Genomic DNA, 112,408 nt, shown 5'->3' with positions numbered 1-112,408 from the left:
AGATGGTCCGGGTCTTGTTGTATTGGATCCACCTGCGGATTCGCGTCGATGGGTTGGCGTTCGGGGCGGGTCGCGCTGGTGATCGCGGTGGGACCGTCCTCACCGGGTCGGGGCGAACCCTCCCCAGACGGCGAAGGAACCGCCTGAGCCGTGGGCGTCGACGCGGTAGCTGTCGCGCTCGAGATCGCGGACGCCGGTCGCGTGGTTGTACTGACCGGCGAACTCGTGCTGTCCGGCAGGCACGGTGCGGCCCGGCTCGAGGACCCAGCGGTAGAGCAGCGCACCGCCGGTCTCCTCGACGGTGACGGTGAAGTCCCCGCTCGGCAGGGTCTGCCAGTTGCCGGTGCTCCGCACGTCGCCGGTCTGGGCGATGCGCAGTTCCACGGTCACCGAGGTGAGCGGCTTGGTGGTCTCGAGGGTCAGGTTGCTCTGGGCCCAGTAGATGGTGCTGTGGGGGTCCAGCGAGCCCTCGGACCGCAACGGTCCGTCCTCGACCCGGCTTTCGTCGGCCGGCGTCGGGTGCGCGCTGCCCCAGGTGGGGGCAGGGGTTGGGACCGAGGCCGGACCGGTCGTGGTGGTCGTGCCGGAGGACGGCGCCGGACTGGGCGTGACGGTCGGGGAGGTGGCGGTCGGGGACGGGGTCGTGGGAGCGGGTGCGGTGGCCGGCAGCAACGGAGCTCCGCCGATGGCGGCAGCGACGGCGAGACCACCGGTCGCCAGGGTGGCGGTGGCGACGAGACCGACGATCGCCGCCCGGGGCCATGACCTGGCGATCGAAGGTGTGCGGTGCCGGACACCGGGGTCGGCCGCACCGCGCTCCACGCGCGCCAGGATCCTGGCGCGGTTGGGCTCGTGGGCCGCGGCGGCCTCTCGCAGCCGTCGGCTGATCTCGTCGTTCATCGGTTCCTCCCTCCTGTAGCCAGCTCGCCGGCCGTATCCGCGCCGAGTAACCGTTCCAGCTCGGCCATCCCCTTCGAGGTCTGGCTTTTCACCGTACCGACCGAGATGCCCAGCGCAGCGGCGGTGTCCTTCTCCGACAGGTCGAGGGCGTGGCGCATGACCACGCACGCCCGCTTGCGGAACGGCAGCCGGGTGAGCGCGGCTCGGACGTCCTGCACGACCGCGACGTCCGGTCCGTTCACGTGTTCGGCACCGAGAGACCAGAACAGCGCCACCCGCCGTCGCTCACGTACGCTGCTCCGGATCCTCTCCCGCGCCAGGTTGGTCACCACGCCGCGGGCGTAGGCGACCGGGTGTTGCGCTGCCCGCAGCCGGTCCCAGCGCTGCCACAGGGCGACCAGCGCATCGGCGGCGAGGTCGTCCGCCGCGTCCTTCTCGCCGGTCAGCAGGTGGGCGAGACGCGCCAGTTCGGCGTAGTGGCGTTCGAAGAAGTCGTGGAACTCTGCGGACGCGTCGTCGGCGAGCATCTCCGGCGGTTGCCCTCTCCCTGCGATGTGCACGTTAACAATCGGCGTGAGCGTAGCAACGCCGCCCACGGTCAGTGCCTGGCGAACTGGACCCGGGTCGGCTGCGCGACGTCCGGTTCGAGGGCGATCCCGGTGATGGTCAGCCGCTCACCGTAGATGTCGGTGATCCTGATCGCCCTGCCGCAGCCGTTGCCGTCCTCGGCGAGGAAGTAGTTGTAGTCGGTGCGTTGCAGCCTGCGCCAGCCGTTGCCGGTCCGGACCTCGAGCGCGGCCACCGGGTTGCGGTGGCCGATCACCTGGATACCGCACCACCACTGACTGGACCCGGCCTTGTAGCGGATCGAGATGGTGCCGATCTCGGCGGGGCTCAGCAGCTTCCAGGTGATCGGGATCCGGCCGACGGAGAGATCGGCGAGCTTGGCGAACGCCTGTTGGCTGAGGTCGATCTGCCCGGGCTCGCAGGGCAACGGGCACTCGTTGGTGATCCGCACCGTGATGGAAGCCCCGTTGGCGGCGCGGACCCGGACGTACGCCCCGCACGCCCTGGCCGTCTCGTAGTCGGTGTGGTTCATCGCCGCGATCATGAGGTCGTCGGCCGGGCCGAAGAGGCAGGCGCCGTTCCCGTCACCCGCCTCGTAGGCGGTCGCGACGCCCCGGTAACGGACGCCGGGCTCGATCCGATCGGCCAATGACCCGGTGGACCCCGCGGACTCGGCGCGAGGGGTGCTCGAAGGCGTGCGCGGCTTGCTGGCGGGCGACGGCTTTCGGGTGCGGCGGGGCGATGGGGACGGACTCGTGACCGGCGGCTGACTCGATGCGATCGTGGCGTCGGGCGCCGCGGTCGGAGAGTCGGAATCGGCGGGGTCGCTCGACTGTGCAGCCGTGGCGGACTCGTCGGTGGCACGCCAGGCGTCCGTGCTGCCCCCGATGAGGAGCGCGGCAGCCAGGCAGACCACAACACTGACGGCCAGCAGCGTCAGCGGATTGCCGATGGTCAGCCGGTGCTTGCGAGGCGGCTCCGACGGGCCGTGATTCGTTGTCCTCATGTCCATCCGTTCGTAGATCGAGTCGATGTTCCCCGCTGCAGTTGCCGCCGGAGCCGAAAAGGTTGCCGCCCATCGCCCAGTCCCGGGTCGGCCTGCTGGCAGGCTGACCCGGGACTCGATGGTTGTGGGGTCAGGACGGGTCGCCGTACTGCAGACCGCGTCCGTTGGTGCCGATGTAGACGCGGCCGTAGGTGTCGGGGTCGCCGGTGATGACGCCGACGCTGCCGATGGCGCCCCACTGGTGGGCGTTGTCGTTGACGCGGAGCCAGGTGGTGCCCTTGTCGGTGGAGCGGAAGACTCCGGTGACGTCCTTGACGGTGCCGATCAGGTACAGGGCCTGGTACGAGGCGCCCGGCTTCGCCTTGCCGAAGCCGAGGGCGGAGGCGGACTGCACGGACTTGAGCGTGCTGAAGCTCCGGCCGCCGTCGGTGGAGTGCAGCAGTCCCTTGCCGCTGCCGGCGATCCACAGGTCCCCGGCGATGCCGGGCACGGCCGTGAGCCGGCCGGAGGGCAGATTGCCGGCGCGGGCCGTGAAGGTCGCGCCGCCGTCGGTGCTGGCGTGGAGCGTGCCGCCGGACAGTGAGTAGAAGGTCTTGGCCGAGGAGCGGTCGGCGACGACCACGGCGTCGGCGCCCAGGCCGCTGACCCTCGACCAGCTCGACCCCTTGTCGGTCGAGCGGTACGGCGCCTGGCCGGCCTGCGTCCAGACGATGGTGGAGCCGTCCGCCGCGAGCGCGACACGGCCGTCGTCGGCCTCGGCGACCGGCTCCGCCTTGAAGCCGCTCCAGGTGCTGCCGCCGTCGGTGGAGTACGCGCCGTCCTGATCGCCGCCGTGGCCGACCCGGACCATCGTCGAGGGCTTGGCCTGGGCGAAGTCGATGTCGGTGCTGTTGGTCATCAACGGGTTCGCCAGCCGCCCCGAGGGCACCTTCGTCAGGGAGCCGTGGCGGAAGCCGCCCTGGTCGCCCATGGAGGTGATGACGGTGGCGCCGCCGGGAGGGGCGATCGCGTCCAGCAGCGAGGTCTCCTCGAGACCTCGGGCGCCGGAGCTCCAGTGGCTGGTGCCGCCGCTGTCGGAGGCGTTCGCGTCCTTGCTGCGCCAGATGCCGTTGCCGGTGCCGTACAGCACGTGGCCGGAGCTGAAGGGGTCGATGGCCAGGGCGGTCATCCAGTGCCCGGTGTGGGTGCCGACGTACGGAGCGCCGGAGGCGCTGCGCTTCGACCTGTCGGCCAGTGCCTTCCAGTGCGCGCCGCCATCGGTGCTGCGGTAGATCTCGTCCTCGGGCCACCAGCGGTCGAGGGTGGTGACCATCACCGTGGAGGGCTTGCGCGGGTCGACGGCCAGACCGGAGAACCCGTAGCCGCCCTGCGACGGGGAGATGTTCTTCCACGCCCCGCTCTTCGGTGTGTACTTCCACACCGAGCCCGTCGTCGCGTCCATCGGGCCGGTGCTGTTGCTGTAGGTCAGGTACAGCGAGCCGTCACCGGAGACCACGCCGTGCTGCGGCATCTGGCCGGTGGGCTGCCCGGCCACGGCCCGCCAGGTGCGGCCACTGTCGGTGGAGCGGTACAGGGAGGTCGACGAGTCGCCGACACCGACGTAGATCGTCCTGCTGCCGGCCTTGCCGTACGTCACGAAGGAGACGCCCGCGCCGCTGCTCGCGCCGTTCTTGACGGGGAACGAGGAGACCTGACGCCAGGTCACGCCGTAGTCGGTGCTGCGCCACAGGCCGTTCTTGCGGCTGCCCAGCAGCAGGGTGTCGTGATTGGCCGGGTCGACCGCGAGCCGTTCGCCCGTCCCGCGGCCGTGCTCGTTCGCGCCCACCTTGAACGGCAGATCGGTGCGCTTGAAGGTGCGGCCCCGATCCGTGGAGCGCAGGATCGCGCCGTTGCCCGCCCAGTCGTTGGTGTAGGTGCCCGCCATGAGGTAGAGCCGTTTGGGGGCGACGGGGTCGGTGGCCACCGAGTCGATGCCCAGCAGGTTCCAGTCCTTCTCGCCGACCCAGTCGGTCAGCGGGACCCACCGCTCGGCCGTGGTGTTCCAGCGGTAGGCGCCGCCCATGTCGGTCCGCGCGTACAGCAGGCCCTTCTCCTTCTGGTTGAACACCAGACCCGTGACGTAACCGCCGCCCACGACCTGGGCGTTCCTCCACTTGTACGATCCGGACCCAGCCGTTTGGGGCTGGGCCGATGCCACCGGCTCCTGCTGCTGGACGCTGGTGCCGCCGGCGGTGGAGGAGCCGTTGTCATCGAGCACCGCGCCACTGCGTACGGAGGTCTGCCGCTCGTCGGCGCTGCGCTCGGCCGTCGTGGACGGCGAGTCCTCCTGGGCGAACACGAGGCCTGGTGCGACGACGGCGGGCACGCCGACCAACAGACCGGCGGCGATCCAGCGGCGGCGGTGACGCCCGCGGCGGGCGCGGGGCGTGGGGTTGTTCATGGGGGATGTACTCCTTGCAGGTCGATCACCGGAGGAAGGCGGATCCAGGCGACGAACGTGGCCTGGATCCGCCCTCTAGTGGTCACCGGCACTGCAAAGGGTTGCCGCTGGCTGGAAACTTTCTGGTCCGCCCGTGTGGCGAGCGGTGGGGCAGCGTCCTCACGTCACGTCGATGAAGATCGGGTTGGTGTAGAGCCAGGTGTCGGCCCACGGGTCGCCGTCGTTGTCGGGGTGGGAGATCGGGCCGGCGGGGTCGATGGCGGAGCCGAGGAAGCCGGCGCCGTGGCGGTTGCCGTCGCTGCCGCGGAGGCGTACGTAGCAGGGCTCGGTGATGCGTCCGAGCGGCATGCGGACGGTGTAGGTGCCGGTCCGGGCACCGGTGTCGAACTGCTCGATGACGCGGGTGTCGGGCGCACGCCAGGTGTCGCTGTCCGCGACGGCCCCGGTGACGGCGCCTCGGATGACGTCCAGGTGGGCGAGGCGGGGGACGACCCCGTGCGGGTTGGCGCGCGTCGCGGTCCGTACGACGACCCGGAGCTCGACGCGGGTGCCGCGATCCACGGCGAGCCGGCCACCGAGCGTGCGGCTCCGTCCGTCCTGGGCGACGAGGCGGACGTCGAGCGCATCCACGAGGTGACCGTGGTCCACCCAGACACGGCCACGGCGCAGGCCGTCCATGACGTTGCGGTAGCCGTGGCGGGTGACGCCGACGTGGGTGCGGCTGAACTCGCCGGGCCAGAAGTCGCTGCCGGGCTGGGGGCTGCCGGTGTCGGTCGGAGACGGCTTCCAGCCGAGCGAGTCGAAGGTCTCTCCGGGTGGCATGTCGCCGTCGCGCCAGGTGTCCCAGATCGTGCGGTGGTTGTCGGAGTTCGACGTGACCGAGAACAGGGTGCCCTCGGCGAGCAGGGCGTCCCAGAGCCCGCCGACGGTGGCGGTCATCCAGTCGAAGCCGCCGAAGGTCCGGTACGCCTCGACGGGGTATCCGGGGAAGGAGTCGGTCCGGGGCGCGTTGCTGTACTCACCACGCTGGGCGCGGGTGCTTCCCCGGTAGGCCACCCACGCGGGGTCGGCGTCCCCCTGTGCGCCGGGTGCGCCTTCCATGCCGATGCAGATCCCGGCCGCGGCGTCGCGCCAGGCGCGTAGCTCGTGCGGGGAGTCGATGCCCAGCCGCGAGGGGTGGTTGGCCAGCACCAGTACGTCGTCGACGTACCTCTCGCTCTTCCTGGCCGCGAGCCAACGCAGCGCCGCGACCGCACGTGCCTCGTTCTCGGGGAGGTCGGCCGACCAGCCGTTGAGCTTGCCGTCCCACTGCTGCTCGAACGCCCGCAGCAGGTCGACCTCGTGCGGACCGGGCGCGACCATGACGGTGCCGTGCTCGGCGGCAGGGATGTACCACTCCAGGCCCTGGAAGATCAGCTGCCGCGGGTTGCGCTCACGGGCCGCGATGATCTCGGCATGCTCGGCTGCCGCGCCCTTGTCGGCATGTCCATGGTTGCTGTGCTCGGTGAAGACCATCCAGTCCAGCCCGAACTCGGCACCCTTGCGCGCCGACTGGTCGAAGTCGTACTTGGCGTCGTGGCTGTAGCGGGTGTGCACGTGGTGGTCACCGACGAGCCAGGCAAGGGCGGGATCTGTCGGTGCCGCCGACGTGGCCGCCGCTGCGCCCGGCGCAGCGTGGGCGCCGACGGCGAGTGCGAGTCCGCCGGCCATGCCGAGGCCCAGGAACGTACGCCGCGAAGCGCCCTGCGCGTCCAGCGAGGAGGAGGGGATCGAGGGGTCCGCCCAGCGGGGCAGACGGGTGGCGCGGAAGGGTGCGGGCATGAGGGTGCTCCTGGGGGTGAGGAATGTCGGAGACACGCTCTCCCACACAGTCGTCACCTGCGTGAACACCGTGCAGCCGGGCAGGGTCATACCTCCGGTACGAGCGAGATGTGTCTGCGTCCCCAGACGAACAGGCGGCCCGCCCACCCGTGACGGGTGAGCGGGCCGCTGCGTGATGGCGCTCTGCCGTGGCGGGGCGGTCAGGGGAGCTGGAGCGGCTCGTCCCAGGCCTTCAGCGGAGACTTGCGCCAGCTGCCGTAGGTCGCGTTGGGGAACATGACCCAGTCGCGGCCGAAGTGGCCGGCGTACCGGGCGACGAGCTCGGCCTGCCGGTCGGGGGTCGCGCCGTCGAAGGCGTCGTGGAAGTCGGGCAGGCTGTCGCCCAGGAGCAGCACGACGTCGTGGTCGGCCGCCGCGACCTGGCGCCGCTGCTCCTTCGTCGGACCGTAGAGCAGCACCTGCTCCGAGGTGACCTGAGGCAGGCCGAGCTCGCGCAGCGTGGCCATCGTCGAGGCCTTGTTCTCCTCGAACCGGTCGGAGATGTAGTAGATCGCCACGTGGTGCCGGTCGGCGTACCGGAAGAAGTCGGCCGCGCCGGGCGTCAGGGTCGGGTGGCCCTTGACCTCCCAGTCCGACCAGGTGTCCCAGGTCGTGTAGGTGTGGCAGGCCTCGAGGTCGCGGGCGAGCAGCGGGCTGTTGTCGAGGACCGTCTCGTCGAGGTCGGTGACGACGGCGAGGTCGCGCTCGGAGTGATGATCGGCGATCGCCTTGCGCAGGCGGTCCTTCGCGATGCTCCACGACTGGAGCTGGGCCGCGGCGGCGTGCGCCGACTGCTGGTAGCGGATGCCCATCGCGTACTCACGCACGGGACAGCCGTCCTCGGCCGTGGTCGCGCTCGTGGTCGCGGCCGAAGACCCGGTCGGGGAGAGCACGGTCAGCGACAGGACGGCCGCGCCGGCGAACAGGGCCGCCGTCAGGGATGCGATTCTCAAGGTTCCTCCTGGTGGGTGACGGGTGATGCGTTCGGGTACGCGACGGCCCGGCCACCACACGGGTGGCCGGGCCGTCGTTCGGGCGGTCAGTCCTTCAGCCAGGCGTCCACCTTGTCGGGGTTGTCCTCCACCCACTTCTTGGCAGCCTCTTCGGGGTCCATCTGGTCCGTGGAGATGTATTTCGCGACGAGGTTCTGGTCGTCATTGGTCCAGGTGAAGTTCTTCACCAGGTCGACCGCGGAGGAGTCCGACTCGGCCCACGAGGTGGAGACGACCTTCTTCAGCTCCGTCTCGGGGTAGTCGCAGGCGACCTCGGCCGGGACGTCCTGGCAACCCTCTGTGTACGGCGGCAGCTTGACGGCCTTCAGCGGCACCTCGGCGAAGATCCCCTGCGGCTCGTAGAAGTACCCGATCAGGAACTCCTTGTCCGCCTCGGCCTTCTTGAACGCCTGGATGGACGCTGCCTCCGAGCCGGAGAAGACCACCTTGAAATTCAGGTCCAGGTTGTTGACGATCGCCTCGTCGAACTGGACGTACGACGGGTCCGCTCCCAGGAACTGGCCCTTGCCGTCCGACTCCGAGGTGGCGAACTGCTTGGCGTACTTGTTCAGGTTCTTGTAGTCGAGGATGTCGGGGTGCGCCTCGGCCAGCCACGGCGGGACGTACCAGTGGATGATCCCCTGGTTGCCGTTGGGGCCGAAGTCGGTGGCGCTGCCGTCGCCGCCCTTGTCCTTGACGAACTTCTTCTCGAGGTCCGGGTGGCCCCAGTCCTCGATCACGACGTCGACGTCACCGGTGCCGAAGCCCTGCCAGGAGACGTCCTCCTTGAGCTCCTTGTAGTCCACCTTGCAGCCGAGCTCGGTCTCGGCGACGTAGCCGACGACGTAAGCGCTCGCCTCGTAGCCGACCCACGGGTTGACGGCCATGTTCAGGTCGCCGCAGTTCCCGGCGTCGGCCGCCTTCTTCTCGTTCTCTCTCGTCTGGTCGGCGATCGATCCCGAGCCGCACGCCGAGATGGCCAGGACCGAACACGACAGCATCGCTGCCAGGCCGGCGGCCCTACTACTTCTGGACAACTTCACTTCGTTCCTCCATGGATTGGTGATGCGCGCTCTTGCGGTTGCTCGAGGCGGTGGCGCAGCTCAGCGCGTGGGCTGGCTTCTTTCGGCCGCAGCCCGGGTGATGCGGTCGATCATGATCCCGAGGAGGACGATGGTCAGGCCGGCTGCGGCGCCCTTGCCCCACTCCTCCGAGCGGGAGAAGCCGAGGACGACGTCGTACCCGAGCGCACCGGCTCCGACCATGCCGCCGATGACCGCCATCGCCAGCACGTAGAGCAGTCCCTGGTTCGCGGCCAGGACGAGGGAGCCGCGAGCCATGGGCAGCTGCACCTTGGTGATCTCCTGCCACGTGGTCGCGCCCGTCGAGCGGGACGCTTCGATCGTGTTCGGCGAGACGCCCTTCACGCCGTCCGCGACCAGCTTGATCGCCGCGGGCGCGGCGTACACGATGCCGGCCACGATCGCGGTGAAGCGGGTCGGCCCGAACAGCGCAAGCACCGGGATCAGGTACACGAACGGCGGGATCGTCTGCCCAGCGTCGAGGAGCGGCCTGAGGATCAGGTCGACGCCGCGGCGGCGGGCCATCCAGACGCCGAGCACCAGCGCCAGGACCATCACCATCAGGGTGGCCACCAGAGTCATGTTGAGCGTGATCATGGCGTCGTGCCAGAGGTCGAGGTACCAGATGCCGGCCAGGCAGACCACCGCGGCGAGAGACGCGCGGAGCCCGCCGACGATCCAGGCCAGGGCGAGGATCGCGACCCCGGTGAGCCACCACGGCGATTCGGCGAGCAGCGACTGCATCGGGTTCAGGAGCAGGTCGCTCGTCACGTTCTTCACGGCTTCGGTGAAGCCGCCGAAGGTGGCCGTCACCCAGCCCACGAAGCTGTCGACCCGCTCCGACAGCCACGGGCCCCACGTCGTCGCGGGGAACTCCGCAGCCCAGCCGTAGGTGCGGGAGAGGTAGACCAGCACGAGCGCGACGAGGGCACCGGCTCCGACTACGGCGCGGCGCAGGGTCGCCCCGCCGCCTCCACCGCGCGCCACCAGCTCACTGCGCTCACTGGCAGCGGTCGTGGTGCGGTCGAGCATCACGGCCATCACCACGATCAGCATGCCGGGCACGAACGCGTTCCCGACGTTGTTCTTGACCAGCGCGTCGAGAACCGGCTTGCCGAGCCCGGGGCCGTCCACGTACGACGCGATGGTGGCCATCGAGAGCGCCGCCATGATGGTCTGGTTCAGGCCCACCACGATGGTCTTGCGGGCCATCGGCAACTGCACCTTCAGCAGTCGCTGCACGGCGGTCTGGCCGGCGGCGTCGGTGGCCTCGATGGTCGTCTCCGGCACCGACCGGATGCCGTAGCCGGCGATCCTGATGATCGGAGGCAGCGCGTACACCAGGGTGGCGACGACGGCGGCGGAGGCGCCGATGCCGAAGAACAGCACGATCGGCAGCAGGTAGACGAAGGTCGGCATGGTCTGCATGAGGTCGAGCAGATTGGACAGCACGGTGTTCGCGGCCTTGCTGGTGCCTACCCACACGGCGAGCGGCAATCCGATGATCACGGAGGCGGCGACCGCGACGAAGGTGACGATCAGCAGGTCCATCGAGTCCGACCAGTAGCCGAACATGCCGAACGAGAGAAAGGAGAGGCCGACCAGGACGGCGGTCCGCCAGCCGGCGATCGCCAGAGCCACCCATGCCGCGAGGGCGGTGACGCCGAGCCAACCGATCTGCGGCACCGGTCGCGGGAAGTCCGGAACGGACACCAAGCGCTGCAGCCAGTCGACCGCGCTGGTGAACGACTCGCCCAGCTGGTAGGTGAGCTGGATCACCGGGTTGGTGTCGCGGCTGCCCAGGACGCTGTCGCGGAAACCGGTCAGTGCGTCGTGCAGATCGGTGTGCTCGCGACCGGGGAGCACCAGGGTGTCCTGGCCCTTGGTGACCGCCCAGATGGCTATCCACACCACGAGGACACCGAGCCCGAGGGTCCAACGGGGCAGTCGGAACCGCTCCTTCTCGGGAGGGGGACCGGACGACCCGACGGGGACCGGGCGTTCGGCCACCGCAGTCATCGGGTGACCTCCTCTTCGGCGACCACGGTCCGGAGGATCGCGTCGTCGTCCACGATTCCGACGAGCTTGCCGTCTTCGACCACCCGGACGGGATGCGCGGAGGCGAGTGCCGCTCGAGCGGCCGCCCGGACGATCGTGTCGGGGGTCATCTCCGGTCCTTCGAGGGAGTCTCCGGGCTCCGGGTCGCGCATCACCCACTTGAGCGTCAGGACGTGGGAGCGGGGCACCTCGCTGACGAAGTCCGCCACATAGTCGTCGACCGGGTGGGCCACGATCTCCGCTGCTGTGCCGAGCTGGACCATCTCGCCGTCACGCATGATCAGGATCCGGTCGCCGAGCTTGATGGCTTCCTGGAGGTCGTGGGTGATGAAGATCATCGTCTTGCCGACCTCGTGGTGCAGGCGCACGATCTCGTCCTGCATGTCCCGGCGGATCAGCGGGTCGAGCGCGGAGAAGGGTTCGTCGAAGAAGAGCACCTGCGGGTCGACCGCCAGAGCGCGCGCCAGGCCGACGCGCTGCTGCATGCCACCGGAGAGCTGGTCGGGAAAGGAGTTCTCGTAGCCCGACAGGCCGACCAGGTCGACCATCTCCTGGGCCCGCTTGCGGCGGGCGGCCTTGCCCTCACCGCGTACCTCCAGGCCGTAGGCGATGTTGTCGATCACCTTGCGGTTCGGCAGCAGGCCGAAGTGCTGGAAGACCATCGCCACGTGCCGGCGGCGTAGGTCGCGCAGCTTGGCACCCGGGAGGGAGGTGATCTCCTCGCCGTTGATGACGACACTGCCCGAGGTCGGCTCGATCAGCCGGTTGAGGAGGCGGACCAGGGTGGACTTGCCCGAGCCGGAGAGGCCCATGATCACGAAGACCTCGCCGGGCTCGACCTCGAAGGAGATGTCCTTCACCGCGGTGACGCAGCCGGTCTTGGCCTGCAGGTCCTTCCGGGACAGGCCCTCGTCGGCGGAGCCGATGATCTTGTCCGCCTTGGCGCCGAAGATCTTCCAGAGGCCCTCGACCTTGAGGGCGGGCTGGTTGCTGGCAGCCGCAGCCGCGTCGGTGACTCCTGGTACGTCCGTGCCCTGAGTGTCCGTGGTCATGCTCGCTCACCTGTCCTGACCGCAGCCTCGGGGTTGAGCGGGCTGCCCTGGCGGTAGTTGTAGAAGGGGACCTCGGACGGCGGCAGCGGCGTCTTGCCGAGGATCAGGTCGGCCGTCTTCTCGGCGACCATCATCACCGGGGCGTAGATGTTGCCGTTGGTGACGTAGGGGAAGACGCTGGCATCGCAGACCCGCAGGCCGTCGGTGCCGTGCACCTTCATCGTCAGCGGGTCGGTGACGGCCATCTCGCCGGTGCCCATGGCCGCGGTGCAGGAGGGGTGCAGCGCGGTCTCGGCGTCCTTGCGGACCCACTCGAGGATCTCCTCGTCGGTCTCCACGGACGGCCCGGGCGAGATCTCCCCGTCGTTGTACGCCGCGAACGCCGGCTGGTTGAGGATGTTGCGTGCCACCCGGATCGCCTCCACCCACTCCTTGCGGTCGGTCGGCGTCGAGAGGTAGTTGAACTGCATCGACGGGTGTACGCGCGGGTCCTTGGACTTGACGCGCACCCAGCCACGGGTGTCGGCGTACATCGGGCCGATGTGGACCTGGTAGCCGTGACCCTCGGTCGGGCTGCTGCCGTCGTAGCGGATCGCGATCGGCAGGAAGTGGAACATCAGGTTGGGGTAGTCGACGTCCTCGTTGGAGCGACAGAAGCCGCCGCCCTCGAAGTGGTTGGTCGCGCCGAGGCCCTTGCGCTGGAACAGCCACTGCCAGGCGATCTTCGGACGCTGGTGCCAGGCCAGACCGGGAGCGATCGAGACCGGCTCCTTCGAGGCGTACTGGATGTAGACCTCCAGGTGGTCCTGCAGGTTCTCGCCGACGCCGGGGAGGTGGTGGACGAGCGGGATGTCGTGCTGGGCGAGGAGCTCGCGGTCGCCGATGCCGCTGAGCTGGAGCAGCTGCGGGGTGTTGATCGCGCCGCCGCAGAGGATCACCTCACCGGCGTGGACCGTGTGCCGGCGGGCGGCGCGGCCGACGCCCCGGGTGTATTCGACACCGGTCGCGCGAGGGGTGTCGCCGGTGGTGTCGAAGAGGATCTTCTCGGCGAAGGCGAAGGTCTGGACGGTGAGGTTCGGACGCTTCTTCGCCGGGTGCAGGTAGGCCCGGGCGGCCGACCAGCGGCGACCTCTCTTGACGTTGCGGTCGAACGGCGCGAAGCCCTCCTGGCGGTAGCCGTTGACGTCGTCGGTGAGCGGGTAGCCGGCCTCCTGGACCGCGTCGAAGAACGCGCCGAAGAGAGGGTTGTCGCACTTGCCGCGCTCGAGGTGGAGCGGGCCGTCGCCGCCACGCCAGTCGTCGGCCCCGGAGCTGCCGTCGGCCAGGTGCCGCGCCTCCATGCGCTTGAAGTAGGGCAGGCAGTGGGCGTAGTCCCACGTCTCCATGCCCGGGTCGGAGGCCCAGCGCTCGTAGTCCAGCGGATTGCCGCGCTGGAAGATCATCCCGTTGATGCTGCTGGAGCCGCCGAGGACCTTGCCGCGGGCGTGGTAGACCTTGCGGCCGCCCATGTGCGGCTCCGGGTCGGTCTCGTACTGCCAGTCGTAGAACCGGCTGCCGATCGGGAACGGGAGCGCCGCCGGCATGTGCACGAACGGGTCGATCTTGTAGTCGCTGTGGCCGGCCTCGAGAACCAGCACACTGTTGCTCGGGTCCTCGCTGAGGCGAGCGGCGAGCGCGCTGCCCGCCGAGCCGCCGCCGATGATCACGAAGTCGTACTGCTTGTCCATCAGAAGAACTCCTGCTCTCACGCGCCGAACCAGCGGGTGGGCTCGGGGGTGGTGTTGTGCCAGACGTGCTTCGTCTCGCGGTACTCGTCCAGGCCGGCCATGCCGAGCTCTCGGCCGACGCCGGACTGCTTGAACCCGCCCCACTCGGCCTGCGGCACGTAGGGGTGGAAGTCGTTGATCCAGACAGTGCCGGCGCGCAGCCCCGCGGCGATGCGGCGCGCGCGGTCGGGGTCGGAGGTCCACACCCCACCGGCCAGGCCGAAGATCGTGTCGTTGGCCAGGGCCAGCGCCTCCTCCTCGGTGCGGAACGTCTCGACGGTCAGCACCGGCCCGAAGGACTCGTCGCGCAGGACCGACATCCCGGCGGTGCAGCGGTCGAGCACCGTGGGCGGGAAGAAGTAGCCGGCGGCGTACTCCGGATCGGTGCGGCGGGCACCGCCGCAGCGGAGCACGGCGCCCTCGGCGACGCCGGCCTCGACGTACGCCGCCACCTTCTCCAGGTGCGGCAGGGAGATGAGCGGACCGGTCTCCGCCTTGTCGTCGAACGGGCCTCCGAGCCGGATGGCGGAGGCCCGTTCGACGAGGGCGTCGACGAACTCGTCGTGGATCGACTCCTCGACCAGGAGGCGAGCGCCGGCCGAGCAGACCTGCCCGGAGTGGAGGAAGACCGCGGTCAGCGCGTTGTCGAGGGCCGTCTCCCGGTCGGCGTCGGCGAAGACGATGTTGGGGTTCTTGCCGCCGAGCTCCAGCGCCACCTTCTTGACCGTGGCGGCCGCCGTGGCCATCAGGTGCTTGCCGGTCTCGAGGCCGCCGGTGAAGGAGAGCAGGTCGACCCGCGGGTCCTCCGCGAGCGGAGCCCCCGCGACCGGGCCGGCGCCGAGGACGAGGTTGCCCACGCCCGCCGGGAGCCCGGCCTCGGCGAGCAGCTTCATCAGGTGGATGGCCGTGTGCGGCGTCAGCTCGCTCGGCTTGAGGACGAAGGTGTTGCCCGCGGCGAGGGCCGGGGCGACCTTCCAGGCCGTCTGGAGGAGCGGGTAGTTCCACGGCGTGATGAGGGCGCAGACGCCCACGGGCTCGTGGACGATCACCGACTCGACCTCGGGCCGGTCGGTCACGACCGGGCGGCTGTGGTCCTCGACGGCGAGGCGCGCGTAGTGGTCGAAGACGGAGACGACGTCATCGACGTCGATCTCGCTCTCCACGAAGCGCTTGCCGGTGTCGAGCGACTCGGCCCGCGCGACCAGCTGCTTGTCGCGCTCGAGCAGGCGAGCGACCCGCTCCAGCAGGGCACCTCGCTCGGCGGCCGGAGTCCGGGGCCAGGGCCCCTCGTCGAAGGCGCGTCGCGCCGCTGCGATCGCGGAGCGGGTGTCCTCCGCTCCGGCCTCCGCAACGGTGCCGACGACCGCGCCGTCAGCGGGACAGCGGATCTCCCGCTGATCGCCCGACTGCGCGGGCGACCAGCGCCCGTCGATGTAGATCTCGCTCATGCAACCTCCGGCGTCAGGTTGCGCAGCAGGCAACCGCGGGTGAATTGCAGAAGATCCTGCGCGGCCCCGAAGGGCCAGGTCAAGGGCTACACGGACAAAATTGTTGCAGGCGGTACAAAATTGTTGCAGCTGATACAAATGGCTCCACCAGTTGTTACAGTCGCCGCATGACGAGCGTGAGCACCGCCCCGGCGAAGGACCCGCAGCGCCGTGCTGCCTGGGCCGAGCTGGCGACCGACTACGTCCACGAGCACGGCCTGATCGGTCTGAGTCTGCGTCCGCTGGCGGCCAAGCTGGGCACGAGCAACCGGGTCCTGCTCTACCACTTCGGCACCAAGGACCAGCTCGTCGCTGATGTGCTCCGTACGTCCAACGAGCGGTCGGTCGCCGAGGTCGCGGCGCTCGAGCCCTCCGAGGACCTGCGTAGCGCCGTCCACGACCTCTGGTCGGTGATGGAGGGCGACCGGTGCAGCTGGATCTACGTGGAGGCGGCCGCGCTCGGCCTCTTCGGCAGGGAGCCGTACGCCTCGGCGGTCCGTGAGGCCAACGCGGTGTGGATCGCCGGCCTGATCGCGCATCTGGAGAAGTCCGGAGTGGGTTCCGCCGTCGCGGAACGGGCAGCCCATGTCATCGACGCTGCCTTCCAAGGTCTCCAGCTCAGCCTGGGCCTCGACGGCAGCCTCCCCGAGCGTGCCCGTTCCGTCGACGATCTCGCCGACGCGGTCGCCGCTCTGGCCTGATCCCTCGTGGTCGCTCTGGTCGGCGACCCGATCTCGGAGGACGATGGGGCCATGAGCGTGGACGTGATGGTGGAGACGACCATCCGGCGTTCGCCGGCCGAGGTGTCCGCCTACGCCGGCGACCCCGGCAACGCGCCGACCTGGTACGCCAACATCCGCTCCGTCGAGTGGCGTACGGAGCCGCCGATGCGGGTCGGGTCGCAGATGGATTTCGTGGCGCAGTTCCTCGGGCGCCGGCTGGCCTATACCTACGAGGTGGTCGAGTGGGTGCCGGGGGAGCGGCTGGTGATGCGTACGGCGGACGGACCGTTCCCGATGGAGACGTCCTACACCTGGGAGCCGGAGGACGGCGGCGGCACCCGGATGACGCTGCGCAACCGCGGCAACCCGTCCGGCTTCGCCCGTATCGCCGGGGCGGCGATGGACCGGGCCATGCGGCGGGCGACGACCAAGGACCTGGCCAGGCTCAAGGAGATCCTGGAGACCTGAGGTGAGATCCTGACGGTCACGAGTCCGTGACCGAACACCGGTCCGACACCGAGAGAGGTGGCGTCATGGGAGTCCCTGCGGCAGAGCAGACCCTGGCCATCCTGCGTCACCTCGCGAGCCAGGCGAGCCCGCTCCAGGCGTCCGCGATCGCGCGGTCCCTGGAGCTGCCGCGCTCCACGACGTACCACCTCCTGAACACGCTCATCGAGTTCGGCTTCGTCGTCCACTACCCCGAGCAGCGGGTCTACGGGCTGGGCGTGGGGGCCTACGAGCTCGGCAGCGGCTACGCACGCCAGGAGCCGTTGCAGCGGCTGGCGCGGCGGCCCGTCGCCGCGCTCGCCGACCGCTGTGGCAACAGCGCCCATCTCTCGGTGCTCCTCGGCCGCGACGTCGTGTACGTGATCGAGGAGCGGGCCGCGGGCAGACCGCTCCTGATCACCGAGGTCGGTGTGCGGTTGCCCGCGGCGACCACGGCCTCCGGTCGGGCGATGCTCGCCTCCCTTCCGCATCCCCAGGTCAGGGCGCTCTACGCCGACCGCGAGGCGTTCTCGCTCGAGGGTCCCGGGGCGCCGTCATCGCTGTCCCAGCTACGCCGGATGCTCGTCGACGTTCGCGCCAACGGCTTCGCCGCCGAGCACGGGGAGGTCACCGAAGGCCTGGCCTCGGTCGCCATGCCTGTCCTCGACGGCACCGGATATCCGGTCGCCTCGGTGGCGGTGACCTATCCGCAGGCCGAGCAGTCGCCCGAGCTCGTCGAGCGGCTGGTCGGCGAGGTCCGCGCGACGACGCGGATGCTGTCGCGCCGCCTGGGCGGCTGACCGGCTCGCCACGGGTCTGGTATCCCAGACCACGATCGGGGGAACGCACTTCCTCTTGTGCCGGGCCGGGAGTGCAATGGCAGTGGGCCACGTGCCCTCATGATCGACGTGCACAACCGAACGAGGAGAAGTCCATGGAAGGCGCCCGCCCCGTCCGCTCACCCCGCGGCACCGAGCTGACCGCGCGCAGCTGGTCGACCGAGGCCCCGCTGCGGATGCTCATGAACAACCTGGATCCGGAGAACGCCGAGCGTCCCGACGATCTGGTGGTCTATGGCGGAACCGGCAAGGCAGCCCGCAGCTGGGAGGCGTACGACGCACTCGTCCGCACCCTGACGACCCTGGGTGACGACGAGACCATGCTGGTGCAGTCCGGCAAGCCGGTCGGCGTCATGCGCACGCACGAATGGGCACCGCGCGTGCTGATCGCCAACTCCAACCTGGTCGGAGACTGGGCGAACTGGGAGGAGTTCCGCCGGCTCGAGGATCTCGGGCTCACGATGTACGGCCAGATGACCGCGGGCTCGTGGATCTACATCGGCACCCAGGGCATCCTGCAGGGCACGTTCGAGACCTTCGCGGCCGTTGCCGACAAGCGCTTCGGAGGCACGCTCGCGGGCACCATCACGCTGACCGCCGGCCTCGGCGGCATGGGCGGCGCCCAGCCGCTCGCCGTCACCATGAACGACGGCGTCGCGATCTGTGTCGACGTGGACCAGAGCCGCATCACCCGCCGCATCGAGCACCGCTACCTCGACGTTCAGGCCGACAACCTGGAGCACGCCCTCGAGCTCGCGGTCGCGGCACGTGACGAGCGACGAGCTCTCTCCATCGGCCTGCTCGGCAACGCCGCCGAGGTCTTCCCGCGGCTGCTCGAGATGAAGGCGCCGATCGACATCGTCACCGACCAGACCTCGGCCCACGACCCGCTGTCCTACCTGCCGGTGGGCGTCGCCTTCGAGGACTGGCACGCCGCCGCCGAGCGTGACCCCGAGGGCTTCACCAAGGACGCCCAGGCCTCGATGGCCGCGCACGTACGCGCGATGGTGGAGTTCCAGGACGCCGGCGCCGAGGTCTTCGACTACGGCAACTCGATCCGCGACGAGGCGCGCAAGGGCGGCTACGAGCGGGCCTTCGAGTTCCCGGGCTTCGTGCCGGCCTACATCCGGCCGCTCTTCTGCGAGGGCAAGGGCCCCTTCCGGTGGGCAGCGCTGTCCGGCGACCCCGAGGACATCCGCAAGACCGACGAGGCGATCCTGAAGCTCTTCCCCGAGAACGAGCGGCTGCACAAGTGGATCACCATGGCGCAGGAGCGGGTGCACTTCCAGGGTCTCCCGGCGCGCATCTGCTGGCTGGGCTACGGCGAGCGCCACCTGGCCGGCCTGAAGTTCAACGAGATGGTCGCCAGCGGCGAGCTGTCCGCGCCGATCGTGATCGGCCGCGACCACCTCGACTGCGGCTCGGTCGCCTCGCCGTACCGCGAGACCGAGGCGATGAAGGACGGCTCCGACGCGATCGCCGACTGGGCCCTGCTCAACGCCCTGGTCAACACCGCCTCGGGCGCCTCCTGGGTCTCGATCCACCACGGCGGCGGCGTCGGCATGGGCCGGTCGATCCACGCCGGTCAGGTCTGCGTCGCCGACGGCACGGACCTGGCGGCGCAGAAGCTCGAGCGGGTCCTGACCAACGACCCCGGGATGGGCGTGATCCGCCACGTCGACGCGGGCTACGACGAGGCCGTCACCGTCGCCGACGAGCGCGGGGTGCGCATCCCCATGCGGGAGCAGGCGTGACGGCGTACCTCGCCGAGCACGCCTGGCTCGGCGGCGAGAAGGTCGACGTCGACGTCCTCATCGAGGTGGACGGCGACCGGATCCGCGCCGTCACCCCGGGCGTCACCGGCTCGGCAGCCCCCGCAGGCGCGACGCGTCTGCGGGGGCTCACCCTCCCCGGTCTGGCGAACGCGCACTCGCACGCCTTCCACCGAGCGCTGCGCGGCCGCACCCACCGGGGCGGCGGCACCTTCTGGACCTGGCGCGAGGACATGTACGCCGTCGCCGGACGGCTCACCCCGGACTCCTACTTCGCGCTGGCCCGGGCGACGTACGCCGAGATGGCGTTGGCCGGGATCACCACGGTGGGGGAGTTCCACTACCTCCACCACGCTCCCGACGGAGGTCCGTACGCCGAGGCGAACGCCATGGGCGAGGCACTGATCGCGGCGGCCGCCGAGGCCGGCATCCGGATCACGCTGCTCGACGCCTGCTACCTGACCGGTGCTCCGGGTCAGCCCCTCGAGGGCACCCAGCTGCGCTTCGGGGACGGCGATGCGGATGCCTGGGCGGACCGCGTCTCGGCGCTGTCCGGCTCGGGCCACGCCCGGATCGGTGCCGCGATCCACTCCGTCCGTGCCGTGCCCGCCGACCAGCTCGCCACGGTGGCCGGCTGGGCCACCGAGCAGGGTGCGCCGCTCCACTTCCACCTCTCCGAGCAGCGGGCCGAGAACCAGGCCTGCCAGGAGCGCTACGGGTGCACGCCCACCGAGCTGCTCGCCCGCCACGGGGCGCTCGGCGAGCTCTCCTCGGCGGTGCACGCGACGCACCTGACATTTGCGGACATCGCCGCGCTCGGCGACTCCCGCACGACGGTCTGCATGACCCCGACCACCGAGCGCGACCTCGCGGACGGCATCGGGCCCGCTCGCAACCTGGCCGACGCCGGCTCACCGGTCTCGCTCGGCAGCGACAGCAACGCCGTCATCGACCTGCTGGAGGAGACCCGGGCACTCGAGCTCGACGAGCGGCTGCGTACCGAACGGCGCGGCCACTGGTCCGCGAGCGACCTCCTGCGTGCGGCGACCGTCGACGGGCATGCCTCACTGGGCTGGTCGGAGGTCGGCCGGATCGCGCCGGGGGGACTGGCCGACCTGACGACGATCTCGCTCGACTCCGTGCGCCTCGCCGGGTGGGAGACCGGGACGCTCCTCGAGTCGACCGTCTTCGCCAGTGCCGCGCAGGACGTCACCGACGTCATCGTCGGTGGCAACGAGGTCGTCCGCGATCGTCGACATCTGGCGGTCGGCGACGTGGCCGGTGCGCTCCACCGCGCGATCACCGGGATCTGAGGGTGGGGTTCGACGTCCGTCGCGCGGAGGAGCACGTCCGGCGCCCGTGGCGCAACGGCGGGGGCATGACCGCTGAGGTCGCCGCGTGGCCCCCGGGCACGGATGCCGGGTCCGACTTCGCCTGGCGGGTCAGCTTCGCCGACGTCGCCGGATCGGGTGACTTCTCCACGTTCCCCGGCGTGGACCGGGTGATCACGCTGATCGACGGACCGCCGATGACGCTCGAGCTGCCGGGGGAGACGACGGTGCTGCGGCCGTTCGTGCCGTACGCCTTCGACGGCGAGGTGCCGGTGCGGTGCACGGTGACGGCGCCCACCCGCGACCTCAACGTGATGACCCGGCGCGGGCAGGCGAGCGCCACGGTCGAGATGCGGGATGTGGGCAGGGGTGACGAGCCTCTGCCCCCGGGTTCTCCGTTGCTCGTGGTGGGCCTCACGGGTGCGGTGCGCGCCCGTGAGGGCGACCACTCGGCCACGCTCGGCCCGGGCGACGTGCTCATCACCGACCGGCCCGTGACCCTCGAGGGTGCCGGAGCGGTCGCGATCGTCCGCATCGCGGCGCCACCGTCTGAGATCCGAGACTGAATCCGGTTGACGACGCGTGCGCCACGGGTGGCCCGACGCGTTGAATTGAGCCCACGAAACCCAAGGAGCTCACCATGTCGCGCGGTAAACCTCACGTACTCATCGACGGCACCTCACTCGGCCGTGACGAGATCCTTCTGGTCGCTCGCGGCGGCGCATCGGTCCAGCTCGACCCGGCCGCTCGCGAACGGGCGCAGAAGTCGTGGGAGACGGCGGAGGCCGTCGCCCGCAGGCGTCACGTCTACGGGCGCACCACCGGTGTGGGCGCCAACCGGCAGGAGGAGGTCGGCGGCGACGCAGCGCTGGGACACGGGCTCCGGTTGCTCCGCAGCCATGCGGGCGGGGTCGGCTTCGAGCTGGCCGCCGACGTGGTCCGCGCCACCATGGTCATCCGGCTCAACCAGCTGGCCGCAGGTGGGTCCGGGGTCCACGTACGCGTCCTGGACGCTCTCGAGCATGCTCTCGACCTGGGCGCTCTGCCGAGGGTGCACAGACTCGGTGCGATCGGCACCGGCGACCTGACCGTCCTCGCCGAGATCGCGCTCACCCTCGCCGGTGAGCGTCCGTGGGCGGTCGGCGAGGCGCCACCGGTTGCGCTCGACACCGGGGACGCGCTCGCGTTCATGAGCAGCAACGCCGCGACGCTGGCCGAATCGGTCATCGCCTGCGCCGACCTGCAGACCCTCCTGCGCGCCAGCCACACCGTCGCCGCCCTCTCGTTCCTGGCGATGGGTGGCTCGGCCGAGGCCTATGCCGCGGTCGTGCACGAGGCACGACCGCACCCGGGCCAGCAGCAGTGCGCCGCCGAGATGCGCCGGTTGCTCGGGCTGACCGGACCTCCGGTGGCCGGCCGCCGGATCCAGGATCCGTTCGGCCTGCGGGCGTTCCCGCAGGTGCAGGGACCGGCGCTGGACAGCCTGGCTCAGCTCGAGCAGGTCCTCTCCGTCGAGGTCAACGCGCGAGCCGAGAACCCTCTCATCTCGGTGGAGTCCGACGACGTGTTCCACCACGCGCACTTCCACACCGCGTACGTCGCGGTGGCGCTGGACCAGGCCCGCGCCTCCGTCCACCAGGTGGCCGAGCTGTCCGCCGCCCGCCTCGGTGACCTGGTCGAGCCGACCATGACGGGTCTGACACCGTTCCTCGCCTCGGGGCCGGCGGGGAGCTCCGGCGTGATGATCCTGGAGTACGTAGCCCACGACGCCCTCGCCCAGATGCGGCACGCCGCCCTGCCGGTGACGATGGGCACCGCGGTCGTCTCCCGCGGGCTGGAGGATCACGCGAGCTTCTCGACGCAGGCCGCCCGGCAGGCCATCGTGGTGGTCGAGGCGTACCGCCATGTGCTCGCCTGCGAGCTCGTGGCCGCCGTGCGGGCGCTTCGCGTCCAACAGCCGGAGCTGGGCGACATCCCCGCCCGAGCCGCGTTGGAGCGAGCCGCCCACGTCCTGGACCCGAGTCTGGAGGACCGGTCGCTCGGCACCGACCTCGATCGCGCCGCCGATCTGCTCGACGAGCTGGCCGCGCTCTGAGCCGGTCGGTCAAGTCTCGGATCCCAGACAGTACCGCGCTGCGGCCCATATCCCTGGCGGACCCCCGAGGGGTGCACTGGGACCCGCACCACATTTCGATGACCCAGCAGTGGAGGTGAGTGCCGGATGATCCGGTTCGACTCAGTGAGCAAGGAATACCCCGACGGCACCGTCGCCGTGGGTGGCCTGGAGATGACCGCCCCGACCGGCAAGATCACGGTGCTCGTCGGCCCCTCGGGCTGTGGCAAGACGACGTCGCTGCGGATGATCAACCGGATGATCGAGCCGACGAGCGGACGGATCTGGATCGACGACCGCGACACCACCACGATGGATGCGGCCGAGCTGCGGCGAGGGATCGGCTACGTGATCCAGCAGGCGGGTCTGTTCCCGCACCGCACGGTCGCCGCGAACATCGCGACCGTCCCGATGCTGCTCGGCTGGGACAGGAAGAAGGCGCGTGCCCGCGCGCTGGAGCTGCTGGAACGCGTCGGTCTGCCCACCTCTTTCGCCGATCGCTACCCCAATCAGCTCTCCGGCGGTCAGCAGCAGCGCGTCGGCGTGGCCCGGGCGCTGGCCGCCGACCCGCCCGTCATGTTGATGGACGAGCCGTTCAGCGCGGTCGACCCCGTCGTACGCGACCAGTTGCAGGACGAGTTCCTCCGGCTCCAGGGCGACCTGGGCAAGACCATCGTGTTCGTCACCCACGACATCGACGAGGCGATCAAGCTGGGTGACCAGGTCGCCGTGCTCCGGGTCGGCGGCAAGCTCGCCCAGATCGCCGAGCCCGCGACGCTCCTGGCGCACCCCGTCGACGACTTCGTCGCCGACTTCGTGGGCCGCGACCGGGGATACCGCGGGCTCGGCTTCCAGAAGGCCCCGACGCTGCCGCTCTCGGCGGAGACGACGGCGAGCCTCGGTGACAGCGCGGAGCAGGTGCGGGCCGCCGCCGGGACCGAGCCGTGGACCCTGGTCGTCGACGACGCCCGGCGTCCGCTGGGCTGGGTCGACGCCGAGCAGATCGCCGGCACGGTCTCCACCGAGGCGCTGCACCGCGGAGGCACCGTTGCCTCCACGAACGGGACCCTGCGCAACCTGCTCGACGCCGCGCTGTCCTCGCCGGCGGGACGCGGCGTGGTCGTGGACGAGGACGGTACGTTCGCCGGCACCGTCCTGGCCCACCAGGTGCTCGACGCCATCGAGGGCGAGCGGGCCGCGGCGCTCGACGCCCGGCCGGCCGGGAGCGCGGCACGATGAGCTGGTTCGTCGAACACCTCCCTGCGGTCCTCGCCCTCACCTGGAGGCACGTCTACCTGGCCGGCGTCCCGCTCCTGCTCGGGCTGCTCGTCGCGGTTCCCCTGGGGTGGCTGGCGCGGCGCTACCGGGTCCTGTACCCGCTGCTGATCGCCGGGACCGGTCTCCTCTACACGATCCCGTCGCTCGCCCTGTTCATCCTGATGCCGCTGTTCATCGGCACCAAGATCCTCGACCCGGTCAACGTGGTCCTCGCGATGACGATCTACACCGTGGCGCTGCTGGTGCGTACGGTGGCGGACGGTCTGGGTGCAGTGCCGGACTCGGTCAACCAGGCGGCGACGGCGATGGGCTTCGGGCGGGTACGCCGGCTGTTCATGGTCGAGCTCCCGCTGGCCGTCCCGGTCATCTCCGCAGGCCTCCGGGTCGCCGCGGTGAGCAACGTCAGCATCGTCAGCGTCGCGGCGATCATCGGCGTACCCCAGCTGGGGTCGCTCTTCACCGACGGCTTCCGCCGCAACTTCATGGAGCCGATCCTCGTGGGCGTCGTCGCGTGCGTCCTGCTGGCGCTCGTGTTCGACCTCCTGATCATCGCCGGAACCCGGCTCATCACCCCGTGGCAGCGCACGAGGAGGGCCGCTTGATGAACCTCGTCCTCACCTGGTTGACAGACCCCGCCCGCTGGTCGGGCGACGACGGTGTCCCGAACCGCATCCTCGAGCACCTGAGCTACTCGGCCGTCGCCCTGGTGATCGCCGCGATCGTCGCGATCCCGCTCGGTCTGTACGTCGGTCACACCGGACGCGGGAAGTTCCTGGTCGTGAACGTCGCCGGCGCCGCCCGCGCCATCCCGAGCCTGGGTCTGCTGTTCATCATGGTCCTTCTCCTCGGCCCCCGGCTCTCCGGCGACGCGGCCTTCGTGGTCCCGTGCCTGGTCGTGCTGGCCGTGCTGGCCGTCCCGCCGATCCTGGCCGGTGCGTACGCAGGTGTCGAAGAGGTCGACGCCGGCGCCCGGGATGCCGCGAAGGGCATGGGGATGCGAGACCTCCAGGTGCTCCTCAAGGTCGAGCTGCCGTGCGCGCTACCCCTCATCTTCTCGGGCCTGCGCTCGGCCACGCTCCAGGTCGTCGCGACCGCGACGATCGCCGCGACGGCCGGCCTCGGCGGGCTCGGGCGGCTTCTGATCGACGGCCTCGCCGTACGCGACTTCGGCCAGATGGCCGCGGGAGCCGTGCTGGTGGCAGCACTCGCCCTCGTCGTCGATCTCATCTTCGCGCTGATCCAGCGCTACGCGGTGTCCTCGGGCCTGACGGGCCGTCGCACCGCTTCCCGACGATCGCGGCCGAGGGCGTCCGCTGATTCCACCCCCATCACCATCAGCTGACCCGAGAGGAACCGAACCCATGCACAGAACGAAGATCTACCTCGCCGTAGCGGCCTCGGCCGCACTGCTCGCCGGATGCGGCAGCGGTGACCCGCTGGCGACCGAGCCCGCCGGAGGCGGCGACGCGGACACCGTCACCGTCGGCTCCGCCGACTTCCCGGAGAGCGCCCTGATCGCCGAGATCTACGCGGGCGCGCTGGAGGCCAAGGGCGTCGAGGTCGACAAGACCCTGAACATCGGCAGCCGCGAGGCGTACGTCCCGGCCCTGCAGGACGGCTCGATCGACCTGATCCCCGAATACACCGGTGCGCTCCTGCACTACTTCGACGAGGACGCCACCGCCACCGACTCCGAGTCGGTCTACCAGGCTCTGACGGCCGCCGTACCGAAGGACCTGACGGTCCTGACGATGTCGTCGGCGGAGGACAAGGACGCCATCGCGGTCACGAAGGCGACGGCGGACAAGTACTCCCTCACGTCCATCGGCGACCTCGCCGCGGTCTCCGACGAGCTGGTCCTCGGCGGTCCGCCCGAGTGGAAGACACGCCGTCAGGGCGTCAAGGGCCTGGCCGACGTCTACGGGGTCGAGTTCGGCACCTTCCGCGCGCTCGACGCGGGCGGTCCGCTGACCGTCCAGGCCCTGAAGAACGGACAGGTCGACGCGGCGGACCTCTTCACCACCGACCCCTCGATCCAGGAGAACGGGTTCATCATGCTCGATGACCCGGAGAGCCTCTTCCCGGCGGAGAACGTCGTTCCCCTGATCGCCACCTCGAAGGTCGACGACACGGTCACCCAGGCGCTCGACGCGGTCTCGGCCGAGCTCGACACGCAGACGCTGGCGGCCCTGGTCAAGCAGGTCATCGTCGACAAGAAGGACGCCGAGGACGTGGCGAGCGAGTTCCTGTCCGAGCAGGGTCTGGCCTAGGTCTCCGGCACGCATCACAGAAGCGGCATCGCGGGTCATCGGGGCCTGCGATGCCGCTGTCTGCGTCGGTCGCTCTCGCGGGATGTCTGGGATACCGGACAGTTCACCCCGTCGGAACCCTTGCCTCGAACCCCGGATCCCGATGGACTCGGGTCATGACGTTCGAGCGCATGTGGGCCGACATCGCCCCGGTGGGCAGATCCGCCTCCTCCCAGGGCTACTTCCGTCAGCCGTACACCTCGGCCGAGATGGAGCTGCGCTCCTGGTTCGCCGAGGAGTGCGTACGCCGCGGGCTCGATCTCGAGCGTGACGGCAACGGCAACCTGGTCGCCTGGTGGGGGAGCGGCGACGACGCTGTGCTCACCGGATCGCACCTGGACAGCGTTCTCGACGGCGGGGCGTACGACGGACCGCTCGGGGTGGTCTCCTCCCTCGCCGCCGTCGACGTCCTGACGGAGCGAGGCTTCCACCCACGCCGACCGATCGCGATCGGCGTCTTCGCCGACGAGGAGGGGTCCCGCTACGGGCTCGGCTGCCTCGGCTCCCAGCTCGCGACCGGTCTGACGACGCCTGACCAGGCGCGGGCCCTGCGCGACCGCGGCGGACGACCGCTCGAGGAGGTCATGGCCGATGCCGGCCTCGAGCCGGCGCTGGGCCGATCGGCCTGGCTGGACCGGATCGGCTGCTACGTCGAGCTCCACGTCGAGCAGGGCCGCAACCTCGTCGACCGCGACGCCGCGGTCGGCGTCGCCAGCGGGATCTGGCCGCACGGTCGCTGGCGCTTCGACTTCGACGGCGAGGCCAACCATGCCGGTGCCACCCGCATGGAGGACCGGCGGGACCCGATGCTGACGTTCGCGATGACCGCGCTCGCGGCCGACGAGGAGGCCCGCCGCACCGGGCAGCGCGCCACCTTCGGCCGGATCGAGGCCACCCCCAACGGCACCAACGCGGTGCCCTCGCGCGTCGCCGCATGGCTCGACGCGCGCTGCGAGGACGAGGCGATGCTCGGCGACCTCGTGGCCACCCTCGAGAAGCGGGCCGGCGAGCGGGCCGGTCTCGACCGGACCCACGTCACCGTGACCGCCGAGTCGCTCTCGGCCGCCGTCGAGTTCGACCCCGACCTGGCGACCCGGATCGCCGCTCCCGGCGGCTGGCCGATCATCCCGACCCAGGCAGGGCACGACGCCGGCATCCTGTCGACCGCGGGCATCCCGACCGCGATGCTCTTCGTCCGCAATCCCACCGGCATCTCGCACTCGCCCGAGGAACGGGCCGAGATGGCCGACTGCCTCGCCGGCGTCGAGGCGCTCGCCGACACCCTCACGGAGCTGGCCCGATGAGCACGCTGGTCACCGGCATCGGCGAGCTCTTCGTCGGTGACGCCGCCGGAACGGTGATGGAGCAGGCCGCGTTCGTCGTCGAGGACGGCCGGGTGGCGTGGGTGGGGTCCGCCGCCGAGGCACCCGCCGCCGACGCGGCGTACGACCTCGGAGGGCGCGCCGTCATCCCCGGGTTCGTCGACTCCCACAGCCATCTCGTCTTCGCCGGCGACCGCTCGGCCGAGTTCGCCGCGCGCATGGCGGGGGAGAGCTACGCCGCCGGCGGCATCCGTACCACCGTCCGCGCGACCCGGGAGGCCAGCGATGCGCAGCTCACCGCCCACGTCGGCCGGCTCGTGACCGAGATGCAGCGGCAGGGCACCACCACCCTCGAGATCAAGAGCGGCTACGGGCTGAGCGTCGCCGACGAGGCGCGCTCCCTGGCGGTGGCGCGGCAGTTCACCGAGGAGACGACGTTCCTCGGCGCCCACGTCGTGCCGGAGGGGATCGGCGCGGAGGACTACGTCGCGCTGGTCACCGGCCCGATGCTCGAGGCCGCGCGGCCGCACGCCAGCTGGATCGACGCCTTCTGCGAGCGCGGTGCCTTCGACGTCGACCAGGCCCGGGCGGTGCTGGCCGCGGGGGCGGCCGTCGGCCTGAAGGGCCGGCTGCACGCCAACCAGCTCACCTACGGCGGCGGCGTCCAGCTGGCCTGCGAGCTCGGCCTGGTGGCGGTCGACCACTGCACCTATCTCAGCGACGCCGACGTCGACGCGCTCGCGCAGTCGGGCACCGTCGCGACCCTGCTGCCCGGCGTGGAGTTCTCGACCCGCCATCCGTACGTCGATGCCCGGCGCCTTATCGACGCCGGTGTCCGGGTCGCGCTGGCCTCGGACTGCAACCCGGGCTCCTGCTTCACCAGCTCGCTGCCGTTCTGCATCGCCCTCGCCGTACGCGACATGGGCATGACGCCGAGCGAGGCCGTGTCGGCCGCGACCGCGGGTGGTGCCGCGGCCCTCGGCCGGACCGACGTCGGACACCTGAGCATCGGAGCGGCCGCCGACTTCGCCGTCCTCGACGCACCGTCCCACGTGCACCTGGCCTACCGGCCCGGGGTGCCCCTGGTCGCGGAGACCTGGCGAGCCGGTCAGCGGCTCGACGGACGCTGACCGCTCAGTCGGACGACGTGCGACCGGTCTGGTTGGCGAACCGCTCGAGATAGCCGACGAGCATCTCGATGCCGTCGTCGATGACCCGCTGGTCGCCGGTGTAGCCCTCGCGGAAGGCCCACTCCAGCACCCGGTCGCCGATCTCGACCGCGAGCAGCCCGCGGGCCAGGTCCGCGTCCTCGGACAGCAGATCCGCCTCCGTCATCACAGCGAACAGTGCCTCGGCGATCCGCACGTTGTGCTCGCGGCAGAACTCGATGACGGCGGGACTGGTGCGTCCGCGGAAGTAGATCGCGACGAACTCCTTGCGCCGAGCGTAGACGTCGAGGAAGGCATGCATGGTCGTCGTGACGACGGAGCGGATGCTGAGCGTCTCGAGCGCGGCGACGGTCTCCGCGACATGTGCGTCCATCTCCTCGGTGTCGCGCTTCACCAGCGCGAGGATGATCTCCTCCTTGTCGGCGAAGTACTGATAGATCGAGGCCACGGGGACACCGGCAGCCTCCGAGATCCGGCGGGTGCTGAGGGCGTCGACGCCCTCCGACACGACCAGCTCGGCCGCCGCGTCCAGGATCTTCGCGACCCGTTCCCTGCTGCGCCGCTGTGCCGGCGCCCTCCGATCCGTCCGGCTCCCGGTGCTGGGGCTTGTGCTCGCTGCGGACATGCCACATAGTGTAACGAAAATATGACTCATGTTCAGGTTTGAGAGAGGCGTGGCATGTCGCACCAGGTCCCCACCACCTCCGCGGTCGCCGTCATCGGCGCCGGACCCGCCGGACTGGCCGCCGCCGCGGCGCTGCGCACAAGAGGCGTGGACGCCGTGGTGCTCGAGCGCGCCGACGACGTCGCCTCGAGCTGGCGGAATCATTACGACCGACTCCACCTGCACACGGTCCGATGGCTGTCCGGCCTGCCGGGGATGGCGATGCCGCGCTCGGAGGGCAGCTGGGTGTCGCGCGACGGCGTCGTCCGCTACCTCGAGGCGTACGCCGCGCACCACCGCCTCGACATCCGCACCGGGGTCACCGTCGAGCGGGTCGAGCGCAACGAGCGGGGCTGGGTGCTGCGCTCGCCGCAGGGCGACGTGCACGCCGACGCGGTGGTGGTGGCGACCGGCTACAACCACACCCCGGTGATGCCCGACGTGCCCGGCGTCGACGACTTCACCGGCGAGCTGCTCCACGCGAGTCGCTACCGCAACGGCAAGCCGTACGCGGGCAAGGACGTGCTGGTGGTCGGCCCGGGCAACACCGGAGCCGAGATCTCGGTCGACCTGACCGAGCACGGTGCGGACCGGGTGCGGCTGGCCGTGCGTACGCCGCCGCACATCCTGCGTCGCGCCGTCGGCCCGATCCCGACCCAGGCGACCAGCGTGCTGTTGCGCCGGGTGCCGACGGTGGTCGGTGACGCCCTGGCGGAGGTGACCCGCAAGCTGCAGGTGCCGGACCTGTCCGCGTACGGCCTGGCCGATCCGGGCAGGGGCGTGATCACCCGGGCGCGGCGCGGAGAGATCCCGATCCTCGACGTCGGCCTGGTCGACGCGGTCCTGGCGGGGAAGGTCGAACCCGTCGCCGCCCTCGCCGGCTTCGAGGGCGACAAGGTGCTGCTCGCCGACGGCACCGCGATCGTGCCGAACGCGGTCATCGTCGCCGCGGGCTACCGGCGTGGGCTCGAGCCGCTCGTCGGCCACCTGGGTGTGCTCGACGGGGCCGGCAACCCGGTCGTGTCCGGCACCGCGACCCCGGACGGCGCGCCGAACCTCCACTTCATCGGCTACTCCAACCCGATCAGCGGGATGTTCCGCGAGATCGCCATCGACGCCAAGCGCATCGCCAAGACGTTGAGCAAGCAGTTCACCGCCGTCTGAGATCGGAAGGATGAACAGATGAGGTCGAGCCTGAGCCGCCGCGGTCTGCTGGGAGGCATCGCGGCAACCGGTGCCTGGACCGCTGCCGGAGCGCTGCCGGGCGCTGCCTCCGCCGCGCCGAAGGGCCGAGCCGGTGAGCTGCCGTCGACGGTCGACGTGGTGGTCGTCGGCGCGGGCATCTCGGGCCTGGTCGCTGCGCGGGAGGCGGCCGCGAAGGGTCGCTCGGTGGTGGTGCTCGAGGCGCGCGACCGGGTCGGAGGCCGCGTCCTCAACCACGAGCTCGCAGACGGGTCGGTCATCGAGGCCGGCGGAGCGTTCGTCGGGCCGACCCAGGACCACGTCCTCGGGCTGTGCGACGAGCTGGGCATCCAGACGTTCAAGGAGCACACCGCCGGCAACAGCGTCTATTTCTCCCGGGGCATCAGGCAGACCTATCAGGGCACCGTCCCGCCCGACCCGTTGGTCCTGCCCGACGCCGGTCGCCTGCAGCTGCAGCTGGACGAGATGTCCAAGGACGTGCCGGTCGACGCGCCGTGGCTGGCGGCGAAGGCGGCGGAGTGGGACTCGACCTCGCTGCACGACTGGGTCGCGCAGAACACGGTCAACCCCGACACCGCCAAGCTGCTCGAGGTCTACCTGCAACCGCTGCTCGGCGCGGATGCCCGCGACGTCTCGCTGCTGTTCATGCTCTGGTACGTCGCCACCGCCGGCAACGAGCACAACCCCGGCACCTTCGAGCGGTCCTCCGGCACCGAGAACGGGGCCCAGGACTCGCGCATCGTCGGCGGTTCCCAGCTCATCCCGCTGCGGATGGCCGAGCAGCTCGGCGACATCGTCGCGCTGTCCGCCCCGGTCCGGCGCATCGAGCAGCTCGCCGATCGAGCGGTCGTCACCACCGACCGCGGGCGGGTCAGCGCGGCCCGGGTCATCATGGCGGCGCCGCCGCCGCTGATCACGCAGATCGACTGGGCTCCGCTGCTGCCGCCCAAGCGGCTGCAGCTGTTGCAGCGACACTTCATGGGTGCGCTGATGAAGTGCGACGCGGTGTACGAGAAGCCGTTCTGGCGGGAGAAGGGCCTCAACGGCTTCGGCATCTCCGACGTCGCGCCGGTGCGGGTGGCCTTCGACAACTGCCCCGCCGACGGGAGCCCCGGCGTGCTGCTGGCCTTCGTCGGCGGCGCCACCTGGGCCGACTGGGGGAACCGGCCGTTCGAGGGGCGCAGGCAGGGCGTGCTGGAGGGGTTCGCGCGGCTGTTCGGCCCGGAGGCGCTCGACCCGATCGACTACACCGAGCAGGACTGGACGCACGAACGCTGGTCCTACGGCGGCCCGGTGGCCAATCCCGGCCTGGGGGCGACGTACCGGTTCGGGGACCAGATCCGTAGGCCGGTCGGCCGCGTCCACTGGGCGGGGACCGAGACCTCGACCTACTGGTCCGGCTACATGGACGGTGCGGTCCGTGCAGGCAAGCGTGCCGCGGCCGAGGTGACGGCGCCGTAGGCGGTTCGTGTCTGTGCCCGTCATCGGTGGCATTTGATGACAGGGTTCGATCATGAGCGATGAGGCGGTCGACGAGGAGACCACGACGCTGCGGGCCACCGGCGTACGCGCTCGGCAGGGGGCTCGAGATCTGCTTCCGACCACGACGTTGACGCTGCGCGGGGGAGAGGTCGCGGTGGCCGTCGGTCCCCCGGGAGGCGGGCACACGTCGCTGGCGCTCGCACTGGCAGGACGGCTGCGGCTGGATGCGGGCAGGGTCGCGCTGGACGGCGACGTGTCGCCCCGGGTCCTCCAGGGCGCGGTGGCGCTCGTCGACGTGCCGGGCGTCTCCGAGCCGGACGAGATGGTCCCGTTCCGTACGATCCTCGGCGAGGAGCTCGCCATGGCGAAGCACAAGCCGAGCGCTGCGGCGATCGACCGCTGGCTGGGGGACTACGCCCTCGCGGGCGACATCACCACGGAGGCTGTCCCGCCGCGACCACGGCTGGAGATCCTCGGCCGGATGGCGGCGCTGCGGTCCGGCACCCGTTTCCTCGTCCTCACCTACCCCGAGCGGCTCGGCCTGCCGGTCGAGGAGTGGCTCGCCATCGCGGAGGATCTCGCCGGGGCCGGCCCGAGGCCCGGCGTCCTGGTCACCGCCAGCCCTGCGGCGGTGATCCCGAGCGACGTGCGTACGTTCACCATCGGCCCGACGGAGGAAGCATGAACTCGCTGCGTATCGCGCTGACCGAGCTGCGCCGGATCACGGCCGGCCGGCTGGCGAAGCTCGTCATCGTCGCGCTGGTGGTCGTGCCCACCCTCTACGCCGGGCTCTACCTCTACGCCAACCACGATCCGTACGCCCACTTCGACGAGCTCCCGGCGGCGCTGATCGTGGAGGACACCGGTGCCACCACCACCGACGGCGCCGAGATCGACGCGGGGCGCCAGGTCGCCGACAAGCTGCTGAAGTCGGGCGACTTCGACTGGACGGAGACCTCCACGGCGAAGGCGGAGAAGGACATCCGCGAGGGCGACTACTACTTCGCGCTGCGCATCCCGGAGGGGTTCTCCCGGACGCTGACCGGTGCGGAGCGGCTCGACCCGAAGCAGGCGCAGATCCAGGTGATCACCAACGACGCCAACTCCTACCTGTCCACGACGATCGCGACCAACGTGACCGACAAGGTCCGCGACGCCATCGCCAGCGAGGTCTCCGAGCAGGCCGCGGCCAGCTTCCTGCTCGGCATCTCCGACCTCCGCTCGGGCCTGGTCAAGGCCGCCGACGGCGCCGCGAAGCTGGAGAAGGGCGCGGTCTCGCTCCGCGACGGCGCCGGGAAGCTGGCCACCGGAGCCGGCGACCTCGAGGACGGTCTGGACACCATCGAGGGCAAGGTCACCGACCTGCCCGCCAAGACCCGTGAGCTCGCGACCGGCGCCCGCAAGGTCGCCGACGCGAACGGCGAGATCGCCGCCACCGGGCAGCGGGCCGCGACCGCCGTCGACGACGCGGTCGCCGCCTACGAGGCGAACCGGGCAGACCTCGACGCCCGGCTCGAGGCGCAGGGCCTGGACGAGCAGCAGCGGGCCGAGGTGCTGGCGATCTACGACCGGGGATCCGTTCCGCTCGACCGCGTCGACCAGCGCGTCGGGGACGTCTCCGGGAAGCTGAACGAGCTCGCCACCGGAGCCGACCAGGTCGCCGACGGCAACGAGCAGCTGGCCTCGGCGATGCCCGATCTGGTGGCCGGGATCTCCCAGGCCGCCGACGGCGCCGGAGAGCTGAGCACCGGCGCGACCCAGCTGCGCGACGGCGCCGCGAAGCTCGCCACCGGCGCCGGGGATCTGAAGAAGGGCCTGCAGGACGGCGTCGCGCAGGCGCCGGCGACCGACGAGGAGCTGCGCGACCAGATCGCCTCGACGATCGCCGACCCGGTCGCGATCGACTCGGTCTCCGAGGCGAAGGCATCGTCCTACGGTGCCGGGCTGGCGCCGTTCTTCCTCGCCCTGGGCGCCTGGATCGGCGGATACGTCCTCTTCCTGCTCGTCCGGCCGATCTCGACCCGCGCGCTGGCCGCCAACCAGACCCCGCTGCGGATCGCCCTGGGCGGGTGGATCACCCCGGCACTCATCGGCGCCGCGCAGATGGTCGTGGTGCTCGTGGTCGTCGGGCTCGCCGTCGACATCACCCCGGTGAACTGGCTCGGTACGTTGGGCTTCCTGCTGCTCACCTCCGCGACCTTCATCGCGATCGTGCACATGCTCAACGCGCTCCTCGGGGCACCGGGCCAGTTCCTCGGCCTCGTCCTGATGGTGGTCCAGCTCGTCACCGCCGGCGGCACGTTCCCCTGGCAGACGATCCCCGAGCCGTTGCACCCGCTCCACCACGTACTGCCGATGAGCTATGCGGTCGACGGGCTCCGGCAGCTGATGTACGGCGGGCTGTCCGGCCGGGTCGTCTCCGACGTCCTCGTCCTGGCCGCCTTCCTCGTCGGCGCGCTGCTGCTGACCGCCTACGGCGCCCGGCGACAACGTGTCTGGACGCCCAAGCGGGTGCGGCCCGAGATCGTCCTCTGACCTCAGTACGTCTCACCCAGCCGCGCCTCGCCGGCGCGGCGGGCCTGAGCGGGGGAGATGTGCGTGACCGAGATCAGCTCCTCGCGGCCGCCGGCCTCCCTGTCGATCGTGAGGACGAGCCCGACGCCGCGCGCGTAGAACTTGTGCTCCAGCACGTCGGGCTCGAGCGGGGTGGTGTCGGCGGTCTTCACCAGGCCGTCGTACTCGCCGGCGGGGACACGTGCCCGTTCGCCCAGGTCGATCACCTCGCCGTCGTCCTCGGCCTTGCCCGCGTAGTACTCCTGCCGATAGCTCATGCCGACCTCCGGGGAGGCGGGCATGATGACCCCCGCTTGGGCGGAGTCCACGCCGGCCTCGAAGGACCCCGCGCGGGTGGTGATCCTCCCGTCCTCGAACTCGGCGGTGTCCTCGCCGAGGTACCAGACGGTGCCTGCCTCGTCCTGGGCGTACCAGTCCAGGGTGTCCTCGATGATCTCGCCGTCGAGGGTGACGGTGTCGCGCACGACCCTGGCGGTCACGCCGTTGGCGATCTGGCGGGTGACCGAGGTGGCGGTGACGACCACCTCGACGGTCTCGACGTCCTCGGTGGTCTCGCGGTAGATCCAGCGGGTGCCCGGCTCGAGCGGGAACCAGGGGTTTGTGATCTCGGCGGTGAACTCGGCGGGGTCGAGCTCGACCGGCTCGTCGGACTGCGGCAGTGCGTCGCTCCGGGTGCCGCAGCCGGTGGCCACCAGGAGGCATCCGATCACGGCGACGGCGAGGCGAGGCATCGTACGTCCTCGGGTCAGTCGTCGGCGCCGGAGTCGTCACCCTCGGTGCCGACGACCCGGAAGGTCTCGTCGAGCTGGACGTCGACCTGGTGTCCGTCCTCGAGGGTCACCTCGACCTCGTACCTGCTCTCCTCGTCGTCGACCTCGGTCCCGGTGACGGTGCCGCCGCCGGTCTCCTCCAGTGCGGCCCGCTCGGCCTGCTCGAGCTCGGAGGCGGGGATGGGTTGTTCGTGGGAGTCGTCGTCGCCGGACAGGGCACTGGCCGCGCCGACGGTTCCGGCGCTGACCACGGCCGCGGCCGCGACGACCACGGCGATGCGCTTGTGGGTGGTTGTCGGGTTCATGCCATCGACGCTACGGCGGCTCGATGAGGAGCCGATGAGTCTCTCATCCGGTCCTCATCTGCGTGCCTAGCATGAGCATGTGCGGGTGCTGCTGGTGGAGGACGAGGAGAAGCTCGCCGCGCTGGTCGCCCGTGGGCTGACCGAGCGTGGTGGCGTGGTCGACTCCGTCACGACCGGCTCGCAGGCCGTCGCCTCGGCGCGCGCCGCCGACTACGACGTGATGCTGCTGGACGTCATGCTGCCCGACATCGACGGGTTCGAGGTCTGCCGTCGCCTGCGGGCGGCGCGGGTGTGGACCCCGATCCTCATGCTGACCGCACGCACCGCGGTGGGGGACCGGATCGCCGGTCTGGACAGCGGTGCCGACGACTACCTCGCCAAGCCGTTCGCCTTCCAGGAGCTGCTCGCCCGCATGCGTGCTCTGGCGCGCCGTGGCCCCGTGCCCAGGCCGGTGATGCTGGAGGTCGGCGACCTGCGCATGGACCCCGCGGCGAGGCGGGTCTGGCGTGGGACGACCGAGCTGTCGCTGTCGACCCGGGAGCTCACACTCCTGGAGGCCATGATGCGCCGGTGCGGCCAGGCGCTCACCCGCGAGCAGCTGCTCGCGCTGGCCTGGGGCGGCCACCACGACGTGACCTCCAACGTCGTCGACGTCTACGTGCGCTATCTGCGCGCGAAGATCGACCGGCCGTTCGGCGTGAACACCCTGCAGACCGTACGCGGCGTCGGCTACCGGCTCACCGCGGAGGCGTCGTGAGGGCCTGGCCGCCGTCGCGGTGGCCGCTGCGTACCCGGGTCGCGCTCGCCTTCCTGGCCGCGACGGCGGTCGCGGTCACCGGTCTCGGCGTCCTGGTCCAGCTGCGGGTCAGCGATGCTCTGGAGGACCGCCTGCGCGACTCGGTCGGTGCCGAGGCCGACCGGCTCGGGTCGTTGCGGGGCCGCGAGCTGCTGGAGGCCGTCTCGGCTCTTCGCGGCGAGGTCCACGCCCAGGTGCTGACCGCGCGGGGTGACGTACGGGCTTCGTCCGGTCTGGTCGCGGACCCGCTTCTCGATGCCGCCGAGCTGCGGGGGTTCGACAGGATCGGCTGGCTCGAGCGGACCGCCACCGTCCTCGACGACGACGCCGCGGCCGCGGGGAAGCCCGATCCGGAACGGGAGCGGCTCGTCCTCCTGGTCGAGCCGGTCGAGGACGGATTCCTGGTCGTCGCCACGTCACGGGAGGACGCCGACGAGACTCTCACCACGCTGCGCAACCAGCTGCTGATCGCCGGGCCGCTCGCCCTGGCCGTCGCCGGTGGACTCGGCTATCTGGTCGCCGGCGCGGGCCTGCGCCCGATCGAGCGGATGCGCTCGCGGGCGGCCACGATCTCCGCGCGCAGCGCCGGCGAGCGCCTCCCGGTCCCTGAGGCCGACGACGAGCTGCGCCGCCTCGCGCTCACCCTCAACGCCATGATCGGACGCCTCGACGACGGCCTGCAGCGGGAGCGGAGGTTCGTCGCCGAAGCCAGCCACGACCTGCGTACGCCGCTGGCACTGATGCTCACCGAGATCGAGCTGGCGCTGGCTGGTGAGCGCACGCCCGAGGAGCTGCGGCTGGCCCTGTCCTCCGTCCAGGACGAGGTGCGCCGCCTGATCGCCCTGGCCGAGGAGCTCCTGGACCGGGCCGGGTCGGAGGATCTCTCGTTGTCGATCGAGTCGCGACCTTTCGACCTGGTGGATCTGGCCGCCCGGGTCGTGGATCGGTTCCGGGTGGCGGCCGGACGCCGGGACCTCACACTGACGGCTGCGCCACCCGTCGAGGTCCACGGCGACGCCACCCGCCTCGACCGGGCCCTGTCGAATCTCGTCGACAACGCCGTCCGGCACGGTGCCGGTGCCATCGAGGTCACTGTGAGCGCAGCGCCCGGCCACGCGGTCGTCACGGTCACCGACGAGGGCGACGGCCAACCGCAGGACTTCTGGCCGCGATCAGCAGACCCCGGCCTCGGTCTCACGATCGTCCGTGAGATCGCGCGTGCCCACGGCGGCTCGATCGACGTCGAGCACTCCGGCGGCCGCACCCGCGTACGTCTGGTGGTTGCGTCGCCGCCCGGCCACTAGGCCGCGTGCTCGGCCTGTGCATGCTGGAGGAACCAGGTCGCGACGGCGGCCGTCACGGAGCCGACGAGCGCGATCCCGACCACCATCAGCGCAACCGCGACCAGGCGCCCGCTCGTGGTGACCGGGTAGTGGTCGCCGTAGCCGACGGTCGTGACCGTCGTGCACGCCCACCACACCGCATCGCCGAGCGTCTTGATGTTCCCGTCGGCAGCTGATCGCTCCGCGTCGAGCACGGCGAGCGCGCCGAGGAAGACGGCGATGATCGCCGAGCCCACGACGTAGAGCGTCGTCTGGCCGACGAACGTCCGCGCGGCCGAGCGGCTCAGCAGGCGGGCGAAGGCTAGCGCACGGAGGATACGCAGCGGCCGCAGCACCGGGAGGCCGATGAGGGCGACGTCGTACCAATGGTGGAGCAGGTAGTGACCGCGTCGGTCGGCCAGCAGGACTCGGATCACGAGATCGAGACAGAACGCGGCCCATACGGTCCAGAAGACGACCGTGAGCATCTCCTCGAGAGTGCGGTTCAGACGGGGGTCGACGATCGGCCAGGCGTACGCGACGAGGAAGGCGACGGCGAGGAGCAGGAGTGGAATCTCGGTCCGGTGCTCCCACCGTTGAACACGAGTCATCGGGCGAGCGTAGGTCGGTTGGATGGGGACATCCGGCTATCCGATCGATGGTGCTCCGAATCCGGTATGTGGCGATAAGGTCGCCTTATGACGGTGTTGGCCGCGTACCGCCAAGCGCGACATGCGGAGGAGGTAGCGCGGCTTCGGCGTGGGCTGGCGCTCCGGGCGATGGTGGCGTCCGGGATGAGCCAACGAGAGATCGCCGCCGACCTCGGGGTGAGTCAGCCGGCGGTCAGTCAGCAGCTGAAGGTGGCTCAGGATCTCGCACGGATTCATCCCGAAGCGCTGATCGAGGCAGCAGGGCCGGTCCTCAGGAGCGTTGCCGAGGATGCCGGCTACCGCAGGCTCGCGGTCTTCGGGTCGGTGGCTCGCGGTGAGGCGCGGTTCGACTCCGACATCGACCTGATTGTCGAGTCGCCACAGGGAACGTCGTCGTTCGGGTTTCTCCGGTTCAAAAGGATGATCGAGCAGGTGCTCGGTCGGGAGATCGACCTGGTCGACTACGGCGGCCTGAAGCCACGAGTGGACGATGATGTTCGACGTGATGCTGTGCTGCTCTGATGGAGCTTGTGGCGTCGCGTGACGTACTCCTGCCCGAAGGGATCGACAAGCCATGAACATCAACGAGCCGGGTGTCGAGCTGAGCATCGACGGCGCTGTGGCGACCGTGCTGCTGGATCGTCCTGACGTACGCAACGCGCAGCATCCGGCGATGTGGGCGGCGATCGCGGGGTTCCTCGAGTCGCTTCCGGACGAGGTCCGGGTCGTGGTGGTGCGTGGGGCGGGTGGCATCTTCTCGGCGGGGCTGGATCTGTCGCTGGTCGACCCGGGGCAGACCGAGGTGGAGGGCAGCCTGGTGGCGACGCTGGCGCGCAGCGACCAGGAGGTCGTCGACCTGATCGGGGAGTACCAGCGGCCGTTCGTGGCGTTGGCCGACCCGCGGTTCATCTCGATCGCGGTCGTCGATGGGTACGCGATCGGGGCGGGGTTCCAGATGGCGCTGGCGTGCGACCTGCGGATCATGGCCGAGGATACCTGGGTCTGCATGAAGGAGCCGGCGCTGGGGCTGGTTCCCGATCTGGCCGGGACCAAGCCGTTGGTCGAGGCCGTGGGCTACTCGCGGGCCCTGGAGATCTGCGCGACCGCGCGCAAGGTGGGCGCGCACGAGGCCGAGCGGATCGGGCTGGCGCAGAGCGCCGTCCCGGCGGTCGAGCTGGACGCCACCCTCGCCGAGCTGGTGGCAGCTCTCCTCGCCCACGACGCGACCGCGGTGCGGCGTACGCACGAGCTCCTGGCATCCGCCCCCGGCCGGAGCCTCGACGAGCAGCGTCTCGCCGAGCGCACCGCCCAGGTGGGCCGGCTCCGCGCGGTGCTCGGACGCTGATCCCGCCTGCGGGCCCGTCAGGCGGTGAAGGGCGTGGTGCCGAAGCGGCCGACGACGATGAAGGCGGCGATGGCGAGGTAGACGACATTGACCAGGACGAGCTTCGCCTGGCCGAGGCGGCCGTGGGTGATCATCGCGCCGATCATCAGGGCGATCCAGCAGGCGGCGGTGACGGGCACCATGACAGGTGCGATGTCGAGCACGGCGGGAAGGATGAGTCCGATCGCGGCCAGGATCTCCAGGATCCCGAGGGTCCTGACGAAGGTGGGGCTGGCGCCGCGGGTCCATGCGGCGCCGTCGTGCTCGGCCAGCTTGTCCAGAGGCACGAAGGTCTTGGTGAGGCCTCCGGCCAGGGCGACGAGGGCCAGCAGTCCGGCGGCGGTCCAGAGGACGACGTTCATTGTTCTCTCCTGTTCCGTGGGTTCACCACAGGAGACGAGAGGACACGACGCTCTGTGACACGACCCCCGACCGGCGTCAGCCGGCGTCGGGAACGACGGTGCCGTCCGTGCTGGGTGGGTAGGGGACCAGCGTCCCGGTCGAGCGGCCGAGCTCGTCGAGCTTCCAGCCGAGACGCTTGATCTGGCGCAGGACGATCGCTGACTCGACCACCGTGAGCGCGAGGTCGCGCTGGAGGTGCTCGTGGAGGAGCATCGCGCTCTCGGCCGAGCGCGTCCAGGTGCCGATCAGCAGGTTCGTCGGTCCGGGCAGGCCGACGACCTGGCGTACGCCGGGGGTGGTCCGTAGGCGGTTCACACACTCGTCGACCGCCCCGACCGGCACCTGGCACCAGGTCTGCACCACGATCGGCAGCGGGGTCAGGCCCTGGGCGACCTCGCAGCGGAAGGTGAGGGCGTCGGAGGCGAGCAGCTGGCCGAGCTGGCGGCGGGTGGTCGACAGCGGCCGGCCGGTGTGGCGGGCGATGTCAGCGGCGCTGCTGCGGCCGTTGCGGATCAGGGCCTGGGTGAGGGCGGCGTACGGTTCGGCCCAGGGGTTGACCGGAGCGGACCTGGCGCCGCCGGCGTGGTCGGGAATCCGAGCCACTGCCCGGGCGTGCTCACGGTCGAGCCCGCCGACCCGCCAGCTGCTCGCGTCGACGTGGAGCCGGGCGACATGGTGGGCGCGTACGCCGAGGACGCCTGGCAGCGCGGACAGGTCGTCGAGCAGCAACCTGGGCATGTCCCCGGGGCCGAGGCCGACGGCCGTCACGATCAGGCCGTAGTCGCGGGCCGCCTCCTCGATGGTGATGATCATCGGCCAGTCGGCCAGCTCCTGGGCGAGGGTGCCGGCCCGTCCGCCGGCGCAGGCGATCTCGGCGACGGCGAGGCTGGCTCCGTCGTGGCCACGGACCCGTGGGTGGGCCATGACCCAGGCACTGCCGTCGGCACGCAACCGCTGCCAGCGACGGCTCAGGGTCGTCGGCGAGGTGCCGAGCGCGGCGGCCAGGTCCGTCCAGGAGGCCCGCGGCCTGATCTGCAGCGCGTGGATGAGCGAAAAGTCGTCCTCATCCAGTGTCGCCATGGTCACATCCTGTCCGATCGCCCCGCCGGACGGGCGATTCGGGCCGATTCCCCGGCCTCCGGCGCACCCGCCGTGATACTCGTCCCCGCCCGTGTGCTCGGTCGTGCCGAGCCTGCCCCGAGAGGATCCCGACCCATGACCCGCTGGACGAAGCCCCTGCTCCTGGCCGTACTCGCCGTCCTCCTCGTCGGCGGCGCCGGCTTCTTCGCCCTGGCGCCAGGGATCGTGGAGAACGGCCGGAACAAGATCAAGTCGGCCAGCCTGCCCGAGGTCACGCCCGAGACGCGACGGTTGCACGACTCCCTGCAGGTCATCGACATGCACAGCGACACCTTGATGTGGGACCGCGACGTGCTGGAGCACTCGGACCGGGGTCACATGGACCTGCACCGGATGGAGGACGGCAACGTCGCGCTGCAGGTGTTCTCGTCGGTGTCGAAGTCGCCGAAGGGGCAGAACTACGACCGCAACACCGGCGACAGCGACAACATCACCCTGCTGACCTTCGCGCAGCTCCAGCCGCCGCGCACCTGGACCTCGCTCCTCGACCGCTCGCTCTACCACGCCCAGAAGCTCGACAAGGCGGCGGCGGACTCCGACGGCAAGCTGCGGCTGATCCGCACCCGTGCCGACCTGGACGCCCTCATCGCCGACCGTGAGGCCGGGAAGCAGGTCACCGGTGCGCTCTTCTCGGTCGAGGGTCTCCAGAACCTCGAGGGCGACTTCGACAACCTGGACACGCTCTACGACGCCGGCATGCGGATGGCCGGGTTCACCCACTTCTTCGACAACGAGGTGGCCGGCTCCATGCACGGGGTCGAGAAGGGCGGCCTCACCGACCTCGGGCGCCGGGTGTTCGTCGAGATGGAGCGTCGCGGCATCATCGTCGACATCGCGCACGCCAGCCACGCTGCGGTCGCCGAGATGCTCGCGATGGCGACCAAGCCGGTGGTGCTCAGCCACGGCGGCGTCCAGGCGACCTGCGACGTCAACCGCAACCTGACCGACGAGGAAGTACGCGGGGTCGCCGCGACCGGCGGTGTCGTCGGCGTCGGCTACTGGGACGCCGCGGTGTGCGACCTGACCGTCGAGGCCGTGGTCGACGCCATCGACCATGTCGTCGAGGTCGGCGGCATCGATACCGCGGCGCTGGGCAGCGACTACGACGGCTCGACCACCGTCGGCTGGGACACCAGCGACCTCGCCGCCATCACCCAGGAGCTCGTCGATCGCGGCTACGACGAGACCGAGGTGGCCGCGATCATGGGCGGCAACACGCTGCGCGTGCTGCGGGCCACGCTGCCCGAGTAGGCCGGTCCGGCGTGCTCCGTGCCCGGGCCGGTCAGCGCTGCGAGATCATCGCGGCCAGCGTCTTCGCGCCGGCGGCGATGTCGTGGCCCAGGCGGGCAGCGGGTTCGGGAGCCTGGCTCTGCTGTGCTCCGCCGACGGCGACGACGAGGTCGGGACGGTGGTCGCGCAGGGCGGTGATCACCGTGGTGGTGGCGGGGATGTCGGCGGTGGTGGGGATCGCCAGCACCACGGCGGCGAGGGCGGGATCGCCGGCGACGCCGACCCAGTCGTCGATCGGAAGATCGGCTCCCAGGTAGTCGGTGTCCAGGCCGCGTCGCCGAGCGGCGACGGCGAAGGCGAGGAGACCGATCTCGTGGCGGGTGCCGGGGGCCAGGCCGAGGACGACGCGGGGGCCGTGACCATGGGCGGCCGCCGCCTCGTAGGCGACGGCTAGGCGGCGCATCACCGCGTTCGAGGCCAGGTGCTCGCCGGCGACGCTGACCCTGCCGTCCGCCCAGGCGTCGCCGAGTTCCTCCAGCGCGGGAAAGACGTGGTCGGTCATGACCGTCTCGAAGCTGCTGAGGGCGAACACCTCGTCCAGGACGGCTGCCAGGTCGCCGGTGTCGAGCGCAGCCGCGGCGACGGTCAACCTCCGGGCGAGGCCGGGGGAGGGCTGGGTGTGGCTCCCGCCGTCCCGCGCCTCCGCGGTCGGGAGGTGATCGGGTTGCTCACGATCGAGCCGGATCGCCTCGGCGGCGGCGAGACCGACCGCCCAGCCCTGATCCACCAGATGCTTCATCGAGCGCAGCACGGCGACGTCGCGCTCGCCGTAGAGCCGGTAGCCGCTCTCGGACCGGTGCGGCGCGATGACGCCGTAGCGGCGCTCCCAGGCACGAAGCGTCGCGGTGGTGATGCCGACCCGCTCCGCCGCGTGCTTGATGGTGAACATCTGATCGGCTACCGGCCCAGTCGGTCCAGGGTCGCGCGCATCTGGTCGGACGCCTTGTCGCCCAGGCGGGTGAAGGCGGGGGTCAGCAGCGGCGCCACCATCCTGGCCATACCTTTCAGCTCGAAATCGGCCACGTAGCGAACAGATGTTCCGCCCGTGGCTGTCGGTACGAAGGTCATCGTGTCATGAGCCACGACCGTCTTGTTCTCACCGCGTAGCTCGACCCGCGCACCGGGCTCGTAGGCCTCCACCACATAGGTGAGGTCGGTGTTGCGTCCGAGGAACCGAGAGGTGTTCGCGTACGCCGTCCCGACCCCGCCGTCGCCGGAGATGCGTTCGGTGCGCACGGTGCCCGGATCCCACTGCTCGGTGGTCGTGAAGTCGGCCAGGAAGGCGAAGACCTCGGAGGTCGGTGCGGAGGTCTCCACGGTCCGATCGATTCTCATCATCGTGCCCCTTTCAAACCTTTGACATACCTTGTACAAAGATTGTACATTCGATCACCGGAACGAGCCAGCGGCAGTGCTGTTGCCTGAAGAGGGAGTACCCATGAGCCGAACGGCCCAGCGGCCGACCGTCGCCGTGATCGGGGGCGGGGTGTCAGGGCTGACCGCGGCCCATCTCCTCGGCCGCACCCACGACGTCACGCTCTTCGAAGCCGAGCGGAGGCTCGGCGGTCACGCGCACACGCACGACGTCTCGGCCGCTTCGGGAGACCGTCTCCGGGTGGACAGCGGCTTCATCGTGATGAACGAGCGCACGTATCCGAACCTGCTCCGCCTGTTCGCGGAGCTCGGCGTCGAGACCCGGCCCACCGAGATGAGCATGAGCATCGTCTGCGACGACTGCGGCCTGTCCTATGCCGGCGGTCGGGGGCTGAGCGGCATCCTGGCCGACCCGGGTCGTCTCGGCGACCTGCGCTTCGTCCGGATGCTGACCCAGGTGCCGCGGTTCCACCGCCGTGCCCGCCGTCTGCTCGGGACCGACAGCGACCTGACGTGGGGGCAGTTCCTCGCCGAGGGCGGCTTCAGCGACCACTTCGTCCAGCACTTCGCGGTGCCGCTGGTCTCGTGCGTCTGGTCGTGCGGCGACGAGGACGCGGCCGCCTACCCGGCGAGGCATCTCTTCGCCTTCCTCGACCACCACGGGATGCTCCAGGTCACCGGGTCGCCCACCTGGCGCACGGTCGTGGGCGGGTCGCGCACCTATGTCGACCGCATCGCCGAACGGCTGGGCGACGTCCGTGTCGGTGAGCCGGTCGCCGCCGTGGAGCGGCACGCCGATGGTGTGGAGGTGCGCACCGCGGCCGGCTCCCGGCGCTTCGACCGCGTGGTCGTGGCGACCCACGCGGACCAGGCCCTGAGGCTGCTGGTCGACGCCACCCCGGAGGAGAAGGCGGACCTGGCCGCCATCCGATACTCGCGCAACGAGACCTGGCTGCACCGCGACGCCTCCCTGCTTCCGGACTCGCCACGTGCCCGCGCCTCGTGGAACTACCGCCTCGCCTCCTGCGACGGCGGCGCCGACAAGGTGGTCGTCAGCTACTGGATGAACCGGCTCCAGGGACTCGAGGACCGCGACGAGCACGTGGTCACGCTCAACGCGACCGAGCATGTCGACCCGGCCACGGTCACCGCGCGGATGACCTACGAGCACCCGGTCTTCACCACCGAGGCGGTCGCGGCGGCCGCGCGGCTGCGTACGGCCGGTGGGCCTCGGCTGGCCTTCGCCGGCGCCCATCTCGGCTGGGGCTTCCACGAGGACGGCTGTCGCTCCGGCGTGGAGGCAGCCGAGTCGTTCGGGGTGACGTGGTGATCCCGTCACCGGTCTTCCCCGAGGTGCCGGCGCTGGTCGTCGGCTACGTCAGCCACACCCGGGAGCTGCCGTTGCGGCACGCCTTCCGCCACCGCAGCTACCACTGGCTCATCGACGTCGACGATCCGCCTCGGCTCCCGTTCTGGCTGCGTCCCCTGGCCGGGTTCCGGGTCGAGGACCATCTCGACGGGGGCTCGTCGGGTGGTGGCGTACGTGGCGATCTCGGTGTCTTCCTCGCCGGCCGTGGCGTCGACCTCGCGCCGACCGACCGGGTGCTGATGCTGGCGAACGCCCGCGTCCTGGGTCATGTCTTCAACCCCCTCACCGTCTACTGGGTGCAGTCGGACGACGGCGTCCTGCGCGCCGTCGTCTTCGAGGTGCACAACACGTACGGCGAACGCCATGCCTACCTGATCGACGTCGATCGATACGGACGAGCCCGCACCGGCAAGGCCTTCTACGTCTCGCCGTTCAACGACCTGGCCGGGACCTATGACATCCGGCTGCAGGTCGATCCAGGACAGGTGTCCGTGACCGTCGGCCTCGACCGCGACGGCGCCCGCGTGCTGACGGCGACCACGCGCGGGACCCCGGAGCCGGCGACGCATCGCGCACTGCTGCGGGTGAGCCTCTCCCACCTCCTGATGCCACACCGGGTCAGCGCTCTCATCCGGTTCCACGGGATCCGGCTCTGGCTGCGCAGGTTGCCCCTCGTCCCACGTCCGGCCACTCCGAAGGAGACCACATCATGACCGCAGAGCCTGTGACGCTCGGGCTGCCGGCGCACAGGGCGCCCGCTGCTTCCAAGAGCCTGCGAGCAGGGATCGCCAAGCAGATCCTGCGCCTGGCGACCCGGCAGGTCCCGGTCGACGTCGTGCTCCCCGACGGCGGCCTGCTCAACGAGCGATCGCGTACCGAGGGACGGCCGGGAATCGTGCTGCACCGCCCGGAGTCCCTCTTCGCCCGGATCGCGGAGAACCCGAAGATCGGCCTCGGCGAGGCCTACACGGCGGGCGACTGGTACGCCGCCGAGGGCACCGATCTCGCCGATGCGCTGACGCCGTACGCCGAACGCCTCTCGAGGCTGCTCCCGGACTGGATGCTGCGGCTGCGCCGCCTGGTCGACCAGCCCATCCCCGCCGACCAGCGCGGCGCGGTGGAGGACTCTCAGGAGAACATCTCCGCCCACTACGACCTCGGCAACGACATGTTCGCCGCCTTCCTCGACCCCAGCCTCAGCTACAGCTCGGCCCTGTTCGACCACACCCGTCCGGTCGCGGAGCAGGATCTGGAGGAGGCCCAGCTGCGCAAGGTCAACGCTGCCCTCGACCTGGCGGGCGTCGGTGCCGGTGACGATCTGCTCGAGATCGGCACCGGGTGGGGGACGCTCGCGATCGAGGCGGCACGCCGCGGAGCCCGGGTCACCACGGTCACGCTGTCGGTCGAGCAGGCGGCGCTGGCCAGGGAGCGGATCGAGGACGCGGGATTCACCGACAGGGTCGACGTGCTCGTGCAGGACTACCGACACGTCGTCGGCACCTTCGACGCCGTGGTCAGCGTGGAGATGATCGAGGCGGTCGGCGAGCGCTACTGGCCCGACTACTTCGCCGCCCTGTCCCGGCTGGTCCGCCCCGGCGGCGCCATCGCCCTGCAGGCGATCCTCATGCCGCACCAGCGCTACCTGGCGACCCGCAACTCCTACGGCTGGATCCAGAAGCACATCTTCCCGGGCGGTCTCATCCCGTCCGAGACCGTCATCTCCGAACAGGCCGCCGACGTCGGTCTGAGCGTGACCCGCACCGACAGGTTCGGCGCCGACTACGCCGAGACGCTCCGCCGCTGGCGCGCCGCCTTCCTGGCTGCGTGGCCGGAGATGCGGTCGGAGGAGTTCGACGAGGAGTTCCGGCGCACCTGGGAGTTCTACCTCGCCTATTGCGAGGCGGGCTTCCGGGCCGGGGCTATCGACGTCGCCCAGATCCGCCTGGAAGCCGATGAACGGAACCGTCCATGACGACCTCACTGATGTGGTTCCGACGAGACCTGCGGCTGGGGGACCATCCCGCGCTGCAGGCGGCGGCCGCCGAGGGGCAGGTGGTTCCGCTGTTCGTGCTCGACCCGCGCCTGGCCGGCTCCGGACGGAGGTGGGAGCGGCTGCTCGCCTCGCTCGCCGCGCTGCGCGAGGAGACGGATGGCGCGCTGGTGATCCGGCAGGGCGACCCGGCCGAGGTGGTGGCCGATGTCGCCGCCGAGGCGGGGGCGAGCCAGGTGCACGTCTCGACCGAGACGACCCCCTACGGCCGGCGACGCGACGCGGCGGTGGAGCAGCGTCTGGCGGCTGCGGGCATCGGGCTGGTCGGCACCGGGAGCCCTTACGCGGTCACGCCGGGCAGGGTCCGCAACGCATCCGGGGCGCCCTATCGCGTCTTCACCCCCTTCCTGCGGGCCTGGCGGGAACACGGGTGGCGGGCGCCCGCCGGCGATCCCGAGGTCGAGTGGATGACGAAGCTCGAGTCGGACCCGCTGCCGTCCCACTCCGACCAGGAGGCCGGTGAGCGTGCGGCGCTCCACCGCTGGGAGGACTTCTGCGCGGAGGACCTGGCTGGCTATGCCGAGTCCCGGGACCGACCCGACCTCGACCGGACCAGCCGCCTCTCGGTCGCGCTGAAGTACGGCGAGATCCACCCGCGTACGCTGCTGGCCGATCTGGGCACCCACGGCGCCGGGGCCTCCGGCGAGGATGTCGAGCGCTTCGTCGCGGAGCTGGCCTGGCGCGAGTTCTACGCCGACGTCCTCTGGCACGATCCCGGGTCGGCCTGGCGTGACCTGAAGGACGGCCTGGACGGGATGCGCTACGAGGACGACCCCGAGCTGCTGGAGGCGTGGAAGTCGGGCACCACCGGCTATCCGTTCGTCGACGCCGGCATGCGCCAGCTGCTCGCGGAGGGCTGGATGCACAACCGCGTACGGATGGTCGTTGCGAGCTTCCTGGTCAAGGATCTGCACATGTGGTGGCCCGTCGGCGCCCGGCACTTCATGGACCATCTCCTCGACGGCGACATGGCCTCGAACAGCCACGGCTGGCAGTGGGCGGCCGGGACCGGGACCGACGCCGCGCCCTACTTCCGCGTCTTCAACCCGGTCACCCAGGGGCTCCGGTTCGACCCGCAGGGCGACTACGTCCGGCGCTGGGTGCCCGAGCTCCGCCACCTCCCCGGGGCGGCGGCCCACGAGCCGTGGCGTCACTCCGAGGGGCTGGCCCACGGCTATCCGGAACCCGTCGTCGACCATGCCGAAGAGCGACGCGAGGCGCTGGACCGGCTCGCCGAGCTGAAGGAGTCCAGGCGATGACCACGCGGCGGCACATCGGCCGCACCTCAGCACCTGATCGCGGCCTCGACCGCCTGCTCGACCGCACGGTCCTGCTCGGCTACTCGCGTCTCGGCTACGCGATCCGTCGCCGCCGGTGGGCCGCGGGCGACCCGCGTCCCGGAGCGCTGGCCGGGCGTCATGCGCTGGTCACCGGTGGTGGCAGCGGTCTCGGTGAGGCCACCGTGCTGGGCCTGGCCCGACTCGGTGCCCGTGTCCATGTCCTCGTCCGCTCACCCGAGCGCGCCGCGCCCGCGATCGCCCGGATCGAGCGGCTGCTGCGTGGCGAGGGGCGGGTCGCCGACCTTCGGATCGAGCGCTGCGACGTCTCCGACCCGGCCATGATCGACGCGTTCGCCGACGAGTTCTGTGCGCGAGCGGGCGGCAGCATCGGGCTCGACGTGCTCGTGCACAACGCGGGCGTCATGCCGCCCGAGCGGACCGAGTCGGTCGAGGGCCATGAGCTCTCCGTCGCCACCCACGTGCTCGGGCCGATCCGGCTGACCGAGCGCCTGCTGCCGGCCCTGCGCCGCTCGGAGCCCGGCGCCCGGGTCGTCCTCGTCGCCTCGGGAGGGATGTACACCCAGCCGCTCCCGGTCGACGACCCGGAGTTCGAGCACGGCAGCTATCGGGGTGCCGTCGCCTACGCGCGGTCCAAGCGCATGCAGGTGGAGCTCGCCCCGATCCTGGACCGACGCTGGTCGCCGGACCGGATCGCCACCTTCGTCATGCACCCCGGCTGGGCGGACACCCCGGGCCTCGCTCGATCACTCCCCGCCTTCCGTACGTTGACCCGACCGTTGCTGCGTCCGGCCGAGGCGGGCGCGGACACGGCGGTGTGGCTGGCGGCCACCGAGCCGACCCCGCCGTCCGGCACCTTCTGGCACGACCGTCGCCGGCGTCCGACGAGCTATCGGTCGTCGACCCGTCCGGGTCGCGGCGAGACCGGCGAGCTGTGGACATGGGCGGCAGCCGCCGCCGGCCTCGAGCGGCCCTAGCTCCGATGTCATCCGACGAACCCCCGACTCCAAGGAAAGGCCCGACCATGCGGTCCGCGCTGGCACGTCTCGCCCACATCACCACGAGCAAGGCCACGGCCTGGGTGGTCCTGGTGATCACGGTCGTCCTGACCGGTGCGGTGATGGTCCTCGGATCGTCGCTGGGATCCACCAGCGCGGCGCCCGACCCGCTGCCGGCCGACGCCGAGTCGGCCCGGGTGGCGGAGCTCCAGCAGAGCTTTCCGGGAGGCGACGTGCTGCCCGCGGTCGCCGTGGTCGAGCGCACGGGTGGGCTGAACGCCGATGACCGGGCCTGGATCGCCGAGGTGGCGCAGCGCTGGGCCGAGATCACCGGGAACGAGGTCTCCCCGCCGATCCCGGCGTCCGACGGCGAGGCCGTGATCGTCGCCATCGACGTCGATGCCGACGTGACCGGACTCGATCTCACCGAGCTGGTCGGCGACCTGCGCGAGACGGTCGACGAGGACCGGCCCGACGGTCTCACGGTCCAGCTCACCGGCGGTGCCGCCTTCGCCGCCGACATCTCCTCGGCGTTCGAGGGTGCCGACCTGCGGCTGCTGCTCGTCACGGCGGCGGTGGTCGCGCTACTGCTGATCCTGACCTACCGCTCGCCGGTGCTGTGGCTGGTGCCGCTGATCGTGGTCGCGGTGGCCGACCGCACCGCCGCGGTGGTCACCCAGATCGTCGCGGACTGGACGGGCAGCGGGCTCGACGGCTCGACCTCGGGGATCACCAGCGTGCTCGTCTTCGGCGCCGGCACCAACTACGCGCTGCTGCTGGTCTCGCGCTACCGCGAGGAGCTCCGCCGGCATGCGCATCACCGCGATGCCCTCGCGGCCGCGGTCCGTGGCTCTGACGAGGCGATCGTGGCGAGCAACCTCACGGTCGTGCTCGCGCTGCTCGTGCTGGTGCTCAGCGTCGCACCCAACAGCCGGTCGCTGGGGATCTCGGCCGCCATCGGCCTGCTCGTGGCGCTGCTGTTCGCCCTGTTCGCGCTGCCTGCCGCGCTGTCGCTGTTCGGCCGGGGCCTCTTCTGGCCGTTCGTTCCCCGCGACGGCGACGACGAGAAGTCCCGCGACGGCGTCTGGTTCCGGATCGCCCGCGCGGTCGTGAGCCGCCCCGCGGCGGTGCTGGCCGTGGCCGCGGTGATCCTCGGCGTACTCGCCTCCGGTCTTCTCGGCGTCAAGGTCGGGCTGTCGCAGACGGACCAGTTCCGGGTCCAGGCCGAGTCCGTCGACGGTCTGGAGACGCTCTCGAAGCACTTCCCGCCCGGCTCCTCCGATCCGGTCACGATCGTGGTCGGAGCCGACCAGGCCGACGCGGTGCTTGCGCAGGTCAACCGGATCGACGGCGTGGACAGCGCACGTCCCTCGGGCGAGAGCGGTGACCTGGCGAAGATCACCGCGACCCTGGACGCCGCTCCGGCGACCCCGGAGAGCATCCGGACGATCGAGACGATGCGCAGCGAGCTGGCCGGATCGGGAGCGCTCGTCGGCGGCAGCGTGGCCAAGGACCTCGACAGCCGCAACGGTGCGGAGCGAGATCTCATGGTCATCGTGCCGCTGATCCTGCTGGTCGTGCTGCTCGTGCTCTTCGTGGTGCTACGGTCGATCGTGACGCCGCTGGTGCTCGTCACCATCAGCGTGATCGCGACCCTGGCCGCCCTCGGCCTGGGCGCCTGGATCAGCACCCACGTCTTCGGGTTCCCCGCCCTCGACATGAGCACACCGATCTACGCCTTCCTGTTCCTGGTCGCCCTCGGCATCGACTACACGGTGTTCCTCGTCCTGCGTGCCCGGGAGGAGGCGGCCGAGCACGACACCGTCGATGCGATGGTCAGGGCGGTCGGGCTGACCGGTGGGGTCATCACCAGCGCCGGCATCGTGCTGGCCGCGGTGTTCGCGGTGCTCGGTGTGCTGCCCCTGATCACGCTGACCCAGGTGGGCCTGATCGTGGGCTTGGGCATCCTGCTGGACACGTTCCTGGTCCGCACCGTCGTCGTGCCCGCGGTCTTCGCGCTGGTCGGCGACCGGATCTGGTGGCCGGCGGCGATCGCTCGCCGGCGCACCAGGGAGACCGCGGAGGCGGTCAGCGACCCGCGGTGAGCACCCGGGCAGCCTCGCGATCCGCGGCGGCGTTGAGGACTCCGGCACGGGAGCCGGCGAGCTTGGCGGCGATGTGCTCGTCGACGGTGACGTCGCGGTAGAGACGCGGGTGCTCGTCGTCGACGAACCCCGGCAGCGGACCGATCACCGCCTCGGCGTCGCCGTCGAAGAAGTACGCAGCCGACCGGCGCCGCCGGATGGTGCCACCGACGATCGGAGGCTTGACCCGGTGCAGGGTCGAGAGCCACTGCTCGTTGGTGAGCCTGGTCGTGAGGTCGCCGAGGTTGATCAGCAGCGCCCCGTCGGCCGGGCTGACGTCGTGCCACTCGCCCCCGTGGAGGACCTGCAGGCCCTTGACCTGGTCGGCCCAGAGGATCGTGACGATCCCGTAGTCGGTGTGTTCGCCCATCCCGATCATGTCCTCGTCGACCTCGACCCGGGTGCCCTCGGGCAGGGCGTAGTTGTTCATCCGGAGGACCTCGATCGGGTGCGTCGCGAGGCGAGAGATCGCGCCGCGCTCCAGGTCGAGCGCGTCCTCGAAGATGGTGACCATGGTGCGCGCGACCCGGGCGGCCTCGGCGCGCCAGGCGTCGATGCGTACCTGGAAGTCCGGGACCTCCGGCCAGGTGTTCTCCGCGTAGTGCGCCTCGACGAGGTCGGCACCGGCGTGGTCGGAGACGGAGGAGCCGACGTTGAAGGCCTCGAAGAAGTCCTTCATCCGGGTCTCGGACTGCACGCCGGCGCTGAGCGCGAGCGTCTCCGACTTGGGCGGGGTGTAGCCGCGGTTCTCGGCGGCCGGTCGGCGCCAGCGGCTCTTCTCCGCCGTCGGCAGCGCGAAGAAGTCGTCCATGGCGGCGGCGAGACCCTCGGCCGTGGAAGGCGCGACGCCGTGGCCGAGGATCTGGATGAAGCCGACCTCACGGCAGGCGGTGTCGATCGCGGCCGCGACGGCCGCCTTCTCCTCGGCTGTCCCGCCAGAGACGTACGCAGCGATGTCGACGACGGGGACGTGGAAGGTGTTCACGGGTGCTCTCCTTGTTCGGGGCAGACGGTTGGTCTCGCCCGGAGGTGTCCGCTTTCCCGGCCTGGAGGCCTTGCTGTCCGTTGAACTCGGGCACCACCACAGTAGAGCGCCGACGTTTCGGAGCTATTTCGGGCCGAGGTGCTCGTCGAAGAAGGCGAAGATGCGTCGCCAGGCGTCCTCCGCCTCGGGCTCGGAGTAGTTGTAGCCGACCACCCGCTCCAGCGTGGGAACCGGACGGGGGAAGCCCCAGTCGTTCATGAAGCTGTGCCCGACCTCGGGGTACTCCTTGAGGTCGCGGGGCACATCGCCCGCGGCGAGCGCCGCCTCGACCTTGTGCACGGCGCCGGGCAGCAACCGGTCCTTGGCGCCGAAGCTCGCCACCATCGGACACGACGAGCTCAGCGCGGACAGGTCCCGCGGCAGCACCCCGTAGTTGGGTGCGGCGGCGTCGAAGATGCCCCGCGGAGCCAGCAGGAGCGTGAAGCCGCCGCCCATGCAGAAGCCGACGATGCCGACCTTGCCGGTGCAGCGGGGGTCGGCGACGAGGTGGTCGCGAGCGGCGATCAGGTCGTCGACGGCGGTGCCCTTGCCGGTCACCAGCGACTTCATCGTGCTGACGACGCAGCCGACCTTCGGGCCGCGATGGTAGAGCTCCGGCGTCAGCGCCAGGTAGCCGTTGGCAGCGATCCGGTCGCCGATCCGCTGGACGTCCGCGCTCACGCCCATCAGGTCCTGCACCACGACCACGCCGGGCCAGGGGCCGTCGCCGTCGGGCACCGCCAGGTAGCCACGCGTCGGCCCGGCGGGCGCCGCATAGTCGATCATCGACATCTCATCACCTCGGGCGCCCATCCTTGCAGGTCGGACGACCCGTCGGACTACGACTGGTCGATCAACAGGTCGGCGACGGCGCTCGGAGCCTCCCGCATCGCGTTGTGGGCGGTCGGGATGTCGTGAACGCGCCACCCCGGCTCGGCTCGGAGCCGAGTGCGGAGTCCGGTGAAAGGGGTGTCGTCCTCCCACCCGGAGCAGTAGACGAAGTCGCGACGTGGGACCCGGTCGACGGCGCCGGTGAGCCGGATCCTCTGCACGAGCGAGGGAAGCGGATGAGGACGACGGCGGGCGTCCCCGCCGTGCGGCGCACGGACAGGCGGACGGACGGCGTATCCCGTGTCTGCCGCTCCGTCGACGAACGACCGCCGGTACGCGTCCGTGGTCAAGGACCAGCACGACTCCCCGTCGTTCGGCACATAGGCGTCGAGATGGACCAGACGTGAGATGCGGGTGGCTGCCCGGTCCGCGGCGGCCGAGATCACCATCCCGCCGTAGCTGTGCCCGACGAGCGTCGCTTCGGTGATCTCGGCGGACTCGAGAAGCCGCACGACGTCGTCGGCATGGGTGTCGAGGTTGGCGCGGGCCACCGTTGCGCCGTCGTCCTGGGGTCGCAGACCGGTCAGGGTCAGCGGATGCACGGTGTGCCCGGCGGCCTCCAGGAGCGGGGTCACCGTCTCGAACGCCCAGGAACCGTGCCATGCGCCGGGGACGAGCACGAACGTTGCCATCGCATATCTCCTTGGGTCACCGGTTGGGTTCCGGACCAGGTCATCACTCCGCCGGCATGGCTCGCTACCGATAAAATGCCAGCTGATGCCTGTTGCACGCCAAGATCCCGCACCGGCGGTGGTGACCTCCCGGACATGGCCGTCGGGTGGACGGCACGTGTGGCCGTCGGGCGGCTCCAGCTCCGCGCAGACCCACGTACGTGGCCACCTGGTCTACGCCGCCACGGGCGTCCTGACGGTCCACACCGACCGCGGCACCTCGGTGGTGCCGGCCAACCGGGTCGCATGGACACCGGCCAGAACCCTCCATCGGCACACGGCTCACGGGGACACGGACATGCGGATCGTCTTTCTTCCGCCGTCCCTGGCCCGACGCATGCCGGAGCGACCGGCCGTGTTCTTGGCCACCGGGCTCGCTCGCGAGCTCCTGCTGGCCCTCACCGGACGTCACGATGACGATGCCCCCGGATACGACTCGGCTGCGCGCGCTCGTCTCCACAGAGTCCTGGTCGACGAGCTCCGAGAGGTGCATCTGCAGCCGCTCCACCTCCCGGACCCACAGGACGATCGGTTGCAGGCTCTCGCGCGGAGGCTGTCCGAGCATCCGGCTGACAACAGTTCCCTGACCGAGCTGGGAAGGTCGGTCGGTGCGAGCTCCCGCACGCTCAGCCGGCTGCTGCGCAACGAGCTCGGCATGACCTTCTACGAGTGGCGTACCCAGCTCCGCATCTACCACGCACTCGTACTGCTGGCGGAGGGCTACGACGTCACCCGGACCGCCCACGCCTGCGGCTGGGCGGCCCCGAGCGGTTTCATCGCGGCCTTCACGAGCATCCTGGGGAGCACCCCCGGTCGCTACCAGGCCGATCGCAGGCGGTCCTAGTCCACCTTGGACGGGTGCTTCGCCAGCGGGGTGACCTGGACGTCCATGTAGGGGAACAGCGGCAGGCCGGAGAGGATCTGGTGCAGCTCGTCGTGGGACTCGACGTCGAAGACCGAGAAGTTGGCGTACTCCCCGGCGATCCGCCACAGGTGGGGCCACTTCCCGGCGCGCTGGAGCTCCTGGGCGTAGGCCTTCTCGCGGGCGATCGTGTCGTCGCGGACGTCCGGATCCAGGTCGTGCGGGATCCGGACGTCCATGCGTACGTGATAGAGCATCAGCCGCGAACCGGGTCGAGCACGAAGCCGTAGTCGACGCTGACGGAGCCGTCCTCGTTGGCGACGGGCGCGAGCACCAGCTCGGGCTTGACGGCCGAGGCGATGTCGTCGTCGTTGTGCTCGTCGCCGGGGAAGTAGAGCTGGGCGGTGAGGAGCTCGTGGCCCGGGGCCGACACCTTGACGTGCAGGTGGGCCGGGCGCCAGGCGTGCCAGCCGGCGGCGGCGATGAGCTTGCCGCAGGAGCCGTCGGTCGGGATCTGGTAGGGCGCCGGCTGGATCGTGTGGATCTCGAAGGCGCCGTCGGCCCCGACGGTGAAGCTGCCGCGCAGGTTCCACTCCGGGATGCCGGGAGCGAACTGCGAGTAGAAGCCGTCGGCGTCGGCGTGCCAGAGCTCGACCTTGGCGCCGTCGAGCGGGGTGCCGTCGGTCGAGGTGATCGTGCCGGTCCAGGTCAGCGGCGTGCCGGACTCGCCCTCGCGCATCGGGATGGTGCCGTTCGCGCCCTGCTCCGGGGCGGCGGGGACGTAGTAGGGGCCCTCGATGGTGCCCTTGTTGCCCTCGCGGTGCTCGGTGGCGACCTTCTCGACCTCGTGCTCGACCCAGACGTCGAGGAAGAGCGGCCACTCGCCGTCCTTGCCGACCTGGATCAGCCACGCCTTGAGCGCGTTGTACTCGTCGTAGCTGACCTTCTCCTCGCGGATCGTCTCGTAGACGGCGTTGAGGACGCGCTTGGCGAGCCGGTCGACGCGCTCCGGCGGGGTGTCCTTGACGGCCTCGAAGGGCGACTTGTCGGCGGCGAAGCGCTCGGTGGCGGAGGCACCTGAGGCGGCCGCGGTGGCAGCCTCGGCGGACTCGAGGGTCTGGTCGATGGTCATGGTGTGTCCTCTCGTGTTGCGGTGTGCGGTCTGGTGTTCAGTTGTCGGTGCGGTAGTGATCGAGCTTCTCGGCATCGATCTCGACCCCGAGGCCGGCACCAGGACGTACGGCGAGCTCGCCGTCGCGGATCTCGAGCGGCTCGGTGAGCAGGTCATCGGCCATGTCGAGGAAGTTGGAGAGCTCACCGGCGCGGCGGGAGGTGAGCCGGTGAGCGGCGCCGAAGGCGATCGAGCAGGCGCTGCCGAGCTGGCCGTCGATCTGGTTGCCCATCACGACCTCCAGCCCGAGTCCCTCGGCGAGATGGAGCACCTGCTGCGAGCCGGTGAAGCCGGTGCGTGCGGTCTTGATGCTGATCGCGGTGGCGGAGCCACCGAGCACCTCGCGGGTGACGTCGGCCGCCGTCGGGACCGACTCGTCGGCGATGAACGGCACGTCGACCTGGCTGACCAGCCAGCGCCGCCCGAGCACGTCGTCGGCCGGGTTGAGCTCCTCGGCGAAGAGCAGGTCCAGGTCGGCCATCTGCTTCATCGCCCGGGCGGACTCGGCCGCGGTCCAGCCGCGGTTGCCGTCGACGTACAGCTCGATCTCGGCGCCGAACCGCTCGCGCAGCGCACGGACGACGGCGGTGTCGAGCTCGATGGGGGAGCGGCCGACCTTCACCTTGAACGTCGAGATCCCGTACGTCTCCCGCATCCGCTCCGCCTCGGCGACCATCGCCTCGGGCCCGTCGAAGCCGAGCATGTGGGAGACCCGCATCCGGTCGGTGAAGGCACCGAGGAGGTCGACGACCCGCAGGTCGAGGGTCTTGCCCAGGGCGTCCCACATGGCCATGTCGACGGCGGCCTTCGCGGTGGGGTTGCCGACGGTGCGCTCCATCAGGGCCCGGGCGCTCTCGCGCTCGAGCAGGGTGAGCCCGGCGAGCTGTGGGGCGAAGAGCTGGTCGATCACGGCGATGATCCCGGCCTGCGTCTCGCCGTAGGTGAACGGCCGCGGCGGCGCCTCGGCGATGCCGACGACACCGTCGTCGGTGTGGACCCGGACCAGCACGTGCTGGGCGGTGTGGACCTCGCCGGAGGCGAAGCGCAGCGGCTTGCGGTAGGGGATGGCGAAGGGGATCGCCTCGATCTTGGTGATCTTCATGACCGGGGAGCTTCCAGACGGGGTGCGGTGAACAGGTCGGCTGCCTCGAGGATCTCGATGACGGCGTCGACGACGGGGTTGTCGTCGTCGGTGCGGTAGGCGAGGGAGAGCTCGACGCTGCCGGCGTCGAGCAGGTCGCGGAAGACCACGCCCTCCAGCGGAAGGGCACGGACCGAGGCCGGGACGACCGCGACGCCGAGGCCTGCGGCGACCAGCGCCAGCAGGACCGCGGTGCTCGGCGCCTCGTGCTCGCGGCGCGGCACGAATCCGGCCTCGCGGCAGCTGCGCAGGACGGCCTCGTTGACCGCCGAGTCGCGGGCGCTGTAGGCGATGAAGGGCTCGGTGCGGACATCGGCCAGCGCCACGACGGGCTCGACGGCGAGCCGGTGGTCGACCGGGATGGCGAGCGCGAGCGGCTCGACCTCGAGGGTGCGCAGGGTCAGCCCCTCACCGATCGCCGGCGGCCGCAGTACGCCGAGGTCGAGCGCCCCGCTCTGCAGCCGCTCGCACTGGGCCGGCGTGAGCAGGTCGGCGTGGATCTCGAGCGCCACCTCGGGCAGCTCGCGCTTGACCACCCGGGCGATGCCCGGCAGGTGCGAGAACGAGGCGGTGCCGGTCAGGCCGAGGCGGACCAGGCCGTGGCGGCCGGCCCCGATGCGGCGTACGCCTCGGACGCTGTCGTCGATGGCGGAGAGCACCCGGGCGGCCTCGGTGCGAAGGAACTCGCCGGCGGGGGTGAGGGACACCTGGCGGGTCGTCCGGGTGAACAGGGTGACGTCGAGCTCGGACTCGAGCTGGCGGATCGCCTGGGAGAGTGCCGGCTGGGCGATGTGCAGCTGCGCCGCGGCCTGTCCGAAGTGACAGGTCTCGGCGACCGCGGCGAAATACCGCAGGTGGCGTAGCTCCATGAAGCGCTCCTCAGCAGGTGGTGACGACCGCCACACTAAGCCGGGGATAGATAAACAACAAGGACGAAACAGGCGCCTATTGATTGATTCGAGTGATCAATGGATGCCTAGGTCGGAACTGGGCATTCACCTGGTGTGACGACCGCCACTGCCTTGCGAAGGTGTGGTCACCGTCACCCGTTGGAGGCATCACCATGACCGCACCGCTCACCGAGAGCCTGGGCCACATCGAGAACGTTCTGTCGGACGCCGTGGTCGAGGACCGCGAGGCCGGGATCTACCGCGCCAACCGCCGGATCTTCACCGACGAGGAGATCTTCGAGCTGGAGATGAAGCACATCTTCGAGGGCAACTGGATCTACCTCGCCCACGAGAGCCAGGTGCCGAACCCTGGCGACTACCTCACCACCTACATCGGGCGGCAGCCGGTCGTGATCACCCGCGACAAGGACGGCGAGCTGCACTGCATGATCAACGCCTGCGCCCACCGCGGCGCGATGCTGTGCCGGCGCAAGACCGACAACCGGATGACCCTGACCTGCCCGTTCCACGGCTGGACGTTCCGCAACGACGGCACGCTGCTCAAGGTCAAGGACCCCGACGACGCCGGCTACCCGGAGAGCTTCAACACCGAGGGTTCCCACAACCTCACCCATGTGGCCCGCTTCGACAGCTACCGCGGCTTCCTGTTCGGCTCGCTCAACGAGGACGTGCTCCCGCTGGACGAGCACCTCGGCGACACCGTCAAGGTCATCGACATGCTCGTCGACCAGTCGCCCGACGGGCTCGAAGTCCTGCGTGGCGCCTCGACCTACACCTACGACGGCAACTGGAAGGTCCAGGCGGAGAACGGGGCCGACGGCTACCACGTCACCGCCACCCACTGGAACTACGCCGCCACCACCTCACGCCGCAACACCGGCGAGTCGAAGAACACCACCAAGACCGTCGACGCCGGCAGCTGGGGCAAGGCCGGCGGCGGCTACTGGTCCTACCCGAACGGCCACCTGTGCCTGTGGACCTGGGCCGCCAACCCCGCCGACCGGCCGCTGTGGGACCAGATGGACACGCTCAAGGAGAAGTTCGGCGACGCCAAGGGCGAGTTCATGGTCAAGGGCTCCCGCAACCTGCTGCTCTACCCGAACGTGTATCTGATGGACCAGTTCTCGACCCAGATCCGGCACTTCCGGCCGATCTCGGTCGACAGGACCGAGGTCACCATCTACTGCATCGCCCCCAAGGGCGAGAGCCCTGAGTCGCGAGCCTGGCGGATCCGGCAGTACGAGGACTTCTTCAACGCCTCCGGCATGGCCACGCCCGACGACCTGGAGGAGTTCCGGTCCTGCTACCTGACGTACCAGGCCTCCGCCGCGCCGTGGAACGACATGAGCCGCGGCGCCGAGCACTGGCTCACCGGGCCCGACGAGGTCGCCGAGGCGCTGGAGATGCCGGGCGTCATCTCGGCCGGCGCGAAGAACGAGGACGAGGGCCTCTACCCGGTCATGCACGCGCAGTGGGCCGAGCAGATGCGTACGGCCATCGCGAACGAGAAGGGCAAGTGACGATGACGATCACACAGGAGAACGCTGCTCCGACCGGGGCGAAGCTGATCACGCAGAACGCGATCGAGCAGTTCCTCTACCGCGAGGCGCGCTTCCTCGACGACCGCGAGTTCGAGAAGTGGCTCGAGTGCTACGCCGACGACGTCGTCTACTGGATGCCCTGCTGGGACGACGCCGACCTCCTCACCGAGGACCCGCAGACCGAGATGTCGCTCATCTACTACCCCAACAAGGGTGGCCTGGAGGACCGCGTCTTCCGGATCCGTACGGAGCGGTCCTCGGCCACCTCGCTGCCGGAGCCGCGTACGTCCCACAACATCAGCAACGTCGAGGTGATCGAGCGCCGCGGCGACCTGGTCGACGTGCGCTTCAACTGGCACACCATGTACTTCCGCTACAAGACCGTCGACCCCTACTACGGCACGTCGTTCTACACGATCGACTTCTCCGGTGAGCAGCCGCTGATCCGCCGCAAGACCGTGGTGCTGAAGAACGACTACATTCACCACGTCGTCGACATCTACCACGTCTGAGGCGCGCGATGACTGCAACAGAGACCGAGCCCACGACCGGGGTCGCGACCCACCAGGTCGCACTGTCCTTCGAGGACGGCGTGACCCGGTTCATCACCGTCCGCGAGGACCAGACCGTCGCCGACGCGTCCTACCGGCAGCGGATCAACATCCCGCTGGACTGCCGCGACGGCGCCTGCGGGACCTGCAAGGCGCTGTGCGAGTCGGGGGAGTACGACGGCGGTACCTACATCGAGGACGCGCTGTCGGCGGCGGAGGTCGCCCAGGGGTACGCCCTGCCGTGCTCGATGAAGCCGCGCTCGGACCTCGCGCTGCAGATCGCCACCACCTCCGAGGTCGCCAAGACCGGCGCCGCGAGCTACACCGGCACCGTGGTCGGCCTGGACCGGCTGAGCCCGACCACGGTCGAGCTCTCCATCGACATCCCCAACCGCGGTGAGCTCGCCTTCCTGCCGGGTCAGTACGTCAACATCGCCGTCCCCGGCACCGAGGTCACCCGGTCGTACTCCTTCGCCAACGCCCCGCACGAGGAGCGGCTCGTCTTCCTGGTCAAGCTGACCGAGGGTGGCGCGATGTCGACCTGGCTGACCGAGCGCGCCGCGGTCGGCGACGAGGTCACCTTCACCGGGCCGAACGGCTCCTTCTTCCTGCGCGAGGCCCGCCGGCCGGTGCTGATGCTCGCCGGCGGCACCGGGCTCGCGCCGGTGCTCTCGATGCTGCGCCAGCTCGAGGTCGACGGCTGCGACCGCGGCGGCCGGCTGGTCTACGGCGTCAGCACCGACGACGACCTGGTCAAGCTCGACGAGGTCGGCGAGCTGATCGCGCGGCTGCCCGGGTTCAGCTGGGACCACTGCGTCTCCGACCCCGCCTCGACCGCGGCCAACAAGGGCTACGTGATGAGCCTGATCGGCGAGGAGGACCTGCACGACGGCGACGTCGCGATCTACCTGTGCGGCCCGCCGCCGATGGTCGAGGCGGTGCGTACGCACGTCGCCGGTGCCGGCATCGAGCCCACCGGGTTCTACTACGAGAAGTTCGCCCTCGCCGTCCCCGCTGCCGAGGCGTCAGCCCCGTCGGCCGAGACGTCGCCCGCGTCGGCCGAGGCGTCACCCGTACGTGTCGAGCTGGAGACACACCCGGAGGCACGGGCGATCGCGGGGCAGCAGATGCTTCCGGCGGTCGACCTCGGCCCTGCTGGATCGGCTGCGGTGGCTCGGGACGACGGAGATGTCGTACGCCGCATCGCCGGTCAGCTGGTCGCGCCAGCTCCCGCTGGTCGAGCCGCGAGCGCCAGCGAGCGTGTCGAGACCAACACGGTCGAGGACCTGATCGAGTCTCCCGAGGCGCGGAGTATCGGCGGTCAGGTGACGTTCGCTCGAGACGACTCTGTTGGTCTCGACACGCCTCCGCCTAGCGGCTCCGGCGGCTCGACCGGCGGGGACACCACTGCGGACGGCTACACGATCGGCGAGGAGCACCCGGACATCTCCGCGTCCGACGCGATCTTCGAGGCCCGGGCGGCGCTGGAGGTGGGGGCGCTCGACCTGACGATCGGGCGGCTGGACTCCCAGCAGCTGGCCGGCTACCGGCTGCTCGCCGAGTCGACCCTCCCGTACGTCGACGGCGACCGGTTCCTCGACGCCCACGGCTACACCGAGTCGAACGCGGCCTTCCACGACTACCTGTTCACCCTCACCGGCAACGGCCACCTGCTCGCCGCCTACCAGGCGCTCGGGGTCAAGGGCCGGATGGAGGACGTGCTGCGCAACGCCACCTGGTGCCACCCGCGGTGCACCCAGGACCACCTCGACATCGTCGAGGCGTTCGAGCGCGGCGACCGGATCGCCGCCCGCGACCTGATCAAGGCCCACAGCGAGCGGTCCCAGGAGACGATGCGGCGCGCGATGGCCGAGTCGGCCGCCGCGACCAGGCCGAGGTTCATCACCCCGGGCCGGTTCGCCGGGCAGGTCGTGGTGGTCACCGGCGCGGCCCAGGGCATCGGCGCCCAGGTCGCCCGCCGGGTGGCTGCCGAGGGCGGCAAGGTCGTCCTCGCCGACCGCTCCCCGCTGGTCGCCGAGATCACCGACGAGCTCACCGGCCAGGGCGCGAGCGCCAGCGCGGTCGAGTGCGACCTCGAGCGCTACGAGGGCGCGGCCGCCCTCGTGGAGCGGGCAGTCGCGACGTACGGCCGGATCGACGTGCTGATCAACAACGTCGGCGGAGCGATCAACTTCAAGCCGTTCACCGAGTTCACCGCCGAGCAGATCGACGCCGAGATCACCCGCTCGCTGATGACGACGCTCTACGCCTGCCGTGCCGCTCTGCCGGGCATGGTCGAGCGCGGCCGCGGCGTCATCGTCAACGTCTCCTCGGCCGCGACCCGGGGCATCCACCGGATCCCGTACTCGGCCGCGAAGGGCGGGATCAACGCGATCACCGCCTCCCTCGCGCTGGAGTACGTCGGTGACGGCATCCGGGTCACCGCGACGGCCCCGGGAGGCACGGAGGCGCCGCCACGCCGGATCTCCCGGGGCACACCAACGCCTCGGACGGAGACCGAGAAGGCGTGGTTCCAGGCCCACATCGACCAGACCCTCGAGACCTCACTCATGCACCGCTACGGCACGCTCGACGAGCAGGCCGCCGCGATCTGCTTCCTCGCCTCCGAGGAGGCCTCCTACATCACCGGTACGGTCCTCCCCGTCGCCGGTGGCGACCTCGGCTGAGCCACCAGGTCCTCTCTCGGGGCCGACCCTCCCTTCGCGAGCACGCTCGCGTCACCGATGGAGATCTCCATGCCCGACAACACCGGAAACACCGACGAAACCGCCCGGGGCGCAACCGGGCAACGCCTGTCCTGGGTCGTCGCGCTCTCCGCGCTGGCCCTGATGTTCGACGGCTACGACCTCGTGGTCTACGGCACGGTGCTGCCGACGCTCATGGCCGACCCCACCCAGATCGGGCAGCTCTCCGCGGGCCAGGCGGGCACGCTGGGCAGCTATGCCCTGGTCGGCGTGCTGGTCGGGGCGCTGAGCGCGGGTGCGGTCAGCGACCGGATCGGCCGCCGCAAGGTCGTGCTCGCCAGCATCACCTGGTTCTCCCTCGGGATGGCCGCGACCGCGTTCGCGCAGACGATCGCCGTCTTCGGCCTCCTGCGCTTCCTCACCGGCATCGGGCTGGGCGCGATCCTGGCGACCGTGGGTGCCCTGGTCGCCGAGTTCGCGCCGCCGGAGCGGAAGAACCGGCTCAACGCGATCGTCTACAGCGGCATCCCCGCCGGTGGCGTGAGCGCCTCGCTGATGGCACTGATCGTCGACCCGAGCGGCTCCAACTGGCGGATCCTGATGGCGATCGGCGCCGCCCCGCTGGTCCTGCTGCTCCCGTTCGCCGTCGCCAAGCTGCCCGAGTCGCAGCAGTGGCTCGACTCACGTGGCCGGGTCGCCGCGACCAGCACCCAGGAGGCGGTCGGCTTCGGTGCCCTGGCCCGCCGCCCGCTCGCCTTCCCGACCCTCGTGCTGGGCCTGATGAGCTTCTCCGGCCTGCTGCTGACCTACGGTCTCAACACCTGGCTGCCGAAGATCATGGAGGACAACGGCTACGGCAAGGCGTACGCCCTCACCTTCCTGCTGGTGCTCAACGGCGGCGCCATCGTCGGCGGTCTCCTCGCCTCGTACGTCGCCGACCGCACCGGCGCCAAGAAGGTGGTCTCGACGACCTTCGTGCTCGCCGGCCTGATGCTCCTGCTGCTGCCCCTCGGGCTGCCGCTCGCCGTCCTGTTCCCGGCCGTCGCCATCGCCGGCGTCGGCACGATCGGCACCCAGGTGCTCATCTACGGGCTGGTCGCCAACTACTACCCGACCCGGGCCCGCGGCGCGGGCGTCGCCTGGTGCGCCGGATTCGGGCGGCTCGGCGGGATCGTCGGTCCGATCATCGGCGGGGCACTCGTCGCCGCCGGTGTCGGCGGCACCACCGCCTTCCAGATCTTCGCGGGTGTCGCGGTGCTCGGTGCGGTGGTCACCGTGGCGGTGCCGCGCTCCCCGCAGGAGACCGTCATGGACGTCGCGCTCGAGGAAGGCCTGCCCGCGTGAGGAGGCCTAGGGTGTGACCGTGCTCATAGAGAGAGCTGGGTGTGTCGGTCGCGAGGACGAGCTCGTCGAGCTCACCTCGCGGCTGGCCCTGGCTCGCACCGAAGGCTCCGCCGCCGTCCTGGTCCTCGGGGACCCGGGACTGGGCAAGACCGCGCTGCTGCGTGGCCTGGCGGACCGGGTCGCGACGCCGGCCCTGACGGCCCGCGCGGGTGCCTGGGAGCAGGACTGCCCCGGCTCGGTGCTGCGCCAGCTGCTCGGTGAAGAGCCACCGGACGACGCGGTCGCCGCGGCCGACACCCTGATCGCACGAGCCCTGGCCGAGCATGCAGGGGAGTCCGGTCTCGTCCTGGTCGACGACGCCGACCTCGCCGACACGCTCTCGCTGCAGGCGATCGCCTCCGCGCTGCGCCGCCACCACGACGCACCGGTGCTGGTGGTGCTGGCGGCCACCCGCAGCACCCCGTTCCTCGGCGAGATCGCCGCCGAGACCGTACGCATCGAGGGGCTGGACGCGACCGCGGTCGGCGAGCTCGCGGCACTGCGCGGACGGGTCCTGCACCCGGCGATGGCCGAGGTCCTCACCCGCCACACCGCCGGCAGCCCGCGCGACGCGGTCGCCCTGCTCGACGAGCTCCCGCCGAGCCGCTGGGCGCGGCCGGACACCCAGCTGCCCGCCCCCGTCCACGTACGCGATGAGGTCCAGCTCGCGCTCGCCGGCTGCGGTGCCGCCGGGCGCGCCCTCGCCGAGGCCTTCGCGATCCTGGGGGAGGACGCGTCGCTGGGTCAGGCCGCGACCCTCGCCGGCCTCGACGACCCGCTGTCCGCGGTCGACGCCCTGGCCACGGCCGGGCTGATCGAGACCACCCGCGACCACCGCCCCCGATGGCGTACGCCGCTGGTCGGTGTCGCCGTGCTGGGCACGATGGGCGCCCGCCGGTCCGCCGACGCGCACCAGCGGGCGGCCGCGATCGTCGACGACGAGGTCCGACGGGCCCGGCATCTCGTCGCCGCGACCCCGGTGCCCGACGCCGAGCTCGCCGAGGAGGTCGCCCGACTGGCGCAGCGGCGGGGCGACGAGGGCGCCTGGGCGCAGGCCGCGGCTCTCTACCGCGACGCCAGCCGCCTCACCGAGGACCCGGTGCGCCGCGACGACCGGCTGATCCGCTCGGTCGACGCACTGGTCGCGGCGGGCGACGGCATGGGCGCCGCGGCGCTGGTGCCCGTGGTCGAGAGCCTGCGCGAGACGCCGCTGCGCGACGCGGTGCTCGCCTACCTGGCGATCCTGCGCGGCCGGGCCACCGAGGCCGAGGTGCGCCTCGCGCGCGCCTGGGACATCGTCAACGCCGACCGCGAGCCGGAGAGCGCAGCGCTGATCGCCACCCGCCGCGTGCTGCACTCGCTGGCCCTGTGTCGCGGCGAGGAGCTGGTCACCTGGGCCGACCGGGCGATCTCGCTCGCCGGACGCGACTCGGCCGCGGGCGTCGAGGCGGCGGCGATCCGCGGACTCGGGCTGGCGATGGCCGGCCGGTTCGAGGAGGCCCACGAGGCCTACGCCCTGGCCGCCCGTCGCGTCGGCCACAGCGCCCAGACCCAGCGGGTCACGATGGGCCGTGGCTGGCTCGACGTGCTCGCCGACGAGCCCGACGAGGCCCGCAGCCGGCTGGAGGGGGTCACCGACCCGAGGATCCTCGGCGGCTCGACCCGGATCGCGATGTGGGCGCTGGCCTGGCTGGCGCGCGTGCAGTTCCTGACCGGCGAGGGCGACGCCGCCCTGCAGACGGTCGCCGCCGGGCGAGCGCTCGCGACGACGTCGGGCATCGCCCTGGTCACGCCCTTGCTGGAGTGGACCGCCACCGAGACCCACCTGCTGCGCGGCAGCTGGGAGGAGGCCGCCCGCACCGCCCGCGCCGCCGAGATCGGCGCCCAGGGCTACGAGATCATGCGGGTCCCCGCGCTCCTCGCCCGCGCCCACATCGCCGAGGCGCGCAGCGACTTCCGTGCCGTCCTCCGCATTCTCGAACCGCTCACCCACGCCCCGGCCGGCAGCGCCCTGACCGAGCCGGCCATCTGGCCCTGGGCCGAGACGTACGCCGCCGCGCTGGTCGCGGAGGGCCGGCTCGACGAGGCCGACGAGTTCCTGCGCCCGCACGAGACCCGCGCCCGGGAGGAGCAGCACCGCTCCGCCCAGGCCAGGCTGGCCACCGCCCGCGGCCGCTGGCACGGCGCCCGCGGCGATCTGGCCGGGGTCCGCGACACCTTCGACCGCGCCCTCGAGCTGCTCGACGGGCTGCCGCTGCGCTACGAGCGCGCCCGGGTGACCTTCGCCTACGGCCAGGCGCTGCGCCGTGCCGGCCGCCGCCGCGACGCCGAGGCGCTGCTCTCCTCCGCCCGCGACCTGTGGGACGGCCTGGGTGCGACGATGTACGTCGACGCGGCCGAGCGCGAGCTGCGCGCCGGGGGCGTGCGGGCACCGCGTGGCCGGCGGGGCCCGGTGGACCTGACCCCGCAGGAGGAGACCGTCGCCGAGATGGTCGCCTCGGGCCTCTCCAACCGCGAGGTCGCCGCCCAGCTGTTCGTCTCGCCCAAGACCGTGCAGTACCACCTGACCCGCATCTACGCGAAGCTCGGCGTACGCAGCCGGACCGAGCTCGCCGCGATGGCGGCCGAGCCGACGGAGGAGCCTTGAGCACCGACCTCGACGTCCGGGACGCCCCGACAGGCCTGAGGCGAGACCTCGGCCGCCACGAGCTGGTCAACGGCTTCATCGGCTTCCTGTTCTCCTGCACCGGCCCGGTCGCGGTGATCCTGGCCGTCGGCCAGGGCGCCGGCCTCTCCGCCGGTGTCGTCGCCTCTTGGGTGAGCGTGGTCTTCTGCCTCAACGGGGTGCTGACGATCGTCGCCTCGCGCTGGAGCCGGCAGCCGCTGGTCTACTTCTGGACGATCCCCGGCACCGTGGTCGTCGGCCAGGCGATGGCCGCCGGCACCACGTGGCCGGAGGCGGTCGGCGGGTTCGTCATGGCTGCGGTCCTGCTGGTCGCGCTGGCCCTGACCCGGCAGGTCGACCGGGTGATGCACCTGCTGCCGATGCCGATCGTGATGGCGATGGTCGCCGGGGTCTTCCTTCGCTTCGGCACCGACCTGGTCCTCGCGGTCGACCGCGACGTGGCGGTCGCCGGGCCGATGGTGGCCGCCTTCGTCGCGGTCAGCGCGATCCCACGGCTGGCGCGCTGGCTCCCGGCGGTGCTGGTGGCGCTGGCCGTCGGCGCGGTCGCGGTGAGCCTCGCGGACCGGCCCGCCGTCGAGGTCTCCGGCCGCTGGGTCGTCGACCCGGTCTGGACGACACCCGTCTTCACCGGGTCCGCGTTCGTCGAGCTCACCATCCCGCTGCTGATCACCGTCCTGGTCGTCCAGAACGGTCAGGGCATGGCCGTCCTGCGCGCCGCGGGGCACGACCCGCGGATGAACCAGGTGACCGGCTGGTGCGGGGTGACGTCGCTGGTCGCGGCCCCGTTCGGCGGGGTGTCCACCTGCCTGGCCGGGCCGACCAACGCGCTGGTCACCGCCTCGGGGGAGCGGCGGCGGCACTATGCCGCGGCGGTCTGGTGCGGCGTACTGGCGATCGGGTTCGGACTGCTCGCCCCGGGCATGGTCCGGGTCATCACCACCATGCCCGAGGCGTACGTCGCCGCGCTCGGCGGCCTCGCCATGCTCAAGCCGCTCCAGGGTGCCTTCCAGACCGCCTTCAGCGGGCCTCACGTCACCGGCGCGCTGGTCACCTTCCTGGTGACCGTCGCCGACATCACCGTCCTCAACATCGGCTCAGCCTTCTGGGGGCTGGTGGTCGGTGTCGCGGTCAGCATCCTGCTCGACCGCACCAGCAAGGAGAATCCATGACCACGACCGACACCACCTACCCCGACGCGACGATGCGCTACGGCGCCACCGCCCGCCAGGTCGCCGACGTCTTCGAGCCGGCGGAGGCGACCGACTCGCTCGTCCTGCTGCTCCACGGCGGGATGTGGCGCGACTCCGACCGGATCCGCACCTGGGCGGCCGGCCGGGCGCTGGCCGACGCGGGTCACCTGACCGCCACGGTGGAGTACCGGCACGGCCCGGGCCAGTGGCGGCAGGCCTTCGAGGACGTCGAGACGGCGATCGAGTCGATCCAGCTCAGCGGCCGGGAGTGGACGATCCACAACGACGCACCCCGCCGGATCACCCTGGTCGGACACTCCTCCGGCGGTCAGCTCGCGCTCTGGGCCGCCTCGCGCCCGGGCACCCTGGTCACCGGGGTCGTCGCCCTGGCTCCTGCCGCGGCGCTGGCCGCGATGAGCGAGGACGGACTCGGCGACGGGGCTGTCGAGGAGTTCCTCGGGGGCACCCCGGCGCAAGCCCCCGAGGCGTACGCCGCCGCCGACCCGCTCGCCCTCGCTCCTCGGGTCCCGGTACGGGTCCTCCACGGCGCCGCCGACACCCTGATCCCGCTCGCGATCTCCGAGCGCTACGCGGCAGCACACCCCGGCGTACGTCTCGAGGTGGTCGACGGCGTGGACCACGCCGCCTGGGGCGACCCGGCCTCGCCGGCCTGGCCGCACCTGCTCACCGCGGTCAGAGAGGGATGAGGGTCGAGGCCAGCCCGAGCAGCGCGCAGACACCGAGGGTGCGCAGGGTGGACCACTTGCGCCAGAACATGAGCGCGATCGCGACCGCCGTGATCGCGAACGCGACCGGGTCCCACGAGGACAGCACCGGGAGGTCGAGGTCGACCGGGCCCCACGCGAGCGTGCGGGAGCGGTCGAAGAGGGTGTGCAGCGCGAAGAACAGCGCGAGGTTGGCGATCACGCCGACCACCGCCGCGGTGATGCCGGTGAGCGCCGCGGTGAGGTGGTGGTTGTTCCGGAGCCGCTCGACGTAGGGCGCGCCGAGGAAGATGAACAGGAAGCAGGGCACGAAGGTCACCCAGGTCACCAGCAGCGAGGCGAGCACGGCGGCGACCCAGGGGTCGAGGGAGCCGGGGTTGCGGTAGGCGCCCACGAAGGCGACGAACTGGACGACCATGATCAGCGGCCCGGGCGTGGTCTCGGCGAGCGCGAGACCTCGGACCATCTCGCCGGCCTTCAACCAGCCGAAGACGTTGACCGCCTGGTGGGCGACGTAGGCCAGCACCGCGTACGCGCCGCCGAAGGTGACCACGGCGGCACCCGAGAAGAACAGGCCCATGTCCACGAACACGCTGTCGCGGCTGAACACGATCGCCGCCAGCGCCACCGGAGCGAACCAGAGCACCACTCCGAGCACGAGGATCTTCAGGCCGCGGACCTTCGAGGGGGCGTCATGGTGCAGGGCGTCGTCGCTGATCAGCGGCTCCGGACCGTCGTCGCTGCCGCCGTGGCCCTTGCTCCGGGTGAAGGCGGGGACCCGGGTGCCGACCAGCCAGCCGAGCAGGCCGGCCACGAAGATCACGATCGGGAACGGCACCTTGAAGACGGTCAGCGCGAGGAACGAGGCCACCGCCATCGCCACCAGGATCGGATGGTGCAGGGCTCGTGTGCCGACGCGCTGCACGGCTTGGACGACGATCGCGATGACCGCGGGGGCGAGACCGGCGAACAGCCCGGTCACGACCGCGGTCGATCCGGCGCCGACGTACAGCGCCGAGAGGGCGAGCAGGGCGACGACGCCGGGGAGCACGAACAGGATCCCGGCGATCAGCCCACCGAGGGTGCCGTTGAGCAGCCAGCCGACGTAGATGGCCAGCTGTTGGGCCTCGGGGCCGGGCAGCAGCATGCAGTAGTTCAGCGCATGCAGGAACCGCTGCTGGCCGATCCAGCGCTTCTCGTCCACCAGCTTGTGCTGCATGACCGCGATCTGGCCGGCGGGGCCGCCGAACGTCTGCAGGGAGATCGCGAACCAGGCGCGCGTCGCCTCGCGCAACGGGATCACGTCGCGAGCGCGGGTCTTCTCGGAGGTCATGGGGTGTCCGTTTCCGTGAGCGTGGTCCGTCGTGCGTGGTGTGGACGGCGTCGAACATCGGGGCGGTGAGCTCGACGACATCATCGTCGTTCTCCACCACTCGTCGGGATCGGGGGGTGTGGTCTGCGTTCGCTGCGACCATTCCGGGGCGATCATCCGTTGATTGTTCGACTAACGAACAAAAGGCTGCCCGGTGGTAGTGTCGCTCCATGACGAGCCAGACGACGGAGGATCTGCGTCGGCGCAACCTCTCGCGGGTGCTGACCTTGCTTCATGAGGAGGGCGCGAGGTCGCGAGCCGAGTTGACCCGAGAGGTCGGTCTCAGCAGATCGACGATGGCCGGGGTGGTCGCCGACCTGGTCGGCCTGGGGCTGGTCACCGAGTCGACACCGGCTCTGACGGGTGGAGCGGGTCGGCCCAGCGGTGTCGTTCGGCTGGCTGAGGACGTCGTCGCGGTTGCGGTCAACCCGGAGGTCGACGCGGTTCATGTCGGCCTCGTCGGCCTGGGCGGGCGGGTCGTCAAGCACGTCCGCATCGAGACTCCGGACACCGAGGTGGCCACCGTCGTGGGGCTCGCGGCGGCGACGGTCCGGGGCATGCTGGCCGGCGACTCGGCGCGGGTGCTGGGCCTTGGGCTCGCCATCCCCGGTCAGGTGCGTATCGGCGATGGTGTCGTGCGCGAGGCCACGCATCTCGGCTGGAGCGAGGTGCCGATCGTCGACGAGGTCACCAAGGCCACGGGGCTGCGTTCCTGGGCGGCCAATGCTGCCACGCTCGCGATGCGTGCGGAGAGTCGGTTCGGCGCCGGAAAAGGCGTTGCTGACCTGGTCTATCTCATCGGTGGGGCAAGCGGTGTCGGCGGTGGAGCGGTGGTGGCGGGACGGCTCCTGACCGGTGCTGCCGGCTACGCCGGCGAGTTCGGGCACACCGTCGTGCGGCCCGGGGGAGCGCGGTGTCACTGTGGCGCCGCAGGCTGTCTCGAGGCCGAGGTCGACCAGGCCACTCTGCTCGCCGCCGTAGGTCTCGGCGCGGCCGACGCCGGACGCCTCGGTCACGAGCTGACCGAGCGGCTGTCCGGGCAGCGGGGCGAGGACCCTGATAGCGCCCTCGCGGACCTTGTCGAGGAACTTGCCGGCCTGCTCGCGGTCGCGGTGCGCAATGCCGTCAACGTGCTCAACCCGCAGGCCATCGTCCTCTCCGGGTTCCTCGCCGCGTTGCGCGATGCGGCGCCCGTCGACCTGATCGGCGACGCGGTCGCCTCCATCCGCGAGGGCGTCGAGGTGCGCGATGCCGCGCTCGGGGAGGAGCAGCTGATGATCGGGGCCGCCGAGCTGGTCTGGGCCGAGCTGCTCGCAGACCCGGCCGGCTTTCTGCTGGGCGGCTGAGCGCCGCGTACAAAACCTCCGGGCGCGACGGAGATTTGGCTTTGTTGTGCCTTGCGTCACACTGAGACCCGCGTTATGTTCTGGTCTCGAACAAATATCGGCGGTGCGTTGGAGGACCGCCAGACGAGGAGGTACGCCATGCGCAGCACGAGATGTGCGCTCGGTGCCGTCATGCTCGCCGGAGCGCTGGCCATGAGCGCTTGCGGCGGCGCGAGCACGAGCTCGGACAGTGGTGACGTCGACACGAACGTCGACGGAAAGGGTCGCACGCTCACGCTGTGGCACTACGAGGACGAGTCCAGCGCCATGGGTGTGGCCTGGGCCGCCGCCATCGAGGAGTTCGAGAAGGAGACCGGAGCGAAGGTCGAGTTCGAGGCCAAGGCCTTCGAGCAGGTCCGCACCACTGCCAGCCAGGTGCTCAACTCCGACAAGGCGCCGGACCTGATGGAGTACAACAAGGGCAACGCCACCGCCGGCCTCCTCGCCAGCCAGGGCCTGCTGACCAACCTCGACGGTGCCGTCGAGGCCTACCAGTGGGACGACAAGCTGGCGCCGAGCCTGCAGACCACCGCGACGTACGACGACAAGGGCGTGATGGGGTCGGGCGGCTACTTCGGCATCCCGAACTACGGCGAGTACGTCGAGTTCTACTACAACGAGGATCTCTTCGAGAAGCACGGCGTCAAGGTGCCCACCACCTTCGCAGAGCTCGAGGAGGCGATGGCCGCGTTCGAGGCCAAGGGCATCACTCCGCTGGCCGAGTCGGCCGCCGAGTACCCGCTCGGCCAGCTCTGGTACCAGCTGGCGATGACGAAGGCCGACCGTGACTGGGTCACCGCCTACCAGACCTACACCGAGAAGGTCGACTTCACCGGCCCCGAGATCAGCTATGCGACCCAGACGATCAAGGACTGGGTCGACAAGGGCTACATCTCCAAGAGTGCGACCGGCCTGAAGGCCGAGGACGCCGGTGTCGACTTCATCAACGGTGAGGCGCCGATGTTCTTCTCCGGCAGCTGGTGGTACGGCCGGATCGTCGAGGAGGCGAAGTTCAACTGGAGCACCGGGCTGTTCCCCGGTGCCGAGATGTCGCCCGGCTCCTCCGGCAACCTGTGGGTCGTGCCGACCAAGGCCGAGGAGAAGGACCTGGCCTACAAGTTCATCGACATCACCATGAGCCCGAAGATCCAGAACCTGATGGGCAACAACGGTGGGGTGCCGGTCGCCGCCGACGCCGAGGCGATCACGGACGAGAAGAGCAAGGAGCTCATCGCCAACTTCAACACCCTCACCGAGCAGGACGGTCTGGGCTTCTATCCCGACTGGCCGACCCCGACGTTCTACGACGAGCTCAACGCGGGTCTGCAGGAGGTCGTCAACGGCACCAAGACGCCTGAGGCGGTCGACGAGGAGCTCGGCGGGCTCTATCAGGACGGCGTCGACAGCGTCACCGGCGGCTCCTGACCCGATGAACTCCTCGAGGGCCCGCACGGGCTACTGGTGGTATCTCCTGCCGGGGATGCTGCTGGTGACAGCGATCGTGGTCGTCCCGCTGGCGATGAACATCTACTACAGCTTCACCTTCTACCGCGGCATCCTCCCGCCGCAGTGGATCGGACTGGAGAACTGGCAGCGGCTCTTCTCGGACGCCAAGTTCTGGACGTCGTTCCGCAACAGCATCGCCATGATCGTGGCGATGGTGGTGGCGCCGACGCTGCTGGGACTGGTCATCGCCTCGGTGCTCTTCGACCTCGTCGGGAAGCGGTTCGGCGGCAAGGTGGCGAGCTTCCTGCGGGCCACCTACTACATCCCCCAGATCATCCCGATCGTCGTCGCGGCCATCGTGATCGGCTGGATCGCGCGCCCCGACGACGGGGCCTTCAACTCGATCCTCGCCACGGTCGGCCTCGACCGGGCCCAGCAGAACTGGCTCGGCGATCCGACCTGGGCGCTGCCGACCATCATGGTGGTGCTGATCTGGGTGCAGATCGGCTATCCGGTGGTCGTCTTCATGGCCGCGCTCGCCCGGGTCGACCCCGAGCTCTACGAGGCCGCCGAGCTCGACGGCGCCAACTGGTGGCACCGGTTCCGGGCGATCACGGTCGCCGTCATCCGCCCGGAGATCTTCGTGGTGGTCCTGACCTGCACGATCGCGGCGCTGAAGGTCTTCGCGCCGGTCTACGCCCTCACCCGAGGTGGGCCGGGCACCTCCACGATCGTGCCGAGCTACTACTCCTACAGCGAGTTCTTCCAACGTACGCAGGTGGGCTACGGCGCAACGATCTCGACCGCCCTGACCGTGGTGATCGTTGCCGTCTCGATGGTCTTCCTGGTGGCCCAGCGACGCGCCGAGCAGGCCGAGGAGGTCCGATGAGTGGCCGGAGGACTGGCCGGAGGAACCGGCCGCTGGACTGGGTGCTGCTCGCGCTCGCGGTGCTCGGCGCGCTGGTCGTCGTGGCTCCGCTGCTGCTGATCGTGCTCAACTCGTTCAAGTCGCCCGACGACTACAACCAGGGTGGCCCGCTGCAGCTCCCGTCGCACCTCTACTTCGACGGCCTGGCAAGGTTCTGGGAGGCGTCCGACTTCCCGACGAAGCTGTGGAACAGCATCTTCATCGCTTCGATGGTCGCGGTGCTCGGGGTGCTGGTCTCGCTGTTCAACGCCTATGCCCTCGGCATCGGCCGGGCTCGGGGCAGGTTGCCGCTGCTGGTGGTGTTTCTGCTGGCCAACATGCTGCCGCAGGAAGCCCTGCTCTATCCGCTCTACACCATGTCGAAGGCGGTCGGTCTCTACGACAGCCAGTGGTCGGTGATCATCATCTTCACCGTCATCCAGAGCGCGTTCGGCACCTATCTGCTCACCAGCGTCTACAGCGGGTTCCCGCGTGAGCTGCTCGAGGCCGCCGAGATCGACGGCGCCGGCCGCTGGCGTTCGCTGTGGCAGGTGGTCGTCCCGGTCTCGTGGCAGACGCTCTCGGTACTGCTGATCTTCTTCTTCATCTGGACCTGGAACGAGTTCTTGATCCCGACGACGTTCCTGGTCAGCAACGACAAGCAGACCGTGCCCCTCGCGGTGGCCGCGCTCCAGGGCGAGAGGCTGATGGACGTCACCACCACCAGCGCCTCGGCGTTGCTCGGCCTGATCCCCACGCTCGTCTTCTTCCTCATCTTCCAGCGCACGCTCACTCGCGGGGTCACCGCCGGAGCGGTCAAGTGAGAAAGGCTCATCTGTGAAGTTCACCGACGGTTTCTGGCGCACCCTGCCCGGGGTCGAGATGCTCTACGCCAAGCAGGCCTACGACATCGAGGCGAGTGACGACACCGTGGTCGTCACCGCGCCGACGAAGGTCATCGAGTCCCGCGGCGACACCCTCAACCGACCGACACTGACGGTCACCCTCAGCTCGCCGTCGGACGGCGTCATCGGCGTACGCATCGAGCATCTGCGCGGCGCCCGCAAGCCCCGCGGGTTCGAGCTGATCGGGGCCGAGGAAGGCGCCGCGAAGGCCACCACGACCGAGGCGGGTGGGGTGCTGCGCAGCGGGCCTCTACAGGCGACCGTCGCCGCCGGGGCACCCTGGGACCTGCGTTTCGAGGCCGACGGCACCGTGCTCACCCGCAGCGGGGAGCGGTCGGTCGGCTATGCCGCCACCGCCGGGGAGACGTACGTCCACGAGCAGCTCACGCTCGGGGTGGGTGAGCTCGTCTACGGGCTCGGTGAGCGGTTCGGGCCGCTGGTGAAGAACGGGCAGACGGTCGAGGTGTGGAACGCCGATGGCGGCACGTCCAGCGACCAGGCGTACAAGAACGTCCCGTTCTATCTCACCAACCGTGGCTACGGGGTGCTGGTCAACCACTCGGGAAAGGTCTCCTTCGAGATCGGCAGCGAGGCGGTCGAGCGGGTGCAGTTCTCGGTGCCGGGGGAGAGCCTGGAGTATTTCGTCATCTACGGTCCGACCCCTGAGCAGATCCTGGAGCGCTACACCGCGCTCGTGGGGCGGCCGGCGCGGGTGCCGGCATGGAGCTACGGACTGTGGCTCTCGACAAGCTTCACCACCGACTACGACGAGGACACCGTCAGCGGGTTCCTGGACGCGATGGCCGAGCGTCGGCTGCCGCTGTCGGTGTTCCATTTCGACTGCTTCTGGATGCGCGAGTTCAACTGGTGCGACTTCGAGTGGGACCCGCGCACCTTCCCCGATCCCGACGGGATGCTCGAACGCCTGCATACAGAGCGTGACCTGCGGGTATGTGTCTGGATCAATCCCTACATCGCGCAGCGCTCACCGCTCTTCGAGGAGGCTGCCGCTCTCGGCTATCTGGTGCGCCGGGAGAACGGCGAGGTCTGGCAGTGGGACATGTGGCAGGCCGGGATGGGACTGGTCGACTTCACCAATCCCGGAGCCGTCGAGTGGTTCCAGGCGAAGCTGCGCCGGCTGATCGGGCAGGGGGTCGATTGCTTCAAGACCGACTTCGGTGAGCGGATCCCGACCGACGTCATCTATCACGACGGCTCCGACCCGGTGCAGATGCACAACTGGTACACCCAGCTCTACAACCAGGCCGTGCACGACGTGCTGGTCGAGGAGCGTGGGGAGGGCGAGGCGATCCTCTTCGCCCGCTCGGCCACCGTCGGTGGCCAGCGGCTGCCGGTGCACTGGGGTGGTGACAGCACGTCGACCTACGAGTCGATGGCCGAGACGCTGCGCGGTGGGTTGTCGCTCGCCCTGAGCGGGTTCGGCTTCTGGAGCCACGACATCGGCGGGTTCGAGGGCACGCCCGATGCCGGGGTGTTCAAGCGCTGGGCCGCGTTCGGACTGCTCTCCAGCCACTCCCGGCTGCACGGCAGCGGCTCCTACCGGGTGCCGTGGACCTTCGACGTCGACCCGGTCACCGGGGTCGTCGACGAAGGGCCGCAGAGCGCCGTCGCGGTGACCAGGCGGTTCACCGAGCTCAAGCTCTCGCTGATGCCCTATCTGTACGCTGCCGGGCTGGCCGCCAGCACCCGGGGCGTACCGCTGATGCGTCCCCTCGCCCTGGCCTTCCCCGACGATCCCGGCAGTGCCTACGTCGACCGGCAGTATCTACTCGGACCGGACCTCCTCGTCGCACCGGTGTTCTCCGCCGACGGGTCCGTCGACGTCTACCTGCCGCCCGGTAGCTGGACCGACTGGTGGACCGGCCAGGTCGTCTCGGGCGGCGGATGGCGCCGGGAGCAGCACGACTTCTCGTCGCTTCCGCTCTACGTATGCTCCGGAGCGGTCATTCCCATCGGCGCCCGCACCGATCGGCCCGACTACGACTATCTGGACGATCTCGTGCTGCGGGTCTTTCCAGGGCTCGAGCCCGGGCAGCGACGTGTGGTCGAGGTGGTCACGCCGTCGGGGGCGGTGGGGGAGTACGAGGTGGTGATGGGAGCCGACATGCGCCCGGTGGTGACCGCCACCTCCACCGCGCCGTGGCGGGTGGAGGTGGTCGGGCCGGACCTGGGGCAGACGGTGGTGTAGCCGATGCCCTGGCAGCCACTGGCTCGTGCTCAGGCGCCGCTGCCGACGATGCCGTCGGCACGGTCGCCTGCACGGTCGCCGGCGCCGGCGCCGGGGTAGAGAACCAGGACCAGGAGTACCCCGACAACGAGACCGACGAGCTGCGCGAGGACGAACGGAGCGACCGAACCGGGCGCGATGCCGGCGAAGGTGTCCGAGAAGACCCGGCCGATGGTGACGGCCGGGTTGGCGAACGAGGTGGAGCTGGTGAACCAGTAGGCGGCGCCGATGTAGCCGCCGACCGCGGGCGCCGCGAGAGCGCCGCGGTCGCTGCGTACGAGGGCGAAGATCAGCGCCACCAGGCCGGCGGTGGCGACGACCTCGGCCACGAGGTGGCCGCCGGTGGCGCGGTCCTTCGTCGAGATCGCCTGGTCGACGTCGAACATGACGTTGGCGAGCGCCGCGCCCCCGACCGCTCCGAGGATCTGGGCGACCGCGTAGGCACCCACCTCGGCGAGCGAGAGCCCCGTCCCTGCGCGGCGGCCGAGGAACCAGTCGGCGAGCGAGACGACCGGGTTGAAGTGGGCACCCGAGACCGGGCCGAACATCAGGATCAGCGCGGCCAGGCCGAAGACGGTCGCCATCGAGTTCTCCAGGAGCTGCAGGCCGATGTCGTCGGGGGAGAGCTGCTGCGCGGCGATGCCGGAGCCGACGACGACGGCCACGAGCAGCGCACTGCCCAGGAGCTCGGCCAGCAGGCGGCGCGGAAGGGAGGAGGTCACGTCAGCATTCTTGACTTCCCGAGATTGCTCAGTCAACATTGAGTCAATGGAGGTTGAAAGACAGGCCGAACTGGAGCGCCGGGCCAAGATACATGCCGCGCTCGGCGATCCCGTGCGGCTGCGCATCGTCGACAGCCTCCAGACGAGTGATGCCTCCCCCACAGAGCTCGCCGGGATGTTGTCCGTCCCGTCGAACTTGTTTGCTCATCATGTGCAGACGTTGATGAGCGCAGGCGTTGTTTCCCGTCATCGTTCCGAGGGCGACGGGAGGCGTACGTATCTGCATCTCGAGCAGGACACGCTCGAGAGCCTGGGCACCGCGTCCCCCGTGGCGGTGCCCAGGCGTGTCCTGTTCGTGTGCACGGGTAACTCGGCGCGGTCTCATCTGGCGGCGGCGTTGTGGCGTCAGGTGAGCCCGATCCCGGCTGCTTCGGCGGGTACTCATCCTGCTGATCGGATCAATCCGGGCACGGTCGATACCGCTGCCCGCCACCATCTGGACCTTCCGATCGTCGATCCCGCCAGCCTCGATGACGTGATCGACCCGGAGGATCTCGTGGTCACGGTCTGCGACCGGGCGCACGAGACCCCCAAGGTCCCCGGTGAGCTGCACTGGTCGATCCCGGACCCGGTGGACAAGGGCCCCGAGGCCTTCGACGCCGCCTACCTCGAGCTCGAGCGCCGGGTCAGGGCCCTCGCGTCCCGCTTCGACTCCTGACCCCTGCTCTCCCTCACACCCCCACCACCCAGGAGAAGCTCCGTTGAACGCTGATCGATCGACCTCCGGCTCCAAGCCCGCCGTCCTCTTCCTCTGTATCGAGAACGCCGGCCGCTCCCAGATGGCGCTCGGCTTCTTCCAGCACTACGCCGGTGACCAGGCGATCGGCTGGTCCGGCGGCTCGGCCCCGGCCGCGGCGATCAACCCGGTCGCCGTGGAGCTCATGGCCGAGCTCGGGATCGACATCTCCGGCGAGTTCCCCAAGCCCTGGACCGACGAGGTCGTACGCAGCGCCGACGCCGTCATCACCATGGGCTGCGGCGACGCCTGCCCGTACTACCCGGGCAAGCGCTACGAGGACTGGAAGGTCGCCGACCCGAAGGGCGGCGACATCGACCACGTACGCGGCATCCGGGACGAGATCGAGCAGCGGGTGCTCGGCCTCCTCGATGAGCTCGGCGTGACCCCGGCTCGCTCCGTCACGAGAGAGTGATCGGCGCCCGGCTGATCGTGAACAGCTCCTCGCTCGGCGCCGCCGGACCGCAGCAGCCGCCACCGTTCTTCGTGCTGTCCGGGTCGTCGAAGACCCCGGCGCCGCCGCAGACGCCGGTGTCGGGGAGCTCCAGCTCGACCCGGGCTGCCGCGTCGTGGTCGCCGGCGAGCTCGGCCACCACGCTGCGTACCTGCTCGTAGCCGGTCATCGCCAGGAACGTCGGCGCCCGGCCGTAGGACTTCATCCCGACCAGATAGAGGTCGGGCTCGGGCTGGGCGAGGTCCTTGGCGCCGGTCGCGCTGACCGAGCCGCAGGAGTGGATGTTGGGGTCGATCTGGACCGCGATGTTGCGCGGCGCCTCCAGCGTCGGGTCGAGGTCGAGCCGCATCTCGCTCAGGAAGCCCAGGTCAGGGCGGTAGCCGGTCAGCACCACCACGTGGTCGGCCTCGATGACGCGGCCGTCCTCGGCGGTGACCGTGGCGCCGTCGACCTGCTCCGTACGGAACCCGGTGACCAGCTCGACGGTGCCGTCCTGGACCGCCTTCTTCGCGCGTACGCCGAGCGCGCCCCGCTCCGGGAGCTCGTCGGCCTCGCCGCCCCCGAAGGTGTTGGTCGAGACTGCGCGGCGGATCGCCCAGGTGACCCGCGTCCCCGGGTGGTCCTTGGCGATCGCGGTGAGCTCGTTGACCGCGTTGAACGCCGAGTCACCTGCGCCGATCACCACGGTGTGCTTGCCGGCGTAGGTCGCGGCGTCGGCCCGGTCGGGCACCGCGTAGGTGAGCGTGCCGGCCGCGTGGGCGGCGCGCTCGCCGAGCGCGGGGAGCCCGTCGGCGCCGGCCGGGTTGGGCCGGCGCCAGGTGCCGGAGGCGTCGATGACCGCGCGCGCCTCGATGCGCTCCTCGCCGCCGTCGGCGTTGGTCACGTGGAGGACGAACGGCTGCTCGGCGCGGCCCGCGTCGACCAGGCGGTCACGCCCCTTGCGGGAGACGCCGGTCACCGTGGCGCCGTAGCGGATGTGGTCGCCGAGGGCGCCGGCGAGCGGGGCGAGGTAGTCCTCGCGCCACTGCGCACCGGTCGGGTAGCCCTTCTCGGGAGCGACGTAGCCGGTCGGCTCGAGGAGCCGGGCGGCGGCCTTGTCGACGAGCTCGGGCCAGGCCGAGAAGAGGCGTACGTGGCCCCACTCGGCGACGGCCGCGGCCGGCTCGCTGCCCTGCTCGAGCACGAGCGGGGTGAGGCCGCGCTCGAGGAGATGGGCGGCGGCCGCGAGGCCCTGGGGTCCGGCGCCGATGACGGCAACAGGCAGGTCGGTCATGATGCTCCTCAGATTCAAGAACGTCGATATGTCGCCGACCCTAGGTCACGTATCGACGTTCGTCAATATCATTCGGTAGACTCCTCGCCATGACCGTTCTCCCCGTGCTTCCCTCCGCTGCCGTCGCGTGCTGCTCGCCGGTGACCGCGGGCGTCCTCGACGACGACCAGGCCGAGGCGCTGGCGCGGATGTTCAAGGCGCTCGGCGACGCCAACCGGGTCAAGCTGCTCTCGATCATCGCGGCCTCCGAGGGCCAGGAGGCGTGCGTCTGCGACCTCACCGAGCCGGTCGGACTCTCGCAGCCGACGGTCTCCCATCACATGAAGCTGCTCGTCGAGGCCGGGCTGGTAGCCCGCGAGCAGCGCGGCCGGTGGGCCTACTTCTCCATCGTCCCCGGCGCCCTCGACTCGCTCGCCGGCGCGCTGGCGTCCCGCTCCTAGCGTCAGCGGGTCGCCGCGGCGATGACCTCCAGCAGCCGGCGGTGGAGCTCCATGAGCTCGTCGACGCTCATGTCGAGGCGCTCGACGATCGCGGGCGGGATCTTCTCGGCGTCGTCGCGCAGGGCTCGTCCTCGATCGGTCAGCACGACGGCGAGCGAGCGCTCGTCGTGCTTGTTGCGCTCGCGCCGGATGTAGTCCTGGGCCTCGAGGCGCTTGAGCAGCGGGGAGAGGGTGCCGGGGTCGAGCTGGACCTTCCGGCTCAGCTCCGAGACGCGCAGCGGCTCCTCTTCCCAGAGCGCGAGCATGACCAGATACTGCGGGTGGGTCAGTCCCATGGGCTCGAGCAGCGGTCGGTAGAGCGCGATGACGCTGCGGGCGGCGACGGCCAGGCCGAAGCAGACCTGCTGATCGAGGGCCAGTGGGTTCTCGATCTCCGAGAGTGGATCCTTCTTCGTCGGCATGTGAGTTAGCGTACCAATAATTGGTGCACAAACAATTTGTCTGGTAAGTATGGTGTCGTGAACGAGCAGCAGCGACGACCGCGCCACCTGATGGACCCGGACAACCCGATCCGGCCCGTCAACGACAAGTCGCTGACCCATGTGAAGCAGTGGGTCGCGTCCGTCCTCGTCGTCTTCACCGTCGCTCACCTGGTGGTCGGGCTGGTCATCGGGGCGGTGGCGATCGACCCGGTCTACCAGAGCTCCCGCATCGGGCTGTGCGTCATCGCCGCGGGCTTCGGGGTGCTCGGTCTGGCCGGAGGGTTCCTCATCCACCGGCGCAACCCGCTCACCCCGTGGCTCATCCTCGGGCTCCTGCCCTCCGCGGTCGGGCTCTGGCTCGTGCTGCGCTGAGGACGGCGCCCGGGGGAGGGGCGCCGTCCTGTCAGCAGTGAGGACGACCGGTCAGAACAGGTCCGGCACGGTCCAGCCGTCGAGGTCGTACTCGGCCAGGAACTCGTCGGCGAGCCCCTTCATCGCGTCCGCCCCGCCGCGGTTCTGGGCGGCGAAGAGGAGCTCGGCCTTCACGTTCTCGTGGTTGCCGGAGTAGTTGCGCTCGTAGAGCTCGTGACGGCCGCCGAACTCGGAGCCGATCGAGTCCCACAGGGCCTTCATGACCTTGACCCGGTCGACGGCGGTGATGCCGTTGGAGCCGCGGACGTACTTGTCCAGGTACGGCCTTACCTCGGGGCTCTTGAAGTCGGCGGCGCCGGAGGGCAGGTAGATCAGCCCGGAGGCGACGTCCTGCTCGATGATCTCCTTGACCCGCGGATAGCCGTGGATCATGAACATCCGGTACGTCAGGCCGTACTCCAGCTTCGGGATCACCGCGTCGCCGACCCACGGCTCGGGGTCCCGGGCCATCGACTCGGTCAGCGACCAGAACAGGTTGCGCCAGCCGATGACCTCGCCCACCCGCGTCTGTACGCCGCGGAAGCCGCCCGAGCCGGTGGCGTCGAGCGCCTTCATCAGCAGGCCGGCGATGAAGTCGAGCTTGACGGCCAAGCGGGTGCAGCCCTGGAAGGTGAACCGCGGCAGGAACCCCGACTGCGGGAAGAACGCGTTGATCCGGTCGACGTCGCCGTACATGAAGACGTTCTCCCAGGGCACGAGCACCTTGTCGAAGATGAAGATGGTGTCGTTCTCGTCCATCCGGCTCGACAGCGGGTAGTCGAAAGGCTCGCCGTTCCGGGCCGCCTGCTCGGTGTAGGAGGAGCGGCAGATCAGCTTGATGCCCGGGGCGTCCATCGGGACGGTGCAGATCAGCGCGAACTGCTTCTTGCGGATCGGCAGGCCGTAGTGGGCGATGAAGTTGTAGTTGGTGATCGCGCTCCCGGTCGCCACCACCTTCGCGCCGGAGACGATCAGGCCGGCGTCGGTCTCCTTCTCGACCTTCATGTAGACGTCGCCGACCTCGTCCGGCGGCAGCTGGCGGTCGACCGGCGGGTTGATGATCGCGTGGTTCCAGTAGAGGACCTTCTCCTGGGACTCGCGATACCAGCGCTCGGCGTTGTCCTGGAACGGGGCGTACAGCTCCTTGTTGGCGTGCAGCGTGCCGAGGAAGCTGGCCTTGTAGTCGGGGGAGCGGCCCATCCAGCCGTACGTCATCTTCGCCCAGCGCGCGATCGCGTCGCGCTCCTTGAGCAGGTCAGCCGAGGAGGTCGGGGTCTTGAAGAACGGCATCGTGACGCCGCCGTTGCCGGTGTCGGTCGGCACGGTGAGCTCGTCGACGTGTGGGCCGGTGTGCAGGGCGTCGTAGAGGCGCGCGGTCATCCGCACCGGGTTGCGGAAGGCCGGGTGCGTGGTGACGTCCTCGACCCGCTCGCCGTGCAGGTAGATCTCGCGGCCGTCGCGCAGGCTCTCGATGTACTCGTCGCCGGTCATCGGCCGCGAGGCGAAGTTGGTCTGCTTGTTGGCGGGCGACTCGGCGGCCGGGTTGACGGTCGGCGGGCCGTCCGTCTGGGACTCGGGGGCGAGGGTGTCGGTCATGGTTCTCTCCTTGGTCTGGCTGTTGGTGGGCGTCAGTAGTGGGTGGATCGCGGGATCGCGGGAGTCTCGATGGCGGTGAACGACGTGGTGGCGTCGAACCAGCCGGTGCTCGGGTCGTCCTGGCAGCCGAGCCAGACGACCTCCGAGGACGGGTTGCCGATGTGGTGGAAGGCGCTGTCGTGGAAGAGCAGCGGCTTGCGGTCGGTGGTGATCACCTCGACGACCTCCCCGAGGAACAGCAGGTGGTCCCCGCCGTCGTCGGTACGCCACGGCCGGCACACCAGCGTCGCGGCGGTCCCGCCGAGCCGTGGCGCCGTCGCGCCCTCGCGCCAGGGGAGCGGGTCGCCGCACGGGCGTCCGGCGAAGTGCATGGCGACATCGCTCTGGTCGGCCGCGAGCACGTTGACCGCGAAGGCGGCGCCCTCGAGATAGGCGGCCGCCTTGGACGTACGCGTCAGGGCGACCTGCACCAGCGGCGGGTCGAGCGAGATCGGTGTGAAGGCCGTGACCGTGGCGCCGTGGTGGGCGCCGTCGGGGGTACGGCAGGTGATCACGGTGACGCCGGTCGCGAAGCGGCCGAAGGTCGACCGCAGGGTGCGTGGGTCCATGGAGCTCCTCCTTCGTCGGGCCGCAGGATGTGTGGCGGCGGTCACGTCGGGGAATGACGCTAGATCCGGATCGCGAGGGCGGCGATCCGCTGGGCGAAGGGGTTGTCCGGATTGCGCACCGGGTTTCCGGAGGCTCTCGGCGGGACGCCGATGCGCTGTTAATGTGAAGGACGTCACTAAGGGGGTGACAGATGAGCGTGACCGGCACTCTCACCGCATCGTCCGGGTCGTCCGGCGACATGGAGACCTTCTCCGACGAGGTCTCCCGGGCCTACTTCCCACATGCCCTGACCATGCGCGGTCGCCCGGCTCGTCCGGCGGAGCTGCGTGCGGTCGACCTCGGCCCGGTCCGGCTGACCCGGATCGGCTGGGGCGCCGAGGTGTCGGTCGAGTCCGACCACCCGGGCGCCTGGGCGGTCAACGTCCCGCGCAGCGGTGTCCTCGAGGCCAACGTCGGCGGCGCTCACGTGCTCTCGCTCGACGGTCAGGCGACCGTCTGTCCACCCGACCGTCCGACCAAGATGACCCGGTGGTCGGCCGACTGCTCCATCGTCGGGATGCGGGTCGACCGCGACTACCTGGTCGACGAGGTCGCTGCCCTGGTCGGCCTGCACACCGACCGGCTGCCCGCCCAGCTCGACCTGCGTGCCGACGGCGCCCGCGCCTGGATCGGCCTGCTCGGCTCGCTCGGCACCGAGGCCATGCGCAACCCGGCTCTGGTCGGCGACGAGCGGGTGCGTCGCCGGCTGGCGGGGACGCTGACCGCGGCCTTCGTCGCCGCCTGCTTCCCCGAGGAGCCCGCCGTCGGCTCCGTCCAGCCCCGCATCGTCTCCCGCGTCGTGGAGGCCATGGAGGCCGACCCGGCCCGGGAGTGGACCGTCTCGGACCTGGCCCGCGAGGCCGACGTCGGCATCCGCCGGCTCCAGCAGGGCTTCCAGCGCTACCTCGGCCGCACCCCGACCCAGCGACTGCAGGAGATCCGCCTCGAACGCGTCCACGCGGATCTCATCGCCAGTCGCGGGGACACCGTCGCCGAGGTCGCCCACCGCTGGGGCTTCACCCATCTCGGCCGCTTCGCCGCCGCCTACCGTCAGGCCTACGGCGTCGCCCCGTCGCAGACGCTGCGCTGCCGCTGAGCCGCCTCGGCTAGTCGGCGCTGAGACTCGCCAGGATCGTCAGCGCGCGGGCGAGCAGCGGGCTCTCGTCGCCCGCCCGGGTGGCGGCGACGAGCTCGACGCCGGGGGTGCCGGTGAGGGGTACGTAGACGACGCCGGGGACGGCGAGGGCGGCGGTGGGCTCGGGGACGATCGCCACGCCGAGGCCGGCGGCCACGAACGTGACCAGGGTGGAGGTCTCGGCGACCTCGTGGGCGATGTGGGTGCTGATCCCGGCCTCGTCGAAGAGGTGCTGGATCATCGCGTTCATCGCCGAGCGGCCGCCGCCGGCGTGGATGACGAGGGCTTCGCCGTCGAGGTCGGCGATGCGTATGCGACGACGGGCGGCGAAGCGGTGGTCCTTCGGCAGCGCCACCAGCAGGCTCTCCTGCCGCACGTGGGTGATCGAGAGGCCGGGGCCGGGGGAGGGATTCGTGGGCAGGGGACGGAGCAGGCCGAGGTCGAGGGTGCCGTCGGTGAGCGCCGCGGCCTGGTCCGGCGAGAGCATCTCGCCCCGGAACCCGAACTCGACCTCCGGCAGCTCCGCGCGCAGGGTGCGAGCGAGGGCCGGGAGCAGCGAGTACGTCGCCGATCCGACGCATCCGATCAGCAGCCGTCCGCGCCGCCCGGAGGCGATGCTGGCGGCCTCGTGCGCGGCGGCGTCGACGGCGCCGAGGATCTCCCGCGCCCGTTCCAGGTACGCAGCCCCGGCCGGCGTCAGGTCGACCCGTCGCGTCGTTCTGGTGAGCAGGGTCAGCCCCAGCTCGGCCTCGAGCTGGCGGATCTGCTGCGACAGCGGCGGCTGCGCCATGTGGAGCCGTTCGGCCGCCCGGCCGAAGTGGCGCTCCTCGGCGACCGCGACGAAGTAGCGAAGATGGCGCAGCTCCATGCACTCATACTCGCAGAGTCTCAGTCGGCCGTCAGTGATCAGCCTGCCGAGGCGTCGCCCCCGTCGGCCGAGGCGTCACGTACGTCGGCCGAGCCGGCACAGCGATGCCAGCTCGGCCGACGCGGTTGACGCCTGGGCCGACCTGGCCGACGCCTCGGCCGACCTGGCTGACGCCTCGGCTCAGCCCGGCAGCGAGTCACCCTGGACGGCCTGGATGTCCAGCTCCACCTTGAGGGTCGTACCGATGGCGGCGATGCCGGCGGCGACGGCCTGGTTGTAGTTCATCGCGAAGTCCTCGCGCCGCAGCTGAGCGGTGGCGCGGAAGGCGGCGCGGGTGCCGCCCCAGGCGTCGGGGCCGGTGCCGAGGTAGGCGACGTCGAGGTCGACGGGACGGGTCTGCCCGTGCATCGAGAGATCCCCGTGGACGGTCCAGCGGTCCGCGCCGGCCGGGGTGAGGCCGGTGGAGCGGTAGACGATCTCGGGAAACGCCTCGACGTCCAGGAAGTCGCCGCTGCGGAGGTGGTCGTCCCGCATCCGGTTACCGGTGTCGATCGAGGCGGCCCGGATGACCGTCTCCACACGTGACTTCTCCAGATGGTCCGGGGCGATCTCGACGACCCCGGCGAAGTCGGTGAACCGGCCGCGCACGCTGGAGATGCCGAGGTGCTGGGCGACCGCGCCGACGGTGGAGTGGGCGGGATCGATGGTCCACGGCCCAGGGGCCGGCAGCGAGGTGTCGCCCTGGCGGGTCAGCGTGACGGTCCCGAGGGAAGCGAGACTGGAGCCGGTCACCAGCGCGGTCGCCGCGGTGGGGGACCAGCCGATCGCGGTGACGATCGCGACGTACGGCCCAGGGGCGAGGACGGTGTCGTCGGTGACGACACCGTCCTCGTCGGCCTCGGCGCGCAGCACCTGACCGCCGGCCGTGTCGGTGAGGGTGACGACCGCGTGCGCCACGGGCCAGCCGTCGCGGGTGCGGATCTGTGCGGTCAGTGCCATCGCCGATCAGTCCTCGGGGTGGGAGAGGACGATCTCGTGGCCGTCGACACCGTGGCCGGTGAGGCTCACCGCGCCGGCCGCCGGCGGATAGCTGGTCGCCAGGACGGTGTAGTCGCCGCTGTCGAGATCGGCGAAGGCGTACGCCCCGTCCGCACCCGTCGTCGCGGTCCCGGCCACGTTGCCGGCCGCGTCGACCAGCGTCACCCGGGCGTCGGCGAGGGGACCGAAGGCCGACCTCACGACACCGGTCAGCCGGGCGCCGGTGACCATCTCGACCTCGATCCGGGTCAGCCCGGTGGCGCCGATCTCGATCGGCACCGCGCGCGGACGGAAGCCCTCCGCGTTGACCGCCACCGTGGCCGGTCCCGGGACCAGCTCGTCGATGAAGAAGGTGCCGTCCGCGACGGTGGTGCCGGTGGAGAGCAGGTCGCCGCGTACGTCGGTCACGATCACCATCGCGTCCTTGATCGGCGCGCCGTCCTCGCCGCCGCGCACGATGCCCTTGAGGCCGGTGGTGCCGCTGAGCAGGAGGTCGTACGCCACCGGCTCACCGCCCACGACCACCGTGGAGGCCTGCGGCTGGAAGCCGTCGGCCGAGGCGATCAGGACGTATGTCCCCGAGCCGGGCGCGTCCACCGAGTAGGAGCCGTCGGCGTGGGCGACCGAGCGGCCGAGCTGGCGCCCGGACAGCGAGATCAGCGTGACCGCGGCGTGCGGGACCGGGACGTCGCCGGACCCGCGGACGGACCCGTGCAGCGGGATCCCGTGGGAGACCGGGGCGGCGTGCTGCTCGGGCACACCGGCGACACCCTCGGCGACCGCGGCCGGCCCGTCGACCGCGGCAGCCTCCTCGGCGGCCTGGGCGAGCCCGCCCTTGGTCTTCAGCGGCACCTCCTTGATGAACACCACGAACAGCAGCGCGATCACGGCTGCACCGGCGGCGACCAGGAAGATGTCGGCGATACCGTGGCCGTAGGCGCTCTCCAGCACCGACCGCAGCGGCTCCGGGACCTTGTCCATGTCCGGGATCTCGCCCGAGGTGCCCTGGGCGAGCGTGGCATAGCGCGGACCGAGGTCCGCGAGACCGTCCGAGACGTAGTCGGTGACCCGGTGGGCCATCAGCGCGCCGAGCGCGGAGACGCCCATCGCGCCGCCGAGGCTGCGGAAGAAGGTCACCATGGAGCTGGCCGCGCCGAGGTCGGCGGGGGCGACCTGGTTCTGCGTGGAGAGGACCAGGTTCTGCATCGTCATGCCGACGCCGAGGCCGAGGACGGCCATGAAGACGGCGACGTGCCAGTACTCGGTGTCGTAGCGGATCGTGCCGAGCAGACCCAGCCCGCCGACGATGAGGACGGCGCCGACGACCAGCCAGGCCTTCCACCTCCCGGTGCGGGTGATGACCTGGCCGGAGATCGTCGAGGAGAGGAACAGTCCGGCGATCATCGGGATCGTCATCACGCCGGCCATCGTCGGCGACTCGCCGCGAGCCAGCTGGAAGTACTGGCTGAAGAAGATCGTGCCGGCGAACATCGCCACGCCGACGAAGAGCGAGGCGAGCGAGGAGAGCGTGATCGTGCGGTTGGCGAAGAGCCGCAGCGGGATGATCGGCTCCTTGGCCCGAGACTCGACGAGCACGAAGATCAGCAGGAGCAGCACGGAGCCGCCGACCATGGCCGCGGTCTCCCAGGAGGCCCAGTCGTACTTGTCGCCGGCGAAGGTGACCCAGATGAGCAGCAGGGAGACGCCGGCAGCCATGAAGAACGCGCCGGCCCAGTCGACCTTGACGCCCTCGCGCCTGATGACGGGCAGGTGCAGGGTCTTCTGCAGGACGACGAACGCGATCACCGCGAACGGGATGCCGACGTAGAAGCACCAGCGCCAGCCGAGCGAGTCGGCGTCGGTGATGACGCCGCCGATCAGCGGGCCGCCGACGGTGGCGACCGCGAAGACGGCGCCGAGGTAGCCCGAGTAGCGGCCACGCTCACGCGGCGAGATCATCGCCGCCATGATGACCTGGGCCAGGGCGGTCAGCCCGCCCATGCCGATGCCCTGGACGGCCCGCGCGGCGATCAGCTCGCCCGGGTTCTGGGCCAGGCCGGCGACGGCCGAGGCGGCCACGAACAGGACCAGCGCGATCTGCATGAGCAGCTTCTTGCTGAACAGGTCGGCCATCTTGCCCCACAGCGGGGTGGTGGCCGTCATGGTCAGCAGGGAGGCCGTGACCACCCAGGTGTAGGCCGACTGCCCGCCGCCGATGTCGGCGATGATCTCGGGCAGGGCGTTGGAGACGATCGTGGAGGAGATCATCGCCACGAACATGCCGAGCAGCAGACCCGAGAGCGCCTCCATGATCTCGCGGTGAGACATGTGGAAGCCGTCCTCGGACGGGCTTCCAGGTGGACCGGCGTGAGTCCGCTCGGCTGTTGTCGTTGCCATGGACTTCCCTTCTTCGAGAGCTCAGCGGGGGTGAGCAGAGCGTTGGTTGCGTACGTGGGTGAGGGGGTGTGCCGGGCAGGCGAGGCTGTCGTGCAGCTTGGCCATGAGCCGGATCAGCTCGTGGACGTCGTCGTCGCTCCAGTCGCAGAGCCGCTCGGCGAGGAGCTCGGTGATCTGGTCGGCGAAGCCGCTGAGCAGGTCGTGCCCGGAGTCGGTGAGTCGCAGCAGACGCGAGCGCCCGTCGGCCGGGTTGGGGGAGCGTTCGAGCCAGCCCTGGTCGGCGAGGTACGACACGTGGCGGCTGGTCACCGAGATGTCGATGGCGAGCAGATCGGTGAGCTCGCTGATCGTCATCTCGCCGTGCCGGCTCAGCAGGCCCAGCACGCCCGCCGAGCCGGCCGGCAGGTCGGGCGGGAGGTTGCGGGCGAGGCTCTTCTTGACGGCCCCGACCTCGCTGAGCCGATGCATCAGGTCGCGGTAGGTCGCCTGTTCCATCATCGCCCCTCTGATTGGTTGACTTTTACAACCTTATGGAGGATAGGGGAACGATGCAAATTGCCACGCCGGACGAGGGCGTGGTCGAACGAGCGATCAGGCGACGATGCCGCGGGCAGCCCAGGCCGTCGCGGTCACCGTGATCGGGCCGTTCCCGAGCCGGCGCCGGGCGACCTCCTCGAGCGCCGTACGGCCGGCGTCGTCGAGGGACGCCACGTAGTCACCCGCCGGGCCGACGCCGAACGTGTAGGGGTCCCACCAGTCCTCGAAGGTCGGGTGGGTGACGCGGATGACCAGGCCGCTGGGCTCGACCCTGCGGAGGCCGAGCTTCTTGAACAGCTTCTCGAGGTCCCCCAGGCGCGACCCCGCGAGGAAGGCCTCGTCCTCGGCGTCCGGGTCGATCTCGTGCACGCACGCCCAGAACGGCGCGACGGCACCGGTGTCGCCGTCCCACACGCAAGCCGCGACCGTGCCGCCGGGGCGGGTGACCCGGATCATCTCCTTGATCCCCGCTTCCGGGTCGGTCATGAAGTGCACGACCAGCTGCGCCAGCGAGGCGTCGAACCAGTTGTCGGCGAAGGGGAGCGCCTCGGCCACGCCGGTGTGCACGTCCACCCTGGCCAGCTGCCGTGCGACCGCCTCGATGAAGGGCGGCGAGGGGTCGACGGCGGCGACCAGGTGCGCCTCGGTGAGCGTCACCAGGTGGCGGGTGAGCGTGCCCGGGCCGCAGCCGACGTCGAGCACGCGCTGCCCCATGCTGATCCGGGCGAAGTCGGCGAAGTGAGGGGCGAGGGGTTCGGCGTAGCGCCCCATGAAGCGGGCATACCTCTCGGCGGCGACATCGAAGCCCATGCTTCAGGCTAGGACCGCCGCTCGCTACGCCGACAGACCCAAGTTCGGTATCTAGTGCGTCGAGGGTGTCGTCGCGATCTCCGAGCGGTCGTCGGACCACAACGTGTGGAAGGTGCCGTCCTTGTCGATGCGCTTGTAGGTGTGCGCACCGAAGAAGTCCCGCTGGCCCTGGATGAGCGCCGCCGGAAGCCGGTCGGCGGCGAGCGAGTCGAAGTAGGCCAGCGCCGAGGAGAACCCCGGGGCCGGTACGCCGGAGGCGGCCGCGATCCCGACGACGCGACGCCACGCCTCCTCGCCGGAGGCGACCGCGTCGGCGAAGTAGGGGTCGACCAGCAGCGTCTCGAGGTCGGGCTTGGTGGCGTAGGCGTCCACGATCCGGTTGAGGAACCGCGCCCGGATGATGCAGCCGGCCCGCCAGATCTTGGCGAGCGCACCGAGGTCGATGTCCCAGCCGTACTCCTTCGCGCCGGCCACGATCAGGTCGAACCCCTGCGCGTAGGCGACCACCTTCGAGGCGTAGAGAGCCGCGCGTACGTCGTCGACGAACGTGTCGGGGACCTCGGGCGGCTTCGGACGGTTGGTGACGGTGGCCCGCATCGCGCCGCGCTGCGCCGGCTTGGAGGAGACCGCCCGGGCGAAGACCGCCTCGCCGATCCCGGAGACCGGGATGCCGAGACCGAGCGCGTTCTGCACGGTCCACACGCCGGTGCCCTTCGAGCCGGCCTCGTCGAGGATGACGTCCACCAGCGGCGACCCGGTCTCGGCGTCGGTCTGGGCGAGCACCTCGGCGGTGATCTCGATCAGGTAGGACTCCAGGTCGCCGGTGTTCCAGTCCTTGAAGACGTCGACCAGTTGCTCCACCGAGAGCCCGCCCACCCGCCGGAGGAGGTCGTAGGCCTCGGCGATCAGCTGCATGTCGGCGTACTCGATGCCGTTGTGGACCATCTTCACGAAGTGGCCGGCGCCGTCGGTGCCGACATGGGTCACGCAGGGCTCGCCCTCCGCGACCGCGGCGATCGACTTCAGGATCGGGCCGAGCGTCTCCCAGGCCTCGGCCGAGCCGCCGGGCATGATCGAAGGGCCGTTGAGCGCACCCTCCTCGCCGCCGGAGATGCCGGTGCCGACGAAGTTGAGGCCGCGCTCGCGCAGCTCACGCTCGCGCCGGATGGTGTCGTTGAAGTTGGCGTTGCCGCCGTCGACGATGATGTCGCCGGGCTCGAACCGCTCGGCCAGCTGCTCGATCACCGCGTCGGTGCCCTTGCCGGCCTGGACCATGATGATCGCCGTGCGCGGCTTGGACAGCGTCGCCACGAAGTCGTCGATCGTCTCGGAGGCGAGGAATCCGGCCTCGGGATGATCGGTGACGAGCTCCTCGGTGCGGGCGTAGGTGCGGTTGTAGACCGCCACCGTGTTGCCCTCGCGGGAGGCGAGGTTGCGGGCCAGGTTGGACCCCATCACGGCCAGGCCCACCACGCCGATGTTCGCTCGGCCATTGTCGTTGTTCGGCATCGTGCTCCTCGGTTGAGTCGGTGATGCCATTCAACTCCGCTCGTCAAGCAGCGACGCCGGGAGGCTCGGCGCGGAATCGCGCCGGCCGGCCGTCGACCCCGAGCACCCGCCAGGACCACCGGGTCAGCGGCGTACGCAGCCCGAGGTTGTCGAAGAGCATCCGGACGTCGGCGAAGAGGTGGCGGCGGAACGCGGCGGCCTCGGGACCGGTGCCCCAGACCTCGCGCACCACCGAGTCGGGAAGGCCCATGAGCTCCCGGTCGGCGCGGGACGGGATGATGATCGCGTCCGACCCCAACCGCATCGCGAGCGGCGTGAGGATGCCGAGGGCGAGACGCGAGACCGGGTTGAGCGACGGGGCGTGCTCCTCGAGCCAGGCGTGCGCGAAGCCGATGTGCCGCGCCTCCTCGGCGATGTGGATCGCCATGATCCGGTCCAGGAGGGGGTGGGTGCCGCCGCCGCGCATGGCCTCCTTCTGCACGTGGTCGATCGGCTCCTCGCCGGCCAGGATGATCGCGAAGAAGAGGGCCGGGTAGAGCGCGCCGAGGTGTCCCACGAGCGGGATGGACCGCATCAGCCAGCCCGGTGCGCCCGCGACGTCGGGGCAGACCCGGTTGGTGAACTCCTGGAACATCTGGATGTGGTGCGTCTCCTCGGTGAGCTCGTGCATGAAGTAGCGGAACTCGGGGTCACCGTTGTCGACGCCCATCAGGAACTGGGTGCCGCCGAGGAGGAGCAGCTGCTCGAACTGGGAGCCGGTCTTGACCATGGCGGTGAGCCGGTGCCGGCCGACCTCGATCTGCCGTGCCTTGGGCAGCGACTGGTACCACGGGTGGGCGCCGAGCAGGTCGAGCGTGGGCAGGATCCAGCGCTCGTCGTCCTCGTCGACGGCCATCTCCGGGGCGTCCCAGTCGACGTCCTTGAACGCGTTGAAGTACTTCTCGACCGATGCCTCCGACAACGTACGCAGCGTCTCGTCGTACTCCCGGCGAGGCTGAGGCCTGGTCGGCGTGATCATCCGGACCGGGGTGCCGGCGACGGCACCTACGTAGCCACCGATCGAGCGAAGTGTCTGCACAACCATCCGAGCCTCCTTGCACGACGTTGATACGTCACCAAGGTACATGGGATTTGTGTACCGGGAAACAGGTTCGGCGTGTGTGTCCCGCTCAGCAGATCTCGGCGGCGAGGGCCTTCCGGACCCCGGCGACGAGGTCCTCCGGTGTCCGGGCGGGCCGGTCGAAGGTGGTGCGCGCGCTGTGCGCGCCGCGCTCGTCGACCCACTGGAACTCGAAGCCGTCGGCGCAGAGGCCGGTGATCTGGGCGGCGAGGATGGTGTCGACGGGGATGTAGGAGCGGGTCGCCACCGCCTCGCGGAGCTCGTTGCCGTGGTGGTTGTTGAGGTGGTCCTGGTTGCGGTGGAGCACGCCGTCGTTGAGGTCGAGGTCGCGGTCGGTGAAGGCGTCGAGCGGGATCGGGACCGCCTCGCCCGTGGGGCGGACCAGCATCACGTTGGCGACGTCCATGACGATCTCCTCCCACTCCGTCTCGCAGCACGTGCAGGCATCCGTACGCAGCCACCGCAGCGTGCCGGTGAGCCGGACCGCCTCGCGGTCGCCGAGCGCGCCCTGGAGGACCAGCACGACATGGCTGCCCCGGCGGCCGGCGTACGCCATCCGCTGCTCGGGCGGGCACAGGAAGGTCGGCCGCCCGCCGTCGTCGGCGAACCCCTGCATCTCGAGCTCCTCCATCGAGTAGGGGATGCCGTCGATCACCACGCTGCCCCCGCGGGGGCAGGACAGGATGCTGCGGGCAATGCGGGGAGTCGACTCCATGACACCTCCATGTTTAGGTAAGGCTTACCTAAACACGAGATCATCTGATGGGGCAAGGGGTCTCGCCAGTGTGCGGGCTAGCCGCCGACGTGCACCTGGGGCCGCCGGTCCTCGTCCGGCTCGGCCCGGCGGAGGATCTCGTGGGTCAGCGGCGGGATGTCGCCCTCGCCGGCCAGCCAGAACCGCAGCGCGTTGTCGGCGGGGGCCCGCTCCGACCACTCGAAGTAGACGTGCGGGACCTGGTCGTCTAGGTCGCGGACGTGCAGCAGGAAGGCCGCGATGGCGTTCGGCACGCTGGAGCCGGTGGCCCGCAGGATGCGGTGCTTGCCGACCTGGACGCTGGTGACCTCGACCAACGTCTCGAACTCGCTCGCGTCGGTGATCTCGACCTCGAGGAAGATCCGGTCCTCGTGGTCGCCGAGGTGGTTGTCGAGCTGGACCTCGGCCATCTTCTCGTCGTACTCGTCGCTGTCGCCGGCCTGCAGCTTGTTGGCGATGAACCGGATCGGGCGCGGGTCGGCGATGGAGACGTCGAGGACCTTCTGGGCGCCCTTGTCGATGACCACGCTGTTGACCCGGAGCTCGGTGCTGCGCATGATCCGCGAGTAGACGCTGACCACCAGGATCATCACGACGAAGATCAGCGCGATCAGCAGGCCCTCGGGCCGGTCGATGATCGTGACGGCGATCGTGTAGCCGAAGATGGCGCTGACCAGCCCGAAGAACAGCCCTCGGCCCCGTTGGCCTCGGCGCCACTCGGTCAGGGTGACCGCCACGGCAGCGGAGGTCATCAGGGCGAGCACGCCGGTGGCGTAGGCCCCGGCCTGGGCGTTGACGTCGGCGCGGAAGAGGAGCGTGACGACCGCCGCGATGACCGTGAAGACCAGCGTCAGCGGCCGGGTCAGCCGGGCCCAGTCGGGCGCCATCCCATAGCGGGGCAGGTAGCGCGGCACGATGTTGAGCAGGCCGGCCATCGCGCTGGCCCCGGCGAACCACAGGATGCCGATCGTGGCGATGTCGTAGGCGGTGCCGAAGGTGTCGCCGAACCGCTCGTGGGCCAGGTAGGCCAGCGCGCGCCCGTTGGCCTCCCCGCCCTCCTCGAACTGCTCGGCGGGGATCAGCAGGGTGGTGACCAGGGTCGAGCCGAGCAGCATCACGCTCATGATCAGCGCGGCGCTGGTGAGCAGCTTCTTGGCGTTGCGGATCCGCCCGAGAGGAGCCTGCTGGGTGTCGTCGGGGTCGCCCTCGACCAGCGGCATCACGACCACGCCCGTCTCGAAACCGGACAGGCCGAGCGCGAGGGCGGGGAAGACGACGAGCGCTGCGCCGATGACCCCGAGCGGGACGGCGTGCTCGGCGGAGATGGCGTCGGTCCAGTTGGCGAAGACGTCAGGATGGGTCAGCGCCTCGACGAGGCCCTCGACGGTGACGACGGCGCTCAGCCCGATGAAGACGACGACCAGCACCACGGCGATGCCGATCGCCTCCTTGAAGCCCTTGAGGAACACACCGCCGAGCAGGGCCAGCAGGACCAGGGTGACCAGGACCTGCTGGCCGCTGAGCGCGTCGTGGAGGAAGGGGTTCTCGATCATGTGCGCCGCGGCGTCGGCGGCCGAGAGCGTCATGGTGATCACGAACCCGGTGGCCACGAAGCCGAGCAGGGCCAGCACCAGCAGCTTGCTGGACCAGTACGACAGCAGCCGCTCCAGCATGGAGAGGCTGCCGTCACCGTGGGGGCTCTCCTCGGCCACCCGGCGATACATCGGCAGCGCGGCGAAGAGGGTGATCAGCACCAGCACCAGCGTCGCGAACGGTGCGATCGCCCCGGCCGCCAGCGCGGCGATCGCCGGCTGGTAGCCGAGGGTGGAGAAGTAGTCCACGCCCGTCAGGCACATCACCTTCCACCAGGGTTGGGTCTGGTGGTTGGCCGTGACGTCCGACTCGCTCTCGTAGAAGCCCTCCGGCTCCGGCTCGTCGGAGGTCAGCAGCCACTGCCCCAACCGTGATGCGGCCATGTCGCGCAACTTTCTCGTCTCAGGTCCAGAACGACGCGCGAGCCTACTCGACCCGGGTGACGCGAGGCGCTTTCGACGGGCGCGTCGCAGGAGGCCGATCGGCCGCGAGCGCTGCGCCGGTCGAGAGCGAGGTGATCGAGATCCTGGTGTTGGCCGCTCAGAACCCGATCGGCAGCCCGGCGTAGTTCTCCGCGAGCCCGGCGGCGGCGTGCTCGCTGGAGGTCACCCAGCGCAGCTGGGAGAGCTGGAGCTGAGTGTCGAACGGGTCCTCGGCGGTGTGCAGCATCGTGGTCATCCACCAGGAGAAGTGGGTGCAGCGCCAGACGCGGCGCAGCGCGGTCTCGGAGTAGTCGTCGGCCAGCTGCGGGTCGCCCTTGAGCAGCGCGGTGAGCGCGGGTGCGAGCAGCGCGACGTCGGCGACCGCGAGGTTGAGGCCCTTGGCGCCGGTCGGCGGGACGATGTGGGCGGCGTCGCCCGCCAGGAAGAGCCGGCCGTGGCGCATCGGCGTGGAGACGTGCGAGCGCATCGGCAGGACGCTGCGGTCGGTGATCCGGCCCGACTGCAGCGTCCAGCCGTTCTGGCCATGGCCGAGCCGGGTGGCGAGCGCGTCCCAGATCTGGTCGTCGGACCAGGTCGCCTGGTCGGTCCCGTTGGGCACCTGGAGGTAGAACCGGGAGACGCTCTCCGAGCGCATCGAGTGCAGCGCGAAGCCGTCGGGGTGCCAGGCGTAGATCAGCTCGTCGGTCGAGGGCGCGACGTCGGCGAGGATGCCGAACCAGCTGTACGGGTAGGTGCGGTCCCAGCTCTCCCGGGCGGGGATCGCGGCGCGGCTGGGGCCGAAGGAGCCGTCGCAGCCGACGATCACGTCAGCCCGGATCCGCCGGGCGGCCCCGTCGGCGTCGGTGAAGGTGACCGACGGCCGGTCGGAGTCGATGTCGTGCAGCGCGGTGTCGCTGACCTCGTAGTGGACCACCTGCCCGGCGGCGCGCCGGGCCTCGATCAGGTCCTTCTGCACCTCGGTCTGGCCGTAGACGTAGACCGCCCGGCCGACCAGGTCGACGAAGTCGAGGTGGTGACGCTCCTCGGGCCACTGCAGATAGATCCCGCGGTGCTTGTCGGCGTCGCGGGCCAGCCGGTCGCCGAGGCCCACCTCGGTGAGCAGGTCGACGCTCGACTGCTCCAGGATGCCGGCGCGGATCCGGGCGGCGACGTACTCCTCCGACCGGGTCTCCACGACGACCGAGTCGACTCCGTCGGCGGCGAGGAGATGGCTCAGCAGCATCCCCGCGGGGCCGGCGCCGACGATCACAACCTGCGTACGTTCATCTGCCATGGGGTGAGTGAACTCCTGTCCGGGTGGCCGTCGCCACAGCCGCTTTCCGTTGAGTGGAAAAGTTCCGATGGCATGGATTCTCAAATGGTGCGGACGGGCTCTTGTGTCCGCGCCGGTGCGTCCCTACGGTCGAGGCAACTCAATTGTGACCCGAGTCACAACCTATGAAGGAGCGACCTGATGCCCGACGTCATCTCGACAGGCTCGATACATCGCCTCGCCGACCGCGCCGCCCTCGAGTCCCAGATCGGCGACCAGACCATGGTCGACGTGCTTGCGAAGGTGGTCGCCGAGCGCGGCACCGAGCCGGCCTTCTCCGACCGGCACACCGCCGACGGCACCGGCTGGCGCACCCTGACCTGGGCCGAGCTGCACCAGCGGGCCCGCGAGCTGGCCGCCGCGTACGTCACGGCCGGTCTCCAGCCGGGGGAGTCGGTCGCGATCATGGCCGCCAACCGCATCGAGCACATCGTCGCCGACCTGGCCGCGGTGCTCGCGGGTGGTGTGCCGATCAGCATCTACAACACCCTCGCGCCCGACCAGGTGGGCTACGTCGCCGAGCACGCGGACCCGCGGATCGTGGTGCTGGAGACCGACGACCACGTCGCCCGCTGGGCGCTCGGGCTCAAGCGTGAGGAGATCCTCCGTGTCGTCACCATCGACACCGCGGTGCCCGACGACCCGCGGGCGGTCTCGTGGGACGACTTCGTCGCCTCGGGCGCGGAGGCGCTCGCCGAGGTCGGCGAGAAGCTGGACGCGCGCAGCGCGGCGGTGACCCCGGAGGACACGGTCACGATGCTCTACACCTCGGGCACCACCGGGCAGCCCAAGGGCGTGGTGCTCACCCACCGCAACATCGTCTTCGAGACCACCAGCTCGCTGTCGACCTCAGGGATCGAGGAGCCGGGCATCCTGGTCTCCTACCTGCCGTTCGCGCACATCGCCGAGCGGGTGCTCAGCCTCTACATCCCGCAGTTCAACGGCGGTCACGTCTACCTGATCCAGGACCCCTCGCTGCTGCTCGCCACGCTCCAGGAGGTGCACCCGACCAGCTTCTTCGGGGTGCCGCGGGTGTGGGAGAAGATCCGCACCGGCGTCACCGCCCTGCTCGCCGCCGAGACCGACGACGCCAAGCGGGAGGCCGTGGAGAAGGCGATGGCGGTCGGCCTCGCCTACGTCGAGTCGCAGCAGACCGGGCAGACCACCTCGCCCGAGCTGCAGGCTCAGTTCGAGCAGGCGGACGCCGCGGTCCTCTCGACCATGCGTGCCCTGCTCGGGCTCGACAAGGTCGAGTGGGCGGCGAGCGCGGCGGCGCCGATGCCGCTCGAGGTCGCGAAGTTCTTCGCCGGGCTGGGGATCAAGGTCTACGACGTCTACGGGATGACCGAGACCACCGGCGCCGCGACCGCCAACGGGCCCGACGGATTCCGGCTCGGCACGGTCGGCCGGCCCCATCCCGGGATCGAGGTGCGGATCGCAGAGGACGGCGAGATCCTGTTCCGCGGTCCGATCACGACCCCTGGCTACGTACGCCGGCCGGAGGCGACCGCCGCGCTCCTCGACGCCGAGGGGTGGCTGCACACCGGCGACATCGGCTCCCTCGACGAGGACGGCTTCCTCAGCGTCGTCGACCGCAAGAAGGAGATGATCATCAACTCCGCGGGCAAGAACATCGCCCCGTCCAACATCGAGAACCTCCTCAAGGAGAGCCCGCTGGTCGGCCACGCGATGGTGGTCGGCGACGGCCGTTCGTACGTCGTCGCCGTGCTCACCCTCGACGGCGAGATCGCTCCCGTGGTCGCGCAGAAGCTCGGCGTCGAGGCCGGCTCGCTCGCCGAGCTGGCTCAGCACCCGGTCATCCGGGGTGCGGTGGGCCAGGCGGTCGAGGCGGCCAACGCCCGGCTGTCGCGTCCCGAGCAGGTCAAGGCCTTCGAGCTGCTCGGCGAGGAGTGGACCGCCGAGTCCGAGGAGCTGACGCCGACCCTGAAGCTCAAGCGCCGGGTGGTGAGCAAGAAGTACGCCGACATCATCGACGGGCTCTACGCCGCCGGGGAGTGAGAGGGGTCGCCGGCCAGGCTCAGGCTGGCGACCTCGTCGTCGGTGAGCCGGAGGGCGCCGGCGGCGATGTTCTCCTCGAGATGGTCGGGGTCGGCGGTGCCGGGGATGGTGAGCACGTGCGGGCCCTGGTGGAGCGTCCAGGCGAGGCGTACCTGGGAGGGGGTCGCGGCATGCGCCTCGGCGATGGCCTCGACGATGTCGCGACCGGTCTCGTCGGGGGAGGTTCCGGGAACCGCGCCGGGGACGGCGGCGCCGATGGAGTTGAAGGGTACGAACGCGACCCCGTGCTCGCCGCACAGCCGCAGCAGGGCATCGTCCTCGCGGCGGGTGGTGAGGCCGTACTGGTTCTGCACGCAGGCAACCGGTCCGATCGCGAGCGCCTCGGTGAGCTGCTCGGGTCCGATGTTGGAGAGGCCGACGTGCTCGACCAGGCCCGCCTCGCGAAGGTCGAGCAGCGCGCCGAAGTGGTCGGCGATCGACCCGGTGCCGCGCTCGAACCCGACTCCCCAGCGCAGGTTCACCACGTCGAGGTGGTCGAGGCCGAGCTGGCGGATGTTCTCCTCGACCTGGTCGCGCAGCCGCTCGGGCCGGGTCTCGGACTCCCAGGCGCCGTCGCGGCCGCGCGGGGTCGGGCCGACCTTGGTCGCGATGACCAGGTCGTCGGCGTACGGCTGGAGGGCGGTCGCGATCAGCTCGTTGGCCGAGCGCGTCGGGGTGAAGTAGATCGCCGCGGTGTCGATGTGGTTCACGCCGAGCTCGACGGCGCGGCGGAGCACCGTGATCGCGTTCTCGCGATCGGGGGCGACCGGGGTGGACAGGTTGCCGATCAGGCGCATCGCGCCGAAGCCGATCCGGTTGATCCGCTTGTCGCCGAGCTGCCAGGTGCCGGCGGCGCCGGCGGTGAGGTTGTTCGTCGTCATGCTCTCCAGCGTCGCGGCCCGTCGCTGCGTACTCACGTCCTTGGCAGGTTGTTGCCGATCGCCGCCCGCGCCTTGCTGGCCGGGGGAGAATCGACGCCATGGCCAACACGGTGGGGACGATCCGCACGGGTGGGACCGTCGCCGTCGTACGCGGCGAGGAGGAGCTCGTGCGACGCACCTCGCACCTGTTCGCGGCCGCCACCGACATCGCCTGCGCCGCGATCGACCTGCGCACCTGGTCGGCCGCACGGACCGAGGCCGGCATCCGGGCCGCGCTGTGCGGTCGCGACGGCGCCGGGGTGCGGCTGCGGAAGGTCTACCGGCCCAACGTCCTGCTCGACCCGATCTCCGCCGCCCATCTGCGCGAGATCCGCGACACCCGCGGCGCCCAGATCCGGATCACTCCCGACGAGATCAACGAGACCATCCTGATCGACCGCCGCATCGCGATCCTCGCCGGTGACCGGCGGCTGGGCGAGCGCAGCTTCAGCATCGTCACCCAGTCCGAGGTGGTCCAGGGCGTCACCTCCCTCTTCGACGCCGCCTGGCGCTCGGCGACCTCGGTGGATGCCTACGACGCCCGGATCGCCGAGCTGCGCGACATCGCGCCGCAGGTGCTCGACCTGCTCGGCCGCGGCGTGAAGGACGAGGCCGCGGCGCGCACTCTGGGGCTCGGCGTACGCACCTATCGGCGCCGTGTCGCCGAGCTCATGGAGGCGCTCGGGGCCTCGTCCCGGTTCCAGGCGGGCGTACGTGCCCGGGAGCTCGGGCTCGTCTGATCCGTTCCGGTCAGCGGTGTCCGGATCCTGACGCTGCTGTCTCGTCCTCAGGATCCGCCCGGTAACGTCGAGAGCGACTTGTTCGGGCGGGTCAGGAGGTCTGGTATGCGTTGCTTCATCGTCGTCAAGGAGCGCAGCGACGCCGAGAGCTGGGACTGGGTTCTGGCCGGTCCGGGGCTGCACGCGGCGGGATCGCTGGGTGCCCGCGGGACCGAGGATGCGATCATCGCGGCGGTTGGGGCTGCGTACGACTCTCTCGCGCGGATCGCGCCGGTGCAGATCGTGGTCGCGCTGCCGTCCAACTCCCGGTTCTGGATGCTGACCGATGAGATCGCGGACGCCTATCCGGGGGTCACCGTGGTGCCGTTCGTCGAGGACGACGCGGAGATCCGGGCCGAGGCGGTGGAGGCCCTGGCGGTCTACCGGACGGGACCACTGCCGCCGCTGGTGGTGGCGACCGACGGTTCGGCCCATCGTGGGTTCATCGGTTGGGGGTGGCTCGCGGGCGACGGTCAGCACGGCTTCGGGCGGCAGGTTCCCAACGCCCGGATCCGGGACCCGCAGTCGCTGGTGGTCCTGGCCGAGCTGCAGGCGATCGCGGAGGCGGTGCGGGCGCTGCCGCGGCGCACGCTGACCATCCGGACCGACTCGCGGGTGGCGCTCGCGCTGATCGAGGACTGGCTGCGGGGCGAGGAGTCGATGCCGAAGGGCTACGAGACCGAGCACCGCGCCGAGCTCGCGGGTCTGACCCGGATGCACGACGACCTGTGTCGCGAGTCCGAGCGGCTCTCGTTCGAGTGGGTACGCGGCCATGTCGGTGAGGCGCTCAACGAGGGCGCCGACTCGCTGGCGAAGCTGGCTCGGCGCTTCGCCGAGGGCACCTGGGGGCTGACCGCCGACGAGATCCCGGGCAGGGCGCGGGCGATCGCGGAGACCTTCGCCGCACCGATGGCCTCGGGCACCGCGTCCGCCGGGTAGGTTCGCCTGTCGTGAATCCTCCGACGGTCACCATCGCCCCGGACGAGCCGGCGCAGATCCGCGCGCGGCTCGATGCGCTGGGGCTGGACGGCATCTTCGACGTACACACCCACTTCCTGCCCCAGCGGATGCTCGACAAGGTGTGGGCCTACTTCGACTCGGCCGGGCCGCTGACCGGCCGGCCGTGGCCGATCGCCTACCGGCACTCCGAGGAGGAGCGGCTCCGGGTGCTGCGCGACCTCGGCGTACGTCGCTTCTCGGCGCTCACCTATCCGCACAAGCCCGGGATGTCGGCGTGGCTGAACGAGTGGGGCGCGGAGTTCGCGGCGGACAAGCCCGACTGCCTGCAGTCGGCGACGTTCTACCCGGAGCCGGGTGCCGGCGACTATGTGCGGGAGGCGGTCGAGGCGGGTGCGCGGATCTTCAAGGCGCACGTCCAGGTCGGCGACTACGACCCCAACTCGCCGCTGCTGGACCCGGTCTGGGAGGTGCTGTCGGAGTCGCGTACGCCGTTGGTGATCCACTCCGGTCACGGGCCCGCTCCGGGGCGGTTCACCGGGCCGGCCGGGATGGAGGCGCTGCTCGGGCGCTATCCCGATCTGGTGCTGATCGTCGCTCACATGGGCCTGCCGGACTACGTGCGGTTCCTCGACCTGGTGGAGAAGTACGACGGGGTGCACCTGGACACGACGATGGCGTTCACCGCGTTCACCGAGGCTTCGACGCCGTTCCCGGCCGGGGAGCTGCCGCGGCTGAAGGCGCTGGGGGAGCGGGTGCTCTTCGGGAGCGACTTCCCGAACATCCCCTACCCCTACCTGGAGGCGGTCGACGGGGTGCTCGGCCTCGGGCTCGGGGACGAATGGGCGCGCGGGGTGCTCCACCAGAACGCCGCGCGACTCTTCGGGCCGACGTCGGGCGGCTAGGCGACCGCGGTCTCGTCGTAGCTGTCGGTGAGGATCTGGACGATGTCGGGGACACCGAGCGCGAGCCGGTTGAACCGGGGCGACTCGGCGGCGACGACCAGGTGCTTGGCGAGCTCGATCTCGTCGCGGGCCCACGGGATCAGCCCGGCGCGGTCCAGGTTGGCCGAGTTGGCGGCGCCGTGGCCGGAGATCGAGCGGTAGGTGATCACCGGCGTGCCCGAGGCCAGGGCCTCGAGCGAGGTGAAGCCGCCGGCGTTCTGGACGACGCAGTCGCTGGTCGCCATCAGGGCGCGTACGTCGGTGCGCCAGCCGAGCGCCACCACGCCGGGGATCCGCTCCAGGCGGCGCTTGAGACAGGGGTCGGTCGCGCAGAGGACGATCGGGGTCATGTCGCTGTGCTCGAGGATGTCGCGGGCGGTCTGCTCGAGCGCACCGGCGCCTAGCGAGCCGCCGGTGACCAGCGCCCGCGGACCCTTCAGGTCGAGGTCCGCCAGGGGGTCGGGGAACACCTGCCCCGGGACGTACTCCGCCCCCGGCGGGACAAGCGGCTGGACCACCGCCGCGTTGCCACCGAGCATGCGCGCCTCGCGGGCGGCGACCTCGTGGATGGCGAGGTTGAGGTCGATGCCGGGGTTGATCCACAGCGCCGGGACGGCGGCGTCGGTCAGGTAGGTGACGGCAGGGACGGTGAGCTGTCCGGTGGAGCGCAGGTGTCCGATGACCTGGGAGCAGAACGGGTGCGTGGAGATGACCAGGTCCGCGCCGTGCATGGCCTCGGTGATCTTGCGGGTGGAGAGGCGGAGGAACCGGTTGAAGGGCTTGTGGAGCGGGCGTCCCGGCATCACGAGGCTCATCGTGGTGCCCCAGGAGTCGGGGCTGACCTGGAGCTGCATCTTGTAGCCGACCTTCAGGCTGTGCCCGAGCCGCCAGGGCATCAGGTCGACGAAGTCGAAGATCTCGACGTCGCATCCGGCCTCTCCGAGTGCTCGTGAGATCTCCCGGGAGGCCGAGTTGTGGCCGGCGCCGTAGCTCGCCGAGATGATCGCCACGCGAGGTGTCGCGCCTGGCCGGAGTGGGAGGAGGGGCCTGAGCCGCTCCGAGTCGATGGACATGCGCCGGATTCTGTACGCACGGTGTGACGTTGTGGTGAACGGGGGCACCCCGACGCGTCACTCTTCACCATCGGTTCGCCTCCCCGAACCTGCGGGCGTTCTAAGGTTCATCCTGTGATCACGGCCCGAGCACTGCGCACCCGTGCGCGGTCGGCCGTGGCCGAGCTGGGCGGCGGCCCCTCGGCGGTGGTCGTGGTGATGCGCCGGGTCGTGGCGGCGTTCGCGGATGAGCGGGGCTTGGTGCTCACCGACTCCGCGCTCGACGAAGCGGGGCTGCTCGTGCCTGCTGCGGACCATTCGCTGCCGGATCATCTGCTGTCGAACTATCTGTTCCCGGACGGGATGGGAGCGGACGATCTGGTCCTGGAGGAGATCGGCTACGTCTACGAGGCGCTGCTCGAGGACTCCTCCCGGCGCGACAACGGCGCCCACTACACCCCGCCCGAGCTCGCCGACGAGGTCGTCGCGCACACCCTGGCGCCGATCGCCGCCCCGGACGCGACCGTGGTCGACATCGCCGCCGGCACCGGCGTCTTCCTCCTCGCCTCGGCGCGCTATCTCGCGACGTCGTGCCGGCTGCCGATGGTCGAGGTCGTCGGCAGGTGTCTCTACGGCGCCGACATCGACCCGGTCGCGGTCGACCTCGCGAAGCTGTCGCTCTGGCTGCTCTGCGAGAACCCCTCGCTCCCGCTGACCTTCCTCGACGACCGGATCCTGTGCGGCAACTCGCTGGTCGGGCTGGTCGACGCCGAGGAGCTGCCTGCCGGCCTCGGCGACCCGAAGGCCTACGCCGATGCGATGGTCGCGGTCGCGCTGCCGCTGGGCGGCCGGCCGGGGAAGCGGCTCGAGGAGGCGTACGCAGCGCTGGGCCGCGCCCGGCGTCTTCCCGTTCCCGCGGTCCGGCCGATCCACTGGGCGCTGGTCGCGCCCGAGGTGATGGCGCGCGGCGGCTTCGACGCGGTGGTCGGCAACCCGCCCTACCTCGGTGTGAAGCGGGTACGCGACGCGATCGGCCAGCAACTGCGCGACTATCTCGCGCACACGCTCGCCGCCGGCACGACGAGGCGGGCCGACTATGTCATCTACTTCCTGCTCCGCGCCGCCGCCCTCAGCCGAGGCGAGATCGGGCTGATCACGACCGACTCGATCAGCGAGGGCGACACCGCACGGTTCGGGCTCGGCGCGCTCCTCGACCGCGGCTGGCAGGTCGCCCGGGCGGAGCGGTCGGCCCCGTGGCCGACGGCAGGGGTGCGGTTCGCGAAGATCTGGCTCACCACCCGGCCGCTCGACAGCGCGTGGCTCGACGGCCGCGAGGTCCCCGCGATCACCGGGACGCTCGAGGACGGCTTCTCGCTCCCGGAGCCGGCGCGGCTGGACCTCGACGTCCCGCTGCCCCACGGCTACCAGGGCACGATCGTGCTCGGGCGCTCGCTCGTGCTGACCCCGACCGACGCGCAGAAGCTCGGTGCCGGGCCCCTCGGTCACACGGTGCGGCCCTATCTGAGCGGCGAGGACCTGGTCACTCCGTGCGGCTCGACCGCCTCCCGCTTCGTGCTCGACCTCGGCAAGCTGGGCCTCGAGGAGCTCGCCGAGGACCGCGCGCTCGCACGCCTGGTGCGGTCCAAGGTGCGGGCCGAGCGTCGCCGCCAGTTCGTGAAGTACCCCCAGCTGAAGGAGCGCTGGTGGGGCTTCCTCAGCCCGGTCGACGAGCTCTACCGCGACGCCGCCGGGCTCACCCATGTCATCGCGTTCAGCAAGCACAGCAAGCACCTGTGGCCGGTACTGGTCGGTGCCGACCATGTGTTCTCCAACGGTCTGGTCGTCTACCCGACGCAGGATGCGGCTGCGTACGCGTTCCTAGCCTCGGACCTCCACCGCGTCTGGGCGATGCGCGCGGGCGGAACCATGCTCAATACCGCCTACCGCTACAACCCCTCGCGACTGCGCGCCACCTACCCGTTCCCTGCGGATCTGGCGCCGCTCGGTCCGGCCGGGGAAGCGCTCCTGGCGGCTCTGGACCGGGTCGGTGGCGAGCGTCGGCTCGGGATCACCGGCGTACTCAACCTGGTCGGCGACCCCGGCGCCCAGGACCCCGCCACCGCCGCCCTCCGGCAGGCCATCGCCGACGTCAACCACGCCGCCGCCCGCCTCCACGGCATCGACGAGGCGCTGGCCACCCCCGACTTCACCCCCTCCGGCTTCGGCCTCACCCCTACCCGACAGCGGGCTCTCATGGCGGCCCTGATCGACCAGAACCTCGCCCTCGCCGAGAAGGCACAAGCGTCGGCCGAGGCGTCAGGTACGTCGGTCGAGGCGTCACCCCGGTGACGCCTCGGCCGACGCGAGTGACGCCTCGGCCGACCGGGCCGACGCCTCGCCAGGCCTAGACCGGCGTCGCCGGACCACCCTCGACGGGAGCGGTGAAGTCGACGGTGCGCTTGGCGTTGGCGAGGGCGGTGACGGTGGCGGTGCCGATGGTGCCCTCGCGGTCGAAGACCTCGGCGGTGCCGACGGAGATGCCCTCGTGGGCGACGTGGTCGATGGTGGCGAGGCCGACCTCCATGCCGGCGGGACGGCGGGCGAGGGCGAGGGAGATGTCGGTGTTGATCCACTCGACGCCGTTGCTGCCCCAGTTGGTGACCATCGAGGTGGCGTCGGCGATGGAGGCCACGGTCTGGAACGGGGTCATCGGCTCGCCGGCGACGGTCGGGACCGCGACCTGCCAGGTGACGTGGCGCCCGGCGTTCTGGTGCTTGCCGAAGTCGTCGGACCAGGGGTTGTCGGAGACGAAGAAGGGTACGTGCGGCTCGGAGGTCGGCGGCGCCACCTCGAGCGGCGGGGGAGTGGCGCGATCGGTCGCCGACCAGACCTCCCCGGCCGGGTTCTCGCCGGCGAGCAGATAGGTGCAGGTCGCCCGGGCCACGACCTGTTCCGAGTCGGCGCCGGACGACTGGACCATCTCGGCGTCGAGCAACGCGATGCGAGGGCCGTTGCGTACGACGCTCGTCCGGATCCTCGTCGGCACCATCCGCGGCGGCCGGAACAGGTCGACGTGGTAGCGCGACGGCACCAGCTCGGCGGCCCGGCCGAGGACCTCGATCTGGTCCTCGAGGCCGCGGGCGATCAGGCCGCTGGCGGCCACTCCGTGCATGTGGTCGTCGGCCCACATGCTGCGAGCCATCGGCGTAGGCTCGAAGCCGTCATCGGTGCGCCGGAAGAATGCAAGATCCATGCGCACATTCTAGAACGTGTCCTAACTTCGGATTCAGTTGCGAAAACCGGTAAATAGTAACGGTTCCGTCATTACAAGTGGGCTAAAACCACGTACCATCGCACCCAAAGCAGCCCCGATCGAAGAGGACGACGATGAGCACCACGCCTCCCTACCAGGTGACCGACCCCGCCACGGGTGAAGTGATCGAGACCTTCCCGTTCGCCACCGACGCCGAGGTGGAGGAGGCGCTGGCGCGGTCCCAGAAGGCGTACGAAGCCTGGCGCGCGACCCCGATCGAGGAGCGGTCCGCGATCGTGAAGCGCGCCGCGGACCTCTTCACCGAGCGCGCCGCGGAGCTCGGCTCGATCATCCGCACCGAGATGGGCAAGAAGACCTCCTCGGGCGCGGGCGAGGCGGAGTTCTCCGGCGAGATCACCGCCTACTACGCCGACCACGGTCCCGAGCTCCTCAAGGAGACCGACCTGCCCGGCCACGAGGGCAAGGCCGTCATCCAGCGCCTCCCGCTCGGCCCGGTGCTCGGCGTGATGCCGTGGAACTACCCCTACTACCAGGTCGCCCGCTTCGCCGCGCCCAACCTGGTCGCCGGCAACACCGTGATCCTCAAGCACGCCGAGAACTGCCCGCGCTCCTCGGCCGCGATCGCGAAGATCTTCGAGGACGCCGGCCTTCCCGAGGGCGTCTACCAGAACCTCTACGCCACCCACGAGCAGATCGCCACGATGATCGCCGACCCGCGGGTCCGCGCGGTCTCCCTGACCGGCTCCGAGCGCGCCGGCACGGCGGTCGCCGAGGCCGCCGGCCGCAACCTGAAGAAGGTCGTCCTCGAGCTCGGCGGCTCCGACCCCTACATCATCCTCGACTCCGACGACATCGACGAGGCCGCCGAGACCGCCTGGGCGACCCGGATGGAGAACGTCGGCCAGGTCTGCAACGGCAACAAGCGGATGATCGTGAACGAGGGCGTCTACGACGACTTCGTCGCGGCCCTCACCAAGCGCGCCGCCGCGATGAAGCCGCTCGAGGGCGAGGACGGCGACGACACCGTCTACTCCCCGCTGGTGGCCCGCAAGGCGGCCGAGGCGCTGCGCGCGCAGATCCAGGACGCGGTCGACAAGGGCGCCACGCTCCACGCCGGCGGCGAGATCTCCGACGGCCCCGACGCGTTCTTCGCACCCGCCGTCCTCACCGACGTCACGCCGGAGATGCGCGCCTACACCGAGGAGCTCTTCGGTCCGGTCGCCGTGGTCTACAAGGTGAGCACGGACGAGGAGGCCGTCGAGCTGGCCAACGCGGTCGAGTACGGCCTCGGCGGTGCCGTCTTCTCCACCGACGAGGCCCGCGCGATCGCCGTCGCCCAGCAGCTCGACGTCGGCATGGCCAACGTCAACACCCCGGCCGGCGAGGGCGCCGACGTCCCCTTCGGCGGCACCAAGCGCTCCGGCTTCGGCCGCGAGCTCGGCCCGCTCGGGATCGACGAGTTCCTCAACAAGCGCCTGTTCTACGTCGAGCGCTGAGCTGGGCTGAGCACCCCTGAACGGTCGCGCCGGACTCTGCGAGAATCCTGTGCGTGGCTGAGAAGGTGACCTTCAAGAGTACGTCCGGACCCATGCTGGCCGGTCTCATCGACCTGCCCGAGGGTGAGGTGCGTGGCTGGGGAGTGTTCAGCCATGGCTTCACCCTCGGGAAGGACTCTCCGGCCGCCGCGCGGATCTGCAAGCAGCTGGCCGCCGAGGGCATCGGGATGCTGCGCTTCGACAACCTCGGGTTGGGTGACTCCGAGGGAGACTGGGGCGACGGCTCCTTCACCCACAAGGTCGCCGACACCGTCGAGGCCACCCGCTTCATGGCCGAGCGCGGCACCCCGTCCGAGCTCCTCGTCGGCCACTCCTTCGGCGGTGCGGCGGTCCTGGCCGCGGCCAGCGAGGCGGTCGGGGTCGACGCCGTCGCCACCGTCGGCGCCCCGTTCCAGCCGGCCCACGTCGAGCACAACTACGACGCCGTGCTCTCCCGGGTCATGGAGGACGGCGAGGCGCCGTGGATGGCCGGCGGCAAGTCGCTGACCCTGCGCAAGGCCTTCGTCCATGACGTACGCCGCGCCGATCTGCGCCACAAGATCATGCAGCTCAAGAAGCCGCTCCTGGTCATGCACAGCCCCACCGACACCACGGTCGGCATCGAGAACGCCTCCGACATCTTCAACACCGCCCGCCACCCGCGCTCCTTCGTGGCGCTCGAGGGCTCCGACCACCTCCTCACGAAGCGCGGCCAGGCCCAGCGCGCCGCGCGGATCATCTCGGCCTGGGCGGACCAGTACCTGAACGACTGAGTCGTAGCGCCGGACCGGGTCCGGCCTCGGATAGGTTCGGCTCATCAGGCGGCGACACCGTCGTCGAACGACGCGGAGGGCAGATGAGCAAGAAGCCGAAGTTCCCGGTCAAGGAGCTGATCAAGGCAGGTCCGGCGGCGCCGCAGGTGCTGGTCGGGCACCTGGTGGCCACGCAGGGTCCGGAGATCGCCAGGAAGGTCGCCGCGGACCGCGAGGAGCCCGGCTTCGACACCGAGGCGTACGTCGACGAGCTGATCAGGAAGCACCGCTGGCTCGCCCGCCTGCAGGGCGCCGGCGGCGGCGCGATGATCGCGGTCGCCGAGGTGCCGGCCGTCATCGGCGGTCCCGCGGCTGTCGTGGCCGCGGCCGGCACGGCGATCCTCGGGGACCTGGTCGCGCTGGCGTGGATCGAGCAGCGGCTGGTGATGCACATCGCCGCTGCGTACGGGCAGGATCTGGAGGATCCGGCCCGGATCGACGAGTTCCTCAGGCTCGCCGGCGTGGAGCTGCTCTTCGACGGCGGCGGCAGTGCGGCCGGCACCGCGGGCAGCCGGTTCGGTGTCCGTGCCGCCTCCCGCTGGGCGGCCAACAAGACCGTCGAGGCGACCAAGGGGATGGCGCAGCTCGTCGGTGCCCGGGTGGCCCGGCGTGTCTTCCTGCGCGGCATCCCGGTGCTCAACATCCCGCTCGGCGTGGTGCTCTCGGACACCGCCACCAAGCGTCTCGGACGGCGCGCACGCGAGTTCTACCGGGCGCGTCCGCGGCCTGCCTGACACGCATGTTTGATCAATCGACAGAAAACACCGAACGAGACTTCCACTAACGGGTGTGGGTGGGGTTACACTCGCTGCAAGCGCCCGGCTCGTGGACGTTCGTCGTGGGGACCGAACGAGTCACTGCCCGGTCGATGAGGCGCCGATCGCGGGTATCCGCTGTTGTACGCGGTCGTCAGTCGTCAGCCATCGACCTGCGCGAGCCCTGGGAGGGCGACCGGCCGATGAGGGTCGGCATTTGGACATGCCACTCACCCGTGCGTGGCCCAAGGAGGATTCAGTTGGCTCAGGGAGCCGCTACCCGGCGCAACAACCGGTCCGGCCGTTCACGTAGCAACGGCAACGCCGGCAAGTCCGGGCAGAACGGTCGCCGCAAGGGCGTCCACAAGGACAACGAGGGCATCATCCCGGTGCTCGCTCAGGTCGTCCGCGAGGTCGAGTCGGCGGTTCAGCGCCGCTCGGCGATGCCCGACGTACGCACCAAGTTCCAGGTCGTCGCGCTGCTCGCCCGAGACGAGCGCCACCGCGTGCTCGAGGACGAGACCCTCAACGAGGGCCGTCGCGCCGAGCAGCTCAAGCGTCTGGACGGGATCGCCACGATCCTGGCCAAGACCGCGACCATGGACTCGCGTCTGTTCGAGCTCCTCGCCGAGGACGCCGAGATCTCCGAGGCCGCCGTCGACCTCAAGCACGAGCTGATGGCCCGTGGTGGCGTCGACGTGCCCGAGGACGAGGAGGAGGACGAGGACGAGACCCCCGCCGTCGTCGTCCCCGACAAGCGCGTGGTCCCGACGAGCGTCATCCAGCGCCAGCTCTCCAACCCCTTCCTGGCGCCCGACTTCACCAACGCCCGCCCGCCGGTGCACGCCCGCCGGCTCTCCGGCTGGGAGCTCCTCGGGCCGCTGTTCCGCAGCTTCGAGTACGCCGACTCCGGGCCGTCCTGCATGCCGCTGCCCGACCCGCCCGCCTACGGCCCCGGCCACGTCGACGCGCCCGGCACCCGCGAGCTCATGCACCACCAGGCGCAGCTCGTCGCCTCGGCGGCCGAGGGACACCGCTCCTACCTGCTGGCCGACGAGCCCGGCCTCGGCAAGACCGCCCAGGCGCTGCTCGCCGCCGAGGCGGCCAACGCCTACCCGCTGCTGGTGGTCGTGCCCAACGTCGTCAAGGCCAACTGGGCCCGCGAGGTCAGCCTCTGGACGCCGTCCAAGAAGGCGACCGTCGTGCACGGCAACGGTGAGGACATCGACGGCTTCGCCGACATCATCGTGGTCAACTACGAGATCCTCGACCGCCACGTCGGCTGGCTCGGCGAGTTCGGCTTCAAGGGCATGGTCGTCGACGAGGCCCACTTCATCAAGAACAAGTCCTCCCAGCGGTCCCAGCACGTGCTGGCCCTCTCGGAGAAGATCCGGCAGCGTACGGCCAACCCGCTGCTGATGGCCCTGACCGGCACCCCGCTGATCAACGACATCGAGGACTTCCGGGCGATCTGGCAGTTCCTCGGCTGGATCGACGACGTCA

The 112,408-nt window shown here is 70.6% G+C and carries 100 protein-coding genes (1 of these 100 cut by a window edge); 55 read left to right on the top strand and 45 right to left on the bottom strand.

Translation table 11 applies throughout. The features are described from left to right. Window positions 1–99: 99 nt before the first annotated feature. From ACWZJV_RS08320 to ACWZJV_RS08270, 11 genes are all read right to left on the bottom strand, one after another. Window positions 100–900 carry a hypothetical protein gene (locus tag ACWZJV_RS08320; protein WP_457181084.1) on the bottom strand — a complete coding sequence of 267 codons (801 nt, stop codon included), beginning with the start codon at window positions 898–900 and terminating at the stop codon, window positions 100–102. Further along, a complete protein-coding gene (locus tag ACWZJV_RS08315) occupies window positions 897–1,427 on the bottom strand; it encodes a SigE family RNA polymerase sigma factor (protein WP_457181082.1) in 531 nt (176 codons plus the stop codon). The genes ACWZJV_RS08320 and ACWZJV_RS08315 overlap by 4 nt, the downstream gene beginning before the upstream one ends. A gap of 71 nt (window positions 1,428–1,498) precedes the next feature. Beyond that, the gene (locus ACWZJV_RS08310; RefSeq protein WP_457181080.1) at window positions 1,499–2,473 is read right to left on the bottom strand and encodes an expansin EXLX1 family cellulose-binding protein; all 975 of its coding nucleotides are present in this window, start codon (window positions 2,471–2,473) and stop codon (window positions 1,499–1,501) included. 130 nt (window positions 2,474–2,603) lie between these two features. Beyond that, window positions 2,604–4,913 carry a carbohydrate-binding protein gene (locus tag ACWZJV_RS08305; protein ID WP_457181078.1) on the bottom strand — a complete coding sequence of 770 codons (2,310 nt, stop codon included), beginning with the start codon at window positions 4,911–4,913 and terminating at the stop codon, window positions 2,604–2,606. Between the two features lie 159 nt (window positions 4,914–5,072). Continuing rightward, window positions 5,073–6,734: a histidinol-phosphatase gene (locus tag ACWZJV_RS08300; RefSeq protein WP_457181076.1), complete on the bottom strand. Its 1,662-nt coding sequence runs from the start codon at window positions 6,732–6,734 to the stop codon at window positions 5,073–5,075. A gap of 200 nt (window positions 6,735–6,934) precedes the next feature. After that, window positions 6,935–7,726, bottom strand: a complete 792-nt coding sequence (locus tag ACWZJV_RS08295) for a 5'-nucleotidase, lipoprotein e(P4) family (RefSeq protein ID WP_457181074.1) — start codon at window positions 7,724–7,726, stop codon at window positions 6,935–6,937. 86 nt (window positions 7,727–7,812) lie between these two features. Continuing rightward, window positions 7,813–8,766, bottom strand: coding sequence for an ABC transporter substrate-binding protein (locus ACWZJV_RS08290; protein WP_457181072.1), 954 nt, complete (start codon window positions 8,764–8,766; stop codon window positions 7,813–7,815). Window positions 8,767–8,868: 102 nt separating this feature from the next. After that, window positions 8,869–10,866: an ABC transporter permease gene (locus tag ACWZJV_RS08285; protein WP_457181070.1), complete on the bottom strand. Its 1,998-nt coding sequence runs from the start codon at window positions 10,864–10,866 to the stop codon at window positions 8,869–8,871. Further along, a complete protein-coding gene (locus ACWZJV_RS08280; RefSeq protein ID WP_008361885.1) occupies window positions 10,863–11,957 on the bottom strand; it encodes a quaternary amine ABC transporter ATP-binding protein in 1,095 nt (364 codons plus the stop codon). Before ACWZJV_RS08280 ends, ACWZJV_RS08285 begins: the two co-directional genes overlap by 4 nt. Continuing rightward, a complete protein-coding gene (betA, locus tag ACWZJV_RS08275) occupies window positions 11,954–13,684 on the bottom strand; it encodes a choline dehydrogenase (protein WP_457181067.1) in 1,731 nt (576 codons plus the stop codon). The genes ACWZJV_RS08280 and betA overlap by 4 nt, the downstream gene beginning before the upstream one ends. 17 nt (window positions 13,685–13,701) lie before the next feature. After that, a complete protein-coding gene (locus ACWZJV_RS08270) occupies window positions 13,702–15,171 on the bottom strand; it encodes an aldehyde dehydrogenase family protein (RefSeq protein WP_457181065.1) in 1,470 nt (489 codons plus the stop codon). Between the two features lie 167 nt (window positions 15,172–15,338). Between ACWZJV_RS08270 and ACWZJV_RS08265 the strand changes: the two genes are divergently transcribed. The 13 genes from ACWZJV_RS08265 to hutI all read left to right on the top strand — a co-directional run bounded on the left by ACWZJV_RS08265 (window position 15,339) and on the right by hutI (window position 28,512). After that, on the top strand, window positions 15,339–15,911 hold the full coding sequence (locus tag ACWZJV_RS08265) for a TetR/AcrR family transcriptional regulator (protein ID WP_008361889.1): 573 nt from the start codon (window positions 15,339–15,341) through the stop codon (window positions 15,909–15,911). Between the two features lie 51 nt (window positions 15,912–15,962). After that, the gene (locus ACWZJV_RS08260; RefSeq protein ID WP_457181062.1) at window positions 15,963–16,400 is read left to right on the top strand and encodes an SRPBCC family protein; all 438 of its coding nucleotides are present in this window, start codon (window positions 15,963–15,965) and stop codon (window positions 16,398–16,400) included. A 65-nt stretch (window positions 16,401–16,465) separates the two neighbouring features. Next, window positions 16,466–17,218: an IclR family transcriptional regulator gene (locus ACWZJV_RS08255; protein WP_008361893.1), complete on the top strand. Its 753-nt coding sequence runs from the start codon at window positions 16,466–16,468 to the stop codon at window positions 17,216–17,218. Between the two features lie 134 nt (window positions 17,219–17,352). Continuing rightward, entirely contained in the window at window positions 17,353–19,011 is a 1,659-nt protein-coding gene (gene hutU, locus ACWZJV_RS08250; RefSeq protein ID WP_457181060.1) for a urocanate hydratase, read from the top strand. Next, a complete protein-coding gene (locus ACWZJV_RS08245; RefSeq protein ID WP_457181058.1) occupies window positions 19,008–20,342 on the top strand; it encodes a formimidoylglutamate deiminase in 1,335 nt (444 codons plus the stop codon). Before hutU ends, ACWZJV_RS08245 begins: the two co-directional genes overlap by 4 nt. Before the next feature lie 2 nt (window positions 20,343–20,344). Next, window positions 20,345–20,926 (top strand): HutD/Ves family protein, encoded by a 582-nt coding sequence (locus ACWZJV_RS08240; RefSeq protein ID WP_457181056.1) that lies wholly within the window; start codon window positions 20,345–20,347, stop codon window positions 20,924–20,926. A gap of 74 nt (window positions 20,927–21,000) precedes the next feature. Next, entirely contained in the window at window positions 21,001–22,455 is a 1,455-nt protein-coding gene (locus tag ACWZJV_RS08235) for an aromatic amino acid ammonia-lyase (RefSeq protein ID WP_457181054.1), read from the top strand. A 126-nt stretch (window positions 22,456–22,581) separates the two neighbouring features. Further along, on the top strand, window positions 22,582–23,712 hold the full coding sequence (locus ACWZJV_RS08230; RefSeq protein ID WP_196873013.1) for an ABC transporter ATP-binding protein: 1,131 nt from the start codon (window positions 22,582–22,584) through the stop codon (window positions 23,710–23,712). Next, on the top strand, window positions 23,709–24,353 hold the full coding sequence (locus ACWZJV_RS08225) for an ABC transporter permease (protein WP_196873015.1): 645 nt from the start codon (window positions 23,709–23,711) through the stop codon (window positions 24,351–24,353). Before ACWZJV_RS08230 ends, ACWZJV_RS08225 begins: the two co-directional genes overlap by 4 nt. Then, the gene (locus ACWZJV_RS08220; protein WP_457181051.1) at window positions 24,353–25,093 is read left to right on the top strand and encodes an ABC transporter permease; all 741 of its coding nucleotides are present in this window, start codon (window positions 24,353–24,355) and stop codon (window positions 25,091–25,093) included. Before ACWZJV_RS08225 ends, ACWZJV_RS08220 begins: the two co-directional genes overlap by 1 nt. 19 nt (window positions 25,094–25,112) lie before the next feature. Continuing rightward, window positions 25,113–26,021 carry an ABC transporter substrate-binding protein gene (locus ACWZJV_RS08215; protein WP_196873019.1) on the top strand — a complete coding sequence of 303 codons (909 nt, stop codon included), beginning with the start codon at window positions 25,113–25,115 and terminating at the stop codon, window positions 26,019–26,021. A gap of 155 nt (window positions 26,022–26,176) precedes the next feature. Further along, window positions 26,177–27,364: an allantoate amidohydrolase gene (locus tag ACWZJV_RS08210; RefSeq protein WP_196873021.1), complete on the top strand. Its 1,188-nt coding sequence runs from the start codon at window positions 26,177–26,179 to the stop codon at window positions 27,362–27,364. Continuing rightward, window positions 27,361–28,512, top strand: a complete 1,152-nt coding sequence (gene hutI / locus ACWZJV_RS08205; RefSeq protein WP_457181048.1) for an imidazolonepropionase — start codon at window positions 27,361–27,363, stop codon at window positions 28,510–28,512. Before ACWZJV_RS08210 ends, hutI begins: the two co-directional genes overlap by 4 nt. 4 nt (window positions 28,513–28,516) lie before the next feature. On the opposite strand, the gene ACWZJV_RS08200 is transcribed toward hutI, so the two are convergent. Then, window positions 28,517–29,176 (bottom strand): TetR/AcrR family transcriptional regulator, encoded by a 660-nt coding sequence (locus tag ACWZJV_RS08200; protein ID WP_457181046.1) that lies wholly within the window; start codon window positions 29,174–29,176, stop codon window positions 28,517–28,519. Window positions 29,177–29,230: 54 nt separating this feature from the next. Here ACWZJV_RS08200 and ACWZJV_RS08195 point away from each other — a divergent pair, with 54 nt between their 5' ends. From ACWZJV_RS08195 to ACWZJV_RS08180, 4 genes are read left to right on the top strand one after another with little or no spacing between them, the layout of a single operon-like run. Next, complete coding sequence (locus ACWZJV_RS08195; protein ID WP_457181044.1) at window positions 29,231–30,379, top strand: flavin-containing monooxygenase; 1,149 nt, start codon at window positions 29,231–29,233, stop codon at window positions 30,377–30,379. An 18-nt stretch (window positions 30,380–30,397) separates the two neighbouring features. Further along, window positions 30,398–31,879, top strand: coding sequence for a flavin monoamine oxidase family protein (locus tag ACWZJV_RS08190; protein WP_457181042.1), 1,482 nt, complete (start codon window positions 30,398–30,400; stop codon window positions 31,877–31,879). 52 nt (window positions 31,880–31,931) lie between these two features. Then, complete coding sequence (locus tag ACWZJV_RS08185) at window positions 31,932–32,585, top strand: hypothetical protein (RefSeq protein WP_457181040.1); 654 nt, start codon at window positions 31,932–31,934, stop codon at window positions 32,583–32,585. Beyond that, window positions 32,582–34,435 (top strand): YhgE/Pip family protein, encoded by a 1,854-nt coding sequence (locus ACWZJV_RS08180; protein ID WP_457181038.1) that lies wholly within the window; start codon window positions 32,582–32,584, stop codon window positions 34,433–34,435. Before ACWZJV_RS08185 ends, ACWZJV_RS08180 begins: the two co-directional genes overlap by 4 nt. 2 nt (window positions 34,436–34,437) lie before the next feature. Here the strand turns inward: ACWZJV_RS08180 and ACWZJV_RS08175 are convergent, their stop codons facing one another. Beyond that, on the bottom strand, window positions 34,438–35,205 hold the full coding sequence (locus tag ACWZJV_RS08175; protein ID WP_457181036.1) for a hypothetical protein: 768 nt from the start codon (window positions 35,203–35,205) through the stop codon (window positions 34,438–34,440). Window positions 35,206–35,219: 14 nt separating this feature from the next. After that, complete coding sequence (locus tag ACWZJV_RS08170; protein WP_457181034.1) at window positions 35,220–35,549, bottom strand: PepSY domain-containing protein; 330 nt, start codon at window positions 35,547–35,549, stop codon at window positions 35,220–35,222. A gap of 79 nt (window positions 35,550–35,628) precedes the next feature. Between ACWZJV_RS08170 and ACWZJV_RS08165 the strand changes: the two genes are divergently transcribed. Together ACWZJV_RS08165 and ACWZJV_RS08160 are read left to right on the top strand one after the other, a co-directional pair. Further along, the gene (locus ACWZJV_RS08165; protein ID WP_196873038.1) at window positions 35,629–36,306 is read left to right on the top strand and encodes a response regulator transcription factor; all 678 of its coding nucleotides are present in this window, start codon (window positions 35,629–35,631) and stop codon (window positions 36,304–36,306) included. Continuing rightward, the gene (locus tag ACWZJV_RS08160; protein WP_457181031.1) at window positions 36,303–37,649 is read left to right on the top strand and encodes an ATP-binding protein; all 1,347 of its coding nucleotides are present in this window, start codon (window positions 36,303–36,305) and stop codon (window positions 37,647–37,649) included. The genes ACWZJV_RS08165 and ACWZJV_RS08160 overlap by 4 nt, the downstream gene beginning before the upstream one ends. Here the strand turns inward: ACWZJV_RS08160 and ACWZJV_RS08155 are convergent. Beyond that, window positions 37,646–38,278 (bottom strand): potassium channel family protein, encoded by a 633-nt coding sequence (locus ACWZJV_RS08155; RefSeq protein WP_457181029.1) that lies wholly within the window; start codon window positions 38,276–38,278, stop codon window positions 37,646–37,648. The two genes, ACWZJV_RS08160 and ACWZJV_RS08155, sit on opposite strands and share 4 nt — an antisense overlap. Before the next feature lie 87 nt (window positions 38,279–38,365). Between ACWZJV_RS08155 and ACWZJV_RS08150 the strand changes: the two genes are divergently transcribed. Together ACWZJV_RS08150 and ACWZJV_RS08145 are read left to right on the top strand one after the other, a co-directional pair. Then, window positions 38,366–38,839, top strand: coding sequence for a nucleotidyltransferase domain-containing protein (locus ACWZJV_RS08150; protein WP_457181027.1), 474 nt, complete (start codon window positions 38,366–38,368; stop codon window positions 38,837–38,839). A 52-nt stretch (window positions 38,840–38,891) separates the two neighbouring features. Then, window positions 38,892–39,662: an enoyl-CoA hydratase/isomerase family protein gene (locus tag ACWZJV_RS08145; RefSeq protein WP_457181025.1), complete on the top strand. Its 771-nt coding sequence runs from the start codon at window positions 38,892–38,894 to the stop codon at window positions 39,660–39,662. Between the two features lie 17 nt (window positions 39,663–39,679). Here ACWZJV_RS08145 and ACWZJV_RS08140 read toward each other — a convergent pair whose 3' ends face one another. Both ACWZJV_RS08140 and ACWZJV_RS08135 read right to left on the bottom strand, forming a co-directional pair. Beyond that, the gene (locus ACWZJV_RS08140; RefSeq protein WP_196873046.1) at window positions 39,680–40,063 is read right to left on the bottom strand and encodes a DoxX family protein; all 384 of its coding nucleotides are present in this window, start codon (window positions 40,061–40,063) and stop codon (window positions 39,680–39,682) included. 76 nt (window positions 40,064–40,139) lie between these two features. Further along, complete coding sequence (locus tag ACWZJV_RS08135; protein ID WP_457181022.1) at window positions 40,140–41,183, bottom strand: Lrp/AsnC family transcriptional regulator; 1,044 nt, start codon at window positions 41,181–41,183, stop codon at window positions 40,140–40,142. A gap of 135 nt (window positions 41,184–41,318) precedes the next feature. On the opposite strand from ACWZJV_RS08135, the gene ACWZJV_RS08130 reads away from it, so the two are divergent. Continuing rightward, window positions 41,319–42,494, top strand: a complete 1,176-nt coding sequence (locus ACWZJV_RS08130) for a dipeptidase (protein ID WP_457181020.1) — start codon at window positions 41,319–41,321, stop codon at window positions 42,492–42,494. A gap of 31 nt (window positions 42,495–42,525) precedes the next feature. On the opposite strand, the gene ACWZJV_RS08125 is transcribed toward ACWZJV_RS08130, so the two are convergent. Both ACWZJV_RS08125 and ACWZJV_RS08120 read right to left on the bottom strand, forming a co-directional pair. Beyond that, window positions 42,526–43,422 (bottom strand): MerR family transcriptional regulator, encoded by an 897-nt coding sequence (locus ACWZJV_RS08125; RefSeq protein ID WP_457181018.1) that lies wholly within the window; start codon window positions 43,420–43,422, stop codon window positions 42,526–42,528. 8 nt (window positions 43,423–43,430) lie between these two features. After that, entirely contained in the window at window positions 43,431–43,868 is a 438-nt protein-coding gene (locus tag ACWZJV_RS08120; RefSeq protein WP_196873053.1) for an SRPBCC family protein, read from the bottom strand. Window positions 43,869–43,971: 103 nt separating this feature from the next. On the opposite strand from ACWZJV_RS08120, the gene ACWZJV_RS08115 reads away from it, so the two are divergent. Genes ACWZJV_RS08115 through ACWZJV_RS08090 form a run of 6 tightly spaced genes read left to right on the top strand, consistent with a single transcriptional unit; the run spans window position 43,972 to window position 51,727 of the window. Further along, window positions 43,972–45,237, top strand: a complete 1,266-nt coding sequence (locus tag ACWZJV_RS08115; protein ID WP_457181015.1) for an NAD(P)/FAD-dependent oxidoreductase — start codon at window positions 43,972–43,974, stop codon at window positions 45,235–45,237. Then, a complete protein-coding gene (locus tag ACWZJV_RS08110) occupies window positions 45,234–45,989 on the top strand; it encodes a DUF1365 domain-containing protein (RefSeq protein WP_457181013.1) in 756 nt (251 codons plus the stop codon). The genes ACWZJV_RS08115 and ACWZJV_RS08110 overlap by 4 nt, the downstream gene beginning before the upstream one ends. Beyond that, window positions 45,986–47,248 (top strand): class I SAM-dependent methyltransferase, encoded by a 1,263-nt coding sequence (locus ACWZJV_RS08105; RefSeq protein ID WP_457181011.1) that lies wholly within the window; start codon window positions 45,986–45,988, stop codon window positions 47,246–47,248. Before ACWZJV_RS08110 ends, ACWZJV_RS08105 begins: the two co-directional genes overlap by 4 nt. Then, window positions 47,245–48,585 (top strand): cryptochrome/photolyase family protein, encoded by a 1,341-nt coding sequence (locus ACWZJV_RS08100; RefSeq protein WP_457181008.1) that lies wholly within the window; start codon window positions 47,245–47,247, stop codon window positions 48,583–48,585. The genes ACWZJV_RS08105 and ACWZJV_RS08100 overlap by 4 nt, the downstream gene beginning before the upstream one ends. Then, window positions 48,582–49,601: an SDR family NAD(P)-dependent oxidoreductase gene (locus tag ACWZJV_RS08095; protein ID WP_457181006.1), complete on the top strand. Its 1,020-nt coding sequence runs from the start codon at window positions 48,582–48,584 to the stop codon at window positions 49,599–49,601. Before ACWZJV_RS08100 ends, ACWZJV_RS08095 begins: the two co-directional genes overlap by 4 nt. A gap of 47 nt (window positions 49,602–49,648) precedes the next feature. Beyond that, a complete protein-coding gene (locus ACWZJV_RS08090; protein WP_457181004.1) occupies window positions 49,649–51,727 on the top strand; it encodes an MMPL family transporter in 2,079 nt (692 codons plus the stop codon). Here the strand turns inward: ACWZJV_RS08090 and ACWZJV_RS08085 are convergent. From ACWZJV_RS08085 to ACWZJV_RS08075, 3 genes are all read right to left on the bottom strand, one after another. Next, window positions 51,711–52,751, bottom strand: a complete 1,041-nt coding sequence (locus tag ACWZJV_RS08085) for an isopenicillin N synthase family dioxygenase (protein WP_457181002.1) — start codon at window positions 52,749–52,751, stop codon at window positions 51,711–51,713. The two genes, ACWZJV_RS08090 and ACWZJV_RS08085, sit on opposite strands and share 17 nt — an antisense overlap. A gap of 123 nt (window positions 52,752–52,874) precedes the next feature. Beyond that, the gene (locus tag ACWZJV_RS08080; RefSeq protein ID WP_457181000.1) at window positions 52,875–53,582 is read right to left on the bottom strand and encodes a dienelactone hydrolase family protein; all 708 of its coding nucleotides are present in this window, start codon (window positions 53,580–53,582) and stop codon (window positions 52,875–52,877) included. A 47-nt stretch (window positions 53,583–53,629) separates the two neighbouring features. Further along, window positions 53,630–54,313: an alpha/beta fold hydrolase gene (locus ACWZJV_RS08075; protein ID WP_457180998.1), complete on the bottom strand. Its 684-nt coding sequence runs from the start codon at window positions 54,311–54,313 to the stop codon at window positions 53,630–53,632. An 85-nt stretch (window positions 54,314–54,398) separates the two neighbouring features. On the opposite strand from ACWZJV_RS08075, the gene ACWZJV_RS08070 reads away from it, so the two are divergent. Then, on the top strand, window positions 54,399–55,196 hold the full coding sequence (locus ACWZJV_RS08070) for an AraC family transcriptional regulator (RefSeq protein WP_457180996.1): 798 nt from the start codon (window positions 54,399–54,401) through the stop codon (window positions 55,194–55,196). On the opposite strand, the gene catC is transcribed toward ACWZJV_RS08070, so the two are convergent. From catC to ACWZJV_RS08050, 4 genes are read right to left on the bottom strand one after another with little or no spacing between them, the layout of a single operon-like run. Beyond that, complete coding sequence (gene catC, locus ACWZJV_RS08065) at window positions 55,193–55,471, bottom strand: muconolactone Delta-isomerase (protein WP_008361945.1); 279 nt, start codon at window positions 55,469–55,471, stop codon at window positions 55,193–55,195. The genes ACWZJV_RS08070 and catC overlap by 4 nt on opposite strands. Then, window positions 55,471–56,346: a catechol 1,2-dioxygenase gene (gene catA / locus ACWZJV_RS08060; protein WP_457180993.1), complete on the bottom strand. Its 876-nt coding sequence runs from the start codon at window positions 56,344–56,346 to the stop codon at window positions 55,471–55,473. The genes catC and catA overlap by 1 nt, the downstream gene beginning before the upstream one ends. A gap of 37 nt (window positions 56,347–56,383) precedes the next feature. After that, window positions 56,384–57,487 carry a mandelate racemase/muconate lactonizing enzyme family protein gene (locus tag ACWZJV_RS08055; protein WP_457180991.1) on the bottom strand — a complete coding sequence of 368 codons (1,104 nt, stop codon included), beginning with the start codon at window positions 57,485–57,487 and terminating at the stop codon, window positions 56,384–56,386. Beyond that, window positions 57,484–58,395 carry a LysR substrate-binding domain-containing protein gene (locus ACWZJV_RS08050; protein ID WP_008361949.1) on the bottom strand — a complete coding sequence of 304 codons (912 nt, stop codon included), beginning with the start codon at window positions 58,393–58,395 and terminating at the stop codon, window positions 57,484–57,486. The genes ACWZJV_RS08055 and ACWZJV_RS08050 overlap by 4 nt, the downstream gene beginning before the upstream one ends. A gap of 194 nt (window positions 58,396–58,589) precedes the next feature. On the opposite strand from ACWZJV_RS08050, the gene benA reads away from it, so the two are divergent. From benA to ACWZJV_RS08015, 7 genes are all read left to right on the top strand, one after another. Next, entirely contained in the window at window positions 58,590–59,957 is a 1,368-nt protein-coding gene (benA, locus tag ACWZJV_RS08045) for a benzoate 1,2-dioxygenase large subunit (protein ID WP_457180988.1), read from the top strand. Window positions 59,958–59,959: 2 nt separating this feature from the next. Beyond that, entirely contained in the window at window positions 59,960–60,490 is a 531-nt protein-coding gene (gene benB, locus ACWZJV_RS08040) for a benzoate 1,2-dioxygenase small subunit (protein WP_457180986.1), read from the top strand. Window positions 60,491–60,498: 8 nt separating this feature from the next. Then, entirely contained in the window at window positions 60,499–63,216 is a 2,718-nt protein-coding gene (gene benC, locus ACWZJV_RS08035; RefSeq protein WP_457180984.1) for a benzoate 1,2-dioxygenase electron transfer component BenC, read from the top strand. A 69-nt stretch (window positions 63,217–63,285) separates the two neighbouring features. Continuing rightward, the gene (locus ACWZJV_RS08030; protein WP_457180982.1) at window positions 63,286–64,578 is read left to right on the top strand and encodes an MFS transporter; all 1,293 of its coding nucleotides are present in this window, start codon (window positions 63,286–63,288) and stop codon (window positions 64,576–64,578) included. Between the two features lie 19 nt (window positions 64,579–64,597). Further along, window positions 64,598–67,264, top strand: coding sequence for a LuxR C-terminal-related transcriptional regulator (locus tag ACWZJV_RS08025; RefSeq protein ID WP_457180980.1), 2,667 nt, complete (start codon window positions 64,598–64,600; stop codon window positions 67,262–67,264). Continuing rightward, complete coding sequence (locus ACWZJV_RS08020; protein WP_196873081.1) at window positions 67,261–68,472, top strand: benzoate/H(+) symporter BenE family transporter; 1,212 nt, start codon at window positions 67,261–67,263, stop codon at window positions 68,470–68,472. Before ACWZJV_RS08025 ends, ACWZJV_RS08020 begins: the two co-directional genes overlap by 4 nt. Further along, a complete protein-coding gene (locus ACWZJV_RS08015) occupies window positions 68,469–69,200 on the top strand; it encodes an alpha/beta hydrolase (RefSeq protein ID WP_196873083.1) in 732 nt (243 codons plus the stop codon). The genes ACWZJV_RS08020 and ACWZJV_RS08015 overlap by 4 nt, the downstream gene beginning before the upstream one ends. Here ACWZJV_RS08015 and chrA read toward each other — a convergent pair. Beyond that, on the bottom strand, window positions 69,187–70,551 hold the full coding sequence (gene chrA / locus ACWZJV_RS08010; RefSeq protein ID WP_457180977.1) for a chromate efflux transporter: 1,365 nt from the start codon (window positions 70,549–70,551) through the stop codon (window positions 69,187–69,189). The two genes, ACWZJV_RS08015 and chrA, sit on opposite strands and share 14 nt — an antisense overlap. Before the next feature lie 209 nt (window positions 70,552–70,760). Between chrA and ACWZJV_RS08005 the strand changes: the two genes are divergently transcribed. From ACWZJV_RS08005 to yicI, 5 genes are all read left to right on the top strand, one after another. Next, entirely contained in the window at window positions 70,761–71,936 is a 1,176-nt protein-coding gene (locus ACWZJV_RS08005) for an ROK family protein (RefSeq protein WP_457180975.1), read from the top strand. Window positions 71,937–72,074: 138 nt separating this feature from the next. Then, window positions 72,075–73,400, top strand: coding sequence for an ABC transporter substrate-binding protein (locus ACWZJV_RS08000; protein ID WP_457180973.1), 1,326 nt, complete (start codon window positions 72,075–72,077; stop codon window positions 73,398–73,400). 4 nt (window positions 73,401–73,404) lie between these two features. Further along, complete coding sequence (locus ACWZJV_RS07995) at window positions 73,405–74,310, top strand: carbohydrate ABC transporter permease (RefSeq protein WP_196873088.1); 906 nt, start codon at window positions 73,405–73,407, stop codon at window positions 74,308–74,310. Next, window positions 74,307–75,152, top strand: coding sequence for a carbohydrate ABC transporter permease (locus tag ACWZJV_RS07990; RefSeq protein ID WP_457180970.1), 846 nt, complete (start codon window positions 74,307–74,309; stop codon window positions 75,150–75,152). Before ACWZJV_RS07995 ends, ACWZJV_RS07990 begins: the two co-directional genes overlap by 4 nt. A gap of 13 nt (window positions 75,153–75,165) precedes the next feature. Then, window positions 75,166–77,442: an alpha-xylosidase gene (gene yicI / locus ACWZJV_RS07985; RefSeq protein WP_457180968.1), complete on the top strand. Its 2,277-nt coding sequence runs from the start codon at window positions 75,166–75,168 to the stop codon at window positions 77,440–77,442. Window positions 77,443–77,471: 29 nt separating this feature from the next. On the opposite strand, the gene ACWZJV_RS07980 is transcribed toward yicI, so the two are convergent. After that, window positions 77,472–78,203, bottom strand: coding sequence for an aquaporin (locus ACWZJV_RS07980; RefSeq protein WP_457180966.1), 732 nt, complete (start codon window positions 78,201–78,203; stop codon window positions 77,472–77,474). Between the two features lie 46 nt (window positions 78,204–78,249). Here ACWZJV_RS07980 and ACWZJV_RS07975 point away from each other — a divergent pair, with 46 nt between their 5' ends. Both ACWZJV_RS07975 and ACWZJV_RS07970 read left to right on the top strand, forming a co-directional pair. Then, window positions 78,250–78,921 carry an arsenate reductase/protein-tyrosine-phosphatase family protein gene (locus ACWZJV_RS07975; RefSeq protein WP_457180964.1) on the top strand — a complete coding sequence of 224 codons (672 nt, stop codon included), beginning with the start codon at window positions 78,250–78,252 and terminating at the stop codon, window positions 78,919–78,921. Between the two features lie 43 nt (window positions 78,922–78,964). Beyond that, window positions 78,965–79,414 (top strand): arsenate reductase ArsC, encoded by a 450-nt coding sequence (locus ACWZJV_RS07970; RefSeq protein WP_008361970.1) that lies wholly within the window; start codon window positions 78,965–78,967, stop codon window positions 79,412–79,414. Here ACWZJV_RS07970 and ACWZJV_RS07965 read toward each other — a convergent pair. After that, a complete protein-coding gene (locus ACWZJV_RS07965; protein WP_457180962.1) occupies window positions 79,401–80,726 on the bottom strand; it encodes an NAD(P)-binding domain-containing protein in 1,326 nt (441 codons plus the stop codon). The genes ACWZJV_RS07970 and ACWZJV_RS07965 overlap by 14 nt on opposite strands. Window positions 80,727–80,815: 89 nt before the next feature. Here ACWZJV_RS07965 and ACWZJV_RS07960 point away from each other — a divergent pair, with 89 nt between their 5' ends. Then, entirely contained in the window at window positions 80,816–81,166 is a 351-nt protein-coding gene (locus tag ACWZJV_RS07960) for an ArsR/SmtB family transcription factor (protein WP_457180960.1), read from the top strand. Window positions 81,167–81,168: 2 nt separating this feature from the next. On the opposite strand, the gene ACWZJV_RS07955 is transcribed toward ACWZJV_RS07960, so the two are convergent. Continuing rightward, window positions 81,169–81,627, bottom strand: a complete 459-nt coding sequence (locus ACWZJV_RS07955; RefSeq protein WP_008361977.1) for a MarR family winged helix-turn-helix transcriptional regulator — start codon at window positions 81,625–81,627, stop codon at window positions 81,169–81,171. 57 nt (window positions 81,628–81,684) lie between these two features. On the opposite strand from ACWZJV_RS07955, the gene ACWZJV_RS07950 reads away from it, so the two are divergent. Continuing rightward, the gene (locus ACWZJV_RS07950) at window positions 81,685–82,020 is read left to right on the top strand and encodes a hypothetical protein (RefSeq protein ID WP_008361978.1); all 336 of its coding nucleotides are present in this window, start codon (window positions 81,685–81,687) and stop codon (window positions 82,018–82,020) included. A 51-nt stretch (window positions 82,021–82,071) separates the two neighbouring features. Here the strand turns inward: ACWZJV_RS07950 and ACWZJV_RS07945 are convergent, their stop codons facing one another. Both ACWZJV_RS07945 and ACWZJV_RS07940 read right to left on the bottom strand, forming a co-directional pair. After that, window positions 82,072–83,655: a 4-hydroxyphenylacetate 3-hydroxylase family protein gene (locus ACWZJV_RS07945; protein WP_457180957.1), complete on the bottom strand. Its 1,584-nt coding sequence runs from the start codon at window positions 83,653–83,655 to the stop codon at window positions 82,072–82,074. Between the two features lie 32 nt (window positions 83,656–83,687). Further along, complete coding sequence (locus tag ACWZJV_RS07940; protein WP_008361982.1) at window positions 83,688–84,263, bottom strand: flavin reductase family protein; 576 nt, start codon at window positions 84,261–84,263, stop codon at window positions 83,688–83,690. Window positions 84,264–84,454: 191 nt separating this feature from the next. Here ACWZJV_RS07940 and ACWZJV_RS07935 point away from each other — a divergent pair, with 191 nt between their 5' ends. Further along, a complete protein-coding gene (locus ACWZJV_RS07935) occupies window positions 84,455–85,399 on the top strand; it encodes an AraC family transcriptional regulator (RefSeq protein ID WP_196873108.1) in 945 nt (314 codons plus the stop codon). 10 nt (window positions 85,400–85,409) lie between these two features. On the opposite strand, the gene ACWZJV_RS07930 is transcribed toward ACWZJV_RS07935, so the two are convergent. The 10 genes from ACWZJV_RS07930 to ACWZJV_RS07885 form a co-directional block, all read right to left on the bottom strand. Next, entirely contained in the window at window positions 85,410–86,306 is an 897-nt protein-coding gene (locus ACWZJV_RS07930) for a LysR family transcriptional regulator (protein WP_196873109.1), read from the bottom strand. A 180-nt stretch (window positions 86,307–86,486) separates the two neighbouring features. Beyond that, a complete protein-coding gene (locus ACWZJV_RS07925) occupies window positions 86,487–87,305 on the bottom strand; it encodes a YceI family protein (protein WP_457180953.1) in 819 nt (272 codons plus the stop codon). 6 nt (window positions 87,306–87,311) lie between these two features. Further along, complete coding sequence (locus ACWZJV_RS07920; protein WP_457180952.1) at window positions 87,312–89,741, bottom strand: MFS transporter; 2,430 nt, start codon at window positions 89,739–89,741, stop codon at window positions 87,312–87,314. A 21-nt stretch (window positions 89,742–89,762) separates the two neighbouring features. Beyond that, on the bottom strand, window positions 89,763–90,236 hold the full coding sequence (locus ACWZJV_RS07915; protein ID WP_231380182.1) for a MarR family winged helix-turn-helix transcriptional regulator: 474 nt from the start codon (window positions 90,234–90,236) through the stop codon (window positions 89,763–89,765). A gap of 96 nt (window positions 90,237–90,332) precedes the next feature. Then, a complete protein-coding gene (locus ACWZJV_RS07910) occupies window positions 90,333–91,088 on the bottom strand; it encodes a class I SAM-dependent methyltransferase (RefSeq protein ID WP_196873113.1) in 756 nt (251 codons plus the stop codon). A 51-nt stretch (window positions 91,089–91,139) separates the two neighbouring features. Beyond that, window positions 91,140–92,597 carry an NADP-dependent phosphogluconate dehydrogenase gene (gene gndA / locus ACWZJV_RS07905; protein ID WP_196873114.1) on the bottom strand — a complete coding sequence of 486 codons (1,458 nt, stop codon included), beginning with the start codon at window positions 92,595–92,597 and terminating at the stop codon, window positions 91,140–91,142. 43 nt (window positions 92,598–92,640) lie between these two features. Further along, window positions 92,641–93,681 (bottom strand): AurF N-oxygenase family protein, encoded by a 1,041-nt coding sequence (locus ACWZJV_RS07900; RefSeq protein ID WP_457180949.1) that lies wholly within the window; start codon window positions 93,679–93,681, stop codon window positions 92,641–92,643. An 85-nt stretch (window positions 93,682–93,766) separates the two neighbouring features. Beyond that, window positions 93,767–94,432, bottom strand: a complete 666-nt coding sequence (locus ACWZJV_RS07895) for a DUF2470 domain-containing protein (RefSeq protein WP_008361992.1) — start codon at window positions 94,430–94,432, stop codon at window positions 93,767–93,769. Window positions 94,433–94,509: 77 nt separating this feature from the next. Beyond that, window positions 94,510–96,447 (bottom strand): amino acid transporter, encoded by a 1,938-nt coding sequence (locus tag ACWZJV_RS07890; RefSeq protein ID WP_457180946.1) that lies wholly within the window; start codon window positions 96,445–96,447, stop codon window positions 94,510–94,512. Window positions 96,448–96,604: 157 nt separating this feature from the next. Next, on the bottom strand, window positions 96,605–97,780 hold the full coding sequence (locus ACWZJV_RS07885) for a 4-hydroxybenzoate 3-monooxygenase (RefSeq protein WP_457180944.1): 1,176 nt from the start codon (window positions 97,778–97,780) through the stop codon (window positions 96,605–96,607). A 180-nt stretch (window positions 97,781–97,960) separates the two neighbouring features. On the opposite strand from ACWZJV_RS07885, the gene ACWZJV_RS07880 reads away from it, so the two are divergent. After that, complete coding sequence (locus ACWZJV_RS07880; protein WP_457180942.1) at window positions 97,961–99,838, top strand: AMP-dependent synthetase/ligase; 1,878 nt, start codon at window positions 97,961–97,963, stop codon at window positions 99,836–99,838. On the opposite strand, the gene ACWZJV_RS07875 is transcribed toward ACWZJV_RS07880, so the two are convergent. Further along, window positions 99,820–100,758: an aldo/keto reductase gene (locus ACWZJV_RS07875; protein ID WP_457180940.1), complete on the bottom strand. Its 939-nt coding sequence runs from the start codon at window positions 100,756–100,758 to the stop codon at window positions 99,820–99,822. The genes ACWZJV_RS07880 and ACWZJV_RS07875 overlap by 19 nt on opposite strands. 98 nt (window positions 100,759–100,856) lie before the next feature. Here ACWZJV_RS07875 and ACWZJV_RS07870 point away from each other — a divergent pair, with 98 nt between their 5' ends. The 3 genes from ACWZJV_RS07870 to ACWZJV_RS07860 all read left to right on the top strand — a co-directional run bounded on the left by ACWZJV_RS07870 (window position 100,857) and on the right by ACWZJV_RS07860 (window position 103,438). Next, complete coding sequence (locus ACWZJV_RS07870; protein WP_457180938.1) at window positions 100,857–101,537, top strand: DNA-binding response regulator; 681 nt, start codon at window positions 100,857–100,859, stop codon at window positions 101,535–101,537. Window positions 101,538–101,642: 105 nt separating this feature from the next. Continuing rightward, a complete protein-coding gene (locus ACWZJV_RS07865) occupies window positions 101,643–102,515 on the top strand; it encodes an RNase H family protein (protein WP_457180936.1) in 873 nt (290 codons plus the stop codon). An 11-nt stretch (window positions 102,516–102,526) separates the two neighbouring features. Then, window positions 102,527–103,438: an amidohydrolase family protein gene (locus tag ACWZJV_RS07860; protein ID WP_457180934.1), complete on the top strand. Its 912-nt coding sequence runs from the start codon at window positions 102,527–102,529 to the stop codon at window positions 103,436–103,438. Here ACWZJV_RS07860 and ACWZJV_RS07855 read toward each other — a convergent pair. After that, the gene (locus ACWZJV_RS07855; protein ID WP_457180932.1) at window positions 103,435–104,550 is read right to left on the bottom strand and encodes an MGDG synthase family glycosyltransferase; all 1,116 of its coding nucleotides are present in this window, start codon (window positions 104,548–104,550) and stop codon (window positions 103,435–103,437) included. The two genes, ACWZJV_RS07860 and ACWZJV_RS07855, sit on opposite strands and share 4 nt — an antisense overlap. Before the next feature lie 114 nt (window positions 104,551–104,664). Here ACWZJV_RS07855 and ACWZJV_RS07850 point away from each other — a divergent pair, with 114 nt between their 5' ends. Further along, on the top strand, window positions 104,665–106,878 hold the full coding sequence (locus tag ACWZJV_RS07850) for an Eco57I restriction-modification methylase domain-containing protein (RefSeq protein ID WP_457180930.1): 2,214 nt from the start codon (window positions 104,665–104,667) through the stop codon (window positions 106,876–106,878). A 55-nt stretch (window positions 106,879–106,933) separates the two neighbouring features. Here the strand turns inward: ACWZJV_RS07850 and ACWZJV_RS07845 are convergent, their stop codons facing one another. Continuing rightward, a complete protein-coding gene (locus ACWZJV_RS07845; RefSeq protein WP_457180928.1) occupies window positions 106,934–107,782 on the bottom strand; it encodes an acyl-CoA thioesterase domain-containing protein in 849 nt (282 codons plus the stop codon). Window positions 107,783–107,916: 134 nt separating this feature from the next. On the opposite strand from ACWZJV_RS07845, the gene ACWZJV_RS07840 reads away from it, so the two are divergent. The 4 genes from ACWZJV_RS07840 to ACWZJV_RS07825 form a co-directional block, all read left to right on the top strand. Continuing rightward, on the top strand, window positions 107,917–109,299 hold the full coding sequence (locus ACWZJV_RS07840) for an NAD-dependent succinate-semialdehyde dehydrogenase (protein WP_008362010.1): 1,383 nt from the start codon (window positions 107,917–107,919) through the stop codon (window positions 109,297–109,299). Between the two features lie 53 nt (window positions 109,300–109,352). Beyond that, on the top strand, window positions 109,353–110,111 hold the full coding sequence (locus ACWZJV_RS07835) for an alpha/beta hydrolase family protein (RefSeq protein WP_196873124.1): 759 nt from the start codon (window positions 109,353–109,355) through the stop codon (window positions 110,109–110,111). A gap of 83 nt (window positions 110,112–110,194) precedes the next feature. Continuing rightward, window positions 110,195–110,884 (top strand): hypothetical protein, encoded by a 690-nt coding sequence (locus tag ACWZJV_RS07830; RefSeq protein WP_008362012.1) that lies wholly within the window; start codon window positions 110,195–110,197, stop codon window positions 110,882–110,884. Between the two features lie 281 nt (window positions 110,885–111,165). Continuing rightward, window positions 111,166–112,408, top strand: partial view of a DEAD/DEAH box helicase gene (locus ACWZJV_RS07825; RefSeq protein WP_008362013.1) — the 5' portion only. 965 nt of this gene lie beyond the right edge of the window; only the first 1,243 of its 2,208 coding nucleotides appear in the window; it begins with the start codon at window positions 111,166–111,168; its stop codon lies beyond the right edge, outside the window.

It is taken from the genome of Nocardioides sp. WG-D5 (assembly GCF_054031175.1).
This window is presented reverse-complemented; position numbering and strand designations above follow the sequence as displayed.

Bases quoted from the DNA above. Each gene is read 5' to 3' on its own strand.
- ACWZJV_RS08115 (WP_457181015.1), top strand. From the start codon at position 43,972: ATGAGCCGAACGGCCCAGCGGCCGACCGTCGCCGTGATCGGGGGCGGG.
- ACWZJV_RS08055 (WP_457180991.1), bottom strand. From the start codon at position 57,487: ATGAAGATCACCAAGATCGAGGCGATCCCCTTCGCCATCCCCTACCGC.
- ACWZJV_RS08170 (WP_457181034.1), bottom strand. From the start codon at position 35,549: ATGAACCCGACAACCACCCACAAGCGCATCGCCGTGGTCGTCGCGGCC.
- ACWZJV_RS08105 (WP_457181011.1), top strand. From the start codon at position 45,986: ATGACCGCAGAGCCTGTGACGCTCGGGCTGCCGGCGCACAGGGCGCCC.
- ACWZJV_RS07895 (WP_008361992.1), bottom strand. From the start codon at position 94,432: ATGGAGTCGACTCCCCGCATTGCCCGCAGCATCCTGTCCTGCCCCCGC.
- ACWZJV_RS08255 (WP_008361893.1), top strand. From the start codon at position 16,466: ATGGGAGTCCCTGCGGCAGAGCAGACCCTGGCCATCCTGCGTCACCTC.
- ACWZJV_RS07900 (WP_457180949.1), bottom strand. From the start codon at position 93,681: ATGGTTGTGCAGACACTTCGCTCGATCGGTGGCTACGTAGGTGCCGTC.
- ACWZJV_RS08310 (WP_457181080.1), bottom strand. From the start codon at position 2,473: ATGAGGACAACGAATCACGGCCCGTCGGAGCCGCCTCGCAAGCACCGG.
- ACWZJV_RS08140 (WP_196873046.1), bottom strand. From the start codon at position 40,063: ATGAACGTCGTCCTCTGGACCGCCGCCGGACTGCTGGCCCTCGTCGCC.
- ACWZJV_RS08315 (WP_457181082.1), bottom strand. From the start codon at position 1,427: ATGCTCGCCGACGACGCGTCCGCAGAGTTCCACGACTTCTTCGAACGC.
- ACWZJV_RS08090 (WP_457181004.1), top strand. From the start codon at position 49,649: ATGCGGTCCGCGCTGGCACGTCTCGCCCACATCACCACGAGCAAGGCC.
- ACWZJV_RS08285 (WP_457181070.1), bottom strand. From the start codon at position 10,866: ATGACTGCGGTGGCCGAACGCCCGGTCCCCGTCGGGTCGTCCGGTCCC.
- ACWZJV_RS08175 (WP_457181036.1), bottom strand. From the start codon at position 35,205: ATGCCTCGCCTCGCCGTCGCCGTGATCGGATGCCTCCTGGTGGCCACC.
- ACWZJV_RS08095 (WP_457181006.1), top strand. From the start codon at position 48,582: ATGACCACGCGGCGGCACATCGGCCGCACCTCAGCACCTGATCGCGGC.
- ACWZJV_RS08270 (WP_457181065.1), bottom strand. From the start codon at position 15,171: ATGAGCGAGATCTACATCGACGGGCGCTGGTCGCCCGCGCAGTCGGGC.
- gndA (WP_196873114.1), bottom strand. From the start codon at position 92,597: ATGCCGAACAACGACAATGGCCGAGCGAACATCGGCGTGGTGGGCCTG.
- ACWZJV_RS08125 (WP_457181018.1), bottom strand. From the start codon at position 43,422: ATGTTCACCATCAAGCACGCGGCGGAGCGGGTCGGCATCACCACCGCG.
- ACWZJV_RS07885 (WP_457180944.1), bottom strand. From the start codon at position 97,780: ATGGCAGATGAACGTACGCAGGTTGTGATCGTCGGCGCCGGCCCCGCG.
- ACWZJV_RS08210 (WP_196873021.1), top strand. From the start codon at position 26,177: ATGACGTTCGAGCGCATGTGGGCCGACATCGCCCCGGTGGGCAGATCC.
- hutI (WP_457181048.1), top strand. From the start codon at position 27,361: ATGAGCACGCTGGTCACCGGCATCGGCGAGCTCTTCGTCGGTGACGCC.
- ACWZJV_RS08120 (WP_196873053.1), bottom strand. From the start codon at position 43,868: ATGAGAATCGATCGGACCGTGGAGACCTCCGCACCGACCTCCGAGGTC.
- ACWZJV_RS08225 (WP_196873015.1), top strand. From the start codon at position 23,709: ATGAGCTGGTTCGTCGAACACCTCCCTGCGGTCCTCGCCCTCACCTGG.
- betA (WP_457181067.1), bottom strand. From the start codon at position 13,684: ATGGACAAGCAGTACGACTTCGTGATCATCGGCGGCGGCTCGGCGGGC.
- ACWZJV_RS08130 (WP_457181020.1), top strand. From the start codon at position 41,319: ATGACCCGCTGGACGAAGCCCCTGCTCCTGGCCGTACTCGCCGTCCTC.
- ACWZJV_RS08265 (WP_008361889.1), top strand. From the start codon at position 15,339: ATGACGAGCGTGAGCACCGCCCCGGCGAAGGACCCGCAGCGCCGTGCT.
- ACWZJV_RS07995 (WP_196873088.1), top strand. From the start codon at position 73,405: ATGAACTCCTCGAGGGCCCGCACGGGCTACTGGTGGTATCTCCTGCCG.
- ACWZJV_RS08050 (WP_008361949.1), bottom strand. From the start codon at position 58,395: ATGGAGCTACGCCACCTGCGGTATTTCGCCGCGGTCGCCGAGACCTGT.
- ACWZJV_RS08030 (WP_457180982.1), top strand. From the start codon at position 63,286: ATGCCCGACAACACCGGAAACACCGACGAAACCGCCCGGGGCGCAACC.
- ACWZJV_RS08200 (WP_457181046.1), bottom strand. From the start codon at position 29,176: ATGTCCGCAGCGAGCACAAGCCCCAGCACCGGGAGCCGGACGGATCGG.
- ACWZJV_RS08300 (WP_457181076.1), bottom strand. From the start codon at position 6,734: ATGCCCGCACCCTTCCGCGCCACCCGTCTGCCCCGCTGGGCGGACCCC.
- ACWZJV_RS08100 (WP_457181008.1), top strand. From the start codon at position 47,245: ATGACGACCTCACTGATGTGGTTCCGACGAGACCTGCGGCTGGGGGAC.
- ACWZJV_RS07830 (WP_008362012.1), top strand. From the start codon at position 110,195: ATGAGCAAGAAGCCGAAGTTCCCGGTCAAGGAGCTGATCAAGGCAGGT.
- ACWZJV_RS08215 (WP_196873019.1), top strand. From the start codon at position 25,113: ATGCACAGAACGAAGATCTACCTCGCCGTAGCGGCCTCGGCCGCACTG.
- ACWZJV_RS07855 (WP_457180932.1), bottom strand. From the start codon at position 104,550: ATGTCCATCGACTCGGAGCGGCTCAGGCCCCTCCTCCCACTCCGGCCA.
- ACWZJV_RS08075 (WP_457180998.1), bottom strand. From the start codon at position 54,313: ATGGCAACGTTCGTGCTCGTCCCCGGCGCATGGCACGGTTCCTGGGCG.
- benB (WP_457180986.1), top strand. From the start codon at position 59,960: ATGACGATCACACAGGAGAACGCTGCTCCGACCGGGGCGAAGCTGATC.
- ACWZJV_RS07865 (WP_457180936.1), top strand. From the start codon at position 101,643: ATGCGTTGCTTCATCGTCGTCAAGGAGCGCAGCGACGCCGAGAGCTGG.
- ACWZJV_RS08235 (WP_457181054.1), top strand. From the start codon at position 21,001: ATGTCGCGCGGTAAACCTCACGTACTCATCGACGGCACCTCACTCGGC.
- ACWZJV_RS08000 (WP_457180973.1), top strand. From the start codon at position 72,075: ATGCGCAGCACGAGATGTGCGCTCGGTGCCGTCATGCTCGCCGGAGCG.
- ACWZJV_RS08180 (WP_457181038.1), top strand. From the start codon at position 32,582: ATGAACTCGCTGCGTATCGCGCTGACCGAGCTGCGCCGGATCACGGCC.
- ACWZJV_RS07935 (WP_196873108.1), top strand. From the start codon at position 84,455: ATGAGCGTGACCGGCACTCTCACCGCATCGTCCGGGTCGTCCGGCGAC.
- ACWZJV_RS08260 (WP_457181062.1), top strand. From the start codon at position 15,963: ATGAGCGTGGACGTGATGGTGGAGACGACCATCCGGCGTTCGCCGGCC.
- ACWZJV_RS08190 (WP_457181042.1), top strand. From the start codon at position 30,398: ATGAGGTCGAGCCTGAGCCGCCGCGGTCTGCTGGGAGGCATCGCGGCA.
- ACWZJV_RS08305 (WP_457181078.1), bottom strand. From the start codon at position 4,913: ATGAACAACCCCACGCCCCGCGCCCGCCGCGGGCGTCACCGCCGCCGC.
- ACWZJV_RS07840 (WP_008362010.1), top strand. From the start codon at position 107,917: ATGAGCACCACGCCTCCCTACCAGGTGACCGACCCCGCCACGGGTGAA.
- ACWZJV_RS07940 (WP_008361982.1), bottom strand. From the start codon at position 84,263: ATGGACCCACGCACCCTGCGGTCGACCTTCGGCCGCTTCGCGACCGGC.
- ACWZJV_RS07910 (WP_196873113.1), bottom strand. From the start codon at position 91,088: ATGGGCTTCGATGTCGCCGCCGAGAGGTATGCCCGCTTCATGGGGCGC.
- ACWZJV_RS08195 (WP_457181044.1), top strand. From the start codon at position 29,231: ATGTCGCACCAGGTCCCCACCACCTCCGCGGTCGCCGTCATCGGCGCC.
- ACWZJV_RS07925 (WP_457180953.1), bottom strand. From the start codon at position 87,305: ATGGCACTGACCGCACAGATCCGCACCCGCGACGGCTGGCCCGTGGCG.
- ACWZJV_RS08290 (WP_457181072.1), bottom strand. From the start codon at position 8,766: ATGCTGTCGTGTTCGGTCCTGGCCATCTCGGCGTGCGGCTCGGGATCG.
- chrA (WP_457180977.1), bottom strand. From the start codon at position 70,551: ATGACCTCCGAGAAGACCCGCGCTCGCGACGTGATCCCGTTGCGCGAG.
- hutU (WP_457181060.1), top strand. From the start codon at position 17,353: ATGGAAGGCGCCCGCCCCGTCCGCTCACCCCGCGGCACCGAGCTGACC.
- ACWZJV_RS08070 (WP_457180996.1), top strand. From the start codon at position 54,399: ATGCCTGTTGCACGCCAAGATCCCGCACCGGCGGTGGTGACCTCCCGG.
- benA (WP_457180988.1), top strand. From the start codon at position 58,590: ATGACCGCACCGCTCACCGAGAGCCTGGGCCACATCGAGAACGTTCTG.
- ACWZJV_RS08185 (WP_457181040.1), top strand. From the start codon at position 31,932: ATGAGCGATGAGGCGGTCGACGAGGAGACCACGACGCTGCGGGCCACC.
- ACWZJV_RS08080 (WP_457181000.1), bottom strand. From the start codon at position 53,582: ATGTCGATGATCGACTATGCGGCGCCCGCCGGGCCGACGCGTGGCTAC.
- catC (WP_008361945.1), bottom strand. From the start codon at position 55,471: ATGCTCTATCACGTACGCATGGACGTCCGGATCCCGCACGACCTGGAT.
- benC (WP_457180984.1), top strand. From the start codon at position 60,499: ATGACTGCAACAGAGACCGAGCCCACGACCGGGGTCGCGACCCACCAG.
- ACWZJV_RS07965 (WP_457180962.1), bottom strand. From the start codon at position 80,726: ATGACCGACCTGCCTGTTGCCGTCATCGGCGCCGGACCCCAGGGCCTC.
- ACWZJV_RS07960 (WP_457180960.1), top strand. From the start codon at position 80,816: ATGACCGTTCTCCCCGTGCTTCCCTCCGCTGCCGTCGCGTGCTGCTCG.
- ACWZJV_RS07890 (WP_457180946.1), bottom strand. From the start codon at position 96,447: ATGGCCGCATCACGGTTGGGGCAGTGGCTGCTGACCTCCGACGAGCCG.
- ACWZJV_RS08005 (WP_457180975.1), top strand. From the start codon at position 70,761: ATGACGAGCCAGACGACGGAGGATCTGCGTCGGCGCAACCTCTCGCGG.
- ACWZJV_RS07845 (WP_457180928.1), bottom strand. From the start codon at position 107,782: ATGGATCTTGCATTCTTCCGGCGCACCGATGACGGCTTCGAGCCTACG.
- ACWZJV_RS07880 (WP_457180942.1), top strand. From the start codon at position 97,961: ATGCCCGACGTCATCTCGACAGGCTCGATACATCGCCTCGCCGACCGC.
- ACWZJV_RS07875 (WP_457180940.1), bottom strand. From the start codon at position 100,758: ATGACGACGAACAACCTCACCGCCGGCGCCGCCGGCACCTGGCAGCTC.
- ACWZJV_RS08230 (WP_196873013.1), top strand. From the start codon at position 22,582: ATGATCCGGTTCGACTCAGTGAGCAAGGAATACCCCGACGGCACCGTC.
- ACWZJV_RS07870 (WP_457180938.1), top strand. From the start codon at position 100,857: ATGGCCAACACGGTGGGGACGATCCGCACGGGTGGGACCGTCGCCGTC.
- ACWZJV_RS08150 (WP_457181027.1), top strand. From the start codon at position 38,366: ATGACGGTGTTGGCCGCGTACCGCCAAGCGCGACATGCGGAGGAGGTA.
- ACWZJV_RS07955 (WP_008361977.1), bottom strand. From the start codon at position 81,627: ATGCCGACGAAGAAGGATCCACTCTCGGAGATCGAGAACCCACTGGCC.
- ACWZJV_RS07915 (WP_231380182.1), bottom strand. From the start codon at position 90,236: ATGGAACAGGCGACCTACCGCGACCTGATGCATCGGCTCAGCGAGGTC.
- ACWZJV_RS08015 (WP_196873083.1), top strand. From the start codon at position 68,469: ATGACCACGACCGACACCACCTACCCCGACGCGACGATGCGCTACGGC.
- catA (WP_457180993.1), bottom strand. From the start codon at position 56,346: ATGACCATCGACCAGACCCTCGAGTCCGCCGAGGCTGCCACCGCGGCC.
- ACWZJV_RS07930 (WP_196873109.1), bottom strand. From the start codon at position 86,306: ATGGAGCTGCGCCATCTTCGCTACTTCGTCGCGGTCGCCGAGGAGCGC.
- ACWZJV_RS07975 (WP_457180964.1), top strand. From the start codon at position 78,250: ATGGAGGTTGAAAGACAGGCCGAACTGGAGCGCCGGGCCAAGATACAT.
- ACWZJV_RS08135 (WP_457181022.1), bottom strand. From the start codon at position 41,183: ATGGCGACACTGGATGAGGACGACTTTTCGCTCATCCACGCGCTGCAG.
- ACWZJV_RS08155 (WP_457181029.1), bottom strand. From the start codon at position 38,278: ATGACTCGTGTTCAACGGTGGGAGCACCGGACCGAGATTCCACTCCTG.
- ACWZJV_RS07945 (WP_457180957.1), bottom strand. From the start codon at position 83,655: ATGACCGACACCCTCGCCCCCGAGTCCCAGACGGACGGCCCGCCGACC.
- ACWZJV_RS07990 (WP_457180970.1), top strand. From the start codon at position 74,307: ATGAGTGGCCGGAGGACTGGCCGGAGGAACCGGCCGCTGGACTGGGTG.
- ACWZJV_RS08320 (WP_457181084.1), bottom strand. From the start codon at position 900: ATGAACGACGAGATCAGCCGACGGCTGCGAGAGGCCGCCGCGGCCCAC.
- ACWZJV_RS07920 (WP_457180952.1), bottom strand. From the start codon at position 89,741: ATGGCAACGACAACAGCCGAGCGGACTCACGCCGGTCCACCTGGAAGC.
- ACWZJV_RS08145 (WP_457181025.1), top strand. From the start codon at position 38,892: ATGAACATCAACGAGCCGGGTGTCGAGCTGAGCATCGACGGCGCTGTG.
- ACWZJV_RS08220 (WP_457181051.1), top strand. From the start codon at position 24,353: ATGAACCTCGTCCTCACCTGGTTGACAGACCCCGCCCGCTGGTCGGGC.
- ACWZJV_RS08280 (WP_008361885.1), bottom strand. From the start codon at position 11,957: ATGACCACGGACACTCAGGGCACGGACGTACCAGGAGTCACCGACGCG.